Genomic DNA, 113,113 nt, shown 5'->3' on the forward strand with positions numbered 1-113,113 from the left:
ACCTCCAGCTGTACCGGCGCCTTGCACATGGGTATGGCCGCACTGGGGATCGGCCCGGGCGATGAAGTGATTCTGGCCAACACCAACTGGATCGCCTCGGCGGCCCCCATTGATTACCTGGGCGCGACGCCGGTTTTTGTCGACGTGTTGCCGGACAGCTGGTGTCTGGACCCGGAGCAGGTCCGGCAAGCCATTACGCCACGGACCAAAGCCATCGTGGCGGTGCATTTGTACGGCAACCTGTGCGATCTGGACACGTTGCTTGCGATCGGCCGCGAGCACGGGATTGCGGTCATCGAAGACGCCGCCGAAGCCATCGGCTCGCAATGGCGTGGTAAAGCCGCAGGTTCGTTGGGGGCCTTCGGCGCTTTCTCCTTTCATGGCACCAAGACCATGACCACCGGGGAAGGTGGGATTTTCGTGACCTCGGACAAGGCGCTATATGAACGAGTGCTGACACTCTCCAACCACGGTCGGGTCAGTGGTAGCACGCGTCAGTTCTGGCCGGATTTCATCGGCTTCAAATACAAGATGAGCAATCTGCAGGCCGCCATCGGTTGCGCCCAGATTGAACGTGTCGATGAGCTGATCGCCCGCAAACGCGCGATCTTCGATCGGTATGCCCAGGGACTGCTGGATATCCCGTTGCTGTCGATGAACCCGCAACCGGAGCATTCCAGGAACGGTTACTGGATGCCCACGGTGGTGTTCCATGAAAGCACCGGTATTACCCGAGAGCTGTTGAGCGAAGCCTTTCAAGCGGCGGATATCGATGCCCGGGTATTTTTCTGGCCGTTGTCGGCGTTGCCGATGTTTGCCGATAAGCCGGTGCACACGCCGACGGCTTTCTCGCTGTCGGAACGGGCGATCAATCTGCCGAGCTACCACGACATGACCGACGCTGATCAACAGCGGGTGATCGAGGTGATTCGCACGGTCTGCCAGCAAAGGAATGTGCTGTGAAGGTCTACCTGTTGGGCGCGGCCAACCCTGAAGCAGTGCGCATGATCGGCTCCGTCAAACGGGCCAACCCTGCTGTGGAATTTGCCTTTCTCGACAACGATGCAGCCAAGCACGGCACGCTGTTTCATGGCGTGCCGGTGATCGGCGGCGTAGAGCGTGTGGCCGACTTGAAAGGCCCCGACACGCACTTCGTGAACCTGATCACCCGCGACACCAAAACCCGTTACGAGACGACACGGCAGATCATCGAGGCCGGCGGAACGCTGGGCAACTTCCTGCACCCCGGCATCGATCTGAGCATGACGCGCATGGGCACCGGCAACTATCTCCAGGAAGGCGTGATCATTCAGGCCGAAGTGTCCCTGGGCGATAACAGCAGCATCAGCTACGGCAGCCTGATCGGGCACGAAGGCCGGATCGGGCATAGCGTGTTCATGGCGCCCGGCGTTGCTATCGCCGGCTGCGTCGAAGTGGCTGACGGCGCTTTCATCGGCACCAACGCCACCATTCTTCCGCGTTTGCGGATAGGCCGCTGGGCAACGGTCGGCGCCGGCGCCGTGGTCACCCGGGACGTTCCCGACTATGCAGTCGTCGTCGGCAATCCCGCACGAATTATCAAGACTCAGGCTGTCCCTTATCGGGACGGTCGGGTTTTCAACTAACAACACCCCGTATCGGAGCGTTTGCATGAATCCTCATGAGCAGTTTCGCGAAGAAGTAAGCCAGAACATCGAAGGCTTGCAGCAGGACAAAAAACTTCAGTCCGAGTCGCTGGACTGGGTCGGTGTCACGGCCAAACACAAATACACCTACAACTTCAGCTGGATGGGCCGGCCGATCATTCAGTTTCCTCAGGACATGGTTGCCATGCAGGAAATCATCTGGGACCTGCGCCCGGATGTGATCGTCGAAACGGGCATCGCCCACGGCGGCTCCCTGGTGTTTTACGCCTCGATGCTGGAACTGATCGGCCACGGCGAAGTGCTGGGTGTGGACATCGACATTCGTCAACACAACCGCGAAGCCATTGAAGCCCACCCGATGGCGCGACGCATCAGCATGATCCAGGGTTCGAGCATCGATCCGGCCATCGTTGATGAAGTGCGTGCACGGGTTGCCGGCAAGAAAGTGCTGGTGGTTCTGGACTCCAACCATACCCATGAACACGTCCTTGAAGAGTTGCGCCTGTACGCGCCGCTGGTTTCGCTCGGCAGCTACTGCGTGGTGATGGACACCGTGGTCGAAGACATGCCGCAAGACGCTTTCCCGGATCGTCCGTGGGGCAAGGGCGATAACCCGAAAACTGCTGTCTGGGCCTACCTGGAAGAAAACCGCGACTTTGAAATCGATGCGCGGATTCACAGCAAGCTGCTGATCACCGTGGCGCCGGACGGCTATCTGCGTCGGGTTCGTTAAGCAACGACATCATTGTTGAGTTCATCGGGCGATACGCCGGTTGTGGGGAAAGACTATGCAAGGCAAGTACGGTTCTGAAAGCGGATTACCATTGAACGAGTTGTTGACGGTGGTACTCATCACCCACAACCGCCCGGCCTTTGCGCGCCGGGCGGTGAAGTTCTACAGCGCCTTGCCTTGCAGGATTCTGGTGCTGGACTCTTCGACCCAGGTCACCGATGGCATCGACGGCGTGTACTCCTCGGTCGACTATCAGCACCTGCCGCAGTACGGTTATTGGGGCATTCGGGCCAAGCTCGACTACGGCGTGCAGCAAGTCACCACGCCCTACATGGTGTTTGCCGCCGACGATGACTTCATCGTGCATGACGCCCTCGACGCTTCGGTGTCGTTCCTGGAAGCGAATCCGGATTACGGCATGTGCCATGGCTATTGCCTGATGTACCTGACCCTGGCCAACAGCGTGAGCTACTACCGTCGGGACAAGAAGGTCTGCGAGGACTATTCATCCGAGCGCGCGCAGGACCGGGTCATCGACTTCATGCATCAGTACATCCCGCCGTTCTATGCTGTTCACCGCACCGAGCTGTTGCGTGACTGGTACGCGCTCATGCCGGAGAACACCATCTTCGAATGGCAGGAAATCGGCCATGCGTACTACATGCTGGCAATGGCCAAGGCGCGAATTCTGCCGATCCCGTATGTGGTGCGAGAGGTCAATTACCTTGAGTCGGAGCACAACACCGAGATCTACAGCACCCTGACCCTCGCCGATGCCAAATCGGTAGCGGATCGTGAAGCGTTCGCCCAATTGCTGGCGACGTTGCCGAGTACCCGTACCGGTCTTGATGCGGAGCAGGCCAGGCAATTGGCACTGGACAGTTTCGAGGCGCTGGCCGACAGCCTGCGCAACCGTCGGGCGTTGACTGCCGAGCCGATTTTCGAGTCACGCTGGAACAATGTGCAGAAGGGGCCAGACCGCCAATTCGGGCTTTTGCAATACGTCGAAATGCCTTTCTACAATCAACAGTTCTTCGACCTGTTGAGCCAGTTTGAATTTCTGCTGCACGCCATGCCGGCCGGCCGCGTTCAGCTTCAGGGGCTCGAAGGTATCTGGACGATGCAGGCTGACATGATGCGGCCACGCAATAACGACACCCCTGAAAGCGTCGTCGAGCGCCTGGGGTACGCGTACGCCAGCAACCCGTTCAACCGTCAGGTGGTCAAGCGTCTGGCGCAGCAGTTGGAGCTTCTGGGCGAAGCGGACGACGCGCGGGACATGTTCGCCTGGGCCGAGCGTCTGGACGCAGTGTCGACTCAAGGCAATGACGAGGTGTTCGGTGCCATGCGCTCCGGTCGCCTGCTCAAGTGGCTGGCGGCGCGCACCCCGGACGCTGACGAAGTCGCTGCGACGTCGCGTTATCTGGCTGCCCAAAACGGCGGTCCACAGTTCGGCATTCTGGTGCTGGATCTGGACAACGACGCGGCCAAGCTACAGATCACCCTCGACAGTCTGCTGGAAGGTCACAACCACGCCTTCAAGATCGTGGTGTTCACCACAGGCGAGCCGCTGGCGGCAACGACGGTGCACAACACCTTGCACTTTGTCTGCGTGACGCAGGCCAACTATGTCGACAAGCTTAATCAGATCACGCGTCAATCGCCGTGCGACTGGTTGCTGCTGGTCGAGGCGGGGGACGAGTTCACCGCTGGCGGTTTGTTGCGTGCAGGTCTGGAACTGCACGCCGCGCCCGAATGCCGAGCGGTGGCAGCGGACGAGATTCAGCGTGACACCACTGGCGCGCTGATCGATGTGTTCCGCCCAGGCTTCAACCTCGACCTGCTGCAAAGCCTGCCAGCGCTGATGGCGCGGCATTGGCTGATCCGCAAGGATGTGTTGTTGGACGCGGGCGGTTACCAGGCCGACTTCAGCAAGGCGCTGGAGTTCGACTTGCTGCTGCGCATCATCGAGCAGGGCGGTCTGGCCTGGCTGGCTCATCTGGACGAACCGTTGCTGATCGCCCGGGCGCCGGTGCTGGAAGACAATGCCCACGAACGCCAGGCGTTGATCCGTCATCTCGCGACCCGTGGCTACAAGGCGCAAATCAGCTCCGCCGAGCCTGGTACTTATCAAATCGATTACCGTCACACCGAGCGTCCGCTGGTGTCGATCATCGTGGCGAGCCAGGATAATCTGGAGCAGCTGCAACGGTGCCTGACCGGCATTGTGCAACGAACCCGCTACACCCGTTACGAAGTGCTGATCGCCGACAACGCGAGCCAGTCGCCGGACATCCAGCAATGGCTGGACGGCCTCGGGCAGCCGGGCGACAAGGTCCGTGTCCTGCGGGCGCACGAGCGTCTCAGCCTGTCGGCGTTGTATAACGAGGCCAGTCAGCAGGCCCAGGGTGAATACCTGGTGCTGCTGGCGGCAGACAGTGAAGTGGTCAACCCGAACTGGCTCGATTCCCTGCTCAACCAGGCCCAGCGCCCGGAAGTTGGCGTGGTCGGCGCCAAGCTGCTGGATCGCGACGGCAAAGTGACTCAGGCCGGGCTGATTCTGGGCATGAACGACGGCGTCGGTTCGGCCTTCGTCGGCGAGCCGAAAGATGCCAAGGGCTACCTGAATCGTCTGGTACTGGAGCAGAATTACTCCGCCGTCTCGGCGGTGTGCCTGATGATCCGCAAAGTGTTGTTCGACGAGATTGGCGGGCTGGACGAACACGCGTTTGCCAGCGCCTACGGCGATGTCGATCTGTGCCTCAAGGCCGGTCAGGCCGGCTATCTGGTGGTGTGGACGCCGCAGGTGCAGGTCATCCATCCTGGCACCTTGCCCGATGCACCGCAGGCACTTGCGGCCTTGCGTGAAAAATGGGCCGGGCCGTTCCAGCACGATCTGGCGTACAACAAGAACCTCGCCCTGACCGGCAAGGGTTTCACCCTTGGCAATGCGACCAGCGTGGATTGGGCGCGGTTGCTGGTTTAAGTCTGGCGTAACGGTAGAGGGATTCGCGGCATGTTCAACGGCAAATCGATTTTCATCTCGGGCGGCACCGGTTCGTTCGGGCGCATGTTCATCCGGCGTTTGCTTGAGCAGTACCAGCCCAAGCGGGTGGTGGTGTTCTCGCGTGACGAACTCAAGCAGTACGAGATGCAGCAAACCTTCAATGCACCGTGCATGCGCTACTTTTTGGGCGATGTGCGCGATGCCGAGCGTTTGCGTCAGGCGATGCGCGGGATCGATTTCGTGGTGCATGCCGCCGCCCTGAAACAGGTGCCCGCGGCGGAATACAACCCTACCGAATGCATTCGCACCAACGTCAACGGCGCGGAAAACATCATCGCCGCCGCCATTGATAACGGTGTAAAGAAAGTCGTTGCGCTGTCCACCGACAAAGCCGCCAGCCCGATCAACCTGTACGGTGCGACCAAGCTGCTCTCGGACAAACTGTTCGTCGCGGCGAACAATATCGCCGGTGATCAGCAAACCCGGTTTGCGGTGGTGCGTTACGGCAATGTGGCCGGTTCACGCGGCTCGGTGGTGCCGTTCTTCAGCAAGCAGATTGCCGAGGGCGCAAAAGAGCTACCGATTACCGACGAGCGCATGACCCGCTTCTGGATCACCCTCGATCACGGTGTGCAGTTCGTACTCGACAGCTTCGCGCGCATGCAGGGTGGAGAGGTTTTCGTGCCGAAGATCCCGTCGATCCGCATCGTCGATCTGGCACGGGGCATGGCTGAGCATTTGCCGCACAAGATCGTCGGAATTCGTCCGGGTGAAAAACTCCATGAATTGATGGTACCGCTCGATGACGCACGGATGACCCTGGAGTTTGAGGACCACTACACCATCGAGCCGTCGATTCGCTTTACGCACGTCGATATTGATTTTGCGCTGGACGGCTTGGGTGAGCGGGGCCGGCGCGTGAACGAGGACTTCGAGTACCGCTCCGACACCAATGCGCATTTCCTCTCGGTCGACCAGATCGCCGAGTTGCATGCCGAGTTGTCGGCATGATTCCTTACGGTCGGCAAAGCCTTGATCAGGCGGATATAGACGCGGTGGTCGCGGTGTTGCAGTCCGACTGGTTGACCCAGGGGCCGACCATCGAACGTTTTGAACAGGCGATGGCACAGCGCTGTGAGGCGGATTATGCGGTGGCGGTGTGCAATGCCACGGCGGCTTTGCACATTGCTTGTCTGGCGGCTGGGCTCGGGCCAGGCGATCGCTTGTGGACCACGCCGAATACCTTTTTGGCTTCGGCCAATTGCGGTCGCTACTGCGGTGCCGAGGTGGACTTTGTCGACATCGACCCGCTGACCTGGAACCTCGATGCCTACGCCCTGAAAGCGAAGCTGGAAGCGGCGGAGGACAACGGCACGCTGCCTAAAGTGCTGGTAGCAGTGGCGTTCTCCGGGCAGAGCTGCGACCTGCGCATGATTGCCGGGCTGGCCGAGCGCTATGGCTTCACGGTGATCGAGGATGCGTCCCACGCGGTGGGGGCGAGCTATGCCGGACGGCCGGTGGGTTGCGGTGAGTTTGCGGCGATGACGGTGTTCAGCTTTCACCCGGTGAAGATCATCACCAGCGCCGAAGGCGGCATGGTCCTGACCAATCGCCGGGACCTGGCCGAGCGCCTGCAGCGCCTGCGCAGTCACGGCATGACCCGCGACCCCGAGCAGATGACCGAACCCAGCCACGGCCCCTGGTACTACCAACAGGTGGAACTGGGCTTCAACTACCGCATCACCGACCTGCAAGCGGCCCTCGGGCTGTCGCAGATGAACAAGCTGGATGCCTTCATCGAACGACGCCGCGAGCTGGCGGCGCGCTACGACCAATTGCTGGCGTATTTGCCGCTGACGCTGCCAAGTGCTCAGCCCGAGGCCGAGTCGGCGTGGCATCTGTACGTGGTGCGTCTGCAACTCGATCGTATCAACCTCAGTCATCGACAGGTGATTGAAGGTTTGCGAGCGGCCGGGGTAGGGGTGAATCTGCACTATATTCCAGTGCATTTGCAGCCGTACTATCGGGACCTGGGTTTCGCCGAAGGTGATTTCCCGCAGGCCGAGCGTTACTACGCCGAGGCCATCAGCTTGCCGCTGTTTCCATTACTCAGCGATGAACAGCAAGACTACGTGGTCGAGCAATTGCGCCGGCTGACCGAATAAATATCTTTGAAGGTTGCTGAGTCGCCCGTACGGGGATAGCGCCAGGCCTTGGTGATGAACGGATGAGAACGGTGTGATGCGCGAACTCAGTGAGCAGGAAAAATTCTGGCAAGGCGACTTCGGTAACCAGTACGTTGACCGCAACGTCGGCCAGCCTTTGGTGGCGGCCAACCTGGCCTTGTTTGCCAAGGCGTTGACGCGGGCCGGGCGTATCGACAGCCTGGTGGAGCTGGGCACCAATGCCGGCAACAACCTGCAGGCGCTGCGTCAGTTGCTGCCGCAGTGCGAACTGTTTGGCGTGGAAATCAATGCGAGTGCGTGTGCCCAGGCGCAGGCGTTGGGGATTGCGCAGATCTGGCACGGTTCGTTGTTCGATTTCCCCCGCGAGCGCACCTTTGACCTGACCCTGAGCAAAGGCGTGTTGATTCACCTGGCGCCGCAGCTGCTGCCGGCGGCCTATGCGCAGCTGTATGAGCTGAGCCAGCGCTACATCCTGATCGCCGAATACTACAATCCGGCGCCGGTCGAGGTGTCATATCGCGGTAACAGCGGCAAGTTGTTCAAGCGCGATTTTGCCGGTGAAATGCTTGATCGCTATGATGACTTGCAACTGGTGGACTACGGGTTTGGCTATCACCGCGACCCGCAATTCCCGGTGGATGACATCACTTGGTTTCTTCTGGAAAAACGCCGTTGAGCAACGTCGCCATCATCCCTGCCCGCGGTGGCAGCAAACGCATACCGCGCAAGAACCTCAAGCCGTTTGACGGCGTGCCGATGATTGCCCGTTCGATTCAAACGGCCCTCGATTCGGGGTTGTTCGCCCAAGTGGTGGTCAGCACCGACGATGACGAAATCGCCGACCTGGCCCGAGCCAGTGGTGCGCAGGTGCCGTTCGTGCGCCCGGCAGCCCTGGCCGATGATTTTACCGGTACGGCGGCGGTGATTGTCCATGCACTGGAAGAACTGCACCGACAGGGCAGCGACTTTGATTACGCCTGCTGCATTTACGCCACCGCGCCACTGCTGCAAACGCGGTTTCTGCAACAGGGTCTGGAGCGGCTGGAACAGCATCCGGACAAGTCGTTCGCGTTCTCGGTGTGCGACTTTGGTTTTCCGGTGCAGCGTGCCCTGACCCTTGACGATCAGGGCGCCTTGAGCGCGTTGTACCCGGAATTTCGTAACACTCGCTCCCAGGATTTACCGCCGGCCTATCAGGACGCCGGGCAGTTCTATTGGGGCCGCAGCAGTGCCTGGTTGCGCGGCGATGTGTTGTATTCGCCGCAGAGCCTGCCGGTGATCCTGCCGCGCTATCTGGTGCAAGACATCGACACCCTCGAAGACTGGAAGCGCGCCGAGTACCTGTACGCCGCACTGAAGGCTGGCGGTGAATTGCAATGAGAGTGCTGATCCGTGCCGACGCCTCGCCGACCATTGGCAGCGGCCACATCGCCCGCTGCCTGACCTTGGCCAGAGCCTTGCGCCAGATGGGCGCGCACGTCGCGTTTGCCTGTCGCCTGTTGCCGGGGCATCGGCTCGACAGTCTTGCCGCTGAAGGCTTTGAAACCTTCGCGCTGCCGGATCGCTATCCCGATGAAGACCCGCAACAGGCCATCGAAGCCATGCTGCCGTGGCAGGCTGACATCGCCGCGCTGGGGCACGCGCTGGAACAGCACGCGGTGTTCGACTGGATCATTGCCGACCATTACGGCCTCGATCACCACTGGCAGACCGCCGCCCGTCGCTGGGCACCACGGATCGGCGCAGTGGATGATCTGGCTACTCGCACCTACAGTGTCGATCTGCTGCTCAACCAGAATCTTTCTGGCACGCCAGAGGCCTATGCTTCGTTGCTTGCCCCGGGATGTCAGACCTTGTTTGGTCCGCGTTTCGCCATGCTGCGGGACGAGTTCTGCTGCCAGGCAATCAAAATCAAACCCCGGGCCAAGCGCGTACTGGTGAACTTCGGCGGCTTCGATGCGGCGAGGCAGACTCACCATGCGATGCTCGCGTTGACCGATTTCCATGAACTGGAAGTCGACTTCGTCGCCGGTGCCGACAACCCGGCGTGGGAGCAGATGCAGGCGCTGGCGGTCAGTCGACCGAACTGGCGTTTACAGCGTTTTGTCAGCGACTTTTACCGGCTGATGACCGAGGCCGACCTGTTTATCGGCGCCGGTGGCGGCACCAGTTGGGAGCGGGCGGCCATGGGGCTGCCGACGATTTGTATTGCAGTGTCGAACAATCAGCAGGCCAATGGCGAGGTCATGGCGACGTCGGGTGCCCATGTGTTCCTCGGCGCGCGGGAGCAGGTCAGCATCGAGCAACTGCGCCAGGCTATCGGCTTTGTCGCGGGTAATCAGGGCTTGCGCCAGAGTCTGGCCGAGCGCTCTCGGCAATTGGTCGATGGCCGTGGGGCGCAGCGGGTCGCGGCAGCGCTGGCCGGTGCTGTGCTGCCGGTGCGCAAGGCAACGCTGGACGATGCGCGTCTGTTGTTTGATGGACGTAATGCCGAGGCGGTACGGCGCTGGTCGCTGGACAACCGCAGCATCGACTGGCAAGCGCACCAGGCCTGGCTGGCCGCGAGTTTGAGCAGTCAGCAGCGTCTGCTGTTGATTGCCGAGGCCGGTGATGGCCCGGTTGGTGTGCTGCGCTACGACCTTCATGGGGTGAGCGCCGAAGTCTCGATTTACTTGTTCGAAGGCCGTTTCGGTCTGGGATGGGGCAGGGCGCTGCTGACCCGCGGCGAAGCCTTTGTGACGGCCCATTGGCCGCAAGTGCGCACCATCACCGCGCAGGTGTTGCCTGCCAATCGGCCGTCGCTGAGCCTGTTTCGCGAAGCCGGTTTTACCCAGAGCGCTTGCGCGTTCACGCGTGTATTGAAGGAGCACAGACATGACTAGCTTCAAGATTGGCGACCGCATGATCGGTGTCGATGCGCCGCCATTCATTATCGCCGAGATGAGCGGCAACCATAATCAGTCCCTGGAGGTCGCGTTGCAGATCGTCGAGGCTGCGGCCAAGGCTGGCGCGCATGCCTTGAAACTGCAGACCTACACCGCGGACACCATGACCCTGGACCTGGATCACGACGAGTTCTTTATCAAGGATCCCAATAGCCTTTGGGCAGGCACTTCGCTGTATGCGCTATACGAGAAGGCGCACACCCCGTGGGAATGGCATGCGCCGATCTTTGCCCGGGCCAAAGAGCTGGGCATGCTGGCGTTTTCGACACCCTTCGATGAGACCGCCGTGGATTTCCTCGAAAGCCTGGACGTGCCGGCCTACAAGATCGCCAGTTTTGAAAACACCGACTTGCCGCTGATTCGCCGAGTGGCGGCCACCGGTAAGCCGCTGATCATTTCCACCGGCATGGCCAGCATCGCCGAGCTGGATGAAACCGTGCGTGCAGCGCGTGCGGCAGGCTGCAAGGATCTGGTGCTGCTTAAATGCACCAGCACCTACCCCGCCACGCCGGCCAACAGCAATGTGCGAACCATCCCGCACCTGCGCGAACTGTTTGGTTGCGAAGTGGGATTGTCCGATCACTCCATGGGCGTCGGGGTCTCGGTAGCGGCGGTGGCCCTTGGGGCGACGGTGGTGGAAAAGCACTTCACCCTGGATCGGGCTGCCGGCGGTGTCGACGCGAGTTTCTCGCTGGAGCCGGCCGAACTGGCCAGTCTGGTGGTCGAGACCGAGCGCGCCTGGCAGGCCTTGGGGCAGGTGCATTATGGCGTTACCGAGGCCGAACAGAAGTCGCTGGTGTACCGTCGTTCGCTTTACGTTGCCCGGGACATGGCCGCCGGTGAGGTGTTCACGTCAGAGAACCTGCGAGCCATTCGCCCGGGTCTGGGCCTGGCGCCCAAGCACGCCGAGAGTATTATCGGACGACGTGCCCGCGAGCCTCTAAAGCGCGGCACTCCGCTGGCCTGGTCGCTTATCGAATGAGCGCTTGTGTGGCAGATTGCGCAAAATAGCGTGACCTGCGAGTCATAACGCGCATCTTCACTGTATTGTATTGATCGGGAAGATGGCGCCTGGCCGGTAATCGGCTCAGTGATAGCCCTTTAGGCTTTCCGTGGTTGCCCGTTGCGGGCCTATGTGTCGGCGCCCCTCGATTCGTGCGAACGGGGGTATTCAGCTGTTTATTATTGGGAAGCCGTAATGATTGGCATAAAAAGCATTGCGAGCTACGTACCTGTAGCCGGCGTGGACAATTACGCACAAGGTGCAAAATTCGAAAAGGATGAAGAATTCATCCTGGGCAAGATCGGTTCCGCTTTCCTGCCGCGTAAAGACGCCGGGCAGGAAACCTCGGACCTGTGTGTCGAAGCGGTCAATGCGTTGTTTGCCAACAACCCAGAGCTCAAGCGCGAATCGATCGATGTGCTGATCGTCGTCACCCAGAACGGCGACGAAGAAGGTCTGCCGCACACCGCAGCGATCGTTCAGGACAAGCTCGGTCTGCCTACCACCGTTGCCGCCTTCGATATCTCCCTGGGCTGCTCTGGCTACGTTTACGGCATCTACGCGATCAAGGGCTTCATGGAAGCCGCGGGCCTGAAGAACGGCCTGTTGGTGACCGCCGACCCTTACTCGAAAATCGTCGACCCCGAAGACCGCAACACCACCATGCTGTTCGGTGATGCCGCCACCGCGACCTGGATGGGCGAAGACGCCCCGTGGCAGTTGGGCAAGGCCAAGTTCGGCACCGACGGCTCCGGCGCACCGCACCTGAAAGTCACTGATGGGGTGTTCTTCATGAACGGTCGTCAGGTGTTCAACTTTGCGTTGCTGAAAGTCCCGGCGCATTTGCGCGAGTTGCTCGATGAGTCCGGCCTGCACGCCGACGATATCGATGCGTTCTGCATTCACCAGGGCAGTGCGGCGATTGTTGACGCCGTGGCACGGCGCTTCGAAGGTGATCCTGAAAAATTCATCAAGGACATGGTCGAGACCGGTAATACCGTGTCTTCGAGCATTCCGTTGTTGCTGGAAAAACACGTACTCGACTCCAAATGGAAGCGTGTCGCGTTGAGCGGTTTTGGTGTAGGGCTCTCGTGGGGTTCGGCAATCATTTATCGCCCCTGAATCTTGTGGCATAAAACATAGCGTCCAAGGTGTAGCCTTGAACGCTATTTTTTTGCCTGAATGACAAGCGAGGCAGCATGAGCGACAGCGTTGCAGACAATTTTCAGGTGATAGAGAGTCGCTGGCCGGCGCTGCATGTACGGTTGATGACTGAAGACAGCGCGGCGGTTCAGGCTGAGCTGGTGGAAGGTTTGGGGTCGACCCTGAGCATTGCCGGTATCCAGCTCACCAGTCGCCACGACCGCACGCGTGAGGCGCGGTTGCAAGCGGCCAGCCTGCCGCCGGCAAGCAACGTGGTCCATGTCTACGGCACAGGGCTGGGTGACTTGCAGTCTGTACTGCTTGAAAACACCGAGCTCCAGCGTTTGTACGTGCATATTCTCAATGGCGCGATTTTCTCGTTGACGTTGCGGTTGCTCGATCAGCGGCACTGGCTCAGTGATCCACGGGTCGAGTTGATCTATGCCGGCGACTTGTCGGACATCCACCTGCCGTTTTTTGCGTTACCGTCCGAGATGCTGCTGGCAGATGATTTCAATGCCAAGATTCGCGATCGGCTGATCAGCGAAGTACACCTTACCTTCAACAATCGTGAATTCGATCCGCAGTCTCCGGCGATCATTGAGCGGCTGGAGGAGAGTCGTGAGCTCGTTAGCCGTGATCGCGATGTGGCCGAGTTGTTCGCGACGTGTACCGGTCGGGAAGTCTATGTGATCGGCACGGGGCCAAGCCTTGAGCTGCATTTCGATCAGCTTCGGGCGGTGAGCGAGCGCGAACAGCGTCCCTTGTTCATCAGTGTCGATACCGCCTACCGACCGTTGCGCGAGCATGGTATCCGACCGGATCTGGTGGTCAGTATCGACCGGCGAATCAGCTTCAGGCACTTGCCGCCCGAGGACTCCGACAACATCCCGCTGGTGTACCTGCCCATGAGCGATCCGCAGGTGCTGAAAGCCTGGAAGGGCACGCGTTATGTCGGGTATTCCGCCAGCCCGGTCTATGCCGCTATTCGCCAACAGATCAGCAAGGCTGAACTGTATGTGGGTGGCAGCGTGATCCACCCGGCGGTGGACCTGGCGGTGAAGATGGGCGCGGACCGGATTACCCTGTTCGGTGCCGACTTTGCGTTCCCGATGAATAAAACCCATGCCGGCTGGAATGATGGCGATCTGGGGCAGGGGGTAAACCTGGCCAAGCACTGGGTGCTCGATGGACACGGGCAGCGGGTTCGAACGCAGTTGAACTTCCGCAGTTACCTGTGTGAGCTGGAGCGCTACATTGCCGGGCATCCGCAGGTCCGCTTTTTTAACAGCAGCAGGGCCGGGGCGATGATTGTGGGGACGACGTTCAATCAGGAGTTCGTGCAATGAACGGGCTTGCACAATGCATTATCGATTGCCGGCAGTGCGCCGGGTTGTTTCGTCTGGGGCGTGATGTCGAGGCAGCGCTGACCATGGTCGATGTGTTCGATAAGGTGCAAGACCTTCTTTGCGATACCTCGCAAGAGATCCAGCAACAATGGGCACAACTGCTCGTGTCGATGCTGGCCGCTCAGGAGGCGCAGGACTGGCTGGGGTTGGCTGACACCATGGAGTATGAATTGATCGATTTGCTGGAAGCCGGTCACGCTCACCACTGAATAGTTTTCTGCCGACAAAGACGATCCTCTCGCTGTCCTGTTGTCGGCAATTTCCTGACGTCATTTTTCTCTCGTGGGTCTCGTACAAGCCTTTGTTTTCGCGGGGGTGGCAGTGTGATGGCAATTTTTTTCAAAAAAGCCCTCAAGCAACCTGCAATCGCGACGATAACTACTACGAAGGTTCTCTAGGCCACACCCGGCGGTTGCCAGGGCCGGAAGCCGCAGTACCCAACCAACGAGGAACTCACCATGTCTTTAGGCGTAAACACTAACGTCGCTTCCCTGTCTGTTCAGAAAAACCTGAACAATGCCGCTAACGCTCTGCAGCAGTCGATGACTCGCCTGTCTTCCGGCCTGAAAATCAACAGCGCCAAAGACGACGCTGCCGGCCTGCAGATCGCTACCCGTATGAGCAGCCAGATCCGCGGCCAGACCGTAGCTATCAAAAACGCCAACGACGGCATCTCGATGGCTCAGACTGCTGAAGGCGCTCTGCAAGAGACCACCAACATTCTGCAACGTATGCGTGAACTGGCTGTCCAGGCACGTAACGGCACCAACGGCACAGCTGACCAGACCGCGACCAACGCGGAATTCACTCAGATGTCCGACGAGCTGACTCGTATTTCCCAGGCCACCAACCTGAACGGCAAAAACCTGCTGGACGGTTCCGCTGGTAGCATGACCCTGCAAGTGGGTTCCAACACCGGTACTGCCAACCAGATCACTCTGACCCTGAGCAGCAAGTTCGACGCCGCCAGCCTTTCGGTTGGTAGCGGTACTACTGTTCTGACCGGTGCTACCAGCGCTGCTGCTGGTTCCGCCATCGACGGCGCAATCACTGCAATCGACGCTGCACTGGCCACCGTTGGTGCCGTTCGTGCAAACCTCGGTGCTGCACAGAACCGTCTGACCAGCACCATCTCCAACCTGCAGAACGTCAACGAAAACGCCACCGCTGCACTGGGTCGCGTACAAGACACCGACTTCGCAGCAGAAACTGCTCAGCTGACCAAGCAGCAAACCCTGCAGCAAGCTTCCACCTCGGTTCTGGCTCAAGCCAACCAACTGCCTTCCGCTGTACTGAAGCTACTTCAGTAATTTCGGAATGAGTTTTGGCGGGGGAGTGTGCTGGTCGCGCTCTCTCGCTTTTTTACGTTAAGAGGTGATGGATATGGACATGAGCGTGAAGCTGAACTTGTCTTACCCGACCGCTCAGCCGGCGAGTACGACTGCCGACAAATCGGCTGCAGCACCTCGTAGCAGCAGTGACAGTGTTCAGGCTGTGGCTGGAAGTAAGGACGCGGACGCGCAGAAGCTGAAACTGGCCGTGCAAGAGATCGAGAAGTTCGTACAGTCGATCAAGCGCAACCTGGAGTTCTCTATCGATGAGGCTTCCGGCAGGGTGGTGGTGAAGGTGATTGCCACTGAATCGGGTGAAGTGGTGCGACAAATCCCTTCCGAAGAGGCGTTGAAGCTGGCGGACAGTTTGAGTTCGGCGAGCAATGTGCTGTTCGACGCAAAAGCCTGACAACTGGCATGAATAGTGTTTGTACGCTGATTTGACGGCGTGAGTGGTCAAAAGACCGGCGACAGACAGAAAGGGAGATGCACATGGCAAGTCCAATTTTACCGGGTACAGGTCTGGGTTCCGGCCTGGATATCGGTTCGATCGTTACAGCGTTGGTCAACAGCGACAAGTCGGCCAAGCAGACTCAGATCACCACTCAATCCTCGCTCAATACCTCGAAAATTTCCGGAGTGGGTTCGCTGAAAAGTGCTTTGGCCGCTTATCAGGCCGCCATGGACAAGCTCAATAGCTCGACAAGCCCTGCGTTTGGCGGGTTTGCGGCTACCTCGTCGACTCCGGCGAACTTGACCGTGACCTCCGATAACACTGCGGTCAACGGTACTTACAGTATTAATGTGAAGAATCTGGCTACCGGTTCCAAAGTTGCCAGTGCTTCTTTTGCAGGCGGTGCTACCAGTGCCATTCCGAGTGGTACTTTGAATATCAGTCAAAATGGCACTGCCTACAACGTCACTATCCCGTCCGGTGCGACGCTGCAGTCGACTCGCGATGCGATCAACACCACGCTGACAGCCCAGGGCATCACCGCCAACATCGTCACTGACAGTAACGGTTCGCGTCTGGTGATCGGGTCGACCACGACGGGCAAGGGCTCGGACCTTACTGTCAGTGGTATTGCCGGTCTGGCAATCGACGGCACCAAGATGATGGGCACTATCCCGGATCCGTCGTCGACAACTGGGGGGACGATGCCTGATCCTGCCAGTGCCGGTACTATCGGCGCGTTTGCCACTGATGCAAGCCTGACGATTGATGGTCTGGCAGTCACCAGCAAAACCAATACCGTCAATCAGGCGGTGGGTGGCTTGAGCATGACGCTGGTTGCACCGGGCACCTCGACGGTGACTGTAGCGACCAACACCACCGGTTTGCAGACGTCGATACAGTCGTTCGTCGACGCCTATAACACGCTGGTGAAGACGGTGACGTCGCTGACCCAGGCCTCGGCCGATGCCAATGGCAAGCTGACCGTCTCTGCAGCGCTGACCGGTGACTCGATGCCTCGCTCGCTGATTGCCGATATTCGCAATCAGCTGGTGACTCCTGGGCCAGGGGGGCAATTGGCGGTGTTATCGCAATTAGGTATCACCACCGATCAGAAGCTCGGCACGTTGAATTTCGACTCCGTCAAGTTCAACGCTGCGATGACTACCAAGGGGTTGAGTAGTCAGGTCCAGACGCTGTTCACCGGGACCAACAGCACCAATGGCCTGCTGGCCCGGATGAGCGCGGCGATCAAGCCTTACTCGCAGACTGGCGGCATTCTTGATCAGCGCACCACCAGCCTGAACAAGCAGAAAAGCGATCTGAGCAATCAGCAGGTGGCGCTGGACCTGCGCGTTACCACACTGACCGCGACGCTGACTGCCAAGTACAATGCCATGGACCTGTTGGTCGGGCAGATGAAGGCGACGTCGACCAGTATCACCTCGTTCTTCACCTCCTTGAACGCACAGAAGTCCGGCGGCTAATCTTGAGCCAGCGCCAAAAACCCGGCTGCGTTTTTAACGCGCCGGGTTTTTGCCTTTTGAATTTAAAGTTTTTTGACTCGTAGACGATACATTGGTTATACGAGCCCTTGAATTGTGATGAGGTAGAGCATGAATCCGATGTTAGCCCTTCGGCAATATCAGAAAATTGGAGCGCAGGCCCAAACCTCCGAAGCCAGTCCGCACCGGTTGGTGCAGATGTTGATGGAGGGTGGTCTGGATCGCATTGCTCAGGCCAAAGGCGCCATGGAGCGAAAGGATATTCCGGGCAAAGGTGTGTTCATCAGCAAGGCCATCGGCATCATTGGCGGCTTGCGTGAAGGCCTGGACCTTGAGAACAAGGCGGATGAAGTAGGGGAGCTGGATAATCTCTACGTCTACATGATGAAGCGTCTGGCTGAGGCCAATATCAAGAGCGATCCGAAGATCCTCGACGAGGTCGCCGATTTGCTGGGTACGGTCAAAGAAGGCTGGGATGCCATCGCAGCGCCAGGTCCGCAGTTTTAAGGAGATCACCATGAGTCTTGTACTGCAGCGTATCGAACAAACCCGTGAAGCTCTGGTCGATGCACTGGCCGAGCGTAATTGGGAAGCTATCGGTCAATTGGACCTGGATTGCCGTTCCTGCATGGAAGACGTTTTGAGTGAGGCTTCGCTGGATGAGGCGGCGTTGCGCGATAACCTCGAGGAGTTGCTTGGGGTGTATCGGCAGTTGTTGGAGGCGGCGACGGGGGAGCGTCAGGCAATATTCGATGAGATGTCACAGATCCATCAAGCACAGAACGCGGCAAAGGTTTACCATCTGTTCGGTTAATCCTCAGTTAATCCGACCGTAGTGCGCCATAAATTTGACTGTGCACGGTTTTTTGACTTAACTAGTGGCTGTTTGAAGATTTCAGGCGTCTACCAGGCTTAACGTGCCTGCAAGCGTCTAGCTTGCCCACTCATTTCGGGCATTGAGTTGACTAGGGAAGTTGCTATTGCATGTGGCGTGAAACCAAAATTCTGCTGATTGATGACGATAGCGTCCGCCGCCGCGACCTGGCGGTGATTTTAAATTTTCTTGGCGAAGAAAATTTACCCTGTGGTAGCCATGACTGGCAGCAGGCTGTCGGCTCTTTGTCATCAAGTCGTGAAGTAATCTGTGTCCTCATCGGGACCGTAAATGCTCCTGGCGCTCTTCCGGGCCTGTTAAAGACACTCGCTACCTGGGATGAGTTCCTTCCGGTTTTGTTAATGGGCGATAATTCTTCCGTTGACCTGCCAGAAGACCAGCGTCGCCGGGTGCTTTCCACTCTGGAGATGCCGCCCAGCTACAGCAAGTTGCTGGACTCTCTGCATCGCGCCCAGGTTTATCGCGAGATGTACGACCAGGCCCGTGAGCGCGGTCGTCACCGTGAACCCAATCTATTCCGTAGTCTTGTCGGCACCAGTCGGGCGATTCAGCACGTGCGCCAGATGATGCAGCAAGTGGCCGACACCGATGCCAGCGTGCTGATCCTCGGTGAGTCCGGTACGGGCAAGGAAGTGGTCGCGCGCAATCTGCACTACCACTCCAAGCGACGCGACGCGCCGTTTGTGCCGGTCAACTGCGGGGCTATTCCGGCCGAGTTGTTGGAAAGCGAACTGTTCGGCCATGAGAAGGGCGCCTTTACCGGTGCCATCACCAGCCGCGCCGGGCGTTTTGAGCTGGCCAATGGCGGTACGCTGTTCCTCGACGAGATCGGTGATATGCCGCTGCCGATGCAGGTCAAGCTGCTGCGGGTATTGCAAGAGCGCACCTTCGAGCGCGTGGGGAGCAACAAGACCCAGAGCGTCGACGTGCGGATCATTGCCGCAACCCACAAGAATCTCGAAAGCATGATCGAGGTCGGCAGCTTCCGTGAGGATCTGTACTACCGCCTTAACGTCTTCCCGATCGAGATGGCGCCGCTGCGTGAGCGTGTCGAAGATATTCCGTTGCTGATGAACGAGCTGATTTCGCGCATGGAGCACGAGAAGCGCGGTTCGATTCGCTTCAATTCGGCGGCGATCATGTCGCTGTGCCGTCATGGCTGGCCGGGCAACGTTCGTGAGCTGGCCAACCTGGTCGAGCGTATGGCGATCATGCACCCGTACGGGGTGATCGGCGTGGTCGAATTGCCGAAGAAATTCCGTTATGTCGATGACGAAGACGAGCAACTGGTCGATAGCTTGCGCAGCGATCTTGAAGAGCGGGTAGCCATCAACGGCCATACCCCGGACTTCAGCGCGAACGCCATGCTGCCGCCAGAAGGCCTGGACCTCAAGGACTACCTCGGTGGTCTGGAGCAGGGTCTGATCCAGCAGGCGCTGGATGATGCCAATGGCATCGTGGCGCGTGCCGCCGAGCGCCTGCGCATTCGACGTACCACCCTGGTGGAGAAGATGCGCAAGTACGGCATGAGTCGTCGTGATGGAGATGAGCAGGCGGACGATTGACGCCTGTTTTTCAACCCGCTGAATAATGGGCGGTTTTTTTTAGGCACGGGTATTGCTACGTCCCTCGCAACGTTCCGTTTAACTGACGGTCAGCCAGCGAGAGAGCACGATGCCCCACGCCGCCCAAATGTCTCCTGCCTCCGAAGCTTCGGGGCAATCGTCCTCTGTAGAGCAGGCAAGTCGGCTTGGCCTTGAGCAGGCGTTCGCGCTGTTCAGTCAGATGTCGAGCCAACTTACCGACTCCTACAGCATGCTTGAAGCGCGGGTCACCGAGCTCAAGGGCGAGCTGGCAGTGGTCAGCGCTCAGCGCATGCAAGAGCTGGCCGAAAAAGAGCGCCTGGCCAACCGGCTGCAAAACCTTCTCGACTTGTTGCCTGGCGGCGTCATCGTCATTGATGCCCAGGGGATCGTGCGCGAAGCCAATCCGGCGGCCAGCGAGCTGCTCGGTCTGCCGCTTGAAGGCGAGTTGTGGCGTCATGTCATTGCGCGCTGCTTTGCCCCGCGCGAGGACGACGGTCATGAAATCTCTCTGAAAGATGGTCGGCGTCTGTCGATTGCCACGCGCTCGCTGGATGCCGAGCCGGGGCAGTTGGTGCTGCTCAATGACTTGACTGAAACCCGACATTTGCAAGCTCAGCTGGCTCGCCATGAGCGTCTGTCGTCTCTTGGGCGGATGGTTGCTTCCCTGGCGCATCAGATTCGTACGCCGTTATCCGCGGCATTGTTGTACGCCAGTCATTTGACTGAGCAGGAACTGCCGGTCGCCACCCAGCAGCGGTTTGCCGGACGTTTGAAAGAGCGCCTGCATGAGCTCGAGCATCAGGTGCGTGACATGCTGGTGTTCGCTCGTGGTGAGCTGCCGTTGACCGATCGCGTGACGCCCAAGGCGCTGATGCAATCGCTGCAAGCGGCGGCATTGACTCATGTTCAGGATTGTCCGGTGCGTTGGCAGTGCGATAGCCATGCCGGGGAATTGCTGTGTAATCGCGACACGCTGGTCGGTGCGCTGCTGAACCTGATTGAGAATTCGATTCAGGCCAGTGCCGGCAATGTGCGCCTGAAAGTTCATCTATACACCCGTGGAAATACCCTTCGACTGTGCGTCAGCGATAACGGCGACGGTATCGATGCGACAGTGCTGGCGCGCCTGGGTGAACCGTTTTTCACCACCAAAACCACCGGCACCGGTCTTGGCCTGACCGTGGTCAAGGCGGTAGCCCGTGCTCATCAGGGAGAATTGCAACTGCGCTCGCGGCCGGGCCGCGGCACCTGTGCGGTGGTGATTTTGCCGTTTTTTTCTTGTAAGCGGCCCAGCGCTCAAGGCGTGGAGTGAGGTTGATGGCAATCAAGGTTTTACTGGTCGAAGATGACCGCGCGCTGCGCGAGGCGCTAACGGATACGCTGCTGCTGGCCGGTCATGATTACACCGCAGTGGGTTCGGCCGAAGACGCACTGCAGGCTGTGGCGAGCGAGTCATTCAATCTGGTGCTCAGTGACGTCAACATGCCGGGCATGGATGGTCATCAGTTGTTGGGATTGTTGCGTATTCGCCATCCGCAATTGCCGGTATTGCTGATGACCGCTCATGGTGCGGTCGAGCGCGCAGTCGACGCAATGCGTCAGGGCGCGGCAGACTATCTGGTCAAGCCATTCGAGCCCAAGGCGTTGCTGGATCTGGTGGCGCGCCATGCCCTGGGGTGTCTGGGGGCGGCAGAGGGCGAAGGCCCGGTAGCGTTCGAGCCGGCCAGTGCGCAGTTGCTTGAGCTGGCAGCCCGTGTGGCGCGAAGTGATTCGACGGTGTTGATCTCTGGCGAGTCAGGCACCGGCAAAGAGGTGCTGGCGCGTTATATTCACCAGCACTCGCACCGCGCGAGTCAGCCGTTCATTGCGATCAATTGTGCGGCGATCCCGGACAACATGCTCGAAGCGACGCTGTTCGGTCATGAGAAGGGCTCATTCACGGGCGCCATTGCAGCCCAGGCCGGCAAGTTCGAGCAGGCCGATGGCGGGACCATTCTGCTCGACGAAATTTCTGAAATGCCCTTGGGACTTCAGGCCAAGCTGCTGCGCGTTTTGCAGGAGCGTGAAGTCGAGCGCGTGGGGGCGCGCAAGCCGATTGCTCTGGATATCCGGGTGGTTGCAACCACTAACCGGGATCTGGCGGGCGAAGTGGCGGCGGGGCGTTTTCGTGAAGATCTTTACTATCGCCTGTCGGTGTTCCCGCTGGCCTGGCGTCCGTTGCGTGAGCGCACTGCCGATATCTTGCCGCTGGCCGAGCGTCTGCTGGCCAAGCACATCAATAAAATGAAGCATGCCGCTGCCAGGCTATCGCCCGAGGCCCGGGCGTGCCTGATCGGTTATCCGTGGCCGGGCAACGTGCGTGAACTGGACAACGCCATTCAGCGGGCGCTGATTTTGCAGCAGGGTGGCTTGATTCAGCCGCAGGATTTCTGTCTTGCGGGGCCGGTCGCTTGCGCGCCTTTGCCGGTATTGGCGCCTGTTCCGATGTCGGCGCGAATGCTTGAGGTCGAGGCGCCGCAAGGCGATTCAGCGGGCGCGCTGGGCGATGATCTGCGACGTCGCGAGTTCCAGATGATCATCGATACGTTGCGTTCCGAGCGCGGGCGGCGCAAGGAGGCGGCCGAGCGACTGGGTATCAGTCCGCGGACCTTGCGCTACAAACTGGCGCAAATGCGCGATGCGGGAATGGATGTCGAAGGTTATTTGTTTGCGACCTGAACCGTATCTGTAGCAGCTGTCGAGCTTGCGAGGCGGCGTTCGGCTGCGAAGCAGTCGTAAACCGGGCGACGAGATTTTCCAGAAAAACGCGAACGCAGGATCTGCGAGGACTTCGTCCTCGAACGCAGCCTCGCGGGGGCGGTGATCCGTGTCGGACTTTTATGAAAGGTCGCCATGGAGCTGGCACCCTTGTTGCTAACACCACTCTATCCGCCGAGTGAGTGTCAAAAAATTGCGGGTCGTCAGAGAGAGTAGACCATGAGCCAGGGAATTGAATTTAATCGGTTGATGTTGGACATGCGGTCCATGCAAATGGACGCCATGGCCCAGCCGAAAGCCGCCGTCGCGGTGCCGGAAATGGGCGGCAGCAGCTTTTCCGACATGCTCGGCAAGGCCGTCAACAAGGTCAACGATACCCAGCAGGCTTCGAACCAACTGGCCAATGCGTTCGAAATTGGCAAAAGCGGCGTCGACCTGACAGATGTGATGATTTCCTCGCAGAAGGCCAGCGTGTCTTTCCAGGCGTTGACCCAAGTGCGTAACAAGCTGGTACAGGCATACCAAGACATCATGCAGATGCCGGTCTAAGGAAGTATTGAGTCATGGCAGAAGCAGTCGCCGATAACGTTCCGGCCAAGGCCACACCTGTCGACGGAAAACCGCCGTTGTTTGGTCTGTCCTTCCTGGAAAACCTTTCCGAGATGACCATGCTGCGTCAGGTAGGCCTGTTGGTTGGCCTGGCTGCAAGCGTGGCGATTGGTTTTGCCGTGGTGCTGTGGTCGCAGCAACCCGACTATCGGCCGCTGTACGGCAGCCTTGCCGGTATGGACGCCAAGCAGGTCATGGCAACCCTGGCCGCCGCCGACATTCCCTACACGATTGAACCCAACTCCGGTGCCTTGCTGGTCAAGGCCGATGATGTGGCGCGTGCGCGGCTCAAGCTCGCCGCTGCTGGCGTCACTCCCAGCGACGGCAACATCGGTTTTGAAATCCTCGACAAGGATCAGGGTCTGGGGACCAGTCAGTTCATGGAAGCGACCCGTTATCGTCGCGGCCTTGAAGGTGAGCTGGCGCGGACCATTTCCAGCCTGAACAACGTCAAGGGTGCCCGTGTGCACCTGGCCATTCCGAAAAGCTCGGTCTTCGTGCGTGACGAACGCAAGCCAAGCGCATCGGTACTGGTTGAGCTGTATTCCGGTCGTTCACTGGAACCGGGACAGGTTCTGGCCATTATCAATCTGGTGGCGACCAGTGTTCCCGAGTTGAGCAAGTCGCAAATCACCGTCGTCGACCAGAAGGGCACCTTGCTCTCCGATCAGGCGGAAAACTCCGAACTGAGCATGGCCGGCAAGCAATTCGATTACAGCCGCCGTATGGAAAGCATGCTCACCCAGCGCGTGCACAATATTCTGCAACCGGTGTTGGGCAACGATCGCTACAAGGCTGAAGTCTCCGCCGACGTGGACTTCAGCGCGGTCGAGTCGACCTCGGAGCAATTCAACCCGGATCAGCCGGCGCTGCGCAGCGAGCAGTCGACGTCCGAACAGCGTACTGCCAGCAACGGCCCGCAAGGTGTTCCCGGTGCTCTGAGCAATCAGCCGCCATCGCCTGCCTCCGCGCCGCAAACCACCGGTGGTTCGAGCGCTTCCGCTGGCATGGTGCAGCCAGGTCAGCCGCTGCTTGATGCCAACGGTCAACAAATCATGGACCCGGCAACCGGTCAGCCGATGCTGGCGCCGTATCCGGCGGACAAGCGTCTGCAATCCACCAAAAACTTCGAACTCGACCGTTCCATCAGCCACACCAAACAACAGCAGGGCCGTTTGAGTCGCCTGTCGGTTGCGGTCGTTGTGGATGATCAGGTCAAGGTCAACCCGGCCAACGGTGAAACCACTCGTATGCCTTGGAGCACCGATGATTTGGCGCGCTTCACGCGTCTGGTGCAGAGCGCCGTCGGTTTTGACGCCAGCCGTGGCGACAGTGTCAGCGTGGTCAACGTGCCGTTCTCGGCCGAGCGTGGCGAAGTCATCGCCGACATCCCGTTCTACTCGCAACCCTGGTTCTGGGATGTGGTGAAACAGGTTCTCGGGGTGTTGTTCATTCTGGTGCTGGTGTTTGGCGTGCTGCGTCCGGTGCTCAACAACATCACCGGCGGCGGCAAAGGCAAGCAACTGGCGGGTCTGGGCAGCGATGTCGAGCTCGGTGGCATGGGCGGTCTGGACGGCGAACTGGCCAACGACCGCGTCAGTCTCGGCGGCCCGCAAAGTATTCTGCTGCCTAGCCCGAGCGAAGGCTATGACGCACAGTTGAACGCAATCAAGAGTCTGGTGGCCGAAGATCCGGGTCGTGTGGCTCAGGTCGTGAAAGAGTGGATTAACGCAGATGAGTGATAACCGAGCCGCTATCGCCAAACTCAGCCGGGTCGACAAAGCCGCGATTCTGCTGCTGTCCCTGGGTTCAACCGATGCTGCGCAAGTGCTGCGCCACATGGGGCCTAAAGAGGTTCAGCGTGTGGGTGTGGCCATGGCGCAGATGGGCAATGTGCACCGCGAGCAGGTCGAGCAGGTGATGAGCGAGTTCGTCGACATCGTCGGCGATCAGACCAGCCTCGGCGTCGGCTCCGATGACTATGTGCGCAAGATGCTCACCCAGGCGCTGGGCGAAGACAAGGCCAACGGCCTGATCGACCGTATTCTGCTGGGTGGCAATACCAGTGGTCTGGACAGCCTGAAATGGATGGAACCGCGTGCGGTGGCGGACGTGATCCGTTACGAGCACCCGCAGATCCAGGCGATCGTCGTGGCGTATCTCGATCCGGATCAGGCTGGCGAAGTGCTCGGCAACTTCGACCATAAAGTGCGGCTGGATATTATATTGCGGGTCTCGTCGCTGAACACCGTGCAGCCGGCGGCCCTGAAAGAGCTGAACCAGATTCTCGAGAAGCAATTCTCCGGCAACTCCAATGCCGCGCGCACCACCCTGGGTGGTATCAAGCGTGCAGCCGACATCATGAACTTCCTCGACAGCTCGATCGAAGGTCAACTGATGGACTCGATCCGCGAAGTCGACGAAGACCTGTCCGGTCAGATCGAAGACCTCATGTTCGTGTTCAACAACCTGTCCGATGTCGACGACCGCGGAATTCAGGCGTTGCTGCGCGAAGTTTCCTCGGACGTGCTGGTGCTGGCCCTCAAGGGCTCGGACGAAGGCGTCAAGGAAAAGATCTTCAAGAATATGTCCAAGCGTGCGGCCGAATTGCTGCGCGACGACTTGGAGGCCAAGGGCCCGGTACGCGTCAGCGACGTGGAAACCGCACAGAAAGAAATCCTCACCATTGCCCGCCGTATGGCCGAAGCCGGAGAAATCGTTCTCGGCGGGAAGGGCGGCGAGGAAATGATTTAACGCTATGGCAGCCAAGAGTGATGAGTCGCCCACCGACCTGATCCGTGCGCGCGATGTCGGTGGTTTTGATCTCTGGTCGTTGCCCAGCTTCGACCCGTACGTCCCGGAGCCTGAACCCGAGCCTGAGCCCGAACCGCCGGAGATGGAAGAAGTGCCGCTGGAGGAAGTCCAGCCACTGACCCTCGAAGAACTCGAAAGCATTCGTCAGGAAGCCTACAACGAAGGCTTCGCCACCGGCGAGAAAGAAGGTTTCCACAGCACCACGCTCAAGGTTCGTCAGGAAGCTGACGTGGCCCTGAGCGCGAAGCTTGCCAGCCTTGAATTGCTGATGGGCAATCTGTTCGAGCCGATTGCCGAGCAAGATACACAGATCGAGAAATCCCTGGTCGGTCTGGTTCGGCACATCGCCAAGCAGGTGATTCAGCGCGAACTGGCCATCGACTCGACGCAAATCGAACACGTCATGCGCGAAGCCTTGAAGCTGCTGCCATTGGGCGTCGGGAATGTGCGTCTGTACATCAATCCGCAGGACTTCGAGCAGGTCAAGGCATTGCGCGAGCGCCATGAAGAGACCTGGCGCATCGTCGAAGACGAAGCCATGTTGCCGGGCGGATGCCGGGTCGAAACCGAGCACAGCCGCATCGACGCGACAGTCGAAACCCGTATCACGCAAATCATGGCCAAGCTGTTCGATCAGTTGCACGATCAGGCGCTGCATCCGGCCGAGGCGGATTTGACGCTGGAACTTCCGGTCAGCGAAAAGCCATCTGCCGCACTGCTTGATCCTGAACTGGAAACCGTTGATGCGCCTTGATCGCACCAGCTTCGGCAAGCGCTTGAGTACTTACGCGCACGCCACCGAGTTGCCCGGTCAACCGATCCTCGAAGGGCGCTTGCTGCGCATGGTGGGCCTGACGCTTGAAGCTGAAGGCTTGCGTGCTGCCATGGGCAGCCGCTGTATGGTGATCAACGACGACAGTTATCACCCGGTACAGGTCGAAGCCGAAGTCATGGGCTTCTCTGGCAGTAAAGTATTTCTGATGCCGGTCGGCAGTGTCGCCGGCATTGCTCCTGGCGCCAGGGTTGTACCCTTGGCCGATACCGGCCGCTTGCCGATGGGCATGAGCATGCTCGGGCGCGTACTCGATGGCGCCGGCCGTGCACTGGATGGCAAGGGTGGGATGAAAGCCGAAGACTGGGTGCCGATGGACGGTCCGACCATCAACCCGCTCAAGCGTGATCCCATCAGCCAGCCGCTGGACGTGGGCATTCGCTCCATCAACGGATTATTGACAGTCGGTCGCGGTCAGCGCCTCGGTCTTTTCGCCGGCACCGGTGTCGGCAAGAGTGTGCTGCTGGGCATGATGACCCGCTTCACCGAGGCCGACATCATCGTGGTCGGGCTGATTGGCGAGCGGGGGCGTGAGGTCAAGGAGTTCATCGAACACATTCTCGGTGAAGAGGGGCTCAAGCGCTCCGTGGTGGTTGCGTCTCCGGCGGATGATGCGCCACTGATGCGTTTGCGCGCTGCCATGTATTGCACGCGAATCGCCGAGTATTTCCGCGACAAGGGCAAGAATGTCCTGTTGCTGATGGACTCCCTGACCCGTTTTGCTCAGGCGCAGCGAGAAATCGCCCTGGCCATTGGTGAGCCGCCAGCGACCAAGGGTTATCCGCCGTCAGTATTTGCCAAGCTGCCGAAACTGGTGGAGCGCGCCGGTAATGCCGAGGCGGGCGGCGGTTCGATCACCGCGTTTTATACCGTGTTGTCCGAAGGCGACGATCAGCAGGACCCGATCGCCGACGCCGCGCGGGGTGTGCTCGACGGGCACATTGTGCTGTCGCGCCGTCTGGCGGAAGAGGGGCACTACCCGGCGATCGACATCGAGGCGTCCATCAGTCGGGTCATGCCGTCGGTGGTCACTGCAGATCACATGATGCGTGCGCAGTACTTCAAGCAGCTCTGGTCGCGTTACCAGCAAAGTCGCGACCTGATCAGCGTCGGCGCCTACGTGGCGGGCGGCGATCGGGAAACCGATCTGGCGATCTCGTTGCAGCCACAATTGGTCAAGTACCTGCGTCAGGGCCTGAACGACAGCATCAGCCTGGGTGAGAGTGAGGCGTATCTTGCTTCGATCTTCGCCCCGGCGGCTGGCGGCTAACACCTCATGGCCCAGAGCCGGTCAGCACGTCTGGCGCCCGTGGTCGACATGGCTGAAAAGGCCGAAAAGACCGCCGTCCAGCGCCTGGGGCACTTCCAGGGCCAGGTGCGCTTGGCCGAGAGCAAGCTCGCCGACCTCGAAAACTTTCGCCTCGAGTACCAGGAGCAATGGATCGAGCGCGGCAGCCATGGCGTCTCGGGACAATGGTTGTTGGGGTATCAGGGCTTTCTCGCGCAACTGGGGACCGCTATCGATCAGCAGCGCCAAAGCCTGGCCTGGCACCAAAACAACCTGAACAAGGCGCGTGAAGCCTGGCAGCAGGCTTTTGCCCGGGTTGAAGGGTTGCGCAAACTGGTGCGGCGTTACATCGATGAAGCCCGCCAACTCGAAGACCGGCGCGAGCAGAAGCTGCTCGACGAGCTATCCCAGCGTTTGCCGCGCCACGACCCGTATTGAGCGCTGGATTCAAAAGATCGTCCGAACGCGGCCCGAGCCTTCGGCAGCTCCTACGGGATCGGGTTTGCATGCGGTCAATGTAGGAGCTGCCGAAGGCTGCGATCTTTTAACCTTGCTCACGCTCCCCGCAAGTGCTAAACCTTCTACACGTTGCCAATGACAGGGAAGCCGTAGCATGTCAGTCGTTACAGAAGTATCGCCGGATGGGCAAAAACTCACGATTTCGGTCAAGGGGCGGTTCGATTTCGCCAAGCATCAGGAATTTCGTGACTCCTACGAGCGCCCTGACGGGCAGATGCCAAACTCGGTGGTGGTCGACTTGAAGGAGGCGACCTACCTCGACAGTTCTGCGCTGGGTATGTTGCTGTTGCTGCGTGATCACGCCGGTGGCGACAACTCTGATATTCGCGTCGTCAACAGCAGTTCCGATGTGAAGAAAATCCTCGCCATCTCCAATTTCGACAAGTTGTTCGACATCAGTTGACTGTCATGTCGACGCTGCCCGAGCCACTGACGGTGCTGATCGCTGAAGACAGCGCGGCCGATCGCTTGCTGCTGTCGAGTATTGTGCGTCGTCAAGGGCATGAGGTGCTGACGGCGGCCGACGGTGCAGAGGCGGTCGAGCTGTATCGGCAGCAGCGTCCGCAACTGGTGCTGATGGACGCGATGATGCCGGTGATGGACGGTTTCGAAGCCGCGCGGCAGATCAAGCTGCTGGCTGGCGAAACCTTGGTGCCGATCATCTTCCTGACATCGCTGACAGAAAGCGAGGCCCTGGCGCGTTGCCTGGAGGCGGGCGGTGACGACTTTCTGGCAAAACCTTATAACCGGGTGATCCTGGGCGCCAAAATCAAGGCGATGGACCGCTTGCGGCGGTTGCAGGCGACAGTCCTGGAGCAGCGCGATCTGATTGCCAGGCACCATGAGTACCTGCTCAATGAGCAGCGGGTGGCCAAGGCGGTGTTCGACAAGGTCGCTCACTCCGGTTGCCTGAGTGCCCCCAACATCCGTTACTCACAATCCCCCTACGCACTGTTCAACGGCGATCTGTTGCTGGCGGCATTCACTCCGGCCGGTGACATGCATGTGCTGCTGGGGGATTTCACCGGTCATGGCCTGCCGGCGGCGGTCGGCGCCATGCCGCTGGCGGAAGTGTTCTATGGCATGACCGCCAAGGGTTACGGTCTGGCGGAAATGCTGCGCGAGATGAACGCCAAGCTCAAACGTATCCTGCCGGTGGATATGTTCTGTTGCGCGACCCTGTTGTGCCTGAGTTTTCAGCGCCGCTCGGTGGAAGTCTGGAACGGCGGTATGCCGGATGGCTATCTGCATCACACTGCCAGCGGCAAGCGCACCACGTTGCTGGCGCGGCATCTGCCGCTGGGTGTATTGAGCTCGCAAACCTTTGATGATCGCACCGAAGTGTTCTCGATGAGCCTCGGCGACCGGGTATTCCTGTTGTCGGACGGCGTGATCGATACCTGTGATGCCAATGAGCAACTGTTTGGTGTCGAGCGATTAGAGCGGGTGTTTGCCGACAACCGCCAGCCAGAACGGTTGTTCGAGGAGATTGAACAAGCGTTGCGGGATTTTCGGGGCGAGGCGCGCGATGACGTCAGCATGGTTGAGGTCAGTCTGCTCGAGGCCACACAAGTCAGTCCTCCGGCGATAGTGTATTCCGACAGTGGCCAGTCCTCTCCGCTGGACTGGTCGGTGAGTTTCGAGTTTCGTGCGGACACGCTCAAGCGCTACAATCCGATGCCTTATCTATTGCAGCTGTTGGTTGAAGTGCATGGGTTGCGGGCGCAAAGCGGGACACTTTACAGTGTGCTGGCTGAGCTCTATTCCAATGCACTGGAGCACGGTGTGCTGGGACTCGATTCGAGTATCAAGCGCGATGCCGCCGGGTTTGCGCGATATTACGAGCAGCGCAATGCGCGTCTGGAGGCGCTTGAGGATGGCTACCTGCGGGTGCATATGCAGCTGTCGCCGCAAGGTGCGGGTGGCTGTCTGGTGGTTGAAGTTGAAGACAGTGGCGCGGGGTTCGACGTGCAACGGGTCATGGCTCGACCTGTCGACAGTGGCCGCTTGTCAGGTCGCGGGGTGAGTCTGGTGCGCCAATTGTGCCGCAACGCCAGTTGGTCGGATGACGGCCGGCGTGCCCGCGTGGAGTTTTCCTGGGGGGCTCAGGCATAATCCGCACATTCTTGATCAAGGAGCGAACAAGTGACTGACATTCATCTGGACCACGACGTACTGGGTGCGCTGCAAGAAGTAATGGAGGATGAGTACCCAACGCTTCTGGATACCTTTCTTCAGGACTCCGAAGAGCGTTTGACTCAATTGCACAGAACCCAGGACCCTGATCAATTGCTCAGTACTGCCCACAGCTTCAAGGGCAGTAGCAGCAACATGGGCGCCAGGCGTCTGGCTGAGTTGTGCGGTGAGCTGGAACTGCGAGCCAGGGAAAAACAGACCTTCGGCATCGAAAAGCTGGTAGGCGAGATTGACGGTGAGTTCGCCATCGTCCGGCGCCTGTATCGTGAAGAGCGCCAGCGTTTTCATTGCTGAGCGCGTCATCGGCGCAGGTTTTTTCAGCGCCTGATCAAACTTGGCTCGAGCCTTGCAGTTCTGTTTCTCGACTGTACCTACGATCCCAGTGCAGCGGAGACCGTTATGCCCCTCGCCCCGAACTCGCTTCTTCAGGCTGCCTCGCAGGCCAAGACTCAGGCTGCGTCTGCCAACGTGTCTGTCAATGCCCCGGCAGCGCCTGTAGAGCCCAGGGATAAGGCCGCAAGCTTTTCTCAGGTCTACGCCAAACAGTCGCAAGCGACTCCTGCGTCAAGTACCGACGGGGCGGGCAAGTCTGCGCGTGACAAAGTGGCGGATAACTCCGGCAAAAAGGTGTCGCCTGACAACAAGTCTGCCGCCTCGCAACCGACGGTTGCCGATAACGGCAAATCCTTGCCCGCCGACAAACCGGCGGATACCGCCGGCGATAAGGCCGCAAGCGCCGACGCAAAGGTCACGGATACTCCGGTGGCGGATAGCGCTCCGGTCGACCCTGCTCTTGATCCGACGCTAGCGCAGGCGGTGCAACCGGCGCCGATGCCAGTGCCCGCACCAGACCCGCAAACACCGCCAGTGGTCACTCAGGCTCAGCCCTTGCCTCAGGTCGACGCAGCGCTTGCGGCTGCGGTGACGCCTCTGCCGGCTGCGCCCGCTACGCCTGCGGCCGTGACTGATCCCTCGTTCGATCCTGCATCCGATCCCTTGGACGCGATGCCGACCTTGCGTCTGGCGCTGGAGCAAAGTGGTCACGTGTCGGCTTCCAGCCAGTCCCCGACCAAAGCCGCGCCGGATCAGACCGATAGTGAGCCAACCGCGGCGCAGAACTTTGCCAACGGCATGGCAAGCATGCTTGACGTGCAAACCAGCAAGGACAGCACCAGCCAGGGGGGTGAAAAGTCCTTCAGCGGTTTGATCGATGATGGACTCAAGGATCTGAAGTCGGCGACCAGCGACACGCGCGTTGATGATTTTGCCAACCGTCTGGCGGCGCTGACCCAGGCCGCCACACCGAAGACCGCGAATGCATTGCCGGTGAATCAACCGATCGCCATGCATCAGAGCGGCTGGACCGATGAAGTGGTCAATCGGGTCATGTACCTGTCGAGCGCCAACCTCAAGGCTGCCGATATTCAGCTTCAGCCGGCGGAATTGGGTCGCCTGGATATTCGGGTGAACATGGTTCCCGATCAGCAGACTCAAGTGACCTTCATGAGCGCTCACGTTGGTGTGCGTGAAGCGCTGGACAGTCAGATGCATCGTCTGCGCGACATGTTTGCCCAGCAAGGCATGGGGCAGGTCGACGTCAATGTCTCCGACCAGTCCCGCGGCTGGCAAGGACAGGGGCAGCAGCAGACTCAGCAGGGGCAGGGCGGGCCCGCCAGTGCCAATGGTGGTCGCCTCTCGGCGGATGAAGAGTTGCCGGTGAGCGTGGCTGAAGCCGCGGCCAACACCACCAGCGTCATCGGCTCCAGTGCGGTCGACTACTACGCCTGACCAAGCGTCAAACCCTGTGGGAGCGAGCTTGCTCGCGATGAGGCCTTAACAGTCGATATCTTTGTGGACTGTTACACCGCTATCGCGAGCAAGCTCGCTCCCACACTGGTCTTGTAGTGTTTTTTGGATTGCGCTCAATCCCCACCATCCCCCTTCCGACACTTCTGGCATAACACTTGCTCTTGCCTTGCCGTGCAACTGTGAAAACTCGAATAGTGACGGATTATTGGCATGGCGAAGAGCGAAGCAGCAGTGAAAGACCCCGCCGGGAAAGGCAAACTCAAGCTTATTCTCGTGATTGTGCTGGCCGTGCTGCTGGCGATCGGCCTGTCGGTGGGCGCGACCTGGTACTTCATGCACAGCGCTCAGAGCAAGCCTGCGCCAGCGGCCGAAGCCGCCAGCAACGTCAAGCCAGCGGCGATTTATGAGCCAATGGCTCCAGCCTTTGTCGCCAATTACAACCAGAATGGCCGTCAACGCTACATGCAGGTGAGCATTACCCTGCAGGCGCGTAATCAGGCGGATCTGGATGCGCTGAAAGTGCATATGCCGGTGATTCGCAACAACCTGGTCATGCTGTTCTCGGGGCAGAGTTTCGACACCCTGGCGACGCCGGTCGGTCAGGAAATGCTGCGCCAGAAAGCCACTGCCAGTGTGCAGGAAGTGGCGCAGAAGGAAGTCGGCAAAGTCGTTATCGACCAGTTGCTCTTTACCAATTTCGTACTGCAGTAGGAACACGACATGGCCGTGCAGGACCTGCTGTCCCAGGATGAGATCGATGCGCTGTTGCATGGTGTCGATGACGGTCTGGTACAGACCGACAACGCTGCTGAACCGGGCAGTGTCAAAAGCTATGACCTGACCAGTCAGGATCGCATCGTCCGTGGACGCATGCCGACCCTGGAAATGATCAACGAGCGGTTTGCCCGTTACACGCGTATCAGCATGTTCAACATGCTGCGCCGTTCGGCAGACGTTGCCGTGGGTGGCGTGCAGGTAATGAAGTTCGGCGAATACGTGCACTCGTTGTACGTACCGACCAGCCTCAACCTGGTCAAGATCAAGCCGTTGCGCGGTACCGCGCTGTTCATCCTTGACGCCAAGCTGGTGTTCAAGCTGGTGGATAACTTCTTCGGCGGTGACGGTCGTCACGCCAAGATTGAAGGCCGTGAATTCACTCCGACCGAATTGCGCGTCGTGCGCATGGTGCTGGAACAGGCCTTTGTCGATTTGAAAGAGGCCTGGCAGGCGATCATGGAAGTCAACTTCGAGTACATCAACTCGGAAGTGAACCCGGCCATGGCCAACATCGTGGGGCCGAGCGAGGCGGTGGTGGTCTCGACCTTCCACATCGAGCTCGATGGCGGTGGCGGCGATCTGCACGTGACCATGCCGTACTCGATGATCGAGCCGGTCCGCGAAATGCTCGATGCCGGCTTCCAGTCGGACCTCGACGATCAGGACGAGCGCTGGGTCAACGCCCTGCGTCAGGACGTGCTGGACGTCGACGTTCCGATCGGTGCCACGGTTGCCCGTCGCCAATTGCGCCTGCGGGACATTCTGCACATGCAGCCGGGTGATGTGATCCCGGTCGAGATGCCGGAAGAAATGATCATGCGCGCCAACGGCGTGCCGGCCTTCAAGGTCAAGATGGGTTCCCACAAGGGCAACCTGGCGTTGCAAGTGATCGAGCCGATCGAGCGCCGCTGATCGGCGCTCGTACACCTTCGCTTTTAAATGACGGCTCCAATTGAATGGCTGCCCGCCGAGGACAAATGATGGCTAACGATATGAATACCCAGGACGACCAGGCTCTGGCTGATGAGTGGGCTGCGGCCCTTGAAGAGACGGGTGATGCCGGGCAGGACGACATTGATGCCTTGCTGGCCGCCGATGCAGCGACTTCGTCGTCTTCCAGCCGTCTGGCGATGGAAGAATTCGGCAGCGTGCCGAAGAACAACGAGCCGGTGACCCTTGATGGTCCTAACCTGGATGTGATTCTGGATATCCCGGTGTCGATCTCCATGGAAGTCGGCAGCACCGATATCAACATTCGCAACCTGCTGCAGCTCAACCAGGGCTCGGTGATCGAGCTTGACCGTCTGGCCGGCGAACCGCTGGACGTACTGGTCAACGGCACGCTCATCGCTCACGGCGAAGTGGTGGTGGTCAACGAGAAGTTCGGCATCCGCCTGACCGACGTGATCAGCCCAAGCGAACGCATCAAGAAGTTGCGCTGAGTGAAGGCGTTTCTCGGCGTATTGCTGGCCTTGCCGCTTAGTGCGTGGGCGGCAGAACCGGTAGCAGCGGTCGCGACACCTGCAATCAGCACTGGCGTGACCGGGCAGTTGACTCAGTTGGTGCTGGGTTTGCTGCTGGTGCTGGGCCTGATCTTCTTCCTCGCCTGGTTATTGCGCCGCGTTCAGCAGGCGGGGCCTGCCGGCAAGGGGCAAGTGATCGAGCTGATCGGCTCGCGTGCCCTCGGGCCGCGTGATCGTCTGGTACTGGTACAAGTCGGCAACGAGCAGATTCTGCTCGGGCTGACCCCCGGCACTATCACTCCGTTGCATGTGCTCAAAGAGCCGGTTCAGGTTCCCAGTACCGAGCAAGCGACCCCTGAGTTTGCCCAGCGCCTGATGGAGCTGTTAGGTAAGGATAAGAAGTAATGCCGTTGCGCATCCTGTTGACGTTGGTCCTGATGCTGGCCGCGCCGTTGGCGTTCGCCGCCGACCCGTTGTCGATTCCGGCGATCACCCTGGGCACGAACGCCAATGGCGCTCAGGAATATTCGGTCAGCCTGCAAATCCTGCTGATCATGACCGCGCTGAGCTTCATTCCAGCGTTTGTCATGCTGATGACCAGCTTCACCCGGATCATCATCGTTTTCTCGATCCTGCGTCAGGCCCTGGGCTTGCAGCAGACGCCGTCGAACCAGATCCTCACCGGCATGGCGCTGTTTCTGACCATGTTCATCATGGCGCCGGTCTTTGATCGGGTGAATCAGGACGCCTTGCAGCCTTATCTGGCCGAGAAGCTTACGGCTCAGGATGCGGTGGCCAAGGCGCAAGTGCCGATCAAGGACTTCATGCTGGCGCAGACCCGCAGCAGCGACCTTGAGCTGTTCATGCGTCTGTCCAAGCGCACCGACATCGCGACGCCGGATCAGGCACCGCTGACCATTCTGGTGCCGGCCTTCGTGACCTCGGAGCTGAAAACCGCCTTCCAGATCGGCTTCATGATCTTCATTCCGTTCCTGATCATCGACCTGGTCGTTGCCAGTGTGCTGATGGCCATGGGCATGATGATGCTCTCGCCGCTGATCATTTCGCTGCCGTTCAAGATCATGCTGTTCGTGCTGGTGGATGGCTGGGCATTGATCATCGGTACGCTGGCGAGCAGTTTCGGTGGCGTTTAGAACCTTGTGGGCGGGTAGGGCGATATGACTCCTGAAGTTGCGGTAGACCTGTTCCGTGAAGCGCTTTGGCTGACCACCATGATGGTCGCCATACTGGTCATTCCGAGTTTGCTGGTGGGTTTGCTGGTGGCGATGTTCCAGGCTGCCACGCAGATCAACGAACAGACCCTGAGCTTCCTCCCGCGTTTGCTGGTGATGCTGGTGACCCTGATCGTCGCCGGCCCTTGGCTGATACAAACGTTCATGGAATACATCCTGCGCTTGTACACCAGTATTCCGCAGTTGATCGGCTAAGCCATGTCGTTGCTGGCGCTGACCGACGCGCAAATCAGTACCTGGGTGGCAAGCTTCATGCTGCCGCTATTTCGGGTCGGCGCAGTGCTGATGACCATGCCGGTCTTCGGCACGACCCTGATGCCCAGGCGTATTCGGATGTATTTCGCACTGGCGATAACGGTGGTCATCACGCCGGGCCTGCCGCCGATGCCGCAGGTCAATCCGCTGGATTTGAGTGGTCTGCTGCTGATTGCCGAACAGATCCTCATTGGCGCGCTGCTGGGGTTCTCCTTGCAGCTGTTTTTTCAGGCGTTCGTGGTCGCCGGGCAGATCATTTCAATCCAGATGGGCATGGGCTTCGCGTCCATGGTCGACCCTACCAACGGCGTGTCGGCGGCCGTTATCGGACAGTTTTTGACGATGCTGGTGACGCTGCTGTTTCTCGGCATGAATGGCCATCTGGTGGTGTTTGAAATCCTCACGGAAAGCTTCACGACCCTGCCGGTGGGCAGTGGCATGCTGGTCAATCATTTCTGGGAAATGGCCGGCAAAATGGGTTGGGTGCTGGGGGCCGCTCTGCTGCTGGTATTGCCGGCAATCACTGCGCTGCTGGTGGTCAACATTGCCTTCGGGATCATGACCCGTGCGGCGCCGCAACTGAATATCTTCTCTATCGGTTTTCCGCTGACCCTGGTGCTGGGCCTGGTGATTTTCTGGGTCAGCCTGGGGGATATTCTCAATCAGTACCAACCGTTGGCTGTCGAGGCTTTGCAGTTGTTGCGCGATATGGCACAGGCGCGCTGAGTCATGGCGGAGAGCGAGAGCGGTCAGGACAAGACAGAAGACCCCACGGACAAGCGCAAAAAGGACTCCCGTGAAAAGGGCGAGATCGCTCGCTCCAAAGAGCTCAATACTTTGGCGGTGATGCTGGCCGGGGCCGGGGCGCTGCTGATCTACGGCGGTGGTCTGGCGCTGGACTTGCTGGAAATCATGCGCCTGAACTTCTCCCTGCCTCGTGAGGTGGTGCTCACTCCGGGTGCCATGGGCCTGTATCTGCTGAACTCGGGCAAGATCGCGATTCTCGCAGTGCAGCCGGTGCTGCTTTCCTTGCTGCTGGCGGCCATCATTGGTCCGATTTCCCTGGGTGGCTGGCTGTTCGCGGGCAGTAGCCTGGCGCCGAAGTTCAGTCGAATGAACCCGGCCAATGGCCTCAAGCGGATGTTTTCCTCCACGGCGTTGATCGAGTTGCTCAAGGCCCTGGCAAAGTTCCTGCTGGTGCTGTTCGTCGCGCTAAGCGTACTGCGGTCGGACATCGACGACTTGTTGCGAATCGCCCATGAGCCGCTGGAGCAGGCGATTATCCACAGCGTGCAACTGGTGGGCTGGAGCACGTTGTGGATGGCCTGCGGGCTGATTCTGATCGCGGCGGTCGATGTGCCGGTTCAGTTGTACCAGAGTCACAAGAAACTACTGATGACCAAGCAGGAAGTGCGCGACGAGCACAAGGATCAGGAAGGTCGCCCGGAGGTCAAGCAGCGGATTCGCCAGTTGCAGCGTGAGATGTCTCAGCGGCGGATGATGGCGGCCATTCCTGACGCCGATGTGGTCATCACCAACCCGACCCACTACGCGGTGGCGCTCAAGTACGACCCGGAGAAGGGTGGAGCGCCGATGCTGGTCGCCAAGGGCAATGACTTCCTGGCGCTGAAGATCCGCGAAATCGCTGTGGCTAACGAAGTTTTGCTGCTCGAGTCGCCAGCCCTGGCGCGTTCGATCTACTACTCCACCGAACTTGATCAGGAAATTCCTGGTGGGCTCTATCTGGCGGTCGCCCAGGTACTGGCCTACGTTTACCAGATTCGTCAGTACCGCGCTGGCAAGGGTAAGCGCCCGGATCCGCTGAAGGATGACCTGCCGATTCCTCCGGATCTGCGCCGCGATTCTTGATCGGCTCATCTCTTGGCGGTGTACGCCGATCAAAATTGTGGGAGCTGGCTTGCCTGCGAAGGCGGCCTGACAGCCGACCTATCTTTCGCAGATGTACCTCAATCAAAACTGTGGGAGCGAGCCTGCTCGCGATGGCTGCCTGACAGCCGACCAGCCTCTTACAGATGTACATCAATCAAAACTGTGGGAGCTGGCTTGCCTGCGAAGATGGCCTGACAGCCGACCCATCTTTCGCAGATGTACACCAATCAAAACTGTGGGAGCTGGCTTGCCTGCGAAGGCGGCCTGACAGCCGACCAATCTTTCACAGACGCACCCAGTTCAACTGTGGGAGCGAGCTTGCTCGCGATGGCGGCCTGACAGCCGACCAACCTCTTACAGATGTACATCAATCAAAACTGTGGGAGCTGGCTTGCCTGCGATGGCGGCCTGGCAGCCAACCAACCTCTTACATATGTACATCAATCAAAACTGTGGGAGCGAACCTGCTCGCGATAGCGGCCTGACAGATGACTAATCTCTTGCAGGTGTACATATCCATTTCTGCGGTAACGGCCACTTAGGGTTTCGCCCTTACGGCGCCTCACTTTTCCAAACGACGAAAAGTAAGCAAAAGTCTTCGCCCCAAGCGTACGGCACCTCGCCTAGGCTCGGCGTACCCTCGTTCCGGCATTCATCAGGGGGCATCGCCTACGGTCTGCTTCGCGACGACCTCCTCTCGATGTGTCCGGCTGCGCCGTACGGCGCTGCGCGCCAACCCCCTGATGAACACCTCCACTCGGCCTCCCGACGGGGCGGGTGGATCAAGATCAACAGCGGCAGGCGAGCTAACGCTCGGCCTGTTGAGTGGGGTGGTGATCGTTCCCGCGCAGGAGCGTGGGAGCGATCCGCAGTGGGTGAGTTAACGCTTGGCCTGTTGATGGTTGTTCGATGCGGCTATGACTTTCACTGCATCATCAATGACGGCTTTGCTCATCTCCTGCAAGTAGTGGGAGGCCCAAGCATAGCGGTCGGTTTTGCGCTCCATCGCTGCATCTTCGGCCAGCATCTTGGAGAGGTGGAGGAGGTCGGAGACGTGGGACAAGGCAGTGAGCAGAGGGACGCCACTGTTGACGCGGAACAGGGCTTGATCGTTGTGGATGGAGAAGGGGGTGAGGCCGGCGGTTTTTAAATCGTGGAGGTGCGAAGATTTGTTCATGGCGAGGTTCTCGTTTACTGGTTAGAGCGGCCTCGTTTACTCATCGGGTTTCCATGCCCGGTCGCTGATTTGGCAGCGACCACCGAAGACTAGCGATGCCACTTCCGAGGGGCAACCTTGAAAACCTGTCGGACGTTTCCCGCTGTTTTGCAGGTTTGTGGTCGCATTCTCAGGAAGGGCGTTGAATATTCCGGCCTCTTCGCGGGCAAGCCCGCTCCCACAGGTTGCGCGCCATCACTGACCTCTCTAGTTACCCGTCCCCGCAAAAGTTGGAAGGCTTCTTGCAATAGCCCGCCTGCGCCCGCTTCAGGCGTCAAAAGTTTGCTTCAAGGAACGGGGAATACCGGTGGATCGCTCTCAGTTAATCAACAGTGCCCGCAGCAACCTGGCAGACCTCAGTCGAGGCAATCTGGGTGTGCCGCTGTTGCTGTTGGTCATGCTGGCAATGATGATGTTGCCGGTCCCGCCGTTCCTGCTCGACGTGTTCTTCACCTTCAACATTGCGCTGTCGATTGTCGTGCTGCTGGTCTGTGTCTACGCCTTGCGGCCGCTGGACTTTGCGGTGTTTCCGACGATCCTGCTGGTCGCCACGCTGTTGCGACTGGCGCTGAACGTGGCCTCGACCCGGGTGGTCATGCTCCACGGTCAGGACGGCCATGCCTCCGCCGGCAAGGTGATTCAGGCTTTCGGCGAGGTGGTGATTGGCGGTAACTACGTGGTTGGTATCGTGGTCTTCGCGATTTTGATGATCATCAACTTCGTCGTGGTCACCAAAGGTGCCGGGCGGATTTCCGAGGTCAGCGCGCGCTTCACCCTCGATGCGATGCCGGGCAAGCAGATGGCTATCGATGCCGACTTGAACGCCGGCCTGATCGATCAGCCCGCCGCCAAGCTGCGCCGTATGGAAGTCGCCCAAGAGGCCGAGTTCTATGGTTCGATGGACGGTGCCAGCAAGTTCGTGCGCGGTGACGCCATCGCCGGCCTGCTGATTCTGTTCATCAACCTGATTGGTGGTATGGCGGTCGGGATTTTCCAGCACGGCATGACCTTCGGTGATGCCGGCAAGGTTTACGCACTGTTGACCATTGGTGACGGTTTGGTGGCGCAATTGCCATCACTGCTGCTGTCCACCGCTGCGGCGATCATGGTGACCCGTGCTTCCGGTTCGGAAGACATGGGCAAACAGATCAATCGGCAGATGTTTGCTTCGCCAAAAGCGTTGGCGGTGGCGGCCGGTTTGATGGCGGTCATGGGCCTGGTGCCGGGCATGCCGCACTTCTCGTTTCTCAGCATGGCGGCCGTGGCCGCGGGTGCCGCGTATCTGTTCTGGAAGAAACAGAACATCGTCAAGGTTCAGGCTCTGGAAGAGGTCAAGCGCCAGCAGGAGCTGCTGCCGTCGCCGGCGCGGGCCATGGAAACCAAAGAGCTGGGCTGGGATGACGTGACCCCGATCGACATGATCGGCCTGGAAGTCGGTTACCGGCTGATTCCGCTGGTGGACCGCAACCAGGGTGGTCAGTTGCTGGCGCGGATCAAGGGCGTGCGCAAGAAGCTTTCCCAGGACCTCGGCTTCCTGATGCCGACGGTGCATATTCGCGACAACCTCGACCTGGCGCCGAGTGCTTACCGCCTGACCTTGATGGGGGTGATCCTCGCCGAGGCGGAGATTTATCCGGATCGCGAGCTGGCGATCAATCCCGGGCAGGTCTACGGCACACTCAATGGCATTACCGCCAAAGATCCGGCCTTTGGGCTGGAGGCGGTCTGGATCGAAATCAGTCAGCGTCCGCAGGCGCAGTCTCTGGGGTACACCGTGGTCGATGCCAGCACGGTGGTGGCGACTCACCTCAACCAGATTCTGTACAAGCACTCCAGTGAACTGATCGGCCACGAAGAAGTTCAGCAGCTCATGCAGTTGCTGGCCAAAAGTTCGCCAAAGCTGGCCGAAGAGCTGGTGCCGGGCGTTGTTTCGCTGTCGCAACTGCTCAAAGTGCTGCAAGCCTTGTTGGCCGAACAGGTTCCGGTTCGCGACATTCGCAGCATTGCCGAGGCCATCGCGAACAATGCTTCCAAGAGTCAAGATACTGCCGCTTTGGTGGCCGCCGTCCGCGTTGGCGTATCGCGCGCTATCGTCCAAAGCATTGTAGGCACTGAGTCCGAGCTGCCTGTGATCACCTTGGAGCCAAGGTTGGAACAAATATTGCTCAATAGTCTTCAGAAGGCAGGACAAGGCTCGGAAGAGGGCGTTCTGCTGGAGCCAAGCATGGCAGAGAAGCTGCAGCGCTCGTTGATCGAAGCCGCGCAGCGTCAGGAAATGCAAGGTCAACCGGTGATTCTGCTGGTAGCGGGTCCGGTACGCGCGATGCTCTCGCGGTTCGGACGTCTGGCAGTCCCGGGGTTGCATGTGTTGGCGTATCAGGAAATCCCTGACAACAAGCAAGTGACCATCGTTGCGACAGTAGGGCCCAACGGCTGAGGTAGTGGTTTATGCAAGTTAAGCGTTTTTTCGCCGCCGATATGCGTCAGGCCATGAAGCTGGTTCGCGATGAGCTGGGCGCTGATGCCGCCATTATCGGTAATCGCCGGATCGCCGGTGGTGTCGAGCTGACGGCTGCCCTGGATTACAAGCTGTCGGCGCTGGCCCCGCGTGTGCCAAACATTGAACTCGAAGACGAGCTGCGCAAGACCCAGTCGCGGATTGTCACGGCGCAGGCTGAGTTGAGCCTGCGTGGCGACGGTGAGGGTGACGCGAGTGCCGGCACCAATCGCCAGCTATTCGCCGGCCTGCCGCTGACCGCTGCCGAACCTTTGATCGAGCCGACCTTCGCTGAGCGGCCGCGTCCTGCGCCAGCGCCTGCGCCGTCCGCCGGGGTAGACCCGCGAGCCTTCGACTCGATGCGTTTCGAGCTCAATGGGCTGCGCGAATTGCTGGAAGTGCAGTTGGGCTCGCTGGCCTGGAACCAGCTGCAAGGCAGTCGCCCGCAGCAAGCCAACCTCTGGCGTCGCCTGCAACGCATTGGCCTGTCCGGCCCGCTGTCGCGCGATCTGCTGGAGCTGATTACCGAAATTGAAGAACCTCGTCAGGCCTGGCGCATGCTGTTGGCGCACCTGGCGCGGATGATCGTCACCCCCGAGATCGAACCGCTGGAAGAGGGCGGCGTGATTGCCATGGTCGGCCCTGCCGGCATGGGCAAGACCACGACGCTGGCCAAGCTGGCCGCACGTTACGTGCTCAAGTACGGCGCGCAGAACATCGCGCTGGTGAGCATGGACAGCTACCGCATCGGTGCTCAGGAACAACTCAAGACCCTGGGGCGTATCCTCAATGTCTCGGTGACTCACGTCGACCCGGGCCAGTCCCTGGCGCAAGCCCTTGATCCGCTGCTGCGCAAGCGTGTGGTGTTGATCGACACCGCCGGCCTGCAAGCCAGTGATCCGGCATTGCGCATGCAGCTGGAAAGCCTGGCCGGTCGCGGGATCAAATCGAAGAATTATCTGGTGCTGGCCACTACCAGCCAGAAACAGGTGCTGACTGCCGCTTATCACAGTTACAAGCGGTGCGGGCTGGCAGGCTGCATCCTGACTAAACTGGATGAAACAGCGAGTCTGGGCGAAGTGTTGAGCCTGGCGATCAGTCACGAATTACCTGTCGCTTATCTGACTGATGGGCCACGGATTCCAGATGATCTACATTTACCCCGCCGGCATCAGTTGGTCAGTCGCGCCGTAAGCGTGCAGATGCAGGAAGAACCCAGCGAAGAAGCCATGGCTGATATGTTCGCTGACCTCTACCACAGCCCGACCAAGCGCGTCGGCTGAGGTAATAATGAATAGATTTGTATCTACATCGATGGCCTGCCATGCATTGTTCCGAAGTGAGCGCGCAGCCAGTCATGTAGCCCGCGTCTAAGCAAGACAAGGTAAAGAACGAACATGGGCAGCATGCATCCCGTACAGGTGATCGCAGTGACCGGCGGCAAAGGTGGCGTCGGGAAGACTAATGTGTCAGTGAACTTGTCCCTGGCTCTTGCTGAGCTCGGCCGGCGCGTCATGCTGCTGGACGCCGATCTGGGGCTGGCGAACGTCGACGTCCTGCTGGGGCTCACGCCCAAGCGTACGCTGGCCGACGTCATCGAAGGCCGCTGTGAGCTGCGCGATGTATTACTTCAGGGGCCGGGCGGAATTCGTATTGTTCCAGCAGCGTCCGGTACCCAGAGCATGGTTCACCTCAGCCCAGCCCAACATGCTGGCCTGATTCAGGCATTCAGCGACATTGGCGATAACCTCGACGTATTGGTCATCGACACGGCGGCGGGTATTGGTGAGTCGGTCGTCAGTTTCGTTCGCGCGGCCCAGGAAGTGTTGCTGGTGGTTTGCGACGAGCCGACGTCGATCACTGACGCCTACGCGCTGATCAAACTGCTCAACCGCGATTACGGCATGAACCGCTTCCGCGTGCTGGCCAACATGGCGCAAAGCCCGCAGGAAGGACGAAATCTGTTCGCCAAGTTGACCAAGGTCACGGACCGCTTCCTCGACGTCGCCTTACAATACGTCGGTGCGGTGCCTTACGATGAATGCGTGCGCAAGGCGGTGCAGAAACAACGCGCCGTGTATGAAGCCTTTCCTCGTTCCAAATGTGCGCTGGCGTTCAAGGCCATCGCGCAGAAAGTCGATACCTGGCCGCTGCCTGCCAATCCGCGTGGGCATCTGGAGTTTTTCGTCGAGCGTCTGGTGCAGCAAACTGCGGGTCCGGTTCTATGACAGCCAGCGGTTATAACCTGTACAAGAAGTCGGCGCGTGACGCGCAGTACGAACTGATCGAGCGTTACGCGCCACTGGTAAAACGGATTGCCTATCACCTGTTGGCGCGCTTGCCGGCCAGCGTTCAGGTCGAAGACCTGATCCAGGCGGGAATGATCGGTTTGCTTGAAGTGTCGACCAAATACGATGCGAGCAAAGGTGCGAGTTTCGAGACGTACGCGGGGATCCGTATCCGTGGTGCGATGCTCGATGAAGTCCGCAAGGGGGACTGGGCGCCACGCTCGGTCCACCGCAATACCCGGATGGTGAGTGACGCGATTCGCTCAATTGAAGCTAAAACCGGGCGTGACGCTAAAGATCACGAGGTTGCGGCCGAACTCCAATTGAGTCTCGACGATTATTACGGGATTTTGAATGACACCTTGGGCAGTCGCCTGTTCAGCTTCGACGATCTGTTGCAGGACGGCGAGCATGAAGGGCTGCACGAGGATGGCGCGAGTGCTCATCTCGAACCGTCGCGCGACCTGGAAGATGAACGCTTCCAGGCTGCACTGGCGGATGCGATTGCCAATTTGCCGGAGCGTGAGCGACTGGTGTTGGCGCTGTACTACGACGAAGAGCTGAACCTCAAGGAAATCGGTGAGGTCCTGGGGGTCAGCGAATCGCGGGTCAGCCAGTTACACAGCCAGTGCGCGGCCCGTTTGCGGGGGCGTTTGGGGGAGTGGCGAGCGCGCTGACAGCAGTGTGGGGACACTGCGAACGAAACAGGCATGGCGTAAAGCTGTGCCGGTCTCAATCCGTTGTGCTCCAGACAGTCGTTGAGTGCTCTGCCTGATTGATTGAATGGCGTGTCCAGGTGCTGGGCGCGTTTAAGACTGCTTGGAGGTCGAATTGGACAAGAACATGAAAATCCTCATCGTTGATGACTTCTCAACGATGCGGCGGATCATTAAGAACCTGTTGCGTGACCTTGGGTTCACCAACACGGTCGAGGCGGACGACGGTATTACCGCCATTCCCGTCCTCAACAGCGGGAGCATCGACTTTCTGGTAACGGACTGGAACATGCCTGGCATGACCGGTATCGATCTGCTGCGCCATGTGCGCGCCGATGAAAAGCTCAAGCATCTTCCGGTACTGATGGTCACTGCCGAAGCCAAGCGCGAGCAGATCATCGAAGCCGCTCAAGCCGGTGTAAACGGCTATGTGGTCAAACCCTTCACGGCCCAGGCGTTGAAAGAAAAGATCGAAAAAATATTCGAACGCATCGGTTGATGTGCGGAGCCACTGCGCCACGGGGGGAGCTATGGAGCAAAGAGAATCTTCACAGGGCGATTTCGAATCGACCCTGAAAAAACATGCCCAGGAACTGGTCGAAAGCCTTGAAAAGGGCAGGTTCGGCGACGCTGTGCAACTGATCCATGAGCTCAATCAGACCCGTGACCGCGGCCTGTACCAGGAAGTGGGCAAGCTCACTCGTGAACTGCATAGCGCGATCGTCAATTTTCAGATTGACCCGCACATGCCGCAAGCCGAGGAAGTCTCGCAGATCACGGACGCCACCGAGCGCCTGTCTTATGTGGTCAAGCTGACCGAGGCAGCTGCGAACCGCACCATGGACCTGGTCGAGAACAGCGCTCCGCTGGTCAATGGTCTGAGCACCGATGCCCAGGCCTTGAGCGCGGACTGGGGGCGTTTCATGCGTCGCGAAGTCGGCGCCGAAGAGTTCCGCGAGCTGGCCCGGCGTGTCGACGGTTTCCTGACGCGTAGCGTCGAGCAGACTCAGGTCGTCTCGGGCAACCTCAACGATATTCTGCTGGCTCAGGATTACCAGGATCTAACCGGTCAGGTGATCAAGCGCGTGACCCAATTGGTCACCGAAGTCGAAAGCAACCTGCTCAAGCTCGTGCTCATGGCCAGTCAGGTCGACCGCTTTGCGGGCATCGAACATGACCATGAAGCGATGCTGGCTGAAAAAGATCCGCAAAAACATCTCTCGCAGGGTGAAGGTCCGCAGATTCATGCCGATAAACGAGAAGACGTTGTGTCCGGTCAGGACGATGTAGACGATTTGCTTTCCAGCCTTGGATTCTAGGAGCACCCCATACATGAGCTTCGGCGCCGATGAAGAGATCCTTCAGGATTTCCTGGTTGAGGCCGGCGAGATTCTAGAGCAACTGTCCGAGCAACTGGTCGAGCTGGAAAGCCGACCCGATGATGCGGACCTGCTCAATGCAATTTTTCGCGGTTTTCACACTGTAAAAGGGGGCGCCGGCTTCCTCCAGCTCAACGAGCTGGTGGAGTGCTGTCACATCGCCGAGAACGTGTTCGACATCCTGCGCAAGGGTGAGCGTCGCGTCGACTCGGAACTGATGGACGTGGTTCTCGAAGCGCTGGACGCGGTGAACAGCATGTTCAGCGAAGTCCGCGAACGTGCACCAATCACTGCGGCTACGCCGGAACTGCTGGCGGCTCTGGCCCGTCTGGCCGAGCCTCAAACAGCCGATGTGGCGTCTGTTGCTGAAGTGGTCGAAACACCTGCCGCTGAAAGCGAATCGGGCGACATCACCGACAATGAATTCGAACTGCTGCTGGACTCGCTGAACGCGGTCAAGGCTGAGGCCGAAGCATCCGTTGCCCTGGCACCTCAAGCGGCTGCCGGCAGCGATGAAATCACCGATGCCGAGTTCGAGTCGTTGCTCGACCAGCTACACGGTAAAGGCCAGTTCGCCGCCGATGCGGTGGTAGCGCCAACTGCACCGGTTGCCCCGAAAGCGGCAGGCGACAGCTCTGACATTACCGATGACGAATTCGAAGCACTGCTCGATCAGTTGCATGGCAAAGGCAACTTTGCCGTTGATGCACTGGAGTCGGCAATTGCCGCCGTTCCGGCGCCAGCCGCACCTGTGGCCGCGGCCGCCGGCAGCGATCTTATCTCCGATCACGAGTTCGAGTCGCTGCTCGACGAATTGCATGGCAAAGGCAAGTTTACCGAGGTCGGCACAGGTTCTGCTGCGTCGGTGGCGGCACCAGTCGCCAAGGCCGCAGCACCCAAGCCTGTCGCCAAAGCGCCTGAGCCAAAAGCTGAAGCGCCGAAGCCTGCTGCCGCTGCGGCACCGGCCCGTGCACCGGCTTCCCCGCCACCGGAAAAACCGGCCAGTGAAGCCGAGACCACCGTCCGCGTGGATACCGCGCGTCTCGACGAAATCATGAACATGGTCGGCGAGCTGGTACTGGTCCGTAACCGTCTGGTTCGTTTGGGGCTTAACAGCGGCGACGAAGCCATGTCCAAGGCCGTGTCGAACCTCGACGTGGTCACGGCCGACTTGCAGACCGCGGTGATGAAGACCCGGATGCAGCCGATCAAGAAAGTTTTCGGGCGCTTCCCGCGACTGGTTCGCGACCTCGCGCGTCAGTTGAAGAAAGAGATCAACCTGGAACTGGTCGGCGAAGAAACCGACCTCGACAAGAACCTCGTCGAGGCCCTGGCCGACCCGCTGGTCCACTTGGTGCGCAACTCGGTCGACCACGGTATCGAAGAACCGGCTGATCGTGAGGCGATGGGCAAGCCTCGCAGCGGTAAAGTGATTCTGTCCGCAGAACAGGAAGGCGATCACATCCTGCTGTCCATCTCTGATGACGGCAAGGGCATGGACGCTGATGTTTTGCGCGGTATCGCCGTGAAGAAAGGCTTGATGGACAAGGATGCGGCGGACCGTCTCAGCGAGTCCGACTGCTTCAACCTGATCTTCGCGCCGGGTTTCTCGACCAAAACCGAGATCTCCGACGTGTCCGGTCGTGGCGTGGGCATGGACGTGGTGAAAACCAAGATCGCCCAGCTCAACGGCACCATCAATATCTACTCGACCAAGGGCAAGGGCTCGAAGATCGTCATCAAGGTCCCGTTGACCCTGGCGATCATGCCGACGCTGATGGTCATGCTCGGCAATCAGGCCTTCGCCTTCCCGCTGGTCAACGTCAACGAGATCTTCCACCTCGACCTGTCGCGCACCAATGTGGTCGACGGTCAGGAAGTGGTGATCGTACGGGACAAGGCGTTGCCACTGTTTTACCTCAAGCGCTGGCTGGTCAGCTCCGCCGCTCACGAAGAGCAGCGTGAAGGCCATGTGGTGATCCTTTCGGTGGGCACTCAGCGGATCGGCTTCGTCGTCGATCAACTGGTGGGCCAGGAAGAAGTGGTCATCAAGCCATTGGGCAAAATGCTTCAGGGAACCCCGGGCATGTCCGGCGCCACCATTACCGGTGACGGCCGCATCGCCTTGATTCTCGATGTTCCGAGCATGCTCAAGCGTTACGCCGCACGGCGTATTTGATTCTGGTGGAGCGGGGCGACTGAGCCTCGCTCCGTCTAACGGAGTGTTTATGGCAGTCAAAGTCCTGGTGGTGGATGATTCCGGTTTTTTCCGCCGCCGCGTCTCGGAAATTCTCTCAGCGGATCCGAGTATCCAGGTCGTCGGTACGGCGACCAACGGTAAAGAGGCGATCGATCAGGCCCTGGCCCTCAAGCCAGACGTGATCACCATGGACTACGAGATGCCGATGATGGATGGCATCACGGCGGTGCGGCACATCATGCAGCGCTGTCCTACCCCGGTTTTGATGTTCTCCTCGCTGACGCACGAAGGCGCTCGGGTCACCCTCGATGCGCTGGACGCTGGCGCGGTGGATTTCCTGCCGAAGAATTTCGAAGACATCTCGCGCAACCCCGAGAAGGTCAAGCAATTGCTGTGCGAAAAGGTTCACAGCATTTCGCGCAGTAACCGTCGTTTCAGCGCCTACAGCGCCCCGGCTCCAGCCGTCGCGCCTGCCCCGACACCTGCACCGTCGAGTTTCGGCAGTTACGGCAGCAGTGCACCGGCACCTGTACCTGCGCGTCCGGCTCCGGCACCGATTCCTGCGCGCGCACCGGCTGCCAGCGCATCGTCGCCGGCACCGAAACGCAAAGCCTACAAACTGGTTGCCATTGGTACTTCAACTGGTGGCCCGGTGGCGTTGCAGCGGGTGCTGACGCAGCTGCCGGCAAACTTCCCGGCGCCGATCGTGTTGATCCAGCACATGCCGGCGGCCTTCACCAAGGCCTTTGCCGAACGTCTGGACAAGCTCTGCCAGATCAGCGTCAAGGAAGCCGAGGATGGTGACATCCTGCGGCCTGGCCTGGCCTTGCTGGCACCGGGTGGTAAACAAATGATGATCGACGGCCGTGGCGCGGTGAAAATCCTCCCGGGCGACGAGCGTCTGAACTACAAACCGTGCGTGGATATCACTTTCGGTTCGGCGGCCAAGTCCTACGGTGACAAAGTTCTGGCGGTAGTGCTCACCGGCATGGGCGCCGACGGTCGCGAAGGCGCGCGTCTGCTCAAGCAGGGCGGCAGTGCGGTCTGGGCTCAGGATGAAGCCAGTTGCGTGATCTACGGCATGCCGATGGCGATCGTCAAAGCCGATCTGGCAGACGCGATTTACAGCCTTGACGAGATCGGCAAGCACTTGGCCGAGGCGTGCATCTGATGGATGTTTTGAGCCTTATCGGGATCATCATGGCGTTCATCGCCATTATTGGTGGCAACTACCTGGAAGGTGGTCATCTCGGTGCCTTGGCCAATGGCCCTGCGGCGCTGATCGTGCTTGGCGGGACCATCGGCGCTGCGTTGTTGCAGTCGCCGATGAGTGCCTTCAAGCGTGCCATGCAGATTCTCGGCTGGATCCTGTTTCCACCGCGCGTCGACCTGGCCGGCGGCATCGACCGCGTGGTCAACTGGAGCCTTACCGCGCGCAAGGAAGGTTTGCTCGGGCTTGAAGGCGTAGCGGACAGCGAACCCGACAGCTACTCGCGCAAAGGCTTGCAGCTGCTGGTCGATGGCGCTGAACCCGAGTCGATTCGCAGCATTCTGGAAGTGGATTTCTACACCCAGGAAAGCCGTGACATCGAAGCCGCCAAAGTCTTTGAAAGCATGGGCGGCTACGCGCCGACCATCGGCATCATCGGTGCGGTCATGGGCCTGATCCATGTCATGGGTAACCTCGGCGATCCGTCGCAACTGGGCAGCGGCATTGCCGTGGCGTTCGTTGCGACCATCTACGGTGTGGCCAGCGCCAACCTTGTATTGTTGCCGATTGCCAGCAAACTCAAGTCCATCGCATTGCGGCAGTCGCGTTATCGCGAAATGTTGCTGGAAGGCATTCTGTCGATCGCCGAAGGTGAAAACCCTCGCTCCATCGAGTTGAAGCTTCAGGGCTTCATGGACTGATGGGGGGAATGGACTATGGCTCGTCGTCGTCAGCATGATGAACACGTCAACCACGAGCGCTGGCTGGTGTCCTACGCGGACTTCATCACGCTGTTGTTCGCTTTTTTCGTGGTGATGTACTCCATCTCTTCGATCAACGAAGGCAAGTACAAGGAAATTTCCGAAGCGCTGGTGGGGGTTTTTACCAACTCCGACCGCGCCCTCAAGCCGATCCCCATCGGCGACGAGCGTCCGAAGACGGTCACCCCGGCCAAACCGCTGGTCAAGGACAGCGAGCAGATCGATGCCGGCATCGCCCAGGCCAGCAAGGATCCGCTCAAAAGCATTGCAGACGACATCAGTGCAGCGTTTGGCGACTTGATCAGCTCCAATCAGATGACCGTGCGTGGTAACGAGTTGTGGGTCGAAATCGAACTGAATTCCAGCCTGCTGTTCGGCAGCGGTGATGCGATGCCCAGCGATATCGCGTTCAACATCATCGACAAGGTCGCGGCGATTCTGAAGCCGTTCGACAACCCGATTCACGTTGAAGGCTTCACCGACGATCAACCGATCCGCACCGCGCAGTACCCGACCAACTGGGAGCTGTCGTCGGCCCGTTCGGCGAGCATCGTGCGCATGCTCGCCATGCAGGGTGTCAACCCTGGGCGACTGGCCTCGGTGGGTTATGGCGAGTTCCAGCCAGTGGCTAATAACGCGACCACCGAAGGGCGTGCACGTAACCGGCGGGTGGTGCTGGTGGTGTCGCGCAATCTCGATGTACGCCGCAGCCTGACCGGTACCGGGACCGCCAATGCAAAACCCGACGCTGCGTTGAAGCGTGCTGGCACACAAACTGCACCGACGACAGTCAAGTCGCCGGGTCGTGAGAGTGCCGTCAATTCTCCGTCACCCGGCTTATAACGTTGAGCTATTTCTCGGTTGTATCTGTTCAGCCGGGAGGAACGATCTGAATGAGAGTCTGGGCAGTCGCCAATCAAAAGGGTGGTGTTGGTAAAACCACTTCCTCCATCGCTTTAGCCGGTTTGCTGGCTGAGGCGGGCAAGCGCGTGGTTGTGGTCGATCTTGACCCGCACGGCTCCATGACCAGCTACTTCGGTTACGACCCCGACAGCCTGGAACACAGCAGCTACGACCTGTTCCTGCACAAGGGCAGCGTGCCGCAAGGCCTGCCCGGGCAACTGCTGCTGCCGACCAGCGACGAACGTATTTCCCTGTTGCCGTCGAGCACCGCTCTGGCCACCCTCGAACGCCAGTCGCCAGGGCAGAGTGGCCTGGGCCTGGTGATCGCCAAGAGCCTGGCGCAGTTGTGGCAGGACTTCGATTACGCGTTGATCGACAGTCCACCGTTGCTCGGTGTGTTGATGGTCAATGCCTTGGCGGCCAGCCAGCAGTTGGTGATTCCGGTGCAGACCGAGCACCTGGCGGTGAAAGGCCTGGAGCGCATGGTCAACACCCTGGCGATGATCAACCGTTCGCGCAAACAAGCGTTGCCGTTCAGCATCGTGCCGACCTTGTTCGACCGTCGCACCCAGGCCTCGCTGGGAACCTTGCGGGTGCTGCGCGACATGTACCCGGAAGAAATCTGGCAAGGCTACATCCCGGTCGATACCCGACTGCGTGATGCCAGCCGTGCCGGCCTGACACCTTCGCAGTTCGACGGCAAGAGCCGTGGAGTACTGGCTTATCGTGCGTTGCTCAAGCATTTGCTGGCCCAACAACTTGTTCCGCAGGTGGCGTGAGGTGAGTCTTCTTTCTGTAGGAGCTGCCGCAGGTTGCGATCTTTCGATCTTGCTCTGTGGCGCCCTGGAAACCTTTAAAAGATCGCAGCCTTCGGCAGCTCCTGCGGGAGTGGCGTCTCGATGAGCCGGCCAGTAAAAATCACCAGCCGACCGCAACTGGCGTTGCAATCCTATCTGGATGCGTTGTTGCAAGACGCGACCGAGGAATGGCCGTCAGAGGTCGAGGTATTACCCGAAGTCGTAGAAGTCGTAGAAGTCGTCGAGGTCGTCGAGGTCGTCGAAGCCATTGAGGTTCAAGGCGCGCTGGACGAGTTCCAGGCTGCGGTGCTCGAAGAGCAGGCCCGTGATGCGCAAAAGCCAGCGGCTGCGGCGCCCGTTGTAGCGCCAGTTGCCAAGACGCCAAGCGTGGCGCCGGTACTGGACGCGCCCGCAGCGATTCTGGCGCCAGTCTCATCCGTCGCACCGTTGCTGCAAGCGCTGGTCGAGCCGGTGGTCGAAGTTCATCTGCCACCGAGCAACACGCCACCACCAGTGGAAAGCGATGGCCGGCCAAGTTGGGCTGCCGAACCGTTTGAATGCCTGTTGTTCGACGTCGCCGGTTTGACCCTGGCCGTGCCGCTGGTCTGCCTGGGTTCAATCTACCCGTTGGCCGGTCATGAGCTGACGCCGTTGTTCGGTCAGCCGGAATGGTTCCTGGGGATCTTGCCGAGTCAGGCGGGCAACCTGAAGGTGCTGGATACCGCGCGCTGGGTCATGCCCGATCGCTATCGCGATGACTTCCGCCAGGGCCTGCAATACGTGATCTCGGTTCAGGGCTATGAGTGGGGGCTGGCGGTGCATCAGGTCAGCCGCTCGTTGCGCCTGGACCCGAACGAAATCAAATGGCGCAGCCATCGAGGTCAACGGCCATGGCTGGCCGGTACGGTGATTGAGCACATGTGTGCGTTGCTGGATGTCTCGGAGCTGGCGGAGCTGATCGCCAGCGGCGGTGCCAAGCACATGGGCGGCAGCAAACCGTCCCACAAACCTACATAACAAACAACTGGCCGCATACAAGGTGCGGCCGGACAGAACACACACCGCCACAGGCGGTTTTTCGAGGGGTCAGGGTATGAATGATAAGGCGTCGTCTGCAAAGGGTTCCGAAGATCCGATCCTGCAATGGGTAACCTTCAAGCTCGACAATGAAACCTACGGCATCAACGTGATGCGCGTTCAGGAAGTCCTGCGTTACACCGAAATCGCTCCGGTTCCGGGTGCGCCAAGCTATGTGCTGGGCATCATCAACCTGCGCGGCAACGTGGTGACCGTGATCGACACCCGTCAGCGTTTTGGCCTGATGAATGCCGAGATCAGCGACAACACCCGTATCGTGATCATCGAAGCCGACAAGCAAGTGGTCGGGATCATGGTCGACAGCGTGGCTGAAGTGGTTTACCTGCGTCAGTCGGAAATCGAAACCGCGCCTAACGTCGGTAACGAAGAATCGGCCAAGTTCATCCAGGGCGTGTGCAACAAGAACAACGAGCTGCTGATCCTGGTCGAGCTGGACAAGATGATGAGCGAAGAAGAGTGGTCGGAACTGGAGAGTATCTGATTGATTCTCGAGGTTGCTGTCATTGTACTGGGGCTCCTTTGGGTAGGGACCCTGGCGATGTTCCTGGCTTACACCCGTAAACAGCGAGAGCTGGCAGCGCTGCAAGCCCAGCGCGATGCGTTGCGTGATCAGCGCATCAAGGACCTGGCCAAGCGTGTCGACGATTACCAGAACGGTAACGTGCGCATGGGCGAAGACCTGCATGAACTGCGTGCGGTGGTCGGCCCCTTGCCAGACAAGCTGGCCCAGCTCGAACAGCGCGACCCGTCGAGCCTGTCATTCGCTCAGGCGGCACGTCTGGTGGGGATGGGCGCCAGCGTTGACGAATTGACCCAGTCCTGCGGCCTGACCCAGGCAGAGGCGGAGTTGATGAGCAAGTTGCACAGGAGCTGATTTTTGCGATTGGGCTGAGATTGCTATCGCGAGCAAGCTCGCTCCCACAAGGGGGGCGGTGGTGGACACAAAGTGTGTGAACGCCGCCAATTCATTGTGGGAGCGAGCTTGCTCGCGAAGGCGTCCTTGAAACCTCAGTAATCATCCCCGCGTTCTGTCACATCCTTCTCAACCCTCGGCGCATTCGGATCCTGTCCCGCCGGGAGCTTGCCCTTCAGGCTCCGCGTCCTCAGAGCGGGATTACGCTCCCGTAGTCCCCTGCCTATAGTTTTTGCGGATTCCGCCGGCTTGTGATCACGACCCGCCATCGTTAAATTGTTCACCGCTGATCAACGACGCCTGTTTCAGGTATTTGCAGTGCCAAGGAGGCTTATGCTCGACATTTTGCGCGGTACACCGCTGTGGGTTTATGCAGTCTTTTTTATCCTGACTTATTACGGTGTCAGTGCCTGTTTCAAGAGTCATGAATCGAAGAGGTCGTTGCAGATCACGCCGGCGATATTTGTCGTCATTTCCCTGGTCTCGCTGAAATTCTCCCAGGGTGCTGCGATCCCGCTCTCAGTGTATGCGCTGGGATTACTGGCGGGTTGGATGCTGGCATTGCGTTTTTACTCGTACCAAAGCGTAGAGCGCGATGGGCAGCGTCTGGTGTTGGGTGGCACCGTCAAGGTGCTGATTGTGTATTGGGGTTTCTTTGCCTGGCGTTACTACAGCGGGTACCAGGCGGCCATGCATCCGGAACTGGCTGATGAAGTGTCGGCGGTGGCATGGTCAGCATTGGGAGCCGGCCTTATCAATGGTCTGATTGTTGGTCGCAGTTTCAGGCTTTTGCGTTTTTTCAAATCTGATAACGAGGCGATAGCGCCCTCGAAACCTCAGTAGTCATCCCCGCGATCAGTCACATCCTTCTCAATCCTCGGCGCATTCGGATCCTGTCCCGCCGGGAACTTGCCCTTGAGTTTCCACGCAAACGCAATGATCTCGGCAATCGTGCGGTACAACTCCTCTGGAATACTGTCCCCCAGTTCCATCCTCGCCAGCAGCTTCACCAGCTCGGCGTTCTCATAAATCGGCACTTCATAATCGCGGGCGATCTTCAGAATGGCTTCGGCCAGTTCGTCATCGCCTTTGGCGGTGAGTGTCGGAGCGTGGCTGCCGTCGTACTTGAGGGCGATCGCCTGGCGCGGTGGAGTGTGGTTGTTCATGCGGTTTCGTCGACCCAGCGTTGTTCGAGGCGGGTTTGATTGCCTTGGGGCGGAGTGCCGAGATGGCAGTTCAGGTCGCCAACGTTCAGGCCTGATGCCAGCAACTGCGCACGCAATCCGCCCAAGTTACTTTCGATCAGGCTGGCGGTATAAGGCCGTTCGGCCCAGAGCTGGCTGGAGAGTTTGCCCTGAGCAAGCTGTGCCTGGATTTGCAGCGGCCCGAGTGGTTCCATGTCGAACGCCAGCTCGACTCGCCAGAGCCGCTGTTTCGGCTCGCGCTCGACGGATTTCTCGTGCTGTTGCTTTTCTGGTGTGTCCTCGCGTTGAAACTTGACCTGCAACGGCACGATGTCCTGCAGATTACGCATGGGGATTTCCAGCTGCCAGGTGGTTTGCAACTTGCCATCCTCGGTCATGCCGGTCTGTTCCAGGCTCGACAGTTGATGGCTTTGCAGGCGGGAAACGGCCGCGGCGGCCAGCCGCAGCAAGTGCTCCAGGTCACCTTCACCCTCCAGGCTTTGCAGCAACCGCGAGGGCAGGGGGAAGCTGCTCGGCTGCGGTTTGGCGCTGACCTGGCCGAGGGTGCCGAGGGCGCTGCGGACAAAGCTTGGCAGCACCTGGGCAAGGGTGTTGGCGGCGATGACCGCGTTGAAACTGGTATTGGCTGGCAGGCCGGGTGCCAGTTGGGCGATCAGTCGCAGCAAATTGCCTTTCATGTCCGGCGTCAGAGCAGGGTTCTGTCCGGCGAGCAATTTGGATTCCAGAAACAACCCACTGTTGGCCAGCGCCTGGGCCAGGCCTTTGGGCGTGCTCAGCTGCTGAGCATCTGGCAGGTCGGCGAGCAGTTTGTCGACGGCAGCACGCAGGTCGTCAGAGGTGGTGTCGGAATCTGGCAGATTTTGCAGGGCGTCGATCAGCCCGCTCAAAGAACCTTGGCGACTTTGCTGGGCCAGCAATTGCTGGGTCACCGCCAGTTGCTCCTGACGGCTGGCCAGTGGCACGAAACTCAGGCTTTGCGCGCCCTGGACCAAGGCGCTGAGCAGGCTGCCGATGCGTAATGGCTGCGGGCTGTCGATGCTCAAGGTGCTGCCACTGAGCGCGGTATTGAGCAAACTCACCAGCGAGCGATAGACCGCCGGTTGTCCCGGTGTTTGCGGCATCAGCTGGGTGGTCAGGACTTTACCTTGCAGTAGGGTGCCGACCGGCAATTGCGACGTGTCGAGGCGGGTGAGGGTGGCGACGTTGGAAGCGATGGCCTGCTGCACGGTGATTGCCAGGCTGCCGGCTGAAGGCTGGCTGACCGTCAGGTTGGTGCCCTGAGGCAACGGCTGGTTGCTGGTGGCTTGCACGGTGGTCTGGCGACCGCTGTCGAGAGTGACTTTGAGCAGCAGCTGGAAAGTCTGGTCGTTCTGTTTGAGCGACAACACTTCAGCGCTGGCGCTCTGGCCCGCGGCGATCAAACCTTCCACCGGGGTCTGCAACTTGAGCAACTCACCACTGACCACGAGCGGGCGCGAGGTGGCCGGCGTCGTAGGGGGCAGTGGAAGGATGTTCATCTCGCCGGTCATCAGGTCACACCCTGTCGAAATTGCCCTCTTTGGAGTAGGACATGACATGTATAATGCCGCCCCGTTGTTGTCGGGGCGCGGAAAACATCGCAAATGTTTGACGCAGCTCTCTAGAACAGGCCGCCAATGCATCTATGCTGCATCACTTTAACGGCCGCTCCACTGCCGACTTGAACTGTAAAGGCCCGCGATCTCTTGACCATCCCTCTACTAGAAGCCGTAGCGCTCGCCTGTGAGCGAGACTGGCGGATGCTCTTCGAAAACCTCGAATTGCGTCTGGGCAGCGGTGACATGTTGCAGATCAGCGGCCCCAACGGCAGTGGCAAGACCAGCCTGCTGCGCCTGCTCGCCGGGTTGATGCAGCCGACCAGTGGCCAGGTGCTGCTCAACGGCCAGCCCTTGAACACGCAACGCCCGGAGCTGGCTCACAACTTGTTGTGGATCGGTCACGCCGCCGGAATCAAGGACCTGCTGACCCCTGAAGAGAACCTGAGCTGGCTCTGCGCGTTGCATCAGCCCGCCAGCCATGAGGCGATCTGGCAGGCGCTGGCAGCGGTAGGACTGCGTGGTTTCGAAGATGTTCCTTGTCACACCCTGTCCGCCGGTCAGCAACGCCGCGTGGCCCTTGCTCGTCTGTATCTGGACAGCCCGGCACTGTGGATTCTCGACGAACCGTTTACCGCGCTGGATAAACAAGGCGTCGCACAGCTGGAAGCACACCTGGCCGCACACTGCGAGCGAGGCGGCATGGTGATTCTGACCACCCACCATACATTGACCCGGATGCCGGCCGGTTACCGCGATATCGATTTGGGGCAGTGGGCCGTATGAGTGTTTTCGCACTGTTGGTCGCCCGTGAGGCGCGTTTGCTGTGTCGTCGTCCTGCCGAGCTTGCCAACCCCCTCGTATTCTTCGCCATTGTTGTCGCATTGTTCCCATTGGCGGTCGGACCTGAGACACAATTGTTGCAAACCTTGTCACCGGGGTTGGTTTGGGTAGCCGCCCTTTTATCGGTTTTGCTCTCGCTGGACGGGCTTTTCCGCAGTGATTTCGAGGACGGATCCCTTGAACAGTGGGTCCTTTCGTCGCACCCCCTGCCTCTTCTGGTTTTGGCAAAGGTGCTGGCACACTGGGCGTTTTCCGGCTTGGCACTGGTGTTGCTTGCCCCGTTATTGGCGTTGATGCTCGGTTTGCCTGCCGCCTGTCTGCCGGTTTTGCTCTTGTCGCTGTTGCTCGGTACACCGGTACTGAGCTTGCTCGGTGCGGTGGGTGCGGCGCTGACGGTCGGTTTGAAGCGCGGTGGCTTGCTGCTGGCATTGTTGATTCTGCCGCTGTACATCCCGGTGTTGATTCTCGGCAGTGGCGCCTTGCAGGCTGCCTTGCAGGGCATGCCGGCAACCGGTTATTTGCTGTGGCTTGGTAGCCTGACCGCCCTGGCGATAACCCTGACACCCTTTGCAATAGCTGCTGGCCTGAAGATCAGCGTCGGCGAATAATGAGGTCTGGTTAATTTTTAACCAGTAAAGACCCTGGCTGCTCGTGATGGCGAGCAGCAACCGTGATGGAAACAGTAATGAACTGGACCTGGTTTCATAAGCTCGGCTCGCCCAAATGGTTTTACGGCATCAGCGGCAAACTGCTGCCCTGGCTGAGCGTCGCGGCGTTGCTGCTGATCGGCGTCGGCGTGGTCTGGGGCCTGGCCTTCGCGCCGCCGGATTACCAGCAAGGCAACAGTTTTCGGATCATCTACATTCATGTGCCGGCCGCCATGCTGGCTCAGTCCTGCTACGTGATGCTGGCGGTCTGCGGCATCGTCGGGCTGGTGTGGAAGATGAAACTGGCGGATGTCGCCCTGCAATGCGCGGCGCCGATCGGTGCCTGGATGACCGCCGTGGCGCTGGTCACCGGGGCGATCTGGGGCAAGCCGACCTGGGGCTCGTGGTGGGTCTGGGATGCACGCCTGACGTCGATGCTGATTCTGCTGTTCCTGTATTTCGGTCTTATTGCACTGGGCAACGCCATCAGCAATCGCGACAGCGCGGCCAAGGCCTGCGCGGTGCTGGCGATTGTCGGCGTGATCAACATCCCGATCATCAAGTACTCGGTGGAGTGGTGGAACACCCTGCACCAGGGCGCGACCTTCAGCCTCACCGAAAAACCGGCAATGCCGGCCGAGATGTGGCTGCCGTTGCTGCTGACGGTGCTGGGTTTCTACTGTTTCTTCGGCGCGGTGCTGTTGCTGCGCATGCGCCTTGAAGTGCTCAAGCGCGAAGCCCGTGCAAGCTGGGTAAAAACCGAAGTGCAAAACAGCCTGGAGGCCGCGTAATGAGTTTTGCTTCATTCGGCGACTTCCTCGCCATGGGCCATCACGGTCTTTATGTCTGGTCGGCTTATGGCATCTGCCTGGCGGTACTGGCTCTCAACGTGGCTGCGCCGATCCTGGCCCGCAAGCGTTACCTGCAACAAGAGGCGCGTCGTCTGCGCCGGGAGAACAGCAAGTGAATCCGCTGCGTAAAAAACGTCTTGTCATCATTTTCGCGATTCTGATCGGAGTTGGCGCCGCCGTCGGCCTGGCCCTGAGTGCCTTGCAGCAGAACATCAATCTGTTTTACACGCCGACCCAGATCGCCAATGGCGAAGCCCCGCAAGACACGCGTATTCGTGCTGGTGGCATGGTCGAGAAGGGCTCGCTGCAGCGTTCCGGCGACTCGCTGGACGTGAAGTTCATCGTCACCGACTTCAATAAGTCCGTGACCATCACTTACCGTGGCATCCTCCCGGACCTGTTCCGCGAAGGGCAAGGCATCGTTGCGCTGGGCAAACTGAATGCGGACGGCGTGGTGGTGGCTGACGAAGTGCTGGCCAAGCACGATGAGAAGTACATGCCGCCCGAAGTGACCAAGGCGCTGAAAGACAGTGGTCAAACCGCTCCAACACCCGCGAAGGAGGGTTGATCGATGACTTCCGCACTCTTTGGTTCAGGGCTGTTCATCCCCGAGTTGGGCCATCTGGCGATGATTCTCGCCCTGTGCTTTGCCATCGTTCAGGCCACCGTGCCGTTGCTCGGTGCCTGGCGCGGTGACCGGATGTGGATGGGCCTGGCGCAGCCAGCGGCCTGGGGCCAGTTTACGTTTCTAGTCTTCGCCTTCGGTTGTCTGACTTACGCCTTCATGACCGATGACTTTTCGGTTGGTTATGTCGCCAACAACTCCAACAGCGCCTTGCCGTGGTACTACAAATTCAGTGCGGTGTGGGGTGCCCACGAAGGCTCGTTGCTGCTCTGGGCGCTGATTCTCGGTGGCTGGACCTTCGCTGTATCGATCTTCTCCCGGCAGTTGCCGCAGGTCATGCTGGCTCGCGTGCTCGCGGTGATGGGCATGATCAGCACCGGCTTCCTGCTGTTCCTGATTCTCACCTCGAACCCGTTCGCACGCATCCTGCCGCAGATTCCCACGGATGGTCATGACCTCAACCCGTTGCTGCAAGACATCGGCCTGATCGTTCACCCGCCAATGCTCTACATGGGTTACGTCGGTTTCTCGGTGGCCTTTGCCTTCGCTATCGCAGCCTTGCTCGGTGGTCGTCTGGATGCAGCGTGGGCGCGTTGGTCGCGACCTTGGACCATCGTCGCCTGGGCGTTCCTCGGCATCGGCATCACCCTCGGCTCCTGGTGGGCCTACTACGAACTCGGCTGGGGCGGCTGGTGGTTCTGGGATCCGGTGGAAAACGCCTCGTTCATGCCTTGGCTGGTCGGTACGGCGCTGATTCACTCGTTGGCGGTGACTGAAAAACGCGGTGTGTTCAAAAGCTGGACCGTGTTACTGGCCATTGCCGCGTTCTCGCTGAGCCTGCTGGGGACTTTCCTGGTGCGTTCCGGCGTGCTGACCTCGGTGCACGCGTTTGCCTCGGACCCTGAGCGCGGCGTGTTCATCCTGATCTTCCTGTTGTTTGTGGTCGGCGGTTCGCTGACGCTGTTCGCCCTGCGCGCCCCGGTGGTCAAGAGCCACGTCGGCTTCAACCTGTGGTCGCGTGAAACCCTGCTGCTGGGCAACAACCTGGTGCTGGTGGTCGCGGCTTCGATGATTCTGCTCGGCACCTTGTATCCGCTGGTGCTCGACGCCCTGACCGGCGCCAAGATGTCGGTCGGCCCGCCGTATTTCAACGCGTTGTTCATTCCGTTGATGGCGTTGCTGATGGTGGTGATGGCGGTCGGCGTGCTGGTGCGCTGGAAAGACACGCCGGTGAAATGGCTGGTAAGCATGCTGACCCCGGTGTTGCTCGGCAGTGCTGCGCTGGCAGTCGTGGCCGGGATCGCGTATGGCGACTTCAACTGGGCCGTGCTGGCGACCTTCATGCTTGCCGCATGGGTATTGCTGGCCGGCGTGCGTGACATTTTCGACAAGACCCGCAACAAAGGCCTGATCAAAGGCCTGCCAACCCTGACCCGCAGCTATTGGGGCATGCAGGTGGCGCACCTGGGTATTGCCGTCTGCGCCCTGGGCGTGGTGCTTTCGAGCCAGAACAGCGCCGAGCGCGATTTGCGTCTGGCACCGGGTGAATCCATGGACCTGGCCGGTTATCACTTCATCTTCGAAGGCGCCAAGCACTTCGAAGGACCGAACTTCACCTCCGACAAGGGCACCATTCGAGTGATCCGCAGCGGCAAGGAAGTCGCGGTGCTGCACCCGGAAAAACGTCTGTACACCGTACAGAACTCAATGATGACCGAAGCCGGCATCGACGCCGGTTTCACCCGTGACCTTTACGTTGCCCTCGGCGAGCCGCTGGAAAATGGCGCCTGGGCTGTGCGCGTACACGTCAAACCGTTCGTGCGCTGGATCTGGTTTGGCGGTTTGCTGACAGGTTTCGGTGGATTGCTGGCGGCGCTGGATCGTCGCTATCGGGTCAAGGTGAAGAGCCGCGTGCGTGAAGCGCTGGGCATGACGGGAGCCACTGCATGAGACGTTGGTTAATGGTGTTGCCACTGGCGCTGTTTTTGGTGGTGGCGGTGTTTCTTTATCGGGGTCTGTATCTGGACCCGGCCGAGCTGCCCTCGGCGATGATCGGCAAACCGTTCCCGGAGTTTTCCCTGCCGGCCGTGCAGGGCGACAAGACCTTGAGCCGCGCGGACCTGCTGGGCAAACCGGCACTGGTCAACGTCTGGGGCACCTGGTGCATTTCCTGCCGGGTCGAGCATCCGGTGCTGAACAAACTGGCCCAGCAAGGCGTGGCGATCTACGGCGTCAACTACAAGGACGTCAACGTCGATGCCTTGAAGTGGCTGGTGGAGTTCCACAACCCGTACCAGATGAACATTCGCGACGAGGAGGGCTCATTGGGCCTGAACCTTGGTGTTTACGGCGCTCCGGAAACCTTCTTCATCGACGCCAAAGGCATCATCCGCGACAAATACGTCGGGGTGATCGACGAAGTGGTCTGGCGCGAAAAACTGGCGGCCAAGTATCAGGCGTTGGTCGACGAGGCTAAACCATGAAACGCTGGATTGCTGCTGCCGTACTCGGCCTGAGTATCGCCGGCGTCGCTCACGCGGCCATCGACACTTACGTGTTCGCCAATGACGCCGAGCGCGAGCGCTTTCACGAGCTGACCAAAGAGCTGCGTTGCCCAAAGTGCCAGAATCAGGACATTGCCGATTCCAACGCGCCGATCGCCGCTGACCTGCGCAAAGAGATTTTCCGCATGCTCGGCGAGGGCAAGGACAACCAGCAGATCATCGACTTCATGGTCGACCGCTATGGCGACTTTGTGCGCTACAAGCCAGCCCTGACCGGCAAGACCGCGCTGCTGTGGTTCGGCCCTGCCGGGTTGTTACTCGGTGGCGTGCTGGTGATCGCCTTGATCGTCCGTCGTCGTCGCGCCGAGCGTATGGCGGGTCCGGACACGCTTTCTGCCGAGGAGCGCAAGCGCCTCGATCAACTGCTGGACAAAAACACTGATGATTGATTTCTGGCTCGCTGCAGGTCTGCTTCTACTGGTTGCCCTGAGTTTTCTGTTGATCCCGGTTCTACGCGGCCGTCGTGCCCAGCGTGAAGAGGATCGTACCGCGCTGAACGTGGCGCTTTACCAAGAACGCGTGGCTGAGTTGCAGGCTCAGCAGGCCGAAGGCGTACTCGATTCGACGCAAATGGACGCCGGTCGTGACGAAGCGGCCCGTGAACTGTTGGCCGATACCGAAGGGGCTGACACTGGCCGGGTTTCCCGTCTGGGCAAGCCGCTGCCGCTGCTGGCTGCGATCCTGGTCCCGGTGTTGGGCTTGGGTCTGTATCTGCATTTCGGTGCCAGTGACAAGGTCGAACTGACCCGCGAATTCGCCCAGGCACCGCAATCGATGGAAGAGATGACCCGTCGTCTCGAGCGTGCTGTCGCGGCGCAACCGGATTCTGCCGAAGGCCTGTATTTCCTTGGTCGTACGTATATGGCTCAGGACCGACCTGGCGATGCGGCGAAGATCTTCGAGCGCACCGTGGCGCTGGCGGGTCGTCAGCCTGAACTGCTCGGCCAATGGGCCCAGGCGCAGTACTTTGCCGACAACAAAAAGTGGTCGGACAAGGTCCAGGCGCTGACCGACGAAGCGCTTAAAGCCGATCCTAAAGAAGTCACCAGCCTTGGACTGTTGGGCATCGCGGCGTTTGAAGGCGAGCGTTATCAGGAGGCCATCGACTACTGGAGTCGTTTGCTGGCGCAACTGCCGCCGGAAGATAACTCGCGCAGCGCGCTGCAAGGCGGCATTGCACGGGCGACCGAAAAATTGCAAGCGAGCGGCGGTACTGTCGCCAAGGCGCCAGTTGTAGCGGCCAAGCCAGCAGCGCTGTTGAAAGTGACGGTCGATCTGGCGGCGAACGTGAAAGCCAAGGTACAGCCGGGCGACAGCGTGTTCATCTTCGCTCGAGCTACCTCAGGTCCTCCGGCGCCATTGGCGGCCAAACGCCTGACCGTCGCCGACCTGCCAGTGACCGTTGAGCTGGGCGATGCCGACGCAATGATGCCGCAATTGAAACTGTCGAACTTTCCTGAAGTCCAACTGGTCGCGCGCGTTTCCCGTGCTGGCCAACCGACTGCCGGCGAATGGGTCGGTCGCAGCGAGCCCTTGGCCAGCAGCACTACCGCGCCGCAACAATTGACCATCGACAGCCCAGATAAATAACCAGGAAATCCGCTATGACCGCCATCGCTCGTATCACCTTGCTCAGTCTAGTCTTGGGGTTAAGCGCATGTGCGGTCCAGCAGCCTTCACATGAAGGCACCTTGCCGCCAATCCCGTCATCGTACCCAGGCAGCAAACCGTCGCCATCGACAGCCCCCGGCAAACCGATGACCCCAAACAAGCCGGCCAAATCGCAGCCACGCACTTCGGCGAGTTTCGCGCCACCACCCGGCGGCAACAGCCACTGGGATGCGAAGCTCGGCGTCTACGTCCTCGACGATCAGACCGACACCTTCTACCGCCAGCGTACCTACTACCGTTGGAACAACGGCTGGAGCCGCAGCATCAGCCCGAATGGGCCGTGGGAAGAGACGGACATCCATGGCGTTCCTTCCGGGCTGGGAAGGCAATTCGGACAATAACGATAACGGCGACCTCAGGGTCGCCGTTTTTGCAGGTGCTTCTAGCCGTAAGGGTTAAAGAATGGCTCGGTATTCGGTTAGCGCCTTTACCGACTGTACCAGGCCTTGGCGTAGCAGAAGATCCAGGTAGGTATCGACATTCATGGGGGGCAGTTTCAGTTGCTGGCGCTGCCGTTGGGCTGACGCAATAACCGCCGCAGGATCCAGGTCGAAAAGGTTATCGATAAATTCGTCGGGGTGCTGGGCTTCGATGCCAAAGGGGTCGAGCTTTCTGGTCGGGAAGTCTTTTTGGTTGAAGGTCACGATGACGCTGGCATTACAGCGTATGGCGGCAGCCAGGACATGACGGTCATTAACATCTGGCAGCGAAAGTCCTTCGATGAGGTTTTCATAACCGGTTACGCAGGCGTCGGGTATGGCCCGATTCATCAGGTCGGATGTGCGATCCAATTGTTCAGGTATCAGATCAGGACGGTTTTTCAGAAGATTCCTTTTCCATTCGTTGTGTATCTCCAGTGTCCATCTCGCTCGAAACCGTCCGGAAAGTGCGAGCCACATCAGAAAGTCGCGTAAGGGTGCGGGGTAAAGAACACAAGCGTCGTATACAACAGTAAAAGAGGAGTGCCTCACTCGTATCCGAACCTCAACGCCTGTGCCTGTTCTGCGAGTAATGCCATTGCTTGTTCACTGGCCGCATCGCGCTTGCTTTTATAGTCCATCAATTCGGCAAAACGCACACGCCGGTGCTTGCCGGTTTTGTGGTAGGACAGTTCCCCGGATTCCAGCAGTTTGATCAGGTGCGGACGTGAGACATTCAGTAGGTCGGCGGCTTCCTGCGTGGTGAGTTCAGCATGAACCGGCACTACTTTGACCGCATTGCCCGCTGCCAGCTCCGCCAGGATATCGACAAGCAACCGCAGGGCCGAAGTGGGAAGTTCGACGCTGTGTGCTTCATTCTGCTCATCGAAAATCTGAATCCGCTGAGTGTCGAACTGCGTGGCGAGATAGCCTGCCAAGGTACGCTGACCTTCGATGGCGGCCTGTACCTCACGTTCCATGGGTAGATTGATCGGTGGATGAGTGACAGTCGACATGATGATTTCCGGTGTTCTGAATAGGCGATTCAGGAAGGCTATTCGAATTAAACGAAAATCGCAATAAACGAAACTCTTGGCTCTCTTCTACGCAAATCAGCGCTCGATTCAACACCCTGTAAAACAACCGTACGTCATGCATCGGTGTTTTGTGCTTGAGTAAATATAACTCTAGAGTTATTTTTAATCAGGCCGGTGCAAGGAGGCGAGCCGGGCTTCACTACCCGGTGGCCAGTTACGCAGGAGATCCGTAATGCAATATCCCATCTGTATCGAGTGGGGCGACGAGAACACCGCCATCGGTATTCAGATCCCCGATATTCCGGGCGCCGTCACCGCAGGCGACACGTTTGAAGAGGCTTACAACGCGGCAGTCGAAGTTGCTCATCTCATGTTGCAAGAGATCGTGGCCGGTGGGGAGGACATTCCGATGCCGACTTCAGCGGCGACGCACCGGAGCAACCCGGACTTTGCCGACATGGGCTGGGGCATGCTGGAGCTCGATATCGCGCCTTACCTCGGCAAAACCGAGAAGGTCAACGTGACGTTGCCCGGCTACGTTATCCAGCGCATTGACCGTTACGTGCGTGAGCACAATGTCAAAAGCCGCTCTTCGTTTTTGGCGGACGCGGCGATGGAAAAGTTGGTGCGGCATTGAGGGCTGTTCGCGGGCGGTGGTTCGATGCCCGCGAAGCTTTCATCTTGTTCCATAGCGCATATGATTTATGTGAGCGGTGAGCTCTCTTGTATCAGTCAATTTTCAACGTTTTATCAATGGAAACGGGTCCCATGAAAACGATGTTTGGTAGCCTGATACGCAACATTGGCGCGATTTCCCTGGGCTGCGTGCTGATCGCCACTTCTGTTCTGGCCGAGGACGCACCGGGCATGCGTATCGGCGTGCGCGGTGAAATCATCGGCGTATCCGAAGAGGTCTTGAGAGTGCACGCCAACAGCGGCGAGGACGTGGTCATCCAGTTGACCAAGGACACCCAGGTTCGCGCCGTAACCCTGGCCAACATCGAAGACATCAAGCCCGGCAGTTACATTGGCTCAGCGGCGATACCGCAAGCCGATGGCACGCTCAAGGCGCTGGAAGTGCATGTGTTCCCGCCCGAAATGGCCGGCACCGGCGACGGCCACCGCCCATTCGATCTGGTCAAGGGCAGCAGCATGACCAATGGCATCGTCGCTGATCTGGTGGTCAGCAATGGCCGAATCCTGACCGTCAATTACAAGGGGGGTCAGCAGACGATCCTGGTGCCGGAAGACGTGCCGATCGTCAACCTGACACCGGCTGACCGCAGCCTGCTTAAAGTCGGGGTCAAGGTCGTGCTGTTCGCCACCCAAAGCGCCGACGGCACCCTGACGGCGCAATCGATTTCGGCCGGCAAGGATGGCGTGGCGCCACCGATGTGAGTCACCTGCGAGTATAAAAAAGGCGACCTGTGCAGGTCGCCTTTTTCATGACTGGCCCAGCGCTTACTGTCCGCTGTAAATCTGGTCGAAAATCCCGCCATCGTTGAAGTGGGTTTTCTGCACGGTGCGCCAGTCACCGAAGGTTTTCTCCACTGACAGGAAGTCGACTTTCGGGAACCTGTCGGTGTGCTTGGCAAGTACCGCCGGGTCACGCGGGCGCAGGTAGTTGGCGGCGGCGATTTCCTGGCCTTCCGGGGACCACAGGTATTTCAGGTATTCCTCGGCGGCAGCGCGGGTGCCTTTCTTGTCGACGACTTTGTCGACCACGCTCACCGGCGGTTCGGCTTCGGCGGAGACGCTTGGGTAGATCACTTCGAACTGGTCGCGGCCGAATTCGCGGGCGATCATTTCCGCTTCGTTTTCGAAGGTCACCAGCACGTCGCCGATCTGGTTGGTCATGAAGGTAGTGGTGGCGGCGCGGCCGCCGGTGTCGAGTACCGGGGCTTGTTTGAACAGCTTGCCGACGAAGGCCTTGGCCTTGTTCTCGTCACCGCCGTTTTTCAACACGTAACCCCAGGCCGACAAATACGTGTAGCGGCCGTTACCCGAGGTTTTCGGGTTGGGCACGATCACCTGCACGCCGTCCTTGAGCAGGTCGGGCCAGTCTTTCAGGGCTTTCGGGTTGCCCTTGCGAACGATAAACACGGTGGCGGAAGTGAACGGCGCGCTGTGGTCCGGCAGGCGCGTGACCCAGTTGTCCGGCACCAGTTTGCCGTTATCGACCAGGGCGTTGATGTCGGTGGCCATGTTCATGGTGATGACGTCAGCCGGCAGGCCATCGATCACGGAGCGGGCCTGTTTGCTGGAGCCGCCGAAGGACATCTGCAAGGTGATGTTTTCGTTGTGCTCGGCTTGCCAGTGTTTCTGGAAGGCAGTGTTGTAGTCTTTGTAGAAATCGCGCATCACGTCGTAGGACACGTTGAGCAGGGTCGGTGCGGCCTGGGCCACGCTCGCGAGGGCCAGGCCAGCGGCCAGAAGTGAGGCGCCAAAGATCTTTTTCACTGCACATTCCTTTTTGGGTAGGAGCTATTTGTTATTCATCAAAGGGGTGTCGACACCTTTTGCCGTCGACTATAGCCGGGGCTACATATCCCTTTAAAGATTAAAAAGTACTTTGCTTATTCCATTTTCTTGAACAGCGCATTACCGCAGCGTGAGCAGAACGCCGCGCTGTGTTCATGCTGGTTCTTGCTGCATACCGGGCAGTCATGTTGCAACTGTTCGCCGCGCATGGCGTTGGCCAGTTCGGCGGTAAAAATCCCGGTGGGGACGGCGATGATTGAGTAACCGGTGATCATCACCATCGCCGAGATAACTTGCCCCAATGCAGTCTTGGGCACGATGTCGCCATAACCGACAGTGGTCAGGGTGACGATCGCCCAGTAGATCCCTTTGGGAATGCTGGTAAAGCCATGCTCCGGGCCTTCGACCACGTACATCAAGGTGCCGAACACGGTCACCAGCGTGCAGACACTGAGCAGGAATACGATGATTTTCTGTTTGCTGCCGCGCAGGGCATCGAGCAGGTAATGGGCCTGTTTCAGGTAGGGAAGCAGTTTGAGCACGCGAAAGATCCGCAGCATACGGATGATTCGGATGATCAGCAGGTACTGCGCGTCGCTGTAATACAGCGCAAGGACCCCTGGAACAATCGCCAGCAAATCCACAAGCCCATAGAAGCTGAAGGCATAGCGCAGCGGCCTGGGCGAGCAGTACAGGCGCAACACGTACTCGACCAGGAAGATCAGGGTAAAGCCCCACTCGATGTACGCCAGCGTATTGGCGAAGTTCTGATGAACGTCATCGATGCTGTCGAGGATCACTACCACCAGACTGGCGAGGATGATCAGTAACAGCGTGCTGTCGAAGCGTCGCCCGGCCACCGTGTCGGTCTGGAAAATCATCACGTACAGGCGGTTGCGCCACGTGTCGTTGCTGTCCATTCAAATCGCCTTGGCCATAAATCAGCGCAGCCTAGGTTGATTCTCCGAGGTTTGGCAAGGCGTACTGTCTGTGGTCGCTTGGCGCAGCAGGCGAAGACCCGCACGCAGCAACCAGCAGGCGAGGATGAACGGCGCGGTCAAGGTCGCCAACCCCACGGCAGCGAAAACCGGTGTGAGGAGAATCGCCAGTGCAATCCCCAGCAACGGCAACCAGGGTTGACGGCGTTGCTGACTGAAGGCAAGGGCGGCGAGTGCCGGGTTGTAGCCATAAAGGCCGAGCAATGCGCCGGAGGTTTCGTTGAGCCACAAAGCGCAGGCCAGGCCCGCGCAGGAACCGACCAGCGCCCAGACGGCGGCGCGGCGGTCGGCAAGCAACAGCCCGGCAGCGATCAACGCACCCGCCAGGGGATGGTCGAGGAAGATGACCTGGCCCAGGCCTTTGAACTCGGCGCCGAGCAGGTTCAGGGCATCGAGTGCCGGCAGTGGCGCAGGGGGCGAGGGTGCCGGTGCGGCAAAGCTCAGCAGTATCCAGCCCAATCCCACGAAAGGTGCGGTATAGGCGGGCAGGAAATGCGTGTCGCGAGCGCGCTTGAGCCATTGCTCGGTGATGATCGCGCTCAGTCCGCCGCAGGCGATGATCAGTGGCGGCAGCATGGCTGACCAACGAAATTGCAGGCTCAGCAACAGGCCGAGCAATACGCCGTTGTAGCTGAAGAGCCCGGCCTGGCGATCAGCCTTGGCGTAGCCACGACGTTGCGCTGTGAGCAAACCGGCCACGCCACCCAACAGGGCGCCGCCGAGCAACGTCGGAGCGGTAAACAGGATGGCCAACAGGCACAGCAGGCCGCACAGCGGATGGCGCTGGAGGAAAATCTGGCTGAAGCCGTTGAGCAGGGCAGTGGCCCAGTCGGGGCAGTGGGTGTTGAAGTGGTTTGAGGGCATTTCGAGTCTATGTCTGGTAAACCGAGGCGCCCCCATCGCGAGCAGGCTCGCTCCCACACTGAATCTTTGTTCAGTTGTCAGATCTGCGAACAACACAAATCAACTGTGGGAGCGAGCCTACTCGCGATGAGGCCGGAACAGGCGCTAAATCAACGTCTCGATGCGCAACGAGTTAGTTGATCCCGGCTGACCGAAAGGCACACCCGCAGTGATCAACAACGTGTCGCCGCGCTTGGCCATGCCTTGCGCCTGGGCGATTTCCAGCGCGGTGGAGCACACCTCATCGACCTGACGCAGACGGTCGTTGACCACCGAATGCACGCCCCACGCCACGCTCAAGCGCCGCGCAGTTGAAAGGTTCGGCGTCAGGTTGAGGATCGGCACCGCTGGCCGCTCCCGCGCAGCACGCAAACTCGAACTGCCGGATTCGCTGTAGTTCACCAACACCGCCACCGGCAGGATGTTGCTGATCCGGCGGATCGCACAGCTGATGGCGTCCGAGGTGGTGGCTTCGGCTTTTGGTCGGCTGACGTCCAGTTGCGCCTGGTAATCCGGGCCGCTTTCGACCTGACGGATGATCTTGCTCATCATCTGCACCGCTTCAAGCGGGTAATCGCCCGAGGCAGTTTCCGCCGACAGCATCACCGCATCAGCACCTTCGGCCACAGCGTTGGCGACGTCAGTCACCTCGGCGCGGGTCGGCGCCGGGGAGAAACGCATCGACTCCAGCATCTGGGTCGCCACTACCACCGGTTTGCCGAGCTGGCGGCAGGTGCTGATGATGTCTTTCTGGATCTGCGGCACGCTCTCGGCCGGCACTTCCACGCCCAGGTCACCACGGGCAACCATGATCGCGTCGCTCAGCTCGGCGATTTCGCGCAGTTGTTCAACGGCCGACGGCTTCTCGATTTTCGCCATCAAAAAGGCTTTGTCGCCGATCAGTGAGCGGGCTTCACGAATGTCTTCCGGACGCTGCACAAACGACAGCGCGACCCAGTCCACACCCAGCTCCAGACCGAAGCTCAGGTCACGACGATCCTTGGCGGTCAACGGGCTGAGTTCGAGTACCGCTTGTGGCACGTTCACACCTTTACGATCCGACAGTTCACCGCCGTTGAGCACCGTGGTGTCGATGGCATCGGCGTACTTGGTCACCACCCGCAGACGCAGTTTGCCGTCGTCCAGCAGCAGGTCCATGCCGGGTTCCAGCGCGGCGATGATTTCCGGGTGCGGCAGGTTGACCCGACGCTCGTCACCCGGCGTTGTGTCGAGGTCCAGGCGCAGGGCCTGACCGCGCAGCAGTTGCACCTTGCCTTCGGCGAACTTGCCGACTCTCAGTTTCGGGCCTTGCAGGTCCATCAGAATGCCGAGCGGATAATTCAGTTGGCGCTCGACTTCGCGGATCCACTGGTAGCGCTGGGCGTGGTCGGCGTGATCGCCGTGGCTGAAGTTCAGCCGAAAGATGTTTACCCCGGCTTCGACCAGCTCGCGGATCTCATTGATTCCGTCGGTGGCGGGGCCGAGGGTGGCGAGGATTTTGACCTTTTTATCAGGCGTCATTTTCAGGGCTCTCGAGAATCAGAATGGCACGGAAGTCGTTGACGTTGGTGCGCGTCGGCTCGGTGACGATCAGCCCGTCGAGCGCCGCGAAATAGCCGTATCCATTGTTGTTGTCCAGTTCATCGCTGGCGCTCAAGCCGAGGGCGGCGGCGCGGGCGTAGCTGTCCGGGGTCATGATCGCGCCGGCGTTGTCTTCGGAGCCGTCGATGCCGTCGGTATCACCGGCCAGCGCGTAGACACCGGGCAGGCCCTTGAGGCTGTCGGTCAGGCTCAGCAGAAACTCGGCGTTGCGTCCGCCACGACCATTGCCGCGCACGGTGACGGTGGTTTCGCCACCAGAGAGAATCACGCAAGGCGCCGCCAACGGCTGGCCGTGGAGTACTACCTGACGCGCGATGCCGGCGTGGACTTTCGCCACCTCGCGGGATTCGCCTTCCAGATCGCCAAGGATCAACGGACTGAAACCGGCCTGACGGGCTTTTACTGCGGCCGCTTCCAGGGATTGCTGCGGGCGGGCAATCAGTTGGAAATGGCTGCGGGCCAGACTCGGATCACCGGGTTTTACGGTTTCCGATTCAGGACTTTGCAACCAGCTGCGCACCGAAGCCGGAACCTCGATGGCGTAGCGTTTGAGAATGGCCAGGGCTTCGGCCGAGGTGCTCGGATCGGCCACGGTCGGGCCGGAAGCGATCACGGTGGCGAGGTCGCCCGGGACATCGGAAATGGCATAGGTGTAAACGGTCGCGGGCCAGCAGGCTTTGCCCAGACGGCCGCCCTTGATCGCCGAGAGGTGCTTGCGCACGCAGTTCATCTCGCCAATGGTCGCGCCGGATTTGAGCAGGGCTTTGTTGATCGCCTGTTTGTCGGCCAGGGTGATGCCGGCTGCTGGCAAGGCGAGCAAGGCCGAGCCGCCGCCTGAGAGCAGGAAGATCACACGATCGTTTTCGGTCAGATTGCTGACCAGTTCCAGCACCCGTTTGGCCACGGCCAGACCGGCTGCATCAGGCACCGGGTGGGCCGCTTCGACCACTTCGATTTTTTCGCATGGGGCGCCGTGACCATAGCGGGTGACCACCAGGCCAGACACTTCGCCCTGCCAGCAGCGCTCGACCACCTGGGCCATGGCGGCGGCAGCTTTGCCGGCGCCGATGACGATCACGCGAGCGCTGCGATCTTTGGGTAAATGGGCTTCGAGGACATGCTGCGGATGGGCAGCGTCGATGGCTGTGGCGAACAGCTCGCGCAGGAATTGTTGTGGATCGACCGACATGGCGGGCTCCCGGAATTCTTGTTATTGGAGGGCGACTCGGTTCCCTGTGGGAGCGAGCCTGCTCGCGATTCAGGCACCACGGTGTTTCAGGTATATCGCGGTGATTCCATCGCGAGCAGGCCCGCTCCCACAGGTTTTGTGCAGGGTTTATTTATCGCGAATCGAGAAGTTCGCCATGTGTTCCAGGCCCTTGATCAGCGCCGAGTGGTCCCAGTTGCTGCCACCGATGGCTGCGCAGGTGCTGAACACTTGCTGGGTGCCTGCGGTGTTGGGCAGGTTGATGCCCAGCTCGCGCGCACCGGCCAGCGCCAGGTTGAGGTCCTTCTGGTGCAGGCTGATGCGGAAGCCTGGATCGAAGGTACCTTTGATCATGCGCTCGCCGTGTACTTCAAGGATCTTCGAGGAGGCGAAACCACCCATCAGCGCTTCACGCACCTTGGCAGGATCGGCACCGTTCTTCGAGGCGAACAGCAAGGCTTCGGCCACGGCCTGGATGTTCAGCGCCACGATGATCTGGTTCGCCACTTTGGCGGTTTGACCGTCGCCATTGCCGCCGACCAGGGTGATGTTCTTGCCCATGCTCTGAAACAGCGGCAATGCGCGTTCGAAAGCATCGCTGTCGCCACCGACCATGATGCTCAGGGTCGCGGCTTTGGCACCGACTTCACCACCGGACACCGGGGCGTCGAGGTATTGCGCGCCTTTCTCGTTGATTTTCGCGGCGAACGCTTTGGTCGCGGTTGGCGAGATCGAGCTCATGTCGATGACAACCTTGCCTTTGCCAACACCGGCGGCAACGCCGTCGGCACGGAACAGCACGTCGTCGACTTGTGGGGTATCCGGCACCATGACGATGATGAATTCGGCTTCCTGAGCGACTTCTTTCGGGCTCGCCAGAGCGACCGCGCCAGCGGCGACCAGATCAGCCGGGGCAGGGTCGTGGTGCGCCGACAGGAACAGGCTGTGACCGGCTTTCTGCAGGTTCAACGCCATTGGGTGGCCCATGATGCCGGTGCCGATAAATCCGATTTTAGCCATGAGAAAATCCTCTTGTTTTTATTGCTGCTTGCAAACAAATGGGGGACTGCTGCTTTTGTGGGAGCGAGCTTGCTCGCGATGAGGCCATAACATTCAGCATCTATGTTGACTGTCCTACCGCTATCGCGAGCAAGCTCGCTCCCACAGGGAAATCACTTCAGATTGCGTTGTGGGTTTTCAACCAACCGAGACCCGCTTCCGTGGTGGTCAGCGGCTTGTATTCACAGCCGATCCAGCCCTGGTAACCGATGCGATCCAGGTGTTCGAACAGGAAGCGGTAGTTGATTTCACCGGTGCCCGGCTCGTTGCGGCCCGGGTTGTCGGCCAGTTGAATGTGGTTGATCTCGCCCAGGTGCGTCGCCATGGTGCGGGCCAGGTCGCCCTCCATGATTTGCATGTGGTAGATGTCGTATTGCAGGAACAGGTTGGCACTGCCCACTTGTTCGCGAATCGACAGCGCCTGAGCGGTGTTGTTCAGGTAGAAGCCCGGGATGTCACGGGTGTTGATGGCTTCCATCACCAGTTTGATGCCCACCGCTTGCAGCTTGTCGGCGGCATATTTGAGGTTGGCGACAAAGGTCTTTTCCACGGTGGCATCGTCTACGCCTTGTGGGCGGATGCCGGCCAGGCAGTTGACTTGGGTGTTGCCCAGAACCTGTGCATAAGCGATCGCCAGATCGACGCCGGCGCGGAACTCTTCCACGCGATCCGGATGGCAGGCGATCCCGCGTTCACCCTTGGCCCAGTCGCCGGCCGGCAGGTTGAACAGCACTTGGGTCAGGCCGTTGGCATCAAGTTGTGCCTTGATGTCGGCGGAGCTGAAATCGTACGGGAACAGGTATTCGACACCACTGAAGCCGGCTTTGGCGGCCGCTTCGAAGCGGGCAAGAAAATCCTGCTCGGTAAACAGCATGGACAGGTTGGCTGCGAAACGCGGCATGGTGGTCTCCTAAATTTGTGAGGCCTCCTGTGGGAGCGAGCTTGCTCGCGATGGCGGTGTGCCAGACAACAGAAATGTTGAATGTGCTGGCCTCATCGCGAGCAAGCTCGCTCCCACAGGGGGGCATGATCAGTCGAGCAACGAAATCGCCGTTGGTGCATCGGCGCCGACCAGCGCCAGGTCTTCGAATTCGTTGACGGCGTTGATCTCGGTGCCCATGGAAATGTTGGTCACGCGCTCCAGGATGATCTCGACGATCACCGGCACCTTGAACTCCTCGATCAGCTCCTCGGCCTTGCGCAGGGCAGGGGCGATGCCAGCCGGTTCGAACACGCGCAACGCCTTGCAACCCAGGCCTTCGGCAACCGCTACGTGGTCAACCCCGTAACCATTGAGCTCCGGTGCGTTGAGGTTGTCGAAGGACAGCTGCACGCAGTAGTCCATGTCGAAACCGCGCTGCGCCTGACGGATCAGACCCAGGTACGAGTTGTTCACCACGACGTGGATGTACGGCAGTTTGAACTGCGCGCCCACCGCCAGTTCTTCGATCATGAACTGGAAGTCGTAGTCGCCCGAAAGTGCCACGACCTTGCGGCTCGGGTCAGCCTTGACCACGCCCAGCGCTGCCGGAATGGTCCAGCCCAGAGGGCCGGCCTGACCGCAGTTGATCCAGTGGCGCGGTTTGTAGACGTGCAGGAACTGCGCGCCGGCAATCTGCGACAAACCGATGGTGCTGACGTAGCAGGTTTCTTTGCCGAACACCTGGTTCATCTCTTCATACACGCGCTGCGGCTTGACCGGCACGTTGTCGAAGTGAGTCTTGCGGTGCAGGCTGGCCTTGCGCTGCTGGCAGTCTTTGAGCCAGGCGCTGCGGTCCTTCAATTTGCCGGCGGCTTTCCACTCGCGGGCGACTTCGATGAACATTTTCAATGCCAGGCCAGCGTCGGAAACGATGCCCTGATCCGGCGTGAACACACGGCCGATCTGGGTCGGTTCGATGTCGACGTGAATGAATTTGCGGCCTTCGGTGTACACCTCAACCGAACCGGTGTGACGGTTGGCCCAACGGTTACCGACGCCCAGTACCACGTCGGACTTGAGCATGGTCGCGTTGCCGTAGCGGTGCGAAGTCTGCAAGCCAACCATGCCGACCATCAGCGGGTGATCGTCCGGGATCGTGCCCCAGCCCATCAGCGTCGGGATAACCGGAATACCGGTCAGCTCGGCGAATTCCACCAGCAGGTCGCTGGCATCGGCGTTGATGATGCCGCCGCCGGCCACCAGCAATGGACGCTCAGCCTGATCGAGCATGGCCAGGGCTTTCTCGACTTGCTTGCGGGTTGCCGCGGGCTTGGCCAGTGGCAGTGGCTCGTAAGCGTCAATGTCGAATTCGATTTCGGCCATCTGCACGTCGAACGGCAGGTCGATCAGCACCGGGCCTGGGCGGCCGGAGCGCATTTCATAGAAGGCTTTCTGAAACGCGTAAGGCACCTGGCCCGGTTCCAGAACGGTGGTCGCCCATTTGGTCACTGGCTTGACGATGCTGGTGATATCGACAGCCTGGAAGTCTTCCTTGTGCATACGGGCGCGGGGTGCTTGCCCGGTGATGCAAAGAATCGGGATCGAGTCGGCCGAGGCGCTGTAGAGCCCGGTGACCATGTCGGTACCGGCAGGGCCGGAGGTGCCGATGCACACGCCGATGTTGCCGGCCTTGGTGCGGGTGTAACCCTCGGCCATGTGCGAGGCACCTTCAACGTGGCGAGCGAGGACGTGATCGATGCCGCCGACCTTTTGCAGGGCGGAGTACAGCGGGTTGATTGCAGCGCCCGGAATGCCAAAAGCGGTATCAACCCCTTCACGGCGCATCACCAGAACGGCGGCTTCGATTGCTCTCATTTTGCTCATGGTTTTGTGCCTCTTTACGTTTTGTAATTGTATACAAGTGGCTTTGCGCAGAGTGTATTCACGGCGGACGGCGCAGGTCAATCCATTTTCTCAAGCGGCTGTTTCATTCGTCGGAGGGCCATAAACACTGTGGCGTTTCGTCGCATGAGCTGCTTTTCGAAAATTATTGTATACAAAAAAATAACTCATTGTGTTCTATTTATTGCATCGGGCTTCTCAACAAAGAGAAACCCAAAGGCTTTCCCATAACAAGATAAGGACGGCACCCATGAGCGCTTTAACCTTGAAAGTTGCAGTCAGCCTGACCGGTCAGGCCATAGCCGCGGGGCGCAAGATCGCCGCGGCACCGCTGACCATTGCAGTACTTGATGCCGGCGGGCATTTGTTGAGCTTGCAGCGCGAAGACGGCGCCAGTCTGCTTCGCCCACAGATCGCCATCGGCAAAGCCTGGGGCGCGATCGCGATGGGCAAGGGCTCGCGGCTATTGGCACTCGACGCGCAACAGCGTCCGGCGTTTATCGCGGCGTTGAACAGCCTGGGTCAGGGCAGCGTCGTACCGGCGCCGGGCGGGGTGCTGATTCGGGATCAGGACGGGGTTGTGCTGGGGGCCATTGGCATCAGCGGCGACACCTCGGACATCGATGAACAATGCGCGATCAGCGCCATCGAGGAGCAGGGGTTGCGGGCGGATGCGGGTGTGACTGCTTGATTTGTGCTGACTAGTCTACCGTCATCGCGAGCAAGCTCGCTCCCACAGGGATTATCTGAGAGGCAGAGATCCACTGTGGGAGCGAGCTTGCTCGCGATGACTATCTACCAGACACATCCAGCTAAAAGTTTGCCCCATCCTCAAGCATTCACAGGTCTAGCCTTCTTCATGACTTGATCATGAAAGGGGCAGGGAATGCCGGATCTACCCGCTTCACATCGCTTGCGCATCGGCCGCTATGCCGAACAGAACCGAATTTATCTGCTGACCACTAACACACTCGGTCGAGAAGCTGTTTTCGAGGATTTCGCTTTAGGCAGATTGGTCATTGATCAATTTCGAAGTGCGCAGGATCAGGGCTGGGCGAACTCATTGGCCTGGGTAGTCATGCCAGATCACTTTCATTGGTTGATCGAGTTGCAGCACGGATCGCTGAGTGAGTTGATGCAAAAAACCAAGTCATTGAGTACGAGAGCGGTGAACAGGGCAACTGGGCGCAAGGGCAGTCTTTGGCAGCAGGGCTATCACGATCGAGGGCTGCGGCGAGAGGAGGGCTTGGTAGAGCTTGCCCGGTACGTCGTGGCAAACCCGTTGCGGGCGGGGTTGGTCGAGCGACTTGGCGACTATCCGTTGTGGGATGCCGTCTGGGTTTGACCGACTAACCGAGTTGCCGCCATCGCGAGCAAGCTCGCTCCCACATTGGATCTCGGTCGCTCACAGAATGTGTGCACACAGAAGAACCTTGTGGGAGCGAGCTTGCTCGCGATTGGGGGCGCTGCGGTCTACCTGTCAGGCTCACAGCCCTTGAGCACCAACCGAATGATGGTCTGCGCCGCCGCTTCGTAGTCGCTTTCATCCAGCTTGGCCTTGCCGGTGACGGCGGAGATCTGCCAGTCGAAATCGGCGTAGGTCTGGGTCGCGGCCCAGATGCTGAACATCAGGTGATTGGGGTCGATGGGGGCGATCTGGCCGCGATCGATCCAGGTCTGGATGCAGTCGATATTGTGCTTGGCCTGGGCGTTGAGCTGTTCGACCAGGTCGGCGCTCAGGTGTGGTGCGCCGTGCATGATCTCGCTGGCAAACACCTTGGACGCGAACGGTAGGTCACGGGAGATACGAATCTTCGAGCGAATGTAGCCGCTGAGCACTTCGCTGGGCACACCGTCGGCGTTGAACGGCGTCGAGGCCGCAAGGATCGGCTCGATGATGCTTTCAAGGACCTCTCGGTAGAGGTTTTCCTTGGATTTGAAGTAGTAGTAGACGTTGGGCTTGGGCAACCCCGCCTTGGCCGCGATGTCACTGGTTTTGGTCGCGGCGAAGCCTTTGTCGGCAAACTCTTCACTGGCGGCACGCAGGATCAGTTCTTTATTGCGTTCGCGGATAGTGCTCATAAACCAGGTGATTCCTTGCCTGTGCTGGCGGTTGCGCATGGTAGCACCGGCCTCGCGCGGCGCTCAAGAATGCTGCCGGCTGCCCCTCATCGTTTGAGCCTGTCTCGGGGCTGAACAAATGGCCGGATGGGCAAGTGAATGGCAGGCGCACTGCTAAAGTTCAAGTGAGCGATCAGGCCTTTTGGCCATTTCTTGTGTAAACGGCCCGGCATTCACTTCGCATCGCTGCGTTTGGTGTTCAGCCCGTTTGAGTGAGAAATCGTGGTGAAGAGCAGGCGAGGCAAATTTGCTCTGGTGATCGGGGCTGCGCTGCTGGTGTTGTTGGCCGCCGCCCTGTGGTTTTACCGCGAGAGTGGACAACACAAAGGCAAGCCTGCGCAGCTTGCCGAGCCGGTGGCGGTTGCGGCGGTGACTTTGCAGGATATACCGGTGTACATCGACGCCCTGGGGACGGTCACGCCCACCCGCAGTGTGACCGTGGTGACGCAGGTCAACGGTATTCTCGCCTCGGTCGAATTCGAGGAAGGCCAACAGGTGCGCAAGGGTCAGGTCATCGCGCGGATCGACGACCGGGCGTTGAAGGCGCAACTGGCCGTGGCCAGAGGCACGCTGGCTCACGATTCAGCGCTGTTGAGTAATGCCCAGCGCGATCTGGCGCGCTTTCGCGAACTGATCAAGGTCGGTTCCACCAGCCAGCAAACTCTCGACACCCAGGCGTCCCTGGTGCAGCAGCAACAAGGCACGGTCGCCGCCGATCAAGGCAGTGTGCAGAACCTCGAAGTCCAGTTGAGTTACTGCACCATCAGTTCACCGGTCGATGGCGTGGTGGGCTTGCGGCTGGTCGATCCGGGCAACTACGTGACCACCGCCAGTACCACGGGCATTGCAGTGATTACCCAGATGCGCCCGGCGACGGTGGTGTTCGCGGTGCCCGAGGATGATTTGGGCGCGATCCATCAAGCGATGGCCAAAGGCCCGGTGACGGTGCTCGCCTACGACCGCAACAAGCACAGCCTGCTGGGCACCGGCCTCATGCTGGCGCTGGATAATCAGGTGGATACCAGCACTGGCACGATCAAGGTCAAGGCGCAGTTCGACGATCCCGGCAATGCGTTGTTTCCCAATCAGTTCGTCAACGCCCGGCTCAAGGCCGACACCCTGAGTCAGGTGCCGGTGACGCCGACCACTGCGATTCAGCATGGCAGCAAGGGTGACTTCGTGTTTGTGGTCAACGGCGACAAGACCAGCCTGCGCAACATCAAGGCAGGTCCTTCGATGGGTGACGTCACGGCGATTCTCGAGAACGGCCTCAAGCCCGGCGAGCAGGTGATCACCGAGGGTGCCGACAAACTCGATGATGGCTCGCCAGTGAAGGTCGTCGCCCAATGAACAGCCACCAGCCATGAACGTCTCGCGGCCCTTTATCGAGCGGCCGGTCGCCACCACGCTGTTGATGGTGGCGGTGTTGCTGCTGGGGATGCTGGGTTATCACTTGCTGTCGGTGTCGGCGCTGCCCGAGGTTGATTACCCGACCATTCAGGTGTTTACCCAATACACCGGCGCCAGTCCGCAGGTGGTCAGTTCGTCGATCACCGCGCCACTGGAGCGACAGCTCGGCGAGATGCCGGGGCTCAAATCGATGAACTCCACCAGCTCCGACGGCGCCTCGGTGATTACCCTGCAATTTGATCTGGCGTTGTCGCTGGATATCGCCGAACAAGAGGTACAAGCCGCCATCAATGCTGCCGGGACGTTTCTGCCGACGAACCTGCCGTACCCGCCGGTGTATAGCAAGGTCAACCCGGCAGACGCCCCGGTGCTGACCCTTTCGTTGACTTCCGACGTGTTGCCCCTGACCAAGATCGAAGACCTTGCCGACACTCGACTGGCGCAGAAAATCTCGCAGATCAGCGGTGTCGGTCTGGTGACCATCAGCGGCGGTCAGCGCCCGGCGGTGCGGGTTCAGGCCAATACCTCGGCGCTGAACAATCTGGGCCTGTCATTGGAAGAGCTGCGCACGGCGCTGGGCAATGCCAACGTCAATCAGGCCAAAGGCAACATCGATGGCAAGTTCCAGGCGTACTCGATTGGCGGCAACGATCAGCTGCAATCGGCGGATGACTATCGCGACCTGGTGATTGCCTATAAAAACGGCGCGCCGATTCGTCTGGCGCAGATCGCCAGTTCCATTCAAGGGCCGGAGAATCCGCGTCAGGCGGCCTGGACCGACAGCACGCCCTCGATTCTGCTGAACATCCAGCGCCAGCCCGGGGCCAACGTGATCGATGTGGTCGACCGGGTTCAGCGATTGTTGCCCACGCTGCGCGCCAGCCTGCCCGGGACCCTGAAGGTCGCCGTGCTCACCGACCGCACCCAGACCATCCGCGCCTCGGTCACCGACGTGCAGTACGAACTGAGTGTGGCGGTGGTGTTGGTGGTGCTGGTGATATTTCTGTTCCTGCGTGAGATCCCGGCGACGGTGATTCCGGCAGTGACGGTGCCGCTGACCCTGATCGGTACGCTGGCGGTGGCCTACGCGTTGGGGTTCTCCCTGAACAACCTGACGCTGATGGCGCTGACCATCGCCATCGGTTTTGTGGTCGATGACGCCATCGTGATGATCGAAAACATCACGCGCTACATCGAGGCCGGAGAGCCGCCCATGCAGGCCGCGCTCAAGGGCTCGGAGCAAATCGGCTTCACCATCATTTCGCTGTCGGTGGCGCTGATTGCGGTGATGATCCCGCTGCTGTTCATGGGCGATGTAGTGGGCCGGTTGTTTCGCGAGTTCGCCATGACCGTGGCGGTGACCATCGTTATTTCTACGCTGATCTCGCTGACCCTGACGCCGATGATGTGCGCGCGAATGCTCAAGGCCCGGCAGCAGGAACGACGGATCGACTTCTTCGACCGGGTCAATGGCCACTACCTGCGCGGTCTGGACTGGGTACTGGAACACCAGCTGCTGACACTGATCTCGGTGGTATGCACTGCGTTGCTGACCCTGTTGATGATCGTGGTCATGCCCAAGGGGTTTTTTCCCGAACAGGACACCGGACTGATTCAGGGCATCTCCCAGGCCTCGCCGACCATTTCGTTCCAGCAGATGCAGGTCGAGCAGCAGCGGCTGGCAGCGAGAATTCTGCGTGATCCGGCGGTCGAGAGCCTGTCGTCCTTTGTCGGGATCGACCAGACCAACCCGACGATCAACCAGGGCAACCTGCTGATCAACCTCAAGCCCCGTGGTGTACGCGACAGTAGCGCGGCGGTGATCCGCAGGCTGTCGGATGCGAACAGCGATGACGCCGGCATTCGTCTGTACCTGCATGCAGTGCAGGACCTGACGCTGGATGCCACGGTGTCGACCACCAGCTATCGCCTCGGCCTGCAAGCCACCGATCCGCAGGTGCTGGCGCTGTGGACCGGCAAGCTGCTGACGGCGCTCAAGCACGACCCGATGTTCACCGATGTGCAAAGCCAGGCGTTGCAGTTCGGCAATCAGATCCAGTTGACCTTCGACCGCGCCACCGCCTCGCGCCTGGGCATCACGCCGCAAGCCATCGACGATGTGCTGTACGACGCATTCGGTCAGCGTCAGGTGTCGACCCTCTACACCCAGCTCAACCAGTATCACGTGGTGCTGGCCACCGATCATCCGCCGCACAATCTGGCCGATCTGCTCACCGGTTTGTACGTGAACATTCCGGGTGGCGGGGTGGCGCCGCTGTCGAGCATGGCGAGCATGCAGCTGGTGCGCACGCCGATCACCATCAACCGACTCGGGCAGTTTCCCTATGCTGACGTGTCGTTCAACCTCGCGCCCGGTCAGACCCTCGGCGCAGCGGTGAACCGGCTCAAGGACGTCGAGGCGCAACTCGGTTTGCCGTTGACTGTGCAAGCATCGCTGGAAGGCGCGGCGGCGACCTTTGAGGCGTCATTATCCAATCAGGTGTTTCTGGTGCTCGCGGCGATTGTCGTGGTGTACCTGATGCTGGGGATTCTCTACGAAAGCTTCGTGCACCCGGTGACGATTCTCTCGACCCTGCTGTCGGCGGCGTTAGGCGCGTTGCTGGCGCTGCTGATCACTGGCACGCAGTTCGACATCATTGGCCTGATCGGCATCGTGCTGCTGATCGGCATCGTCATGAAGAACGGCATCATGATGGTCGACTTCGCCCTGGAGCTGCAGCGCAAGGGCGGTTTGAGCCCACAGGCGGCGATTCGGCAGGCAGCCGAACTGCGTTTTCGGCCGATTCTGATGACCAGCATGGCCTCGCTGTTCGGTGCGGTACCGTTAGCGCTAGGCACCGGGATCGGCTCCGAGCTGCGGCATCCGCTGGGGATTGCGATCATCGGCGGGCTGCTGCTCAGCCAATTGCTGACGCTGTTCTCCACACCGGTGATTTTCCTCGCCATGCATCGGGTTGAACGCCGCTTCACTGGGCGACGTCCGGTCGTTGAGGGCTGAAGGCGATGAACCTCAGCGCGCCGTTCATCCAGCGCCCGATTGCCACCACCTTGCTGGCGGCGGGGCTGGCGCTGGCCGGTATCCTGGCATTCCTGTTGCTGCCGGTGGCGCCCTTGCCCGAGGTGGATTTTCCGACCATCAGCGTCCGTGCATCGCTGCCCGGAGCGGACCCGAGCACCGTCGCCAGTTCGGTGGCAACGCCGCTGGAGCGCCAGTTCGGACAGATCGCCGGCGTCACCCAGATGACCTCGTCCAGCACCTTGGGCGCGACCCGGATTAACCTGCAATTTGATTTGAACCGCGACATCAACGGTGCAGCGCGAGACGTGCAGGCGGCGATCAACGCGGCGCGAACCAACCTGCCGAGTGACCTGTCGGGCAACCCGACCTACCGCAAGGTCAACCCCGCCGATTCGCCGATTCTGGTCATCAGCCTGACCTCGGACAGCGCCACGCCGGGGCAAATGTACGATGTCGCCTCGACCCTGCTGCAGCAACGCCTGCTACAAACCAGAGGCGTTGGTGACGTCATCGTCGGTGGCGGCGCCTTGCCGGCGGTGCGCATCGAGCTGAACCCGGATCGGCTCAGCCACTACGGCGTCAGCCTGGAGCAGGTGCGGGCGGTGATCGCATCTTCGAATGCCAACTTGCCCAAGGGCTCTGTGGCCGTAGGGGCACAATCCCAGGGTATTGCGGCCAACGATATGCTCTACAGGATGGACGATTACGCGCCGCTGGTGGTCAAGCAGCACAACGGCGATGTGGTGCGCATTTCCGACCTTGGTTACGTACGCGAAGACGTCGAGGATTTGCGCAACTTCGGCCTGTCCAACGGCAAGTCAGCGGTGCTGCTGGTGGTGTTCAAGCAGCCAGGGGCGAACGTCATCAGTGCCGTGGATGCGGTGAAAGCCGAACTGCCGTTCCTGCAAAGTTCGATTCCGGCAAGCATCAGACTCAATATCCTGATGGACCGCACCACCACCATTCGTGCGTCGTTGCACGATGTCGAGTTGTCGTTGATCGCCTCGATTGTGCTGGTGACACTGGTGACGTTCGGGTTCTTTCGCGATTGGCGCAGCACCCTGGTGCCGGCGATTGCGGTGCCGTTGTCGCTGCTGGGCACCTTTGGGGCGATGTATTTCCTCAGGTACAGCCTGAACAACCTGTCGCTGATGGCGCTGACTATATCCACCGGGTTTGTGGTGGACGATGCGATCGTGGTGGTCGAGAACATCATGCGTCACCTGGAGAACGGTGAGAGTCGTCTGCACGCAGCGCTGGTGGGCGCGCAGGAGGTTGGTTTCACCGTACTGACCATCAGCGTGTCGCTGGTGGCGGTGTTCATTCCGTTACTGCTGATGGGCGGGATTGTCGGGCGGCTGTTTCGCGAGTTTTCGATCACCTTGTCGGTGGCGATCATGATTTCCATGCTGATCTCGCTGACAGTCACGCCGATGCTGTCCAGCGTATTGCTGCGCACTCAGGAGCAGGCGGCGAAGGACAGCGATCAACCCGATTCGCGATTTCACCGGTTTTACGACCGTACCCTCGGCTGGGTCATCAATCACTCGATGCTGATGGGCCTGCTCACGTTGTTGGTGATCGTGTTTGCCGGCGTGTTGTATGTGCTGGTGCCCAAGGGCTTTTTCCCACAGGAAGACACCGGGCGTTTGTCCGGCAGCATTGTGGCGCCACAAAGCGTTTCCTATGCGGCGATGCAACGCAGTTTCGGGGAGATCAACCAGAAGGTACTGGGTAACCCGAACGTGCTGACGGTTGGTGGTTTTGTCGGCGGTGGTGGGGGCGGAGGCGGGGCGATCAACACGGCGCAGTTGTTCATTGCCCTCAAGCCGCTGGCCGAGCGCCGGGACAGCGCCGATCAGGTGATCGCGCAAGTCCGCCACACCCTCGGCGAGATGCCGGGCACGCGCCTGTATTTGCAGTCGTCCCAGGACATCACCGTCGGTGGTCGCCAGAGTGGCGCGCAGTACCAGTACACGATGACCGCCGATGACCAGAGCGCGCTGGATGAATGGGTGCCCAAGGTGCTGGCGGTGTTGCATGCGTTGCCGCAACTGACCGACCTCAACACCGATCAGCAGGACAACAGTCTGCTGGCCAACGTGAAGATCAATCGCGATGCGGCGGCTCGGCTCGGGGTCAGCATTTCGGCGATCGACCAGACGCTTTACGACGCCTTCGGTCAGCGCCAGGTCTCGACCATTTACCGCGCCGCCAACCAGTACCACGTGGTGATGGAAGTGGCGCCGCCCTATTGGACCGATCCGGCAACACTCACCTCGATCTATGTGCCGGTAGGCACGGTCGCGGTCAGCAAGGGCCGGAACGTCGCGCCGAACCTGAGCGCCAGCGCCAATCCGCAGCTGGTGCCGTTGTCGGCGCTCGCCGATTATTCGGTGGATCGCACGGCCATTTCCATTAGTCACCAAGGCACTTTTCCGGCGGTAACGGCGTCGTTCAACCTGTCGTCCGGTGTGTCCATCGGCCAGGCCACGGCATTGGTGGACAATGCCGTGGCACAGCTGCGAATGCCCGCCAGCGTGGTCGGGCAATTCGCCGGTACGGCTCAGGTGTTCCAGTCGTCGGTGGCCAGCGAGCCGTTGCTGATCTGCGCAGCGCTGTTGTCGGTGTATATCGTGTTGGGCATCCTCTACGAAAACCTGACACACCCGCTGACCATCCTCTCGACCTTGCCGTCAGCCGGCGTAGGCGCGCTGATTGCCTTGTTGTTGACCGGCACCGAGCTGTCGATCATTGCACTGGTGGGGGTGATTTTGTTGATCGGCCTCGTCAAGAAGAACGCGATCATGATGATCGACTTTGCGATCAGCGAGCGCCGGGAGCAGGGGCTCAATGCCAAGGACGCGATTCGTCGTGCGTGCCTGATCCGCTTCCGGCCGATCATGATGACGACGCTGGCGGCGATTCTCGGCGCATTGCCGCTGGTGCTCGGCAGCGGCTATGGCTCGGAGCTGCGTCGGCCACTGGGTATTTCGATTATTGGCGGGCTGGTGTTCAGCCAGATGCTGACGCTTTACACCACCCCGGTGATCTATCTCTGGCTCGATCGGGCGTCAAGGCGCCTGGGGAGACGTGAATGAGCAGTGAACGCATATCCGCCGTAGCAGCTGGCGTCATGCTTTGTGTTGCGCTGGGTGGCTGCATGGTCGGCCCTGACTATCAAAAGCCGGCCATCGAATTGCCAATGAGCTTCAAGGAAAGTGCGCAATGGCAGCGTGCGCAGGCCAATCCGCAGGGGGCGCTGAACAGTCAGTGGTGGCTTTCATACCAGGACCCGATCCTCAATGATCTGATTGCGCGTTCAGCCAGGGTCAACCAATCGATCATTGCTGCGGAAGCGGCCTATCGTCTGGCTCAGGCCCAGGTGGCGTCGAGCCGGGCCGGGTTGTGGCCGACGGTGGGCGTCGGATTGTCCGGATCGCGGGGTGTTGGCGCAAATAGCAGTAGCAGCACGGGGACGACTACCTCATCGGGCAGCAGCTCTGGCGGTGTCGTGCAAACGGTCAGCGCCACCTTGAGCGCCAGTTGGGAGCCGGATCTGTGGGGCCTGGTGCGGCGCGGGATCGAGTCGAGTCAGGCGTCGGCCCAGGCGTCCGACGCACTGCTGGCAGGCGTGCGGCTGTCCATCAGCGCCAGTGTTGCGAGTAACTACCTGGGCTTGCGCCAACTGGATATTGACGTCGGCTTGCTGCAACAGCAGCAGGCGATCAATCAACAGTTGCTGACGATGATCCAGGTTCAGACCGTGCAAGGCACCGCGACCAACGATCAATTGCTGGTCGCCCAGGATCAACTGACCAGCGTGGTCGCTGCCTTGCAAACCGCACAGCGCTCGCGTGAGCAGTTTGAGCATGCGCTGGCGGTGTTGGTGGGGGTGGCGCCGGCGCAATTCAATCTGCCACCCACCGCGAACTATCGCTTCGTGCTGCCCATGCCGCCGCTGAGCCTGCCGTCGAGTCTGTTGCAGCGCCGTCCCGATGTGGTGTCTGCCGAGCGTGCGGCAGCGGCGGCGAATGCGAAGATCGGCGTGGCCGAGGCGGCGTTTTTCCCCACTTTGGATCTGACCGGTCAGGTCGGCTATCGCGGTACGGCGCTGGGTGGCCTGTTCAGCGTGCCAAACCGGGTCTGGACCCTCGGCCCGGCGCTGGCCGAAACCATTTTCGAGGGCGGTGCCCGGGAAGCCGCGGTGCAGCAGGCCCGGGCCAGTTACGATCAGGATGTCGCGAACTATCGCGGCACGGTGCTCGGCGCATTGCAGAACGTTGAAGACAACCTCTCGGCGATCAATCACCTGCACGCCCAGGCCCAGGCCTTCGAGCAGATCTACCAGCGCAACCGGCAATTGTTTGGCAGCCAGGAGGCGCAAAAACGCGCGGGCACCGTCAGTCAGCAAACCGTGCTGACTCAGCAGTTGGTCCTGCTGCAAGCCGAGCAGAGCCTGCGCGATACCCAGGGCCTGCTGAGTCAGGGTAGCGTTGCGTTGTTCCAGAGCCTGGGCGGAGGCTGGCACGAGCCATCCGGTCCTCAAGCCGAACGCTGAGGTGTCTCGCTTCCCTCGCGCCGAGCGCGTTATGCTCCGCGCACTTTTATTTGTGTAGGGAAGCTTGATCCATGGCTGGAAGCAGTTTGCTGGTGTTGATCGACGATATCGCTGCGGTACTCGACGATGTCGCGCTGATGACCAAGATGGCCGCGAAGAAGACCGCCGGCGTGCTCGGCGACGATCTGGCGCTCAACGCCCAGCAGGTATCCGGTGTGCGCGCCGAGCGGGAAATCCCGGTGGTCTGGGCCGTGGCCAAGGGCTCGTTTCGCAACAAGCTGATCCTGGTGCCGTCGGCGTTGGCCATCAGTGCATTCATCCCCTGGCTGGTGACGCCATTGCTGATGGTCGGTGGCGCGTATTTGTGTTTCGAAGGCTTCGAAAAGCTCGCGCACACATTCCTTCACAGCAAGGCTGAAGATCAGGCGGAACAAGCGCAATTGGTCGAAGCCGTAGCTGATCCGGCGACTGATCTGGTGGCGTACGAGCAGGACAAGATCAAAGGCGCGGTGCGCACCGACTTCATCCTTTCGGCTGAAATCATCGCCATCACCCTGGGCACCGTGGCCGGTGCAACGCTGATGCAACAAGTGATTGTGGTTTCAGGCATCGCTATCGTCATGACCGTCGGCGTTTATGGCCTGGTGGCGGGCATCGTCAAGCTCGACGACCTTGGCCTGTGGCTGACCCAAAAGCCCGGGCAAATGGCCAAAAGCGTCGGCGGCGCCATTCTGCGCGCCGCACCGTACATGATGAAAAGCCTCTCGGTGATTGGTACGGCGGCGATGTTCCTGGTGGGCGGCGGGATCCTGACCCACGGCGTGCCGGTGGTGCATCACTGGATCGAAGGCGTGAGCGCAGGTGCCGGTGGTGCCGGGTTTATCGTGCCGACGTTGCTCAACGCTGTGGCGGGGATTATTGCCGGCGCGATGGTATTGGCGGGCGTCATGGTCGTCAGCAAGGTCTGGAAAGCAGTCAAAGGCTGAAGCCTGGACACTTCCCACAGGCAACAAATATCGAGTGTGGGAGCGAGCTTGCTCGCGATGAGGCCAGTACATTCAACATTGATGTTGACTGTCAGACCGCTATCGCGAGCAAGCTCGCTCCCACAGTGGATTTGTGGTGTTTGAGATACCTATGAAAAAGGCCATTCGATCCGTTCGAATGGCGGTTTTTTGTTGCTGATGAAGTTACTCGGCGATCTGCAACTTGCGTGCTTCGGTGTACACGTAACGCACTTTCTCGTATTCGAACGGCGAGTTCAGCTGGCCGTAGCGGAAGTTGGTCTGGTAGCGCTTGTCGATGCCGCGCAGGACCCAGATTTCCGGGTGGTTTGCGCTGACTTTCGACACGTTCAGGTAGTTGATCGCCGACTCCGCCGTATAGTCGACCGCAAGACCGGCGGTATCGCGCAGGTTTGATGGGCCGAGGATTGGCAGCATGAGGTAGGCGCCGCCCGGAACCCCGTAGAAGCCCAGTGTCTGGCCGAAGTCTTCGACCTGGCGCGGCAGGCCCATGGCGGTGGCCGGGTCCCACAGGCCACCGATGCCGATGGTGGTGTTGAGCAGCAAGCGCCCGGTGGTTTGCATCGAGCGCTGGCCCTTGAACTGCAGCAAGCTGTTGACCAGGTTGGGCACGTCACCCAGGTTGTTGAAGAAGTTGCTGACACCGGTGCGCAGGAAACTTGGAGTGATGTAGCGATAACCGTCGACCACCGGCAGGAACACCCACTGATCGAAGCGATAGTTGAAGTGGTAGACCCGACGGTTCCACGACTCCAATGGGTCATAGACGCTCAGCGCACTCAGGGTCGAGCGTTCGAACTCGCGCTGGTCCAGCCCCGGGTTGAACTTGAGTTTGGTCATGGGCTCGGTGAAGCCGTCCTGATCGACTACGGTCGTGCTGTTGGCCTTGCTGTTGTCGGCATTGGCATAACCTGCGCAGAGCAACGCGGCGAGAAGCAGAAAATGTTTAGCCACGGAAGAACTCCAGCATGGCGTCGGCGTTGACGCGGTAGTTGAGGTTGCCGCAATGGCCGCCGTGAGGGTAAACGGTCAGGCGATCGCCGAAGGTTTTACGCAGGAAGCCGAGGTCGCCAGGGCCGAGGATTACGTCGTCGGCATTGTGCATCACGGCGATTTTCGGGCTGTCGTGCAGGTAGTCCTTGAGCGCGTAGAGGCTGACCTGGTCGATCAACTGCAAGATGCTGCCGCCGTCGGTGCGGGCGCGCCACATCGGGATCACCTGCTCGGTGAGGTAACAGTCGAAATCACATTGCAGCGCACGCTTGAGGAATGGCGTGAGGCTGGTGCCTTCGGTGATCGGGAACTTGGGCGGGGTAATCAGGCCGCGACGGTTGATCAGGTCCGAGGTGAAGGCAATGTCGGCCGCCGAGAAGCGAAACGAGGTGCCGATCAGCATGGCCATCTGTTCGTTGGTCAGGTGCTGTTTCGATTGCTGGAAGTCATAGACCAGCGCGTCGTTAAGGTCGATGTAGCCTTTCTGCTGGAAGTAGCGCGTCAGCTTGTTGAGCACCAGTTCATAGAAAGTGGTGCTGTTGTTGATGCCCTTGACCTCGGTTTGTACCAGCTTGTCGAGGTTGGTGACGGAGGTGTAGAGGTTGACCGGCGGGTTGAGCAGCAAGACTTTCTTGAAGTTGAAACTGCGTCGGGTTTCATCCAGCTTGCTGACAAACGCCGCATCCAGTCCGCCCAGGCTGTAGCCGGTGAGGTAGTAGTCGGTGATCGGCAGCTTCGGGTTTTGCGCACGAACCGCTTGCATCACGCGATACATGTCCTCGGCGTCTTCCTTGGACACGCCGGGTGTGGCGAAGCGCGAGGCGGCGCTCATGAAGTCGAAACTGGTCGGTGAGGACAGTTGAACGACGTGATAACCGGCCTTGTAGTAGAGCTTTTTCAGGTATTCGTTAATGCTGCTGTCGAAGCGTGCGCCGGTGCCGGCAATCAGGAAAATCAGCGGTGCGGCGTGATCCTGTGTGGCCATGCGATAGGTGAGTTTTTTTACTGCCCAGAAATTGTCCGGCAGGTTGAACTCGCGCTCCGGGCGCAGCGTCAGGGTGTAATCCGATTGGTGGATCTGGTCATTGGACGGCAACTCGGGACGCAACTCCGGCGGGGTCGTGGCAATGGTTGCCTCGAACGGGTTGGTCAAGGGGTAGCCATAGCTGACGGCGTCGATGTCTGCCGCCAGCGCGGACGCACTCAAGATAAGGCCGCCAAACAAGGCAGCAAAGCGCAAGGAACGGAGCATGACTAAATCCCTTAGAGGAAGGTGCCTGATTAGGTTCGCAGGCTATGACCATCGGGAATGCGCCTAAGTGCCATGGGGCGGCACCAAAGAGGCTGAATTCGGATCAATAGCGGCTGAACGATACACTTTGCAGCGATTGGCTGAACAGATTTCTAATGGTCTTGCTTGCTTACCGCTGGCGGGCGATTAAGCTGGGCGCCGTTTTCGTTTATCGGAGTGCTTCATGTCTCGCCGTCTGCCCGTGATTATTTTGCTTATCGCCTTGCCGCTGTGGCTGGCCGCCAGTTATGGCCTGCGTTATGTCCTGATGGAGGATGCGCAGTGGGTCGGTCTTTGTGTCGATGAGGCGAGCCGTTGGGAATGCCAGGCACGTTCGACCCTGGGCTTGATGATTCACTTCAAGGTGATGGGGTGGGCTGCATTGGCGGCGGCGGTGTTGGGCTTTGTCGTGCCGGGACGGGCCGGCTGGTGGCTGGCGGTGCTGGCGCTGGTGTTCGGATTTCCTGCGTTGGCGTTGTACAACACCGGCATTGCGGTATTTGCCGTGGTGATCGCGGGGTTGCGGTTGGTCCGGGCGCCGCGAGCTACCTGATAGACCGTCATCGCGAGCAAGCTCGCTCCCACATTGGATCATCTGTGTACACAAATTATGTGAACGACCGAGATCAAGAGTGGGAGCGAGCTTGCTCGCGATAGCACCGACAGGTGCTCTATACAAATTAAGTGTTGCGCGCCCGCAAGCTGCGCCACAGCGCGGTAATCATCAGCAGGCAAACCAGTGCCCAGCCCCAGGCTTGCTGGTTGAACAGGCCTTCGCGATACAGCTGCGGGGCAATGCTGGCGCCGATGATGAAGGTCAGCAGTGCGATTTCCCGACGCGGTGCGCTGACCGGGCGAATCAGATAGACCAGCGCCGGCAGCAGCAGGGCGGCGCTCGGGAAGCTGCGATAACGCGGTTCGAACACCAGCGCCAGCATCATCACTGCACAAGCGAACCCCGCAGCAGCAAGCAGCCAGCCAGCGCGACGTTCCAGCGCATTGAAGGCGCGCTCACGCCAACCGGTTCTGGCACTGAGGAACAACGCCGCGTGGGCCAGTACCAAAAAGTTCAGACCCGTCAGTAACGCGGCCGAGACCCACTCATCGGCAAAACGGCTGGTGACGCGAGCCAGTTCACCCCAGGTGCCAATGGAGCACGCAGCGACCGCGCCGAGCAGTGGCAATACCAACGCCGCGCGAGTACTGCGTACACGGCCGCCAAGCATCAGCGTACCGAGGAAAATCAGAGTACCGACGGCCAGCCATTGCGGCCAGAACGGCAGGTTGGTAACGGGGCCTGCCAGCACGCCCTTGTCCTGACGGTTTGCATCGAACAGCCCCCAGTAACCGCCGACCGCACCTTCACTGGCACGTTTCCACGGCTGGTCAAAGGCTTCGATCAGGTTGTAATGCCAGCCTTGCTGCTCGGCCATTGCCACAAAACCACGAATGAACTTGGCTTCATTGACCCGGCTCGGTACCGCAGTTTCTCGTTGGCGACCTTCGCTCGGCCAGCCGGTCTCGCCAATCAGCACGTCCTTGGGCGCGAAGCGACTGCCGAAGATCTGCCGAACCTCGGCGACGTGCTGGAGGGCGGCGTCGATGTTGGAGGGATCATCTTCCCAGTACGGCAGCAAATGGATGGTCAGGAAGTCCACCGCCGGGGCGACCTCGGGATGCTTGAGCCAGAACTCCCAGACGTCGGCGTAGGTCACCGGCTGTTTGACGTGACTCTTGACGTAGTTGATCAGCTTGGCCAATTGCGCGCCGGTGACTTCCTTGCGCAGCAGGGTTTCGTTGCCGACGATCACCGCGCTGATCACATCCGGGTTGGCGTTGGCCTCGGCGATCAGCAGTTCGACTTCCTTGGCGGTGTCCACTGGATTGCTGTTCACCCAAGCGCCGATCATCAGTTTCAAGCCATGTTTGCGCGCCAGATCTGGCAGTGCTTCCAGGCCGGTCATCGAATAGGTGCGAATGCACTCGAAACGGGTTGCCAGCAACGCGAGGTCGGCGTCCATGCGCTCGGGGCGCAGTTTGAACGGTTGATCGAACGGCGATTGGTCTTTATCGAACGGTGTGTACGAGGCGCATTGCAATTTGTGCGTGGCGCTGGCCACGTCCGGCAGCACCACCGGTTGGCCGAGCCCGTACCAGTAACCACCAAGGGCAAACAGGCCAAGCAGGCAGGCAAATAGATAAGCGACGAAAGGGAAACGCGAGGTGGCGGGCATGGTCAGGCCGTCTGGGAACAAAGCCGCGCATCTTACCTGCATTTGTCCCGAGCTTGGTGACCTGCATGATTTTGACATGCAAAGTTCGGGCGGGTATTGCCGGGGTATTTTTACAGGTCGCGGTTACTGGCGTTCTGATGTCGTTTCTCGTTGTGTTGAGGTCGCAGACAGAGCAGGTCGCCTTGGGCGTGAGGTTGATTATCGAGGCATCAGTACTCCGCTGATGTTCGAACGAGTTTGCAGTGAGGCGTGATGGGGGCGCTGTGCACCATAACAATACGTTGACGCTGCTCGGCATCCGTCGGGCGCAGCACTTTCGGGGAAGTAACGATGAAGATGCGACGACTCTTGGGCGCAGGTGCGGCTTTGGTACTGGCGATCAGTTCTACTGTGGCCAGCGCCGAAGGCAAGGCAGTGACTATCGGTTATGTTGACGGTTGGTCGGACAGCGTCGCCACGACCAACGTGGCGGCTGAAGTGATCAAGCAGAAACTCGGTTATGACGTGAAGCTGCAAGCCGTGGCCACCGGGATCATGTGGCAGGGTGTGGCTACCGGCAAACTCGATGCGATGCTGTCAGCCTGGCTGCCAGTGACTCATGGCGAATACTGGGCGAAGAACAAGGATCTGGTCGTCGATTACGGCCCGAACTTCAAGGACGCGAAAATCGGTCTGATCGTACCGGAGTACGTCAAGGCCAAGACCATCGACGATCTTAAAACCGACGAAAGCTTCAAAGGCCGGATCGTCGGCATCGACGCCGGTTCAGGCGTGATGCTCAAGACCGATCAGGCGATCAAGGACTACGGTCTGAGCAACTACACCCTCAAGGCCAGTTCCGGTGCCGGCATGATTGCCGAGCTGACCCGTGCCGAGAAGAAAAACGAATCCATCGCTGTCACCGGTTGGGTGCCGCACTGGATGTTCGCCAAGTGGAAACTGCGCTTCCTGGAAGACCCGAAAGGCGTTTATGGCGCGGCTGAAACCGTGAACAGCATCGGTAGCAAAGAACTGGCAACCAAAGCGCCGGAAGTCGCGAAGTTCCTGAAGAACTTCCAGTGGGCGTCAAAAGACGAAATCGGCGAAGTCATGTTGGCCATTCAGGACGGTGCCAAACCTGAAGTGGCAGCCAAGGACTGGGTGACCAAACACCCTGCGCGCGTCGCTGACTGGACTAAATAAACCCGGATAACGCTTCATCCCTGTGGGAGCGAGCCTGCTCGCGATGGCGGTGTAACAGTTGACAGATATGTTGACTGATACGGCGCCATCGCGAGCAGGCTCGCTCCCACATTTGTTTCAGGTTGATCCCCGCTCCACAGGGTTTGTGGCTGATTCAAAGGCCATTTCCAATTCTTTCGGCTGTTTAGGGTCCGAAAATTGGCGAAATGGTCAGGTCGTTCTAATACTAAGGTCGTCTGGAACCTGTTCCGCAGCCGCATAGAGTGGATACGTTCCAACAATAATCTGTGCTGCGAGGATAAAAACAATGAACGACAGCATTTACCTCTCGATTCAAAACAGCCCGCGCTTCAAGGAGCTGGTTCGTAAAAGGGAAAGGTTCGCCTGGATTCTTTCGGCGATCATGCTTGGGCTGTACTCCGGATTCATTCTTCTGATTGCTTATGGGCCGCATCTGCTGGGGGCGAAGATCAGCCCCGGGTCATCGATTACCTGGGGCATCCCGATTGGGGTAGGGCTGATTGTTTCGGCCTTCGTCCTGACAGCCATCTACGTACGACGCGCCAATGGCGAGTTCGACGACCTGAACAATGCGATTCTCAAGGAGGCTCAGCAATGATCCGGCGTCTATTGGCAGCGTTAGGCATTGCAGCCTTCGCACCGGCAGTTTGGGCTGCCGAGGCGCTCACCGGCGCAGTGCACAAACAACCGCTCAACGTTTCGGCGATCCTGATGTTCGTGGTGTTTGTCGGCGCAACGCTGTGCATCACTTACTGGGCTTCCAAGCACAACAAGTCGGCGGCCGACTACTATGCGGCAGGCGGCAAGATCACCGGTTTGCAGAACGGTCTGGCGATTGCCGGTGACTACATGTCGGCGGCGTCCTTCCTGGGGATTTCCGCGCTGGTGTTCGCGTCTGGCTACGATGGTCTGATTTATTCGATCGGCTTCCTGGTGGGCTGGCCGATCATTCTGTTTTTGATCGCCGAGCGTCTGCGTAACCTGGGTAAGTACACGTTTGCCGACGTGGCGTCCTACCGCCTTGGGCAAACCCAGATTCGCACGCTGTCGGCCTGCGGTTCGCTGGTGGTGGTGGCGTTCTACCTGATCGCGCAAATGGTCGGTGCCGGCAAGCTGATCCAGCTGCTGTTCGGTCTTGATTACTATGTTGCGGTGATTCTGGTGGGGATCCTGATGTGCCTCTATGTGTTGTTCGGCGGCATGCTGGCGACCACCTGGGTGCAGATCATTAAGGCTGTGCTGTTGTTGTCCGGTGCGTCGTTCATGGCGCTGATGGTGATGAAGCACGTCAACTTCGACTTCAACACGCTGTTCTCCGAGGCGATCAAGGTTCACCCCAAAGGTGAAGCGATCATGAGCCCGGGCGGTCTGGTGAAAGACCCGATCTCGGCATTCTCCCTTGGTCTGGCATTGATGTTCGGTACCGCTGGCCTGCCGCATATCCTGATGCGTTTCTTCACCGTGAGTGACGCTAAAGAAGCTCGCAAGAGCGTGCTGTATGCCACCGGCTTCATCGGCTACTTCTACATCCTGACGTTCATTATCGGCTTCGGCGCGATCCTGCTGGTCAGCACCAACCCGGCCTTCAAGGACGCTACAGGGGCGCTGTTGGGCGGCAACAACATGGCGGCGGTGCACCTGGCCAATGCGGTGGGCGGCAGTATCTTCCTTGGCTTCATCTCGGCGGTGGCCTTCGCCACCATTCTGGCGGTGGTTGCCGGTCTGACCCTGGCCGGGGCCACGGCGGTGTCTCACGACCTGTACGCCAGCGTGATCAAGAAGGGCAAGGCCAACGAGAAAGATGAGATCCGTGTTTCGAAGATCACCACCATCGCCTTGGGCGTGTTGGCGATTGTTCTGGGCATTCTGTTCGAAAGCCAGAACATCGCGTTCATGGTGGGTCTGGCGTTCTCGATCGCTGCCAGCTGCAACTTCCCGGTGCTGCTGCTTTCCATGTACTGGAAGAAGCTGACCACTCGTGGTGCGATGGTTGGTGGCTGGATGGGGCTGGTCAGTGCGGTGGGCCTGATGGTGCTGGGTCCAACCATTTGGGTACAGATCATGGGGCACGAGAAGGCGATCTTCCCGTATGAGTACCCGGCGCTGTTCTCGATGGCCATTGCCTTTGTCGGGATCTGGTTCTTCTCCATCACTGACAAGTCCGCTGCGGCTGACAATGAGCGGGCGCTGTTCTTCCCGCAGTTCGTTCGCTCGCAGACCGGGTTGGGGGCGAGTGGGGCGGTGTCGCACTAACGTACAGACATGTATGAGCTTCTATATATAAGCTGCGTTAAATAGAAATGCCCCGATCGAGAGATCGGGGCATTTTTGTTTGGGCAGGGTTTGAGGGGGTGTTGTCCGGTCGAATGCCATCGTCGGATCGCCGCCCGGAGCAAGCTCGCTCCCACAGGGATTGTGTGAACACCGGAGATCCACTGTGGGAGCGAGCTTGCTCGCGATGGCGGCAGGCCAGTCACTACAGTATTTAAGGGGGGAGGACGGGGCGGCACAAACAAAAACGGCCTCTGCTCCTGTAAGAGGCAGAGGCCGTTTCCGGTGCAGCCAAGACGTTATCGCAAGACAGGTCTTACTTGCGGTCTTCCAGTTTGGTGATGTCACGCGACTCGTAGCCGGTGTACAGCTGGCGCGGGCGGCCAATCTTGTACGGGCTGGAGAGCATTTCTTTCCAGTGGGAGATCCAGCCGACGGTCCGCGCCAGGGCGAAGATCACGGTGAACATGCTGGTTGGAATGCCGATCGCCTTGAGGATGATCCCCGAGTAGAAGTCGACGTTCGGGTACAGCGAGCGCTCGATGAAGTACGGGTCGGTCAGGGCGATCTCTTCCAGGCGCATGGCCAGTTCGAGTTGCGGATCGTTCTGGATGCCCAGTTCCTTGAGCACTTCGTCGCAGGTCTTTTTCATGACGGTAGCGCGTGGGTCGCGGTTTTTGTAAACCCGGTGACCGAAGCCCATCAGTTTGAACGGATCGTTCTTGTCCTTGGCCTTGGCGATGAACTTGTCGATGTTCGAGACATCGCCAATTTCGTCGAGCATGGTCAGCACTGCTTCGTTGGCGCCGCCGTGAGCCGGGCCCCAGAGTGCAGCGATACCGGCAGCGATACAGGCGAACGGGTTGGCACCCGACGAGCCTGCCAGGCGTACGGTGGAGGTCGATGCGTTCTGCTCGTGGTCGGCATGGAGGATGAAGATCCGGTCCATGGCCTTGGCGAGTACCGGGCTGATCGGTTTGATCTCGCACGGGGTGTTGAACATCATGTGCAGGAAGTTTTCCGCGTACGACAGGTCGTTGCGCGGGTACATCATGGGTTGACCCATGGAGTACTTGTAAACCATCGCTGCCAGGGTCGGCATCTTGGCAACCAGACGGATCGCGGAAATTTCGCGATGCTGCGGGTTATTGATGTCCAGGGAGTCGTGGTAGAAGGCCGAAAGGGCGCCGACTACACCGCACATGACGGCCATTGGGTGGGCGTCGCGACGGAAGCCGTTGAAGAAGGTCTTCAGTTGCTCATGAACCATGGTGTGGTTCTTGACGGTGCTGACGAACTGGGCCTTCTGCTCTGCGGTCGGCAATTCGCCGTTGAGCAGCAGGTAGCAGGTTTCCAGATAGTCCGACTTCTCGGCGAGTTGCTCGATCGGGTAACCGCGGTGCAACAAAATGCCGTTGTCGCCGTCGATATAGGTAATCTTCGACTCGCAAGAGGCGGTCGACATGAAACCCGGGTCAAAAGTGAAACGGCCCGTGGCCGTCAGGCCCCGAACGTCGATTACATCGGGACCAACGGTGCCGGTTAAAATGGGCAGCTCGACGGGGGCTGCGCCCTCGATGATCAACTGCGCTTTTTTGTCAGCCATGTGGCCTCCTATTTATGCTTGAAATCATCAGACAGACCCCCCACGCAGGGCCCGCACCACTATAGTGAGATAAATTCGAATGTCAATTTGCCTAAAGTCTTGCTCCAGAAGGCTTTAACCGGACTTTTTCCTCGAAATTGCCTGCCATTTACGCCTTTTATCCCGCTTGCGCAATGAGCTATTAGGGGAAGGTGTTTGCGTTGTCATTAGTAGCCTAACTGTCTATACTCGGCCACCGACCGCCAGGGGCTTTTGGGCCTGCTTTATTGGGGGTCGCATCCCTGGGTGGTGGTTACCTGACCAGTGCACTCCCCAACAACTTTGCCCTGATTGTTAGGGGCTCTTCAGTGTGAAAAAAAGCCGTGAATAGCCAACGACCTGTAAACCTAGACCTAAGGACCATCAAACTCCCCATCACCGGCGTTACGTCGTTTCTTCACCGTGTTTCCGGCATCATCCTCTTCCTGGGCCTTGGCATCATGCTGTACGCATTGAGCAAATCCCTGGGTTCCGAGGAAGGTTTTGCCGAGGTGAAGGCATGCTTGACCAGTCCGCTGGCCAAGTTCGTAGCATGGGGCCTGCTGTCCGCCTTGCTGTATCACATGGTGGCCGGTGTACGCCATCTGATCATGGACATGGGCATCGGTGAGACGCTGGAAGGCGGCACGCTGGGCTCGAAAATCGTCATCGCCGTTTCCGTGGTGATGATCGTTCTGGCGGGAGTTTGGATATGGTAACCAGCGTTACGAACCTATCGCGTTCGGGCCTCTATGACTGGATGGCACAGCGTGTGTCTGCGGTCGTTCTCGCGGCATATTTCATCTTCCTGATCGGATACGTCGTTGCGCACCCAGGCCTTGGCTACGCCCAATGGCATGAACTGTTCGCACACAACTGGATGCGTATTTTCAGTCTCCTGGCCCTCGTTGCCCTGGGCGCTCACGCCTGGGTCGGCATGTGGACCATCGCGACCGACTACCTGACGCCAATGGCGCTGGGCAAGTCCGCGACTGCAGTACGTTTCCTTTTCCAGGCAGTATGCGGCGTCGCGATGTTCGCGTACTTCGTCTGGGGCGTGCAGATTCTTTGGGGTATCTGATTCATGGCTAACACAGTTAATACGCTTTCGTTCGACGCCATCATCATTGGCGGCGGCGGTGCTGGCATGCGCGCTGCGCTGCAACTGGCACAAGGTGGTCACAAGACTGCCGTTATCACCAAGGTTTTCCCGACTCGCTCGCACACCGTATCCGCCCAGGGTGGCATCACCTGCGCCATCGCTTCCGCTGATCCGAACGATGACTGGCGCTGGCACATGTACGATACCGTCAAGGGTTCCGACTATATCGGTGACCAGGACGCTATCGAATACATGTGTTCCGTAGGCCCGGAAGCGGTCTTCGAGCTCGAGCACATGGGCTTGCCGTTCTCCCGTACCGAACAGGGTCGCATCTACCAGCGTCCGTTCGGCGGTCAGTCGAAAGACTTTGGTAAAGGTGGCCAGGCTGCCCGTACCTGCGCTGCTGCCGACCGTACCGGTCACGCACTGCTGCACACCCTGTACCAGGCCAACCTGAAGGCCGGCACCGTATTCCTCAACGAATACTACGGCGTCGACCTGGTGAAGAACGAAGATGGTGCCTTTGTCGGCATGATCGTGATCTGCATCGAAACCGGCGAAACTTCCTATGTCCGCGCTAACGCCACCGTATTGGCGACCGGCGGTGCAGGTCGTATCTACTCGTCCACCACCAACGCCCTGATCAACACCGGTGACGGCGTTGGCATGGCTCTGCGTGCTGGCGTGCCGGTACAAGACATCGAAATGTGGCAGTTCCACCCGACCGGCATCGCCGGCGCCGGTGTACTGGTTACTGAAGGCTGCCGCGGTGAAGGCGGTTACCTGATCAACAAGCACGGCGAGCGTTTCATGGAGCGTTATGCTCCGAACGCCAAAGACCTTGCCGGTCGTGACGTCGTTGCCCGTTCGATGGTTAAAGAAATCATCGCCGGCAACGGTTGCGGTCCGGATGGCGACCACGTAATGCTGAAACTCGATCACCTCGGTGAAGAAGTTCTGCACAGCCGTCTGCCAGGCATCATGGAGCTGTCCAAGACCTTCGCTCACGTCGATCCAGCCGTAGCGCCGATCCCGGTTGTTCCAACTTGCCACTATATGATGGGCGGCGTTGCCACCAACATTCATGGCCAGGCAATCACTCAGGACGCCGACGGCGTTGACCAGATCATTCCTGGTCTGTTCGCGGTAGGTGAAGTGGCGTGCGTATCGGTTCACGGTGCCAACCGTCTGGGCGGCAACTCGCTGCTCGACCTGGTGGTATTCGGCCGTGCCGCCGGTCTGTTCCTGGAGCAGACCCTGAAAGAAGGCGTTGACTACACCCGCGCTCGCCAGTCCGACATCGACGCAGCCCTGGCGCGTCTCGATGGCCTGAACTCGCGTACCGAAGGCGAAGACGTCGCGACCCTGCGTAAAGAGCTGCAAAGCTGCATGCAGAACTACTTCGGTGTATTCCGCACTGGCGAATACATGCAGAAGGGTATTGCTCAGCTGGCTGATCTGCGTGGCCGTATCGCCAACGTCAAGATCAACGACAAGAGCCAGGCGTTCAACACTGCTCGTATCGAAGCGCTGGAACTGCAAAACCTGCTGGAAGTGGCCGAAGCTACTGCCATCGCTGCAGAAATCCGCAAAGAGTCCCGCGGCGCTCACGCCCGTGAAGACTACGAAGACCGCGACGACGAAAACTGGCTGTGCCACACCCTGTACTTCCCGGGTGACAAGCGCGTTACCAAGCGTGCCGTGAACTTCTCGCCGAAGACTGTTCCGACTTTTGAACCTAAGATTCGGACTTATTAAGGGTGGCCGCCATGTTGAAAGTCAGTGTTTATCGCTACAACCCTGATCAGGACGCTGCGCCGTTCATGCAGGAATTCCAGGTCGACACCGGTGGTAAAGACCTGATGGTGCTGGACGTGCTGGCCCTGATCAAAGAGCAGGACGAAGGTTTCTCCTATCGTCGCTCTTGCCGTGAAGGTGTTTGCGGTTCCGACGGCATGAACATCAACGGCAAAAACGGTCTGGCCTGCGTCACGCCGCTGTCTGCTGTCGTCAAAGGTAACAAGTTGATCGTTCGTCCTCTGCCAGGTTTGCCGGTTATCCGTGACCTGGTCGTCGATATGAGCATCTTCTACAAGCAATACGAAAAGGTTAAGCCATTCCTGCAGAACGACACGCCGGCTCCGGCCATCGAGCGTCTGCAGACTCCTGAAGAGCGTGAAAAGCTTGACGGTCTGTACGAGTGCATCCTGTGCGCTTGCTGCTCGACCTCTTGCCCGTCCTTCTGGTGGAACCCGGACAAGTTCCTGGGTCCAGCTGCTCTGCTGCAAGCCTACCGCTTCCTGGCAGACAGCCGCGACACCAAGACTTCCGAGCGTCTGGCTTCGCTGGATGACCCGTTCAGCGTATTCCGCTGCCGCGGGATCATGAACTGCGTCAACGTTTGTCCGAAGGGCCTGAACCCGACTAAGGCTATCGGTCACATACGTAACATGCTGCTGCAAAGCGGCGTGTGATTCAGCTGTTGTACCCGTAGGACCGCTGTACCCGTAGAGGCTAAGGCGCGGGCTTCAACCCGCGTCGTAGCTATAACCAGAGTGGCAGCCCATAAGGCTGCGGCTCTTATTTTGAAGAAATGAGACAAGCAGGGGCATCCGGGCCGGTACCCGGACTATCAGCGTGATCCTAAGTGGCTTGTTTTGGTCGCTGCACTCGGACTTCTGCAAGCTTGCTCGGTGTCTTCGCCGATGGTGTTCCCCTAACCGAGGGTGACCAAGCATGCAAGAAAGCGTGATGCAGCGCATGTGGAGCAGCGGCTATCTTTCAGGTGGTAACGCGGCCTATGTGGAAGAGCTTTATGAGCTCTACCTGCACGACCCTAACGCTGTGCCAGAAGAGTGGCGCACCAAATTTCAGACGTTGCCCGCTGACGGCAACGCTGCCACCGATGTATCGCACTCGACGATTCGCGATCATTTCGTGCTGCTGGCAAAGAACCAGCGCCGCGCCCAACCGGTTTCCGCCGGCAGCGTGAGCAGTGAGCACGAGAAGAAGCAAGTTGAAGTACTGCGACTGATCCAGGCCTACCGTATGCGTGGCCACCAGGCAGCCCAGCTTGACCCGCTGGGGCTGTGGCAGCGTCCTGCACCTGCAGACCTGTCGATCAATCATTACGGCTTGACCAATGCCGATCTTGATACGACCTTCCGTGCCGGCGACCTGTTCATCGGCAAAGAGGAAGCGAGCCTACGCGAAATTCACGAAGCGTTGCAGCAGACATATTGCCGCACCATCGGCGCTGAATTTACGCACATCGTCGATTCCGAGCAGCGCCATTGGTTCCAGCAGCGTCTGGAAGGCGTGCGTGGCCGTCCAGTGTATTCGGACGATATCAAGAGCCACCTGCTCGAGCGCGTCACCGCAGGCGAAGGTCTGGAAAAATACCTGGGTACCAAATACCCGGGCACCAAGCGTTTCGGCCTGGAAGGCGGCGAGAGCCTGATTCCGATGCTTGACGAGCTGATCCAGCGCTCCGGTTCCTACGGCACCAAGGAAATCGTTATCGGCATGGCCCACCGTGGCCGTCTGAACGTGCTGGTCAACACCTTCGGCAAGAACCCGCGCGAGCTGTTCGACGAGTTCGAAGGCAAGAAGAAGGTCGAGCTGGGTTCCGGTGACGTTAAATACCACCAGGGCTTCTCCTCCAACGTGATGACCGCAGGCGGCGAAGTCCACCTGGCCATGGCATTCAACCCGTCCCACCTGGAAATCGTTTCGCCAGTGGTCGAGGGTTCGGTGCGTGCCCGTCAGGATCGTCGTAACGACCCTACCGGTGAGAAGGTCCTGCCGATTTCCATCCACGGTGACGCGGCATTCGCCGGTCAAGGCGTGGTCATGGAAACCTTCCAGATGTCGCAGACCCGCGGCTTCCGGACTGGCGGTACCGTTCACATCGTGATCAACAACCAGGTTGGCTTCACCATCAGCAACCCGGAAGACTCGCGCTCCACCGAGTACGCCACCGACGTTGCGAAAATGATCCAGGCGCCGATCCTCCATGTGAATGGTGATGATCCGGAAGCCGTATTGTTCGTAACCCAGCTGGCCATCGATTACCGCATGCAGTTCAAGCGCGACGTGGTGATCGACCTGGTCTGCTACCGTCGTCGCGGTCACAACGAGGCCGACGAGCCAAGCGGCACCCAACCTCTGATGTATCAGCAGATCACCAAGCAGCGCACTACTCGTGAGCTGTATGCCGATCGTCTGACCCAGAGCGGTGTGCTTGACGTTGCACGTGTTCAGGCGAAAGTCGACGAATACCGCAACGCGCTGGACAACGGTCTGCACGTAGTGAAAAGCCTGGTCAAAGAGCCGAACAAAGAGCTGTTCGTCGACTGGCGTCCGTACCTGGGCCACGCCTGGACTGCGCGTCACGACACCACGTTCGATCTGAAGACCCTGCAAGAGCTGTCCGCCAAGCTGCTGGAAATCCCGGAAGGTTTCGTGGTTCAGCGCCAGGTTGCGAAGATCTACGAAGACCGTCAGAAAATGCAAGCCGGCGGCCTGCCGATCAACTGGGGTTACGCCGAAACCATGGCGTACGCGACCCTGGCGTTCGAAGGTCACCCGATTCGCATGACCGGCCAGGACATCGGCCGCGGTACGTTCTCGCACCGTCATGCGGTATTGCACAACCAGAAAGACGCGGGCACCTACATCCCGTTGCAACACCTGTATGAAGGCCAGCCACGTTTCGACCTGTACGATTCGTTCCTGTCCGAAGAAGCCGTACTGGCGTTCGAATACGGCTACTCCACCACCACGCCTGACGCGCTGGTGATCTGGGAAGCCCAGTTCGGCGACTTCGCCAACGGTGCCCAAGTGGTTATCGACCAGTTCATCACCAGCGGTGAGCACAAGTGGGGCCGTCTGTGCGGTCTGACCATGTTGCTGCCACACGGTTATGAAGGTCAGGGTCCGGAGCACTCGTCGGCTCGTCTGGAGCGTTACCTGCAGCTGTGCGCTGAGCACAACATTCAGGTATGCGTACCGACTACGCCGGCTCAGATCTACCACTTGCTGCGTCGTCAGGTGATTCGTCCTCTGCGCAAACCGTTGGTAGTCCTGACTCCGAAGTCGTTGTTGCGTCACAAGCTGGCCATCTCGACCCTGGAAGATCTGGCCGAAGGTTCGTTCCAGACCGTTATTCCGGAAATCGATGCGCATGATCCGAAAAAGGTCACTCGTCTCGTGCTGTGTAGCGGCAAGGTCTACTACGACCTGCTGGAAAAACGCCGTGCCGAAGGTCGTGACGACATCGCAATCGTGCGTCTTGAGCAGCTGTACCCATTCCCTGAGGACGACTTGATTGAAGTCCTGGCTCCTTATTCCAACCTCAAACACATCGTTTGGTGTCAGGAAGAGCCGATGAACCAGGGTGCCTGGTACTGCAGCCAGCATCACATGCGCCGCATCGTTGGCGGTCACAACAAGTCTCTCGTACTCGAGTACGCGGGCCGTGACGCTTCTGCTGCACCTGCTTGTGGTTATGCATCGATGCACGCCGAGCAGCAGGAAAAACTGCTGCAAGACGCCTTTACTGTTTAACGCCTTCGCGCACCTGAAACCGAATTTAAGGAACCACAGACAATGGCTATCGAGATCAAAGCCCCCACTTTCCCGGAATCGGTTGCCGATGGCACCGTTGCCACCTGGCACAAAAAACCGGGCGACGCGGTCAAGCGCGACGAACTGATCGTCGACATCGAAACCGATAAAGTCGTACTGGAAGTGTTGGCTACCGCTGATGGCGTGCTGGGCGCTATCGTCAAGAACGAAGGCGACACCGTTCTGTCCGACGAAGTCCTGGGCTCCATCGGGGAGGGCGGTGCTGTTGCCGCCGCTCCGGCTGCCGCTGCCGCGCCTGCACAGGCTGCTGCTTCGGCCGCTGCTGGCGAAGACGATCCTGTTGCTGCACCGGCTGCTCGCAAGCTGGCTGAAGAAAACGGCATCAACATCGCTTCCGTTGCCGGTACTGGCAAAGGCGGTCGTGTGACCAAGGAAGACGTGGTTGCAGCGGTTGCTGCCAAGAAAGCCGCTCCAGCTGCCGCGCCTGCCAAGGCTGCTGCCCCGGCTGCCGCTGCTCCTGTGTTCGCTGCTGGCGACCGCACCGAGAAGCGCGTACCGATGACCCGCGTGCGGGCTACCGTGGCCAAGCGCCTGGTTGAAGCCCAGTCGAACATGGCGATGCTGACTACTTTCAACGAAGTCGACATGACTGAAGTCATGGCCCTGCGTTCGAAGTACAAGGACCTGTTCGAGAAGTCCCACAACGGCGTGCGCCTGGGCTTCATGTCGTTCTTCGTGAAAGCGGCCACCGAAGCGCTGAAACGCTTCCCGGCAGTCAACGCTTCCATCGACGGCGGCGACATCGTGTACCACGGCTATGCTGACGTCGGCGTTGCCGTGTCGAGCGATCGTGGCCTGGTGGTGCCGGTTCTGCGTAACGCCGAACTGATGAGCCTGGCTGAAATCGAAGGCGGCATCGCTACCTTCGGCAAGAAGGCTCGCGACGGCAAGCTGACCATCGACGAAATGACCGGTGGTACGTTCACTATCACCAACGGTGGTACATTCGGCTCGATGATGTCGACCCCGATCGTCAACCCGCCGCAAGCAGCAATCCTGGGCATGCACAACATTCTGCAGCGTCCAATGGCGATCAACGGTCAAGTTGTTATCCGTCCGATGATGTACCTGGCTCTGTCCTACGATCACCGTTTGATCGACGGCAAAGAAGCTGTGACCTTCCTGGTTACCATCAAGAACCTGCTGGAAGACCCGGCTCGTCTGCTGCTGGATATCTGATTTCGTTGCACGGGCCGTTCAGTGATGGGCGGCCTTTCTGTAATGACCAGCTTCGTCCCACGACGGTCCCCAAAAGGGGCCGTCCGGTTTGATTCGAGAAGGAATGACACATGACTCAGAAATTCGACGTGGTAGTGATTGGCGCGGGCCCTGGCGGCTACGTGGCTGCCATTAAAGCAGCGCAACTGGGCCTCACCACTGCCTGCATCGAGAAATACACCGACAAGGAAGGCAAACTGGCCCTCGGCGGTACTTGCCTGAACGTCGGCTGCATTCCGTCCAAGGCGCTGCTGGACAGCTCCTGGAAGTTTCACGAAGCGCAAGACGGCTTCGCGATCCACGGTATCAACCACGCTGGCGTGACCATGGACGTGCCAGCAATGGTCGGCCGCAAGGCCAACATCGTCAAAGGCCTGACCTCCGGCGTTGCTACCCTGTTCAAGGCCAACGGCGTGACCTCCCTGCAAGGCCACGGCAAACTGCTGGCCGGCAAGAAAGTCGAACTGACCAAGCCTGACGGTACTGTCGAAATCATCGAAGCCGAGAACGTGATCCTCGCTTCGGGCTCGCGTCCGATCGACATTCCACCAGCTCCGGTTGACCAGAAAGTCATCGTCGATTCGACTGGCGCTCTGGAATTCCAATCGGTTCCAAAACGTCTGGGCGTGATCGGCGCTGGCGTGATCGGTCTGGAACTGGGTTCGGTATGGTCCCGTCTGGGCGCTCAAGTGACTGTCCTGGAAGCCCTGGACACGTTCCTGATGGCTGCTGACACCGCCGTTTCCAAAGAAGCTCTGAAAACCCTGACCAAACAAGGTCTGGACATCAAGCTGGGCGCACGCGTTACCGGTTCCAAAGTCAACGGCGAAGAAGTCGTGGTGACCTACACCGACGCCAACGGCGAACAGACCATCACTTTCGACAAGCTGATCGTAGCCGTTGGTCGCCGTCCAGTGACCACCGATCTGCTGGCTGCCGATAGCGGCGTGACCATCGACGAGCGTGGCTTCATCTTCGTTGACGACCAGTGCGCTACCAGCGTTCCTGGCGTTTACGCGATCGGCGACGTGGTTCGCGGCATGATGCTGGCACACAAGGCCTCGGAAGAGGGCATCATGGTTGTCGAGCGCATCAAGGGCCACAAAGCCCAGATGAACTATGACCTGATCCCTTCGGTTATTTATACTCACCCGGAAATTGCATGGGTCGGTAAAACCGAGCAGGCCTTGAAAGCTGAAGGCGTTGAAGTTAACGTCGGCACTTTCCCGTTCGCAGCCTCTGGCCGTGCCATGGCAGCCAACGACACCGGTGGTTTCGTCAAAGTCATTGCCGATGCCAAGACTGACCGCGTACTGGGCGTCCACGTGATTGGCCCGAGCGCAGCAGAACTGGTACAGCAGGGCGCAATCGGCATGGAATTCGGCACGAGCGCCGAAGACCTGGGCATGATGGTTTTCTCCCATCCGACCCTGTCCGAAGCCTTGCACGAAGCAGCTCTGGCAGTGAATGGCGGCGCCATTCACATTGCCAATCGCAAGAAACGCTAAGCGGATAATAAGAAACCACGGCGGTTTGGCCCGTCGTGAGCCTTGCATGCAAGACTCACCGCGGAATATCCGCTGGACGCAGTCTTGCGTAGCTGCACCGGGTATCCGGAAAGGCTACGCAAGCAGCAGTCACAGGTGGTGCGGCACTTGAATGAGTGCAGCACCGAATGCGCAGTACCTAACGAAGACGGTAATAAGCATGAATCTTCACGAGTATCAGGGTAAGCAGCTGTTCGCTGAATACGGCCTGCCAGTATCCCAGGGTTTCGCCGTAGACACCCCGGAAGCAGCAGCAGAAGCGTGCGACAAAATCGGTGGGACCGAATGGGTTGTCAAAGCCCAGGTTCACGCTGGTGGTCGCGGCAAAGCGGGCGGCGTCAAGCTGGTTCGCAGCAAAGAAGACGCTAAAGCATTCGCTCAACAGTGGTTGGGCAAGCGTCTGGTGACTTACCAGACTGATGCCAATGGTCAGCCAGTCACCAAGATCCTGGTTGAATCGTGCACTGATATCGCTAAAGAGCTGTACCTGGGCGCTGTCGTTGACCGTTCGAGCCGTCGCATCGTGTTCATGGCTTCCACCGAAGGTGGCGTGGACATCGAGAAAATCGCTCACGACACCCCTGAGAAAATCCTCAAGGCCACTATCGATCCACTGGTTGGCGCTCAGCCATTCCAGGGTCGCGAGCTGGCATTCCAGCTGGGTCTGGAAGGCAAGCAAGTTGCTCAGTTCGCCAAGATCTTCGTAGGTCTGGCCAAACTGTTCAAGGATCACGACCTGGCTCTGCTGGAAGTGAACCCGCTGGTGATCAAGGCTGACGGCGATCTGCACTGCCTGGACGCGAAGATCAACATCGACGCCAACGCCATGTACCGTCAGCCTAAGCTGAAGACTTTCCACGATCCGTCGCAAGACGATCCGCGCGAAGCGCACGCTGCCAAGTTCGAACTGAACTACGTAGCACTGGAAGGCAACATCGGTTGCATGGTCAACGGTGCTGGCCTGGCCATGGGTACCATGGACATCGTCAACCTGCATGGCGGCAAACCAGCCAACTTCCTCGACGTGGGCGGCGGTGCTACCAAAGAACGCGTTACCGAAGCGTTCAAGATCATCCTGTCCGACACTAACGTCGCTGCAGTATTGGTCAACATCTTCGGCGGCATCGTTCGCTGCGACATGATTGCCGAAGGCATCATCGGCGCTGTGAAAGAAGTCGGCGTGAAAATCCCGGTTGTTGTTCGCCTTGAAGGCAACAACGCTGAGCTGGGCGCTAAAGTACTGGCAGAAAGCGGTTTGAACATCATCGCTGCTACCAGCCTGACCGACGCTGCTCAACAAGTCGTTAAAGCTGCGGAGGGCAAATAATGAGCGTCCTGATCAATAAAGACACCAAAGTTATCTGCCAGGGTATTACCGGTTCGCAAGGTAGTTTCCACACCCAGCAAGCCATCGAGTACGGCACCAAGATGGTTGGCGGCGTAACTCCAGGCAAAGGCGGCACCACTCACCTGGACCTGCCTGTCTTCAACACCGTGAAAGACGCTGTAGCAGCCACTGGCGCTACCGCCAGCGTGATCTACGTTCCAGCTCCTTTCTGCAAGGATTCCATCCTTGAAGCAGCGTTCGGCGGCATCAAGCTGATCGTTTGCATCACTGAAGGCATTCCTACCCTGGACATGCTGGATGCCAAGGTCAAGTGCGACGAACTGGGCGTGATCCTGATCGGCCCTAACTGCCCAGGCGTGATCACTCCAGGCGAATGCAAGATCGGCATCATGCCAGGTCACATTCACTTGCCAGGCAAGGTCGGTATCGTTTCGCGTTCCGGCACCCTGACCTACGAAGCTGTGAAGCAGACTACTGACGCCGGTTTCGGTCAGTCGACTTGCGTCGGCATCGGTGGTGACCCGATCCCGGGTTCGAACTTCATCGACATCCTGAAACTGTTCCAGGAAGACCCGAAGACCGAAGCGATCGTGATGATCGGTGAGATCGGCGGTTCGGCTGAAGAAGAAGCGGCTGCCTACATCAAGGCACACGTGACCAAGCCGGTTGTTTCCTACATCGCTGGTGTGACTGCCCCTGCGGGCAAGCGCATGGGCCATGCTGGCGCAATCATCTCTGGCGGCAAAGGCACTGCAGACGAGAAGTTTGCTGCCCTGGAAGACGCAGGCGTTAAAACCGTGCGTTCGCTGGCAGACATCGGCAAGGCTCTGTCCGAGCTGACTGGCTGGGCGATGAAGTAAGCCTCGCGCTTACCTTACGCTTCACCAGACAAAGGCCACCTTCGGGTGGCCTTTGTGCTTTCTGGGGTTTATCGGTTGTCAGTCATGGCCTCATCGCGAGCAAGCTCGCTCCCACATTGAATCTCAAGTGCTCACAAAACCTGTGGGAGCGAGCTTGCTCGCGATGGCGGACTTACAATCGCCCACCATTCACATGCGAAAACACGACATAGGCATGTCGTGTATCGGATAGTTCGCCCTGTAACAGTGCGTTTGTCAGACAAATTCGTTACGCTAGCCGCCATTTTGCGTTTGCTGCCCACAAGGACGCTGCGCGCTAAACGGGTCAGTCCTATACGGACCGACAGCATTTCCCTCACCCATAAGGGAAATCCCTCTCTAAATTCCGATTCAGTAGTGTGGTATTTCCTTAATGAAAGTGTTGAAAGGCCAGGACATCCTGGCACTTGGCTTTATGACGTTTGCCCTGTTCGTCGGGGCTGGCAACATCATCTTCCCGCCTATCGTCGGTTTGCAGTCCGGACCTAATGTCTGGATGGCGGCGCTGGGCTTTCTGATCACTGCGGTCGGTCTGCCGGTGATCACCGTTGTCGCGCTGGCCAAGGTCGGTGGCGCCATGGATGCCTTGAGCAGCCCGATCGGTAAAGTCGCCGGTGGCGTGCTGGCGGCCGCGTGCTACCTTGCAGTTGGCCCGCTGTTCGCCACCCCGCGTACCGCGACCGTGTCTTTCGAAGTGGGCCTGGCGCCGCTGACTGGCGAAAGCCCGCTGGCGCTGTTCCTCTACAGCTCGGTGTATTTCCTGCTGGTGTTCTTCATCTCGCTGTATCCGGGCCGTCTGCTGGACACCGTTGGCCGTTTCCTCGCGCCACTGAAGATCATTGCGCTGGCCGTGCTCGGCATCGCCGCGTTCGCCTTGCCGGCGGGCGACATCGGCACCGCGACGCCTGAGTATGTCGCGGCACCGTTTTCCCAGGGGTTCATCAATGGTTACCTGACCATGGATACCCTTGGCGCGCTGGTGTTCGGCATCGTTATCGTCAACGCCATTCGTTCCCGTGGCGTCGAGTCTCCAGCCTTGATCACTCGTTACGCGATCATTGCCGGGTTGATTGCCGGCGTCGGTCTGGCGTTGGTGTACGTGAGTCTGTTCCGTCTGGGTTCGGGCAGCCATGAAGTGGCTGCTGGCGCTACCAACGGCGCAGCGGTGTTGCACGCTTACGTGCAACACACGTTCGGTTCCCTGGGCAGCGGTTTCCTCGCGGTGCTGATCTCCCTGGCGTGCCTGGTGACGGCAGTCGGTCTGACTTGCGCTTGCGCCGAGTACTTCAGCCGCGTGCTGCCACTGTCTTACAAGACGCTGGTGATCATCCTGGCGGCGTTCTCGCTGCTGGTGTCCAACCTGGGCCTGACCAAGCTGATCGCATTCTCGATCCCGGTACTGACCGCGATCTACCCACCGTGCATCGTCCTGGTGGCGCTGAGCTTCTGCAAAGACTTCTGGCTTGAGCAAGGCCGCATTGTCGGTCCGGTAATGCTGGTGTCGTTCCTGTTCGGCATGATCGATGCGCTCAAGGGCGCGGGCCTGGCGGACTGGATGCCAACTCAGTTGGCGCACTTGCCACTGGCCGAGCAAGGTCTGGCGTGGCTGGTGCCATGCGTCTTTACCCTGGTTGTCGCATTCGCCTGCGACCGTTTGCTGGGCAAGCGCAGCGAAGCCCTGGCTTAATGTTTCAAGGCCTGCCACAAGCGGGTCTTGAGCAACAACAGAAATGCCCCGTATCAATCGATACGGGGCATTTTTATTGGGTGAGCGCAAATCTAATGTGGGAGCGAGCTTGCTCGCGAAGAGGGCATAACATTCAATAGGCATGCTGACTGAAAGTCCGCTATCGCAAGCAAGCTCGCTCCCACAGGTTTTCGGTCGTCCATACTTACACCACAAGGATATGCATGTCGTTCGTCCACACCAATATGATCCACATTCTTGCCGCGCTCTGGTTTGTTATCTGCTGGGGCGGTTACACCCGCTACGCTATCTGGAAGGGCCGCGATACCGCGTGCCTGGCCAGTGTGCTGCACTTGTATCGCGAAGACTGGATGCGCCGCATGCTGCTGCGTGACAACCGCATCGCTGACGCCAGTGTGGTGGGCAACCTGGAGCGTAACGCTTCGTTCTTCGCCTCGAGTACCTTGATCATCCTCGCCGGCATTCTCACGGTGCTGGGCTCCTCTGAGCGGGCGCTGTCATTGCTGGCGGACATTCCGATGGTTCAACAGGCCTCCCAAGGCATGTCGGAGATCAAGTTGCTGTGCCTGGCGCTGGTATTCGTCTACGCCTTCTTCACCTTCAGTTGGTGCATGCGCCAATACAACTTCGCAGCGATTCTGATTGGCTCGGCGCCGATGATTGGCGAGCGCCACGTTTCCGAGCAGGAGCGCAAGGCCTTCGCTTCGCGCGCAGCGCGGGTGATTTCGATGGCCGCCAACCAATTCAACTTCGGCCTGCGTTCTTATTACTTCGGCATGACCATGCTCGCCTGGTTCGTCAGCCCATGGCTGTTCATGTTGATGAGTACCGGCGTGGTGCTGGTGTTGTATCGCCGGGAGTTTCATTCCGACGTGCTGGACGTCATGGTCTATACCCCTACAGAGGCGCCATTGCCTGAAGCGATCAAGGAGATGAGTTGATGAGTATTCCGTTCTGGTGCGTGTTTATCAGTGCCGTGCTGATTTACGTCGCCCGAATGCCGGTGGCCAAGGCCATGAAAGAGCAGGGTGGTTATAACAATCACCTGCCACGCACGCAGCAAGCGCAGCTCACAG

General features: G+C 59.5%; 107 protein-coding genes and 1 pseudogene (2 of these 108 cut by a window edge). 89 read left to right on the forward strand and 19 right to left on the reverse strand.

From position 1 onward, the window contains the following. The 39 genes from AC1RKH_RS07640 to flhB form a co-directional block, all read left to right on the forward strand. Positions 1 to 963: the 3' portion of a DegT/DnrJ/EryC1/StrS family aminotransferase gene (locus AC1RKH_RS07640; protein ID WP_493063704.1), read on the forward strand. It extends 159 nt beyond the left edge of the window; only the last 963 of its 1,122 coding nucleotides appear in the window; its start codon lies off the left edge, out of view; the stop codon is at positions 961 to 963. Continuing rightward, positions 960 to 1,625, forward strand: a complete 666-nt coding sequence (locus AC1RKH_RS07645; RefSeq protein WP_123423348.1) for an acetyltransferase — start codon at positions 960 to 962, stop codon at positions 1,623 to 1,625. Before AC1RKH_RS07640 ends, AC1RKH_RS07645 begins: the two co-directional genes overlap by 4 nt. Before the next feature lie 25 nt (positions 1,626 to 1,650). Further along, on the forward strand, positions 1,651 to 2,379 hold the full coding sequence (locus AC1RKH_RS07650; RefSeq protein ID WP_071551303.1) for a cephalosporin hydroxylase family protein: 729 nt from the start codon (positions 1,651 to 1,653) through the stop codon (positions 2,377 to 2,379). 55 nt (positions 2,380 to 2,434) lie between these two features. Continuing rightward, a complete protein-coding gene (locus AC1RKH_RS07655; RefSeq protein WP_493063703.1) occupies positions 2,435 to 5,365 on the forward strand; it encodes a TIGR00180 family glycosyltransferase in 2,931 nt (976 codons plus the stop codon). Between the two features lie 30 nt (positions 5,366 to 5,395). Further along, positions 5,396 to 6,397, forward strand: coding sequence for a UDP-N-acetylglucosamine 4,6-dehydratase (inverting) (pseB, locus tag AC1RKH_RS07660; RefSeq protein ID WP_493063702.1), 1,002 nt, complete (start codon positions 5,396 to 5,398; stop codon positions 6,395 to 6,397). Next, the gene (gene pseC, locus AC1RKH_RS07665) at positions 6,394 to 7,551 is read left to right on the forward strand and encodes a UDP-4-amino-4,6-dideoxy-N-acetyl-beta-L-altrosamine transaminase (protein ID WP_493063701.1); all 1,158 of its coding nucleotides are present in this window, start codon (positions 6,394 to 6,396) and stop codon (positions 7,549 to 7,551) included. The genes pseB and pseC overlap by 4 nt, the downstream gene beginning before the upstream one ends. Before the next feature lie 76 nt (positions 7,552 to 7,627). After that, on the forward strand, positions 7,628 to 8,248 hold the full coding sequence (locus AC1RKH_RS07670) for a pseudaminic acid biosynthesis-associated methylase (protein WP_493063700.1): 621 nt from the start codon (positions 7,628 to 7,630) through the stop codon (positions 8,246 to 8,248). Continuing rightward, positions 8,245 to 8,952 (forward strand): pseudaminic acid cytidylyltransferase, encoded by a 708-nt coding sequence (gene pseF, locus AC1RKH_RS07675; RefSeq protein WP_493063699.1) that lies wholly within the window; start codon positions 8,245 to 8,247, stop codon positions 8,950 to 8,952. The genes AC1RKH_RS07670 and pseF overlap by 4 nt, the downstream gene beginning before the upstream one ends. Then, positions 8,949 to 10,454, forward strand: a complete 1,506-nt coding sequence (pseG, locus tag AC1RKH_RS07680; RefSeq protein ID WP_493063698.1) for a UDP-2,4-diacetamido-2,4,6-trideoxy-beta-L-altropyranose hydrolase — start codon at positions 8,949 to 8,951, stop codon at positions 10,452 to 10,454. Before pseF ends, pseG begins: the two co-directional genes overlap by 4 nt. Further along, complete coding sequence (gene pseI / locus AC1RKH_RS07685; RefSeq protein WP_493063697.1) at positions 10,447 to 11,499, forward strand: pseudaminic acid synthase; 1,053 nt, start codon at positions 10,447 to 10,449, stop codon at positions 11,497 to 11,499. Before pseG ends, pseI begins: the two co-directional genes overlap by 8 nt. Positions 11,500 to 11,715: 216 nt before the next feature. Continuing rightward, positions 11,716 to 12,642: a ketoacyl-ACP synthase III gene (locus AC1RKH_RS07690; protein ID WP_493063696.1), complete on the forward strand. Its 927-nt coding sequence runs from the start codon at positions 11,716 to 11,718 to the stop codon at positions 12,640 to 12,642. Between the two features lie 77 nt (positions 12,643 to 12,719). Then, entirely contained in the window at positions 12,720 to 14,012 is a 1,293-nt protein-coding gene (locus tag AC1RKH_RS07695) for a motility associated factor glycosyltransferase family protein (protein WP_493063695.1), read from the forward strand. Beyond that, positions 14,009 to 14,281 (forward strand): hypothetical protein, encoded by a 273-nt coding sequence (locus AC1RKH_RS07700; RefSeq protein ID WP_493063694.1) that lies wholly within the window; start codon positions 14,009 to 14,011, stop codon positions 14,279 to 14,281. The genes AC1RKH_RS07695 and AC1RKH_RS07700 overlap by 4 nt, the downstream gene beginning before the upstream one ends. Before the next feature lie 249 nt (positions 14,282 to 14,530). Further along, entirely contained in the window at positions 14,531 to 15,382 is an 852-nt protein-coding gene (locus AC1RKH_RS07705) for a flagellin domain-containing protein (RefSeq protein ID WP_123423338.1), read from the forward strand. A 73-nt stretch (positions 15,383 to 15,455) separates the two neighbouring features. Next, on the forward strand, positions 15,456 to 15,812 hold the full coding sequence (locus AC1RKH_RS07710; protein ID WP_123423337.1) for a flagellar protein FlaG: 357 nt from the start codon (positions 15,456 to 15,458) through the stop codon (positions 15,810 to 15,812). Positions 15,813 to 15,895: 83 nt separating this feature from the next. After that, positions 15,896 to 17,344, forward strand: a complete 1,449-nt coding sequence (gene fliD / locus AC1RKH_RS07715) for a flagellar filament capping protein FliD (RefSeq protein WP_493063693.1) — start codon at positions 15,896 to 15,898, stop codon at positions 17,342 to 17,344. Positions 17,345 to 17,473: 129 nt separating this feature from the next. Next, positions 17,474 to 17,869 (forward strand): flagellar export chaperone FliS, encoded by a 396-nt coding sequence (gene fliS, locus AC1RKH_RS07720; protein ID WP_123423335.1) that lies wholly within the window; start codon positions 17,474 to 17,476, stop codon positions 17,867 to 17,869. 10 nt (positions 17,870 to 17,879) lie between these two features. After that, positions 17,880 to 18,176 carry a flagellar protein FliT gene (gene fliT / locus AC1RKH_RS07725; RefSeq protein ID WP_123423334.1) on the forward strand — a complete coding sequence of 99 codons (297 nt, stop codon included), beginning with the start codon at positions 17,880 to 17,882 and terminating at the stop codon, positions 18,174 to 18,176. Between the two features lie 170 nt (positions 18,177 to 18,346). Next, entirely contained in the window at positions 18,347 to 19,822 is a 1,476-nt protein-coding gene (locus AC1RKH_RS07730; protein WP_493063692.1) for a sigma-54 dependent transcriptional regulator, read from the forward strand. A gap of 127 nt (positions 19,823 to 19,949) precedes the next feature. After that, entirely contained in the window at positions 19,950 to 21,155 is a 1,206-nt protein-coding gene (locus AC1RKH_RS07735; RefSeq protein ID WP_493063742.1) for a sensor histidine kinase, read from the forward strand. A gap of 5 nt (positions 21,156 to 21,160) precedes the next feature. Beyond that, entirely contained in the window at positions 21,161 to 22,561 is a 1,401-nt protein-coding gene (fleR, locus tag AC1RKH_RS07740; RefSeq protein ID WP_493063691.1) for a sigma-54-dependent response regulator transcription factor FleR, read from the forward strand. A 258-nt stretch (positions 22,562 to 22,819) separates the two neighbouring features. After that, the gene (fliE, locus tag AC1RKH_RS07745; protein ID WP_123423330.1) at positions 22,820 to 23,149 is read left to right on the forward strand and encodes a flagellar hook-basal body complex protein FliE; all 330 of its coding nucleotides are present in this window, start codon (positions 22,820 to 22,822) and stop codon (positions 23,147 to 23,149) included. A 14-nt stretch (positions 23,150 to 23,163) separates the two neighbouring features. Continuing rightward, on the forward strand, positions 23,164 to 24,951 hold the full coding sequence (gene fliF, locus AC1RKH_RS07750) for a flagellar basal-body MS-ring/collar protein FliF (protein WP_493063690.1): 1,788 nt from the start codon (positions 23,164 to 23,166) through the stop codon (positions 24,949 to 24,951). Further along, positions 24,944 to 25,963, forward strand: coding sequence for a flagellar motor switch protein FliG (gene fliG / locus AC1RKH_RS07755; protein ID WP_019692390.1), 1,020 nt, complete (start codon positions 24,944 to 24,946; stop codon positions 25,961 to 25,963). Before fliF ends, fliG begins: the two co-directional genes overlap by 8 nt. A gap of 4 nt (positions 25,964 to 25,967) precedes the next feature. Further along, entirely contained in the window at positions 25,968 to 26,777 is an 810-nt protein-coding gene (fliH, locus tag AC1RKH_RS07760) for a flagellar assembly protein FliH (RefSeq protein ID WP_493063689.1), read from the forward strand. Beyond that, positions 26,767 to 28,125: a flagellar protein export ATPase FliI gene (fliI, locus tag AC1RKH_RS07765; RefSeq protein ID WP_123423327.1), complete on the forward strand. Its 1,359-nt coding sequence runs from the start codon at positions 26,767 to 26,769 to the stop codon at positions 28,123 to 28,125. Before fliH ends, fliI begins: the two co-directional genes overlap by 11 nt. 6 nt (positions 28,126 to 28,131) lie before the next feature. After that, complete coding sequence (gene fliJ, locus AC1RKH_RS07770; protein WP_493063688.1) at positions 28,132 to 28,581, forward strand: flagellar export protein FliJ; 450 nt, start codon at positions 28,132 to 28,134, stop codon at positions 28,579 to 28,581. Positions 28,582 to 28,756: 175 nt separating this feature from the next. Next, positions 28,757 to 29,065, forward strand: a complete 309-nt coding sequence (locus AC1RKH_RS07775) for an STAS domain-containing protein (protein ID WP_123423325.1) — start codon at positions 28,757 to 28,759, stop codon at positions 29,063 to 29,065. A gap of 5 nt (positions 29,066 to 29,070) precedes the next feature. Next, entirely contained in the window at positions 29,071 to 30,777 is a 1,707-nt protein-coding gene (locus AC1RKH_RS07780) for a SpoIIE family protein phosphatase (protein ID WP_493063687.1), read from the forward strand. 30 nt (positions 30,778 to 30,807) lie between these two features. Further along, positions 30,808 to 31,152, forward strand: coding sequence for an Hpt domain-containing protein (locus tag AC1RKH_RS07785; protein WP_493063686.1), 345 nt, complete (start codon positions 30,808 to 30,810; stop codon positions 31,150 to 31,152). Positions 31,153 to 31,257: 105 nt separating this feature from the next. Next, on the forward strand, positions 31,258 to 32,646 hold the full coding sequence (locus AC1RKH_RS07790; protein WP_493063685.1) for a flagellar hook-length control protein FliK: 1,389 nt from the start codon (positions 31,258 to 31,260) through the stop codon (positions 32,644 to 32,646). A gap of 231 nt (positions 32,647 to 32,877) precedes the next feature. After that, positions 32,878 to 33,378, forward strand: coding sequence for a flagellar basal body-associated protein FliL (gene fliL, locus AC1RKH_RS07795; protein WP_071551276.1), 501 nt, complete (start codon positions 32,878 to 32,880; stop codon positions 33,376 to 33,378). A gap of 9 nt (positions 33,379 to 33,387) precedes the next feature. Continuing rightward, positions 33,388 to 34,356, forward strand: a complete 969-nt coding sequence (fliM, locus tag AC1RKH_RS07800; protein WP_010456950.1) for a flagellar motor switch protein FliM — start codon at positions 33,388 to 33,390, stop codon at positions 34,354 to 34,356. 68 nt (positions 34,357 to 34,424) lie between these two features. Then, positions 34,425 to 34,886, forward strand: coding sequence for a flagellar motor switch protein FliN (gene fliN / locus AC1RKH_RS07805; RefSeq protein ID WP_123423321.1), 462 nt, complete (start codon positions 34,425 to 34,427; stop codon positions 34,884 to 34,886). After that, positions 34,887 to 35,312 (forward strand): flagellar biosynthetic protein FliO, encoded by a 426-nt coding sequence (gene fliO, locus AC1RKH_RS07810; protein ID WP_493063684.1) that lies wholly within the window; start codon positions 34,887 to 34,889, stop codon positions 35,310 to 35,312. Next, the gene (gene fliP / locus AC1RKH_RS07815) at positions 35,312 to 36,061 is read left to right on the forward strand and encodes a flagellar type III secretion system pore protein FliP (protein ID WP_071551272.1); all 750 of its coding nucleotides are present in this window, start codon (positions 35,312 to 35,314) and stop codon (positions 36,059 to 36,061) included. Before fliO ends, fliP begins: the two co-directional genes overlap by 1 nt. Positions 36,062 to 36,085: 24 nt before the next feature. Beyond that, on the forward strand, positions 36,086 to 36,355 hold the full coding sequence (gene fliQ, locus AC1RKH_RS07820; protein WP_071551271.1) for a flagellar biosynthesis protein FliQ: 270 nt from the start codon (positions 36,086 to 36,088) through the stop codon (positions 36,353 to 36,355). Between the two features lie 3 nt (positions 36,356 to 36,358). Continuing rightward, the gene (gene fliR / locus AC1RKH_RS07825) at positions 36,359 to 37,141 is read left to right on the forward strand and encodes a flagellar biosynthetic protein FliR (protein ID WP_493063683.1); all 783 of its coding nucleotides are present in this window, start codon (positions 36,359 to 36,361) and stop codon (positions 37,139 to 37,141) included. Positions 37,142 to 37,144: 3 nt separating this feature from the next. Then, complete coding sequence (flhB, locus tag AC1RKH_RS07830; protein ID WP_493063682.1) at positions 37,145 to 38,284, forward strand: flagellar biosynthesis protein FlhB; 1,140 nt, start codon at positions 37,145 to 37,147, stop codon at positions 38,282 to 38,284. A 901-nt stretch (positions 38,285 to 39,185) separates the two neighbouring features. Here flhB and AC1RKH_RS07835 read toward each other — a convergent pair. Continuing rightward, positions 39,186 to 39,482, reverse strand: coding sequence for a DUF3077 domain-containing protein (locus AC1RKH_RS07835; RefSeq protein WP_493063681.1), 297 nt, complete (start codon positions 39,480 to 39,482; stop codon positions 39,186 to 39,188). Positions 39,483 to 39,828: 346 nt separating this feature from the next. Between AC1RKH_RS07835 and flhA the strand changes: the two genes are divergently transcribed. The 14 genes from flhA to AC1RKH_RS07905 all read left to right on the forward strand — a co-directional run bounded on the left by flhA (position 39,829) and on the right by AC1RKH_RS07905 (position 54,244). After that, the gene (flhA, locus tag AC1RKH_RS07840) at positions 39,829 to 41,958 is read left to right on the forward strand and encodes a flagellar biosynthesis protein FlhA (protein WP_123423315.1); all 2,130 of its coding nucleotides are present in this window, start codon (positions 39,829 to 39,831) and stop codon (positions 41,956 to 41,958) included. A gap of 11 nt (positions 41,959 to 41,969) precedes the next feature. Beyond that, complete coding sequence (gene flhF, locus AC1RKH_RS07845; RefSeq protein WP_493063680.1) at positions 41,970 to 43,301, forward strand: flagellar biosynthesis GTPase FlhF; 1,332 nt, start codon at positions 41,970 to 41,972, stop codon at positions 43,299 to 43,301. 114 nt (positions 43,302 to 43,415) lie between these two features. Continuing rightward, positions 43,416 to 44,246 (forward strand): flagellar synthesis regulator FleN, encoded by an 831-nt coding sequence (gene fleN / locus AC1RKH_RS07850; protein ID WP_019692370.1) that lies wholly within the window; start codon positions 43,416 to 43,418, stop codon positions 44,244 to 44,246. After that, positions 44,243 to 44,983 carry an RNA polymerase sigma factor FliA gene (gene fliA / locus AC1RKH_RS07855; RefSeq protein ID WP_007894214.1) on the forward strand — a complete coding sequence of 247 codons (741 nt, stop codon included), beginning with the start codon at positions 44,243 to 44,245 and terminating at the stop codon, positions 44,981 to 44,983. The genes fleN and fliA overlap by 4 nt, the downstream gene beginning before the upstream one ends. A 166-nt stretch (positions 44,984 to 45,149) precedes the next feature. Further along, the gene (locus tag AC1RKH_RS07860) at positions 45,150 to 45,521 is read left to right on the forward strand and encodes a chemotaxis response regulator CheY (RefSeq protein WP_008006721.1); all 372 of its coding nucleotides are present in this window, start codon (positions 45,150 to 45,152) and stop codon (positions 45,519 to 45,521) included. A 31-nt stretch (positions 45,522 to 45,552) separates the two neighbouring features. Next, entirely contained in the window at positions 45,553 to 46,341 is a 789-nt protein-coding gene (locus AC1RKH_RS07865) for a protein phosphatase CheZ (protein WP_493063679.1), read from the forward strand. A 13-nt stretch (positions 46,342 to 46,354) separates the two neighbouring features. Then, positions 46,355 to 48,580: a chemotaxis protein CheA gene (locus AC1RKH_RS07870; protein ID WP_493063678.1), complete on the forward strand. Its 2,226-nt coding sequence runs from the start codon at positions 46,355 to 46,357 to the stop codon at positions 48,578 to 48,580. A gap of 49 nt (positions 48,581 to 48,629) precedes the next feature. Beyond that, positions 48,630 to 49,772: a protein-glutamate methylesterase/protein-glutamine glutaminase gene (locus tag AC1RKH_RS07875; protein ID WP_493063677.1), complete on the forward strand. Its 1,143-nt coding sequence runs from the start codon at positions 48,630 to 48,632 to the stop codon at positions 49,770 to 49,772. Further along, positions 49,772 to 50,512, forward strand: a complete 741-nt coding sequence (locus tag AC1RKH_RS07880; protein WP_493063676.1) for a flagellar motor protein — start codon at positions 49,772 to 49,774, stop codon at positions 50,510 to 50,512. Before AC1RKH_RS07875 ends, AC1RKH_RS07880 begins: the two co-directional genes overlap by 1 nt. A gap of 15 nt (positions 50,513 to 50,527) precedes the next feature. Next, positions 50,528 to 51,415: a flagellar motor protein MotD gene (gene motD / locus AC1RKH_RS07885; RefSeq protein WP_123423309.1), complete on the forward strand. Its 888-nt coding sequence runs from the start codon at positions 50,528 to 50,530 to the stop codon at positions 51,413 to 51,415. Positions 51,416 to 51,465: 50 nt separating this feature from the next. Continuing rightward, complete coding sequence (locus tag AC1RKH_RS07890) at positions 51,466 to 52,254, forward strand: ParA family protein (protein ID WP_054596306.1); 789 nt, start codon at positions 51,466 to 51,468, stop codon at positions 52,252 to 52,254. A gap of 120 nt (positions 52,255 to 52,374) precedes the next feature. Beyond that, positions 52,375 to 53,289, forward strand: a complete 915-nt coding sequence (locus AC1RKH_RS07895) for a CheW domain-containing protein (protein ID WP_493063675.1) — start codon at positions 52,375 to 52,377, stop codon at positions 53,287 to 53,289. 76 nt (positions 53,290 to 53,365) lie between these two features. Further along, entirely contained in the window at positions 53,366 to 53,851 is a 486-nt protein-coding gene (locus tag AC1RKH_RS07900; RefSeq protein WP_008024622.1) for a chemotaxis protein CheW, read from the forward strand. Further along, positions 53,852 to 54,244 carry a DUF2802 domain-containing protein gene (locus tag AC1RKH_RS07905; protein WP_493063674.1) on the forward strand — a complete coding sequence of 131 codons (393 nt, stop codon included), beginning with the start codon at positions 53,852 to 53,854 and terminating at the stop codon, positions 54,242 to 54,244. It begins immediately after the preceding gene. A 134-nt stretch (positions 54,245 to 54,378) separates the two neighbouring features. Here the strand turns inward: AC1RKH_RS07905 and AC1RKH_RS07910 are convergent. Beyond that, positions 54,379 to 54,465: pseudogene (locus AC1RKH_RS07910) on the reverse strand (EscU/YscU/HrcU family type III secretion system export apparatus switch protein); the annotation flags it as partial. 151 nt (positions 54,466 to 54,616) lie between these two features. On the opposite strand from AC1RKH_RS07910, the gene AC1RKH_RS07915 reads away from it, so the two are divergent. After that, on the forward strand, positions 54,617 to 55,126 hold the full coding sequence (locus AC1RKH_RS07915) for a DUF6622 family protein (RefSeq protein WP_493063673.1): 510 nt from the start codon (positions 54,617 to 54,619) through the stop codon (positions 55,124 to 55,126). Here the strand turns inward: AC1RKH_RS07915 and AC1RKH_RS07920 are convergent. Continuing rightward, on the reverse strand, positions 55,120 to 55,449 hold the full coding sequence (locus AC1RKH_RS07920) for an EscU/YscU/HrcU family type III secretion system export apparatus switch protein (protein ID WP_493063672.1): 330 nt from the start codon (positions 55,447 to 55,449) through the stop codon (positions 55,120 to 55,122). The genes AC1RKH_RS07915 and AC1RKH_RS07920 overlap by 7 nt on opposite strands. Then, positions 55,446 to 57,017: a flagellar hook-length control protein FliK gene (fliK, locus tag AC1RKH_RS07925; RefSeq protein ID WP_493063671.1), complete on the reverse strand. Its 1,572-nt coding sequence runs from the start codon at positions 57,015 to 57,017 to the stop codon at positions 55,446 to 55,448. Before fliK ends, AC1RKH_RS07920 begins: the two co-directional genes overlap by 4 nt. Before the next feature lie 249 nt (positions 57,018 to 57,266). Between fliK and ccmA the strand changes: the two genes are divergently transcribed. From ccmA to AC1RKH_RS07975, 10 genes are all read left to right on the forward strand, one after another. Then, complete coding sequence (gene ccmA, locus AC1RKH_RS07930; RefSeq protein ID WP_493063670.1) at positions 57,267 to 57,848, forward strand: cytochrome c biogenesis heme-transporting ATPase CcmA; 582 nt, start codon at positions 57,267 to 57,269, stop codon at positions 57,846 to 57,848. Continuing rightward, positions 57,845 to 58,513, forward strand: a complete 669-nt coding sequence (ccmB, locus tag AC1RKH_RS07935; RefSeq protein ID WP_262116711.1) for a heme exporter protein CcmB — start codon at positions 57,845 to 57,847, stop codon at positions 58,511 to 58,513. Before ccmA ends, ccmB begins: the two co-directional genes overlap by 4 nt. Before the next feature lie 77 nt (positions 58,514 to 58,590). Continuing rightward, a complete protein-coding gene (locus AC1RKH_RS07940) occupies positions 58,591 to 59,343 on the forward strand; it encodes a heme ABC transporter permease (protein WP_123423301.1) in 753 nt (250 codons plus the stop codon). Then, positions 59,343 to 59,519 (forward strand): heme exporter protein CcmD, encoded by a 177-nt coding sequence (gene ccmD / locus AC1RKH_RS07945; protein WP_019692354.1) that lies wholly within the window; start codon positions 59,343 to 59,345, stop codon positions 59,517 to 59,519. Before AC1RKH_RS07940 ends, ccmD begins: the two co-directional genes overlap by 1 nt. Further along, complete coding sequence (gene ccmE, locus AC1RKH_RS07950) at positions 59,516 to 59,971, forward strand: cytochrome c maturation protein CcmE (protein WP_123423300.1); 456 nt, start codon at positions 59,516 to 59,518, stop codon at positions 59,969 to 59,971. The genes ccmD and ccmE overlap by 4 nt, the downstream gene beginning before the upstream one ends. A gap of 3 nt (positions 59,972 to 59,974) precedes the next feature. Beyond that, on the forward strand, positions 59,975 to 61,978 hold the full coding sequence (locus AC1RKH_RS07955; protein WP_493063669.1) for a heme lyase CcmF/NrfE family subunit: 2,004 nt from the start codon (positions 59,975 to 59,977) through the stop codon (positions 61,976 to 61,978). Continuing rightward, entirely contained in the window at positions 61,975 to 62,511 is a 537-nt protein-coding gene (locus AC1RKH_RS07960) for a DsbE family thiol:disulfide interchange protein (protein WP_123423298.1), read from the forward strand. Before AC1RKH_RS07955 ends, AC1RKH_RS07960 begins: the two co-directional genes overlap by 4 nt. Further along, on the forward strand, positions 62,508 to 62,981 hold the full coding sequence (locus AC1RKH_RS07965; RefSeq protein ID WP_493063668.1) for a cytochrome c-type biogenesis protein: 474 nt from the start codon (positions 62,508 to 62,510) through the stop codon (positions 62,979 to 62,981). Before AC1RKH_RS07960 ends, AC1RKH_RS07965 begins: the two co-directional genes overlap by 4 nt. Then, positions 62,974 to 64,182, forward strand: a complete 1,209-nt coding sequence (ccmI, locus tag AC1RKH_RS07970) for a c-type cytochrome biogenesis protein CcmI (protein WP_123423296.1) — start codon at positions 62,974 to 62,976, stop codon at positions 64,180 to 64,182. The genes AC1RKH_RS07965 and ccmI overlap by 8 nt, the downstream gene beginning before the upstream one ends. A 14-nt stretch (positions 64,183 to 64,196) precedes the next feature. Then, entirely contained in the window at positions 64,197 to 64,604 is a 408-nt protein-coding gene (locus tag AC1RKH_RS07975) for a hypothetical protein (protein WP_493063667.1), read from the forward strand. Between the two features lie 54 nt (positions 64,605 to 64,658). On the opposite strand, the gene AC1RKH_RS07980 is transcribed toward AC1RKH_RS07975, so the two are convergent. Both AC1RKH_RS07980 and AC1RKH_RS07985 read right to left on the reverse strand, forming a co-directional pair. Beyond that, positions 64,659 to 65,234, reverse strand: a complete 576-nt coding sequence (locus tag AC1RKH_RS07980) for a PIN domain-containing protein (protein ID WP_493063666.1) — start codon at positions 65,232 to 65,234, stop codon at positions 64,659 to 64,661. Continuing rightward, entirely contained in the window at positions 65,231 to 65,698 is a 468-nt protein-coding gene (locus tag AC1RKH_RS07985) for a helix-turn-helix domain-containing protein (RefSeq protein WP_493063665.1), read from the reverse strand. The genes AC1RKH_RS07980 and AC1RKH_RS07985 overlap by 4 nt, the downstream gene beginning before the upstream one ends. A gap of 253 nt (positions 65,699 to 65,951) precedes the next feature. On the opposite strand from AC1RKH_RS07985, the gene AC1RKH_RS07990 reads away from it, so the two are divergent. Together AC1RKH_RS07990 and AC1RKH_RS07995 are read left to right on the forward strand one after the other, a co-directional pair. Further along, on the forward strand, positions 65,952 to 66,356 hold the full coding sequence (locus AC1RKH_RS07990; RefSeq protein WP_493063664.1) for a type II toxin-antitoxin system HicB family antitoxin: 405 nt from the start codon (positions 65,952 to 65,954) through the stop codon (positions 66,354 to 66,356). A 131-nt stretch (positions 66,357 to 66,487) separates the two neighbouring features. After that, on the forward strand, positions 66,488 to 67,117 hold the full coding sequence (locus AC1RKH_RS07995) for a hypothetical protein (RefSeq protein WP_493063663.1): 630 nt from the start codon (positions 66,488 to 66,490) through the stop codon (positions 67,115 to 67,117). Between the two features lie 63 nt (positions 67,118 to 67,180). Here AC1RKH_RS07995 and AC1RKH_RS08000 read toward each other — a convergent pair whose 3' ends face one another. From AC1RKH_RS08000 to gcl, 8 genes are all read right to left on the reverse strand, one after another. Then, positions 67,181 to 68,179: a sulfate ABC transporter substrate-binding protein gene (locus AC1RKH_RS08000; protein WP_477768431.1), complete on the reverse strand. Its 999-nt coding sequence runs from the start codon at positions 68,177 to 68,179 to the stop codon at positions 67,181 to 67,183. Between the two features lie 116 nt (positions 68,180 to 68,295). After that, complete coding sequence (locus AC1RKH_RS08005; protein ID WP_493063662.1) at positions 68,296 to 69,120, reverse strand: ion transporter; 825 nt, start codon at positions 69,118 to 69,120, stop codon at positions 68,296 to 68,298. A 21-nt stretch (positions 69,121 to 69,141) separates the two neighbouring features. Further along, entirely contained in the window at positions 69,142 to 70,062 is a 921-nt protein-coding gene (locus tag AC1RKH_RS08010; protein WP_493063661.1) for an urea transporter, read from the reverse strand. 144 nt (positions 70,063 to 70,206) lie between these two features. Continuing rightward, complete coding sequence (pyk, locus tag AC1RKH_RS08015) at positions 70,207 to 71,622, reverse strand: pyruvate kinase (RefSeq protein WP_493063660.1); 1,416 nt, start codon at positions 71,620 to 71,622, stop codon at positions 70,207 to 70,209. After that, positions 71,612 to 72,892: a glycerate kinase type-2 family protein gene (locus tag AC1RKH_RS08020; RefSeq protein WP_493063659.1), complete on the reverse strand. Its 1,281-nt coding sequence runs from the start codon at positions 72,890 to 72,892 to the stop codon at positions 71,612 to 71,614. Before AC1RKH_RS08020 ends, pyk begins: the two co-directional genes overlap by 11 nt. Before the next feature lie 147 nt (positions 72,893 to 73,039). After that, positions 73,040 to 73,930: a 2-hydroxy-3-oxopropionate reductase gene (locus AC1RKH_RS08025; protein WP_123423287.1), complete on the reverse strand. Its 891-nt coding sequence runs from the start codon at positions 73,928 to 73,930 to the stop codon at positions 73,040 to 73,042. Between the two features lie 157 nt (positions 73,931 to 74,087). Then, on the reverse strand, positions 74,088 to 74,870 hold the full coding sequence (hyi, locus tag AC1RKH_RS08030) for a hydroxypyruvate isomerase (RefSeq protein ID WP_493063658.1): 783 nt from the start codon (positions 74,868 to 74,870) through the stop codon (positions 74,088 to 74,090). A 129-nt stretch (positions 74,871 to 74,999) separates the two neighbouring features. Continuing rightward, entirely contained in the window at positions 75,000 to 76,775 is a 1,776-nt protein-coding gene (gene gcl, locus AC1RKH_RS08035; RefSeq protein WP_493063657.1) for a glyoxylate carboligase, read from the reverse strand. Positions 76,776 to 77,043: 268 nt separating this feature from the next. Here gcl and AC1RKH_RS08040 point away from each other — a divergent pair, with 268 nt between their 5' ends. Then, complete coding sequence (locus AC1RKH_RS08040; protein ID WP_493063656.1) at positions 77,044 to 77,484, forward strand: GlcG/HbpS family heme-binding protein; 441 nt, start codon at positions 77,044 to 77,046, stop codon at positions 77,482 to 77,484. Between the two features lie 195 nt (positions 77,485 to 77,679). Continuing rightward, a complete protein-coding gene (locus AC1RKH_RS08045) occupies positions 77,680 to 78,138 on the forward strand; it encodes an REP-associated tyrosine transposase (RefSeq protein WP_493063655.1) in 459 nt (152 codons plus the stop codon). A 128-nt stretch (positions 78,139 to 78,266) separates the two neighbouring features. Here the strand turns inward: AC1RKH_RS08045 and AC1RKH_RS08050 are convergent, their stop codons facing one another. Next, positions 78,267 to 78,875, reverse strand: a complete 609-nt coding sequence (locus AC1RKH_RS08050; RefSeq protein ID WP_123423283.1) for a TetR/AcrR family transcriptional regulator — start codon at positions 78,873 to 78,875, stop codon at positions 78,267 to 78,269. Positions 78,876 to 79,136: 261 nt separating this feature from the next. Here AC1RKH_RS08050 and AC1RKH_RS08055 point away from each other — a divergent pair, with 261 nt between their 5' ends. The 5 genes from AC1RKH_RS08055 to AC1RKH_RS08075 all read left to right on the forward strand — a co-directional run bounded on the left by AC1RKH_RS08055 (position 79,137) and on the right by AC1RKH_RS08075 (position 88,911). Next, positions 79,137 to 80,264, forward strand: a complete 1,128-nt coding sequence (locus AC1RKH_RS08055; protein WP_493063654.1) for an efflux RND transporter periplasmic adaptor subunit — start codon at positions 79,137 to 79,139, stop codon at positions 80,262 to 80,264. Positions 80,265 to 80,277: 13 nt separating this feature from the next. Next, positions 80,278 to 83,343 (forward strand): efflux RND transporter permease subunit, encoded by a 3,066-nt coding sequence (locus AC1RKH_RS08060; protein ID WP_493063653.1) that lies wholly within the window; start codon positions 80,278 to 80,280, stop codon positions 83,341 to 83,343. A gap of 5 nt (positions 83,344 to 83,348) precedes the next feature. Continuing rightward, positions 83,349 to 86,465: an efflux RND transporter permease subunit gene (locus AC1RKH_RS08065; protein ID WP_493063652.1), complete on the forward strand. Its 3,117-nt coding sequence runs from the start codon at positions 83,349 to 83,351 to the stop codon at positions 86,463 to 86,465. Then, on the forward strand, positions 86,462 to 87,925 hold the full coding sequence (locus AC1RKH_RS08070; RefSeq protein WP_493063651.1) for an efflux transporter outer membrane subunit: 1,464 nt from the start codon (positions 86,462 to 86,464) through the stop codon (positions 87,923 to 87,925). The genes AC1RKH_RS08065 and AC1RKH_RS08070 overlap by 4 nt, the downstream gene beginning before the upstream one ends. Before the next feature lie 71 nt (positions 87,926 to 87,996). After that, complete coding sequence (locus AC1RKH_RS08075; RefSeq protein ID WP_493063650.1) at positions 87,997 to 88,911, forward strand: DUF808 domain-containing protein; 915 nt, start codon at positions 87,997 to 87,999, stop codon at positions 88,909 to 88,911. A 204-nt stretch (positions 88,912 to 89,115) separates the two neighbouring features. Here the strand turns inward: AC1RKH_RS08075 and AC1RKH_RS08080 are convergent, their stop codons facing one another. Together AC1RKH_RS08080 and AC1RKH_RS08085 are read right to left on the reverse strand one after the other, a co-directional pair. After that, the gene (locus AC1RKH_RS08080) at positions 89,116 to 89,904 is read right to left on the reverse strand and encodes an MlaA family lipoprotein (RefSeq protein ID WP_123423278.1); all 789 of its coding nucleotides are present in this window, start codon (positions 89,902 to 89,904) and stop codon (positions 89,116 to 89,118) included. Beyond that, positions 89,897 to 91,195 carry a serine/threonine protein kinase gene (locus AC1RKH_RS08085; RefSeq protein ID WP_123423277.1) on the reverse strand — a complete coding sequence of 433 codons (1,299 nt, stop codon included), beginning with the start codon at positions 91,193 to 91,195 and terminating at the stop codon, positions 89,897 to 89,899. Before AC1RKH_RS08085 ends, AC1RKH_RS08080 begins: the two co-directional genes overlap by 8 nt. 223 nt (positions 91,196 to 91,418) lie before the next feature. Between AC1RKH_RS08085 and AC1RKH_RS08090 the strand changes: the two genes are divergently transcribed. After that, positions 91,419 to 91,787, forward strand: a complete 369-nt coding sequence (locus tag AC1RKH_RS08090; protein WP_493063649.1) for a hypothetical protein — start codon at positions 91,419 to 91,421, stop codon at positions 91,785 to 91,787. 127 nt (positions 91,788 to 91,914) lie between these two features. Here the strand turns inward: AC1RKH_RS08090 and AC1RKH_RS08095 are convergent, their stop codons facing one another. Beyond that, positions 91,915 to 93,510, reverse strand: coding sequence for a glycoside hydrolase family 17 protein (locus AC1RKH_RS08095; protein WP_493063648.1), 1,596 nt, complete (start codon positions 93,508 to 93,510; stop codon positions 91,915 to 91,917). Positions 93,511 to 93,798: 288 nt separating this feature from the next. On the opposite strand from AC1RKH_RS08095, the gene AC1RKH_RS08100 reads away from it, so the two are divergent. The 3 genes from AC1RKH_RS08100 to AC1RKH_RS08110 all read left to right on the forward strand — a co-directional run bounded on the left by AC1RKH_RS08100 (position 93,799) and on the right by AC1RKH_RS08110 (position 96,924). After that, positions 93,799 to 94,650, forward strand: a complete 852-nt coding sequence (locus AC1RKH_RS08100; protein ID WP_493063647.1) for a glycine betaine ABC transporter substrate-binding protein — start codon at positions 93,799 to 93,801, stop codon at positions 94,648 to 94,650. A 307-nt stretch (positions 94,651 to 94,957) separates the two neighbouring features. Next, positions 94,958 to 95,269: a DUF485 domain-containing protein gene (locus tag AC1RKH_RS08105; RefSeq protein ID WP_401115293.1), complete on the forward strand. Its 312-nt coding sequence runs from the start codon at positions 94,958 to 94,960 to the stop codon at positions 95,267 to 95,269. Then, the gene (locus AC1RKH_RS08110; RefSeq protein ID WP_493063646.1) at positions 95,266 to 96,924 is read left to right on the forward strand and encodes a cation acetate symporter; all 1,659 of its coding nucleotides are present in this window, start codon (positions 95,266 to 95,268) and stop codon (positions 96,922 to 96,924) included. The genes AC1RKH_RS08105 and AC1RKH_RS08110 overlap by 4 nt, the downstream gene beginning before the upstream one ends. A gap of 334 nt (positions 96,925 to 97,258) precedes the next feature. Here AC1RKH_RS08110 and gltA read toward each other — a convergent pair whose 3' ends face one another. Next, a complete protein-coding gene (gene gltA, locus AC1RKH_RS08115; RefSeq protein WP_090464061.1) occupies positions 97,259 to 98,548 on the reverse strand; it encodes a citrate synthase in 1,290 nt (429 codons plus the stop codon). A 362-nt stretch (positions 98,549 to 98,910) separates the two neighbouring features. Between gltA and sdhC the strand changes: the two genes are divergently transcribed. From sdhC to AC1RKH_RS08175, 12 genes are all read left to right on the forward strand, one after another. Next, on the forward strand, positions 98,911 to 99,285 hold the full coding sequence (sdhC, locus tag AC1RKH_RS08120; RefSeq protein ID WP_123423271.1) for a succinate dehydrogenase, cytochrome b556 subunit: 375 nt from the start codon (positions 98,911 to 98,913) through the stop codon (positions 99,283 to 99,285). Beyond that, positions 99,279 to 99,647 (forward strand): succinate dehydrogenase, hydrophobic membrane anchor protein, encoded by a 369-nt coding sequence (sdhD, locus tag AC1RKH_RS08125; RefSeq protein ID WP_493063645.1) that lies wholly within the window; start codon positions 99,279 to 99,281, stop codon positions 99,645 to 99,647. Before sdhC ends, sdhD begins: the two co-directional genes overlap by 7 nt. 3 nt (positions 99,648 to 99,650) lie before the next feature. Continuing rightward, the gene (sdhA, locus tag AC1RKH_RS08130) at positions 99,651 to 101,426 is read left to right on the forward strand and encodes a succinate dehydrogenase flavoprotein subunit (RefSeq protein WP_123423269.1); all 1,776 of its coding nucleotides are present in this window, start codon (positions 99,651 to 99,653) and stop codon (positions 101,424 to 101,426) included. A gap of 11 nt (positions 101,427 to 101,437) precedes the next feature. Further along, on the forward strand, positions 101,438 to 102,142 hold the full coding sequence (locus AC1RKH_RS08135; protein WP_145014809.1) for a succinate dehydrogenase iron-sulfur subunit: 705 nt from the start codon (positions 101,438 to 101,440) through the stop codon (positions 102,140 to 102,142). 262 nt (positions 102,143 to 102,404) lie between these two features. Continuing rightward, a complete protein-coding gene (locus tag AC1RKH_RS08140) occupies positions 102,405 to 105,236 on the forward strand; it encodes a 2-oxoglutarate dehydrogenase E1 component (RefSeq protein ID WP_493063644.1) in 2,832 nt (943 codons plus the stop codon). Between the two features lie 42 nt (positions 105,237 to 105,278). Continuing rightward, positions 105,279 to 106,496, forward strand: coding sequence for a 2-oxoglutarate dehydrogenase complex dihydrolipoyllysine-residue succinyltransferase (gene odhB / locus AC1RKH_RS08145; RefSeq protein WP_123423267.1), 1,218 nt, complete (start codon positions 105,279 to 105,281; stop codon positions 106,494 to 106,496). Between the two features lie 110 nt (positions 106,497 to 106,606). After that, positions 106,607 to 108,043, forward strand: coding sequence for a dihydrolipoyl dehydrogenase (gene lpdA, locus AC1RKH_RS08150; protein ID WP_493063643.1), 1,437 nt, complete (start codon positions 106,607 to 106,609; stop codon positions 108,041 to 108,043). 199 nt (positions 108,044 to 108,242) lie between these two features. Then, positions 108,243 to 109,409: an ADP-forming succinate--CoA ligase subunit beta gene (sucC, locus tag AC1RKH_RS08155; protein ID WP_008148602.1), complete on the forward strand. Its 1,167-nt coding sequence runs from the start codon at positions 108,243 to 108,245 to the stop codon at positions 109,407 to 109,409. Further along, positions 109,409 to 110,290 carry a succinate--CoA ligase subunit alpha gene (gene sucD / locus AC1RKH_RS08160; protein ID WP_123423265.1) on the forward strand — a complete coding sequence of 294 codons (882 nt, stop codon included), beginning with the start codon at positions 109,409 to 109,411 and terminating at the stop codon, positions 110,288 to 110,290. Before sucC ends, sucD begins: the two co-directional genes overlap by 1 nt. A 412-nt stretch (positions 110,291 to 110,702) precedes the next feature. After that, positions 110,703 to 112,016 carry a branched-chain amino acid transport system II carrier protein gene (brnQ, locus tag AC1RKH_RS08165; protein ID WP_123423264.1) on the forward strand — a complete coding sequence of 438 codons (1,314 nt, stop codon included), beginning with the start codon at positions 110,703 to 110,705 and terminating at the stop codon, positions 112,014 to 112,016. A 224-nt stretch (positions 112,017 to 112,240) separates the two neighbouring features. Continuing rightward, the gene (locus tag AC1RKH_RS08170; protein WP_493063642.1) at positions 112,241 to 112,978 is read left to right on the forward strand and encodes a DUF599 domain-containing protein; all 738 of its coding nucleotides are present in this window, start codon (positions 112,241 to 112,243) and stop codon (positions 112,976 to 112,978) included. Further along, positions 112,978 to 113,113, forward strand: the beginning of a protein-coding gene (locus AC1RKH_RS08175) for an MAPEG family protein (protein WP_493063641.1). The gene runs 266 nt beyond the window's last position; the window shows 136 of its 402 coding nt (coding positions 1-136); the start codon lies at positions 112,978 to 112,980; the stop codon falls past the right edge of the window. The genes AC1RKH_RS08170 and AC1RKH_RS08175 overlap by 1 nt, the downstream gene beginning before the upstream one ends.

The organism is Pseudomonas sp. GW822-FHT06B12 (assembly GCF_058799675.1).

What these genes read in the sequence shown, in the direction of transcription:
- AC1RKH_RS07650 (WP_071551303.1), top strand. Translation starts at nt 1,651, where the DNA reads ATGAATCCTCATGAGCAGTTTCGCGAAGAAGTAAGCCAGAACATCGAA.
- AC1RKH_RS07655 (WP_493063703.1), top strand. Translation starts at nt 2,435, where the DNA reads ATGCAAGGCAAGTACGGTTCTGAAAGCGGATTACCATTGAACGAGTTG.
- pseB (WP_493063702.1), top strand. Translation starts at nt 5,396, where the DNA reads ATGTTCAACGGCAAATCGATTTTCATCTCGGGCGGCACCGGTTCGTTC.
- pseC (WP_493063701.1), top strand. Translation starts at nt 6,394, where the DNA reads ATGATTCCTTACGGTCGGCAAAGCCTTGATCAGGCGGATATAGACGCG.
- AC1RKH_RS07670 (WP_493063700.1), top strand. Translation starts at nt 7,628, where the DNA reads ATGCGCGAACTCAGTGAGCAGGAAAAATTCTGGCAAGGCGACTTCGGT.
- pseG (WP_493063698.1), top strand. Translation starts at nt 8,949, where the DNA reads ATGAGAGTGCTGATCCGTGCCGACGCCTCGCCGACCATTGGCAGCGGC.
- pseI (WP_493063697.1), top strand. Translation starts at nt 10,447, where the DNA reads ATGACTAGCTTCAAGATTGGCGACCGCATGATCGGTGTCGATGCGCCG.
- AC1RKH_RS07690 (WP_493063696.1), top strand. Translation starts at nt 11,716, where the DNA reads ATGATTGGCATAAAAAGCATTGCGAGCTACGTACCTGTAGCCGGCGTG.
- AC1RKH_RS07695 (WP_493063695.1), top strand. Translation starts at nt 12,720, where the DNA reads ATGAGCGACAGCGTTGCAGACAATTTTCAGGTGATAGAGAGTCGCTGG.
- AC1RKH_RS07700 (WP_493063694.1), top strand. Translation starts at nt 14,009, where the DNA reads ATGAACGGGCTTGCACAATGCATTATCGATTGCCGGCAGTGCGCCGGG.
- AC1RKH_RS07705 (WP_123423338.1), top strand. Translation starts at nt 14,531, where the DNA reads ATGTCTTTAGGCGTAAACACTAACGTCGCTTCCCTGTCTGTTCAGAAA.
- AC1RKH_RS07710 (WP_123423337.1), top strand. Translation starts at nt 15,456, where the DNA reads ATGGACATGAGCGTGAAGCTGAACTTGTCTTACCCGACCGCTCAGCCG.
- fliD (WP_493063693.1), top strand. Translation starts at nt 15,896, where the DNA reads ATGGCAAGTCCAATTTTACCGGGTACAGGTCTGGGTTCCGGCCTGGAT.
- fliS (WP_123423335.1), top strand. Translation starts at nt 17,474, where the DNA reads ATGAATCCGATGTTAGCCCTTCGGCAATATCAGAAAATTGGAGCGCAG.
- fliT (WP_123423334.1), top strand. Translation starts at nt 17,880, where the DNA reads ATGAGTCTTGTACTGCAGCGTATCGAACAAACCCGTGAAGCTCTGGTC.
- AC1RKH_RS07730 (WP_493063692.1), top strand. Translation starts at nt 18,347, where the DNA reads ATGTGGCGTGAAACCAAAATTCTGCTGATTGATGACGATAGCGTCCGC.
- AC1RKH_RS07735 (WP_493063742.1), top strand. Translation starts at nt 19,950, where the DNA reads ATGTCTCCTGCCTCCGAAGCTTCGGGGCAATCGTCCTCTGTAGAGCAG.
- fleR (WP_493063691.1), top strand. Translation starts at nt 21,161, where the DNA reads ATGGCAATCAAGGTTTTACTGGTCGAAGATGACCGCGCGCTGCGCGAG.
- fliE (WP_123423330.1), top strand. Translation starts at nt 22,820, where the DNA reads ATGAGCCAGGGAATTGAATTTAATCGGTTGATGTTGGACATGCGGTCC.
- fliF (WP_493063690.1), top strand. Translation starts at nt 23,164, where the DNA reads ATGGCAGAAGCAGTCGCCGATAACGTTCCGGCCAAGGCCACACCTGTC.
- fliG (WP_019692390.1), top strand. Translation starts at nt 24,944, where the DNA reads ATGAGTGATAACCGAGCCGCTATCGCCAAACTCAGCCGGGTCGACAAA.
- fliH (WP_493063689.1), top strand. Translation starts at nt 25,968, where the DNA reads ATGGCAGCCAAGAGTGATGAGTCGCCCACCGACCTGATCCGTGCGCGC.
- fliI (WP_123423327.1), top strand. Translation starts at nt 26,767, where the DNA reads ATGCGCCTTGATCGCACCAGCTTCGGCAAGCGCTTGAGTACTTACGCG.
- fliJ (WP_493063688.1), top strand. Translation starts at nt 28,132, where the DNA reads ATGGCCCAGAGCCGGTCAGCACGTCTGGCGCCCGTGGTCGACATGGCT.
- AC1RKH_RS07775 (WP_123423325.1), top strand. Translation starts at nt 28,757, where the DNA reads ATGTCAGTCGTTACAGAAGTATCGCCGGATGGGCAAAAACTCACGATT.
- AC1RKH_RS07780 (WP_493063687.1), top strand. Translation starts at nt 29,071, where the DNA reads ATGTCGACGCTGCCCGAGCCACTGACGGTGCTGATCGCTGAAGACAGC.
- AC1RKH_RS07790 (WP_493063685.1), top strand. Translation starts at nt 31,258, where the DNA reads ATGCCCCTCGCCCCGAACTCGCTTCTTCAGGCTGCCTCGCAGGCCAAG.
- fliL (WP_071551276.1), top strand. Translation starts at nt 32,878, where the DNA reads ATGGCGAAGAGCGAAGCAGCAGTGAAAGACCCCGCCGGGAAAGGCAAA.
- fliM (WP_010456950.1), top strand. Translation starts at nt 33,388, where the DNA reads ATGGCCGTGCAGGACCTGCTGTCCCAGGATGAGATCGATGCGCTGTTG.
- fliN (WP_123423321.1), top strand. Translation starts at nt 34,425, where the DNA reads ATGGCTAACGATATGAATACCCAGGACGACCAGGCTCTGGCTGATGAG.
- fliP (WP_071551272.1), top strand. Translation starts at nt 35,312, where the DNA reads ATGCCGTTGCGCATCCTGTTGACGTTGGTCCTGATGCTGGCCGCGCCG.
- fliQ (WP_071551271.1), top strand. Translation starts at nt 36,086, where the DNA reads ATGACTCCTGAAGTTGCGGTAGACCTGTTCCGTGAAGCGCTTTGGCTG.
- fliR (WP_493063683.1), top strand. Translation starts at nt 36,359, where the DNA reads ATGTCGTTGCTGGCGCTGACCGACGCGCAAATCAGTACCTGGGTGGCA.
- flhB (WP_493063682.1), top strand. Translation starts at nt 37,145, where the DNA reads ATGGCGGAGAGCGAGAGCGGTCAGGACAAGACAGAAGACCCCACGGAC.
- AC1RKH_RS07835 (WP_493063681.1), bottom strand. Translation starts at nt 39,482, where the DNA reads ATGAACAAATCTTCGCACCTCCACGATTTAAAAACCGCCGGCCTCACC.
- flhF (WP_493063680.1), top strand. Translation starts at nt 41,970, where the DNA reads ATGCAAGTTAAGCGTTTTTTCGCCGCCGATATGCGTCAGGCCATGAAG.
- fleN (WP_019692370.1), top strand. Translation starts at nt 43,416, where the DNA reads ATGGGCAGCATGCATCCCGTACAGGTGATCGCAGTGACCGGCGGCAAA.
- fliA (WP_007894214.1), top strand. Translation starts at nt 44,243, where the DNA reads ATGACAGCCAGCGGTTATAACCTGTACAAGAAGTCGGCGCGTGACGCG.
- AC1RKH_RS07860 (WP_008006721.1), top strand. Translation starts at nt 45,150, where the DNA reads ATGAAAATCCTCATCGTTGATGACTTCTCAACGATGCGGCGGATCATT.
- AC1RKH_RS07865 (WP_493063679.1), top strand. Translation starts at nt 45,553, where the DNA reads ATGGAGCAAAGAGAATCTTCACAGGGCGATTTCGAATCGACCCTGAAA.
- AC1RKH_RS07870 (WP_493063678.1), top strand. Translation starts at nt 46,355, where the DNA reads ATGAGCTTCGGCGCCGATGAAGAGATCCTTCAGGATTTCCTGGTTGAG.
- AC1RKH_RS07875 (WP_493063677.1), top strand. Translation starts at nt 48,630, where the DNA reads ATGGCAGTCAAAGTCCTGGTGGTGGATGATTCCGGTTTTTTCCGCCGC.
- AC1RKH_RS07880 (WP_493063676.1), top strand. Translation starts at nt 49,772, where the DNA reads ATGGATGTTTTGAGCCTTATCGGGATCATCATGGCGTTCATCGCCATT.
- motD (WP_123423309.1), top strand. Translation starts at nt 50,528, where the DNA reads ATGGCTCGTCGTCGTCAGCATGATGAACACGTCAACCACGAGCGCTGG.
- AC1RKH_RS07890 (WP_054596306.1), top strand. Translation starts at nt 51,466, where the DNA reads ATGAGAGTCTGGGCAGTCGCCAATCAAAAGGGTGGTGTTGGTAAAACC.
- AC1RKH_RS07895 (WP_493063675.1), top strand. Translation starts at nt 52,375, where the DNA reads ATGAGCCGGCCAGTAAAAATCACCAGCCGACCGCAACTGGCGTTGCAA.
- AC1RKH_RS07900 (WP_008024622.1), top strand. Translation starts at nt 53,366, where the DNA reads ATGAATGATAAGGCGTCGTCTGCAAAGGGTTCCGAAGATCCGATCCTG.
- AC1RKH_RS07915 (WP_493063673.1), top strand. Translation starts at nt 54,617, where the DNA reads ATGCTCGACATTTTGCGCGGTACACCGCTGTGGGTTTATGCAGTCTTT.
- AC1RKH_RS07920 (WP_493063672.1), bottom strand. Translation starts at nt 55,449, where the DNA reads ATGAACAACCACACTCCACCGCGCCAGGCGATCGCCCTCAAGTACGAC.
- fliK (WP_493063671.1), bottom strand. Translation starts at nt 57,017, where the DNA reads ATGACCGGCGAGATGAACATCCTTCCACTGCCCCCTACGACGCCGGCC.
- ccmA (WP_493063670.1), top strand. Translation starts at nt 57,267, where the DNA reads ATGCTCTTCGAAAACCTCGAATTGCGTCTGGGCAGCGGTGACATGTTG.
- ccmB (WP_262116711.1), top strand. Translation starts at nt 57,845, where the DNA reads ATGAGTGTTTTCGCACTGTTGGTCGCCCGTGAGGCGCGTTTGCTGTGT.
- AC1RKH_RS07940 (WP_123423301.1), top strand. Translation starts at nt 58,591, where the DNA reads ATGAACTGGACCTGGTTTCATAAGCTCGGCTCGCCCAAATGGTTTTAC.
- ccmD (WP_019692354.1), top strand. Translation starts at nt 59,343, where the DNA reads ATGAGTTTTGCTTCATTCGGCGACTTCCTCGCCATGGGCCATCACGGT.
- AC1RKH_RS07955 (WP_493063669.1), top strand. Translation starts at nt 59,975, where the DNA reads ATGACTTCCGCACTCTTTGGTTCAGGGCTGTTCATCCCCGAGTTGGGC.
- AC1RKH_RS07960 (WP_123423298.1), top strand. Translation starts at nt 61,975, where the DNA reads ATGAGACGTTGGTTAATGGTGTTGCCACTGGCGCTGTTTTTGGTGGTG.
- AC1RKH_RS07965 (WP_493063668.1), top strand. Translation starts at nt 62,508, where the DNA reads ATGAAACGCTGGATTGCTGCTGCCGTACTCGGCCTGAGTATCGCCGGC.
- ccmI (WP_123423296.1), top strand. Translation starts at nt 62,974, where the DNA reads ATGATTGATTTCTGGCTCGCTGCAGGTCTGCTTCTACTGGTTGCCCTG.
- AC1RKH_RS07975 (WP_493063667.1), top strand. Translation starts at nt 64,197, where the DNA reads ATGACCGCCATCGCTCGTATCACCTTGCTCAGTCTAGTCTTGGGGTTA.
- AC1RKH_RS07985 (WP_493063665.1), bottom strand. Translation starts at nt 65,698, where the DNA reads ATGTCGACTGTCACTCATCCACCGATCAATCTACCCATGGAACGTGAG.
- AC1RKH_RS07990 (WP_493063664.1), top strand. Translation starts at nt 65,952, where the DNA reads ATGCAATATCCCATCTGTATCGAGTGGGGCGACGAGAACACCGCCATC.
- AC1RKH_RS07995 (WP_493063663.1), top strand. Translation starts at nt 66,488, where the DNA reads ATGAAAACGATGTTTGGTAGCCTGATACGCAACATTGGCGCGATTTCC.
- AC1RKH_RS08005 (WP_493063662.1), bottom strand. Translation starts at nt 69,120, where the DNA reads ATGGACAGCAACGACACGTGGCGCAACCGCCTGTACGTGATGATTTTC.
- AC1RKH_RS08010 (WP_493063661.1), bottom strand. Translation starts at nt 70,062, where the DNA reads ATGCCCTCAAACCACTTCAACACCCACTGCCCCGACTGGGCCACTGCC.
- pyk (WP_493063660.1), bottom strand. Translation starts at nt 71,622, where the DNA reads ATGACGCCTGATAAAAAGGTCAAAATCCTCGCCACCCTCGGCCCCGCC.
- AC1RKH_RS08020 (WP_493063659.1), bottom strand. Translation starts at nt 72,892, where the DNA reads ATGTCGGTCGATCCACAACAATTCCTGCGCGAGCTGTTCGCCACAGCC.
- AC1RKH_RS08025 (WP_123423287.1), bottom strand. Translation starts at nt 73,930, where the DNA reads ATGGCTAAAATCGGATTTATCGGCACCGGCATCATGGGCCACCCAATG.
- hyi (WP_493063658.1), bottom strand. Translation starts at nt 74,870, where the DNA reads ATGCCGCGTTTCGCAGCCAACCTGTCCATGCTGTTTACCGAGCAGGAT.
- gcl (WP_493063657.1), bottom strand. Translation starts at nt 76,775, where the DNA reads ATGAGCAAAATGAGAGCAATCGAAGCCGCCGTTCTGGTGATGCGCCGT.
- AC1RKH_RS08040 (WP_493063656.1), top strand. Translation starts at nt 77,044, where the DNA reads ATGAGCGCTTTAACCTTGAAAGTTGCAGTCAGCCTGACCGGTCAGGCC.
- AC1RKH_RS08045 (WP_493063655.1), top strand. Translation starts at nt 77,680, where the DNA reads ATGCCGGATCTACCCGCTTCACATCGCTTGCGCATCGGCCGCTATGCC.
- AC1RKH_RS08050 (WP_123423283.1), bottom strand. Translation starts at nt 78,875, where the DNA reads ATGAGCACTATCCGCGAACGCAATAAAGAACTGATCCTGCGTGCCGCC.
- AC1RKH_RS08060 (WP_493063653.1), top strand. Translation starts at nt 80,278, where the DNA reads ATGAACGTCTCGCGGCCCTTTATCGAGCGGCCGGTCGCCACCACGCTG.
- AC1RKH_RS08065 (WP_493063652.1), top strand. Translation starts at nt 83,349, where the DNA reads ATGAACCTCAGCGCGCCGTTCATCCAGCGCCCGATTGCCACCACCTTG.
- AC1RKH_RS08070 (WP_493063651.1), top strand. Translation starts at nt 86,462, where the DNA reads ATGAGCAGTGAACGCATATCCGCCGTAGCAGCTGGCGTCATGCTTTGT.
- AC1RKH_RS08075 (WP_493063650.1), top strand. Translation starts at nt 87,997, where the DNA reads ATGGCTGGAAGCAGTTTGCTGGTGTTGATCGACGATATCGCTGCGGTA.
- AC1RKH_RS08085 (WP_123423277.1), bottom strand. Translation starts at nt 91,195, where the DNA reads ATGCTCCGTTCCTTGCGCTTTGCTGCCTTGTTTGGCGGCCTTATCTTG.
- AC1RKH_RS08090 (WP_493063649.1), top strand. Translation starts at nt 91,419, where the DNA reads ATGTCTCGCCGTCTGCCCGTGATTATTTTGCTTATCGCCTTGCCGCTG.
- AC1RKH_RS08095 (WP_493063648.1), bottom strand. Translation starts at nt 93,510, where the DNA reads ATGCAGGTAAGATGCGCGGCTTTGTTCCCAGACGGCCTGACCATGCCC.
- AC1RKH_RS08100 (WP_493063647.1), top strand. Translation starts at nt 93,799, where the DNA reads ATGAAGATGCGACGACTCTTGGGCGCAGGTGCGGCTTTGGTACTGGCG.
- AC1RKH_RS08105 (WP_401115293.1), top strand. Translation starts at nt 94,958, where the DNA reads ATGAACGACAGCATTTACCTCTCGATTCAAAACAGCCCGCGCTTCAAG.
- AC1RKH_RS08110 (WP_493063646.1), top strand. Translation starts at nt 95,266, where the DNA reads ATGATCCGGCGTCTATTGGCAGCGTTAGGCATTGCAGCCTTCGCACCG.
- gltA (WP_090464061.1), bottom strand. Translation starts at nt 98,548, where the DNA reads ATGGCTGACAAAAAAGCGCAGTTGATCATCGAGGGCGCAGCCCCCGTC.
- sdhD (WP_493063645.1), top strand. Translation starts at nt 99,279, where the DNA reads ATGGTAACCAGCGTTACGAACCTATCGCGTTCGGGCCTCTATGACTGG.
- sdhA (WP_123423269.1), top strand. Translation starts at nt 99,651, where the DNA reads ATGGCTAACACAGTTAATACGCTTTCGTTCGACGCCATCATCATTGGC.
- AC1RKH_RS08135 (WP_145014809.1), top strand. Translation starts at nt 101,438, where the DNA reads ATGTTGAAAGTCAGTGTTTATCGCTACAACCCTGATCAGGACGCTGCG.
- AC1RKH_RS08140 (WP_493063644.1), top strand. Translation starts at nt 102,405, where the DNA reads ATGCAAGAAAGCGTGATGCAGCGCATGTGGAGCAGCGGCTATCTTTCA.
- odhB (WP_123423267.1), top strand. Translation starts at nt 105,279, where the DNA reads ATGGCTATCGAGATCAAAGCCCCCACTTTCCCGGAATCGGTTGCCGAT.
- lpdA (WP_493063643.1), top strand. Translation starts at nt 106,607, where the DNA reads ATGACTCAGAAATTCGACGTGGTAGTGATTGGCGCGGGCCCTGGCGGC.
- sucC (WP_008148602.1), top strand. Translation starts at nt 108,243, where the DNA reads ATGAATCTTCACGAGTATCAGGGTAAGCAGCTGTTCGCTGAATACGGC.
- sucD (WP_123423265.1), top strand. Translation starts at nt 109,409, where the DNA reads ATGAGCGTCCTGATCAATAAAGACACCAAAGTTATCTGCCAGGGTATT.
- brnQ (WP_123423264.1), top strand. Translation starts at nt 110,703, where the DNA reads ATGAAAGTGTTGAAAGGCCAGGACATCCTGGCACTTGGCTTTATGACG.
- AC1RKH_RS08170 (WP_493063642.1), top strand. Translation starts at nt 112,241, where the DNA reads ATGTCGTTCGTCCACACCAATATGATCCACATTCTTGCCGCGCTCTGG.